The organism is Lachnoclostridium sp. Marseille-P6806, assembly GCF_964238185.1.
Classification (GTDB): domain Bacteria; phylum Bacillota; class Clostridia; order Lachnospirales; family Lachnospiraceae; genus Brotaphodocola.
Window position 1 is genome coordinate 115,344 of sequence record NZ_CAXSLG010000001.1, and the last position, 115,343, is coordinate 230,686.

The window sequence follows — 115,343 nt, forward strand, 5'->3', positions numbered from 1 at the left end:
CTGTGACTACGGAAAGCATATTGAAGTGGGCAAAAACTTCTATGCCAATTACAATTGTACCATTCTTGATGTAGCAAAAGTAACTATCGGAGACAACTGCATGCTGGCTCCTAACGTAGCCATCTATACAGCAGGCCATCCCCTCCACCCGGTATCCCGTAATTCTCTATATGAATACGGAATTCCCGTTACCATTGGAAACAACGTCTGGATTGGCGGCAATGCAGTGATTCTTCCCGGCGTCACCATCGGAAATAATGTGGTAATCGGTGGGGGAAGCGTAGTGACAAAAGATATTCCCGACTGGTCTCTGGCAGCAGGCAATCCCTGTCGGGTACTGAGAAAAATAACGGAAGAGGATAAGCGGTACTATTTCCGGGATCTGGAATTTGATGAGGAAGCCTGGGATACCATTTCCAAACTGTAGCAAAACTGCCGCCAGTCCTGAACGGATACTTCCGTTCTGACTGACGGCAGAAATCATATTCCAGTCTGATTTTCTGCTTGTCTATTTTATTTTGCTTCTTTATCAGCCGATTCCGCCTACTGCCGCACCGACTAACAGTACCAGAATACAGATTCCGCAAAATCCGTATTTTCCAAGGGGATAAAACCATCCGCCCAGGGGCTCTTTTCGTCCTTTGTTTACTTCTTTCTCTACAAAGACTTTTCCCAGAACCCAGAAAAACATGATTCCAGCAATTCCCGCCCCCAAAGGACAGATATAGATGGATACTACATCCATCCAGTCTGATACGATACCCTGAATGCAGAGAGAAACTGCTGCTCCAGTCAGTCCAACTGCTGCGCAGGCGGATTTTCTGCCTATATGAAACTTTTCCTGAACTGTGGCAATCGGAGCCTCATACAGGTTGATCAGAGATGTGATTCCCGCAAAGGTCACAGCCACAAAAAAGATCATGGCGATGATACGTCCTCCTGCCATCCCCTTAAACAGATTTGGCAGGAAAATAAACATCAGCCCCGGGCCGCCCTGATCCAGCTGGGCCCCCACCGTAGCCATGGCAGGAATCAGCACCAGCGCCGCCAGTATAGCTGCCAGAGTGTCAAAAAATGCCACATTTCTGGCTGATGCAGGAATATCTTCCTGATCATCCAGATAAGAGCCGTAAATCAAGGTTCCATTTCCAGCTACAGACAGGGAGAAAAAGGCCTGTCCCATAGCATAAATAATTACCTGAGGGTTGAAAAAGGCCGCCGGATCAATGCGGAAAATATAGCGATATCCCGATATTGCCCCCGGCTGAAATGCAATGTATATCCCCAGCCCCAAAAACAAAAAGAAAAACAGGGGCATCAGAATCTTATTCACCTTTTCAATGCCGCCGCCAATGCCAAACATCAAAATAGCAATAGCCGCTGCCAGAGCCGCCATCTGCCAGCCATTGTTTCCAAAAGAACTGGCCATACCGCCAAAGGCAGAGCTGAAGCCGTCAATATCCGCCGGTTCCAGGGCAGAGCCTGTAAATACTCCTGCGGTATATTTAAAAATCCAGCCCATAACAACTGTATATCCAATGGCAAGAGCCATAGAACCGAGAACCGGAATCAGACCAATCGCCTCTCCGGCTTTTCTCAGTCCCTTTTTCTCACAGGCTGCTCCGAAAGCATCTACTGGACCAGATCGGGTAGCGCGGCCGAAGCTCATTTCTCCAATCACACCTGTAGATCCAATCAGAGCCACAAAAGCAAAATACCAAATCAGAAAGGAACCGCCTCCGTATTTGGATACCCGGGTAGGAAACATCCAGATATTTCCCATTCCAACAGCAGAGCCAATGCAGGCCAGGATAAATCCCCACCGGGATGCGAATAAGTCTCTCCTCTTTTCCATTTTATTTATTTAAAGAATTTTCCTTTCCGCTTTTTTTCTTCCGGCTCCAGATGCTCTCCCTTCATAGCCGCATCAAACCGGCGCAGGGCTTCCTTCTGCTCTTCGTTCAGCCGCTCCGGCACCTGAACGACCAGAGTTACATAGTGATCGCCGCGAACATTGCGGTTTCTCAGAGATGGAACGCCTTTTCCTCTCAGGCGGACACGGGTATCTGTCTGGGTTCCTGCTTTCACCTCGTATTCTACTTCTCCGTCTACAGTGCGGATGCGAATAGGACCGCCCAGTGCCGCTGTAGCAAAGGAAATCGGAACTGTGGAGAAAATACTGGTATCCTGGCGCTTAAATACCGGATGCTGGGATACTACTGCCTCTACCAGCAGATCGCCCCGCTCTCCGCCATTGACACCAGGCTCTCCGCCGCCTGCACAGCGAACACTCTGTCCATTATCAATACCGGCAGGAATGGTAACCTTGATTTTCTTCTTCTTGGTAACATATCCGCTTCCATAACAGTCCGGACATTTCTCCTTGATAACTTTTCCCTTACCGCCGCACTCCGGACAGGTCTGCACATTCTGTACCTGTCCAAAGAAGGACTGCTGGGTATACATGATTTTACCTTTTCCGTTACACTTGGGACAGGTTTCCGGAGAGGTTCCCGGTTTCGCTCCAGTTCCATGACACTTGCTGCACTCTTCTTTAAAATTGATCTCAATTTCTTTTTCACAGCCAAATACGGCCTCCTCAAAAGTAAGACGGATGGCAGCTCTTACATTGGCGCCCCGCATAGGGCCGTTGTACTGACTGCTGCGGCTTCTTCCTCCACCGAAAATATCGCCGAAAATATCACCGAAAATATCGCCCATATCTGCGCCGCTGAAATCAAAGCCTCCGAAGCCTGCTCCTCCGCCTGCGCCGCCTTCAAAGGCTGCATGGCCGAACTGATCATACTGTCTTCTCTTTTCCGGATCACTTAATACACTGTAGGCCTCAGATGCCTCTTTAAACTTTTTTTCTGCCTCTGCATCTCCCGGATTACTGTCGGGATGATATTTCTTGGCAAGGGTACGGTATGCTTTTTTCAAAGCGGCTTCGTCCGCATTCTTCGGAACTCCCAGCACCTCATAATAATCTCTCTTACTCTCTGCCATGATGGTTTCCTTCCTCTTTTTCTGTCAAATTGCCTTCCCGCATCATAGGGCTGCCGCTCTGGCGGCCTTTTCCTTTATACGCCGAAACGGCTGTCGCCTTTCCCGGGCTGCCAGGAGCGGCCCCGGAAAAGCGCCAGCCTTTCCCGGCAGAAATCCCCCGCCCGGTTCCCTCCGGGCAGGTTCTCGTCATGCCTGATTATACTTCTTTAAAATCACCATCGATTACATCGTCATCCTGTCCGGCAGAAGCATTTCCTGCACCGCCCATGTCAGGACCTGCGCCCTGAGCGCCTGCTCCAGCCTGCTGAGCTGCCTCATAAACCTTGGCAAACAGAGCCTGTGCGCTGGCCATCAGCTTCTCCTTACCAGCCTTAATGTCCTCTACCTGAGCATCGGTCATCTGGTCGATAGGAGCACGGTTAATTGCTTCTTTCAGAGCATTCAGATCTGCCTCTACTGCAGATTTGTCGTCGGCGCTGATCTTATCGCCAACCTCTTCCAGAGCTTTTTCTGTCTGGAATACCATGGAATCTGCTTCGTTTCTTGCGTCAATGCCCTCTTTCTTCTTCTTATCCTGTGCCTCAAACTCAGCAGCCTCTCTCACTGCCTTGTCGATATCTGCTTCAGACATATTGGAGCCGGAGGTAATGGTAATGTGCTGCTCTTTTCCTGTTCCCAGATCCTTTGCAGATACATTTACAATACCGTTGGCATCAATATCAAAGGTAACCTCAATCTGCGGAACGCCTCTTCTTGCGGGCGGAATACCATCCAGACGGAACTGGCCAAGGCTCTTATTATCCCGTGCAAACTCACGCTCACCCTGTACTACATGGATATCAACTGCTGTCTGATTATCTGCTGCAGTAGAGAAGATCTGGCTCTTCTTGGTGGGGATAGTGGTATTTCTCTCAATCAGTCTGGTTGCAACACCACCCATGGTCTCGATAGACAGAGACAGAGGAGTTACATCCAGAAGCAGGATATCGCCTGCGCCTGCATCGCCTGCCAGCTTACCACCCTGGATTGCTGCACCGATTGCAACGCACTCATCCGGGTTCAGAGACTTGTTCGGCTCCTTGCCGGTCATCTGTTTTACTTTTTCCTGAGCTGCCAGCATACGGGTAGAACCGCCGACTAACAGCACCTTGCCCAGTTCGCTGGTGGTAACGCCGCCGTCTCTCAGAGCGTTCTGTACCGGAACTGCAGTTCTCTCAATCAGGTCATGGGTCAGCTCATCAAATTTTGCTCTGGTCAGGTTCATATCCAGATGCTTCGGTCCGTCCTGAGTTGCAGTAATGAACGGCAGGTTAATGTTGGTTGTGGTTGCAGTGGACAGCTCCTTCTTTGCCTTCTCTGCAGCCTCTTTCAGTCTCTGCATTGCCATCTTATCGCCAGACAGGTCAACACCCTCAGCCTTCTTGAACTCATCTACCAGCCACTGGGTAATACGGTTATCAAAATCATCGCCGCCCAGGTGGGTATCACCGTTGGTAGAAAGAACCTCAATAACACCGTCGCCAATCTCAATCAGAGATACATCGAAGGTACCGCCGCCCAGGTCGTATACCATGATCTTCTGCTCTTTCTCATTGTCCAGACCGTAAGCCAGAGCTGCGGCAGTCGGCTCGTTGATAATACGCTTTACCTCAAGGCCTGCAATCTTACCTGCATCCTTGGTTGCCTGACGCTGTGCATCGTTGAAATATGCGGGAACAGTAATAACAGCCTCGCTTACCTTCTCACCCAGATATGCCTCTGCGTCTGCTTTCAGCTTCTGCAGAATCATAGCGGAAATCTCCTGCGGAGTGTAATTCTTGCCGTCGATGTTTACTTTGTAATCGGTACCCATATGACGTTTAATGGAAGAGATAGTCCGATCAGCATTGGTAACAGCCTGACGTTTTGCCGGCTCACCTACCAGTCTCTCTCCTGTCTTTGTAAATGCTACTACAGACGGGGTTGTACGGGAACCTTCCTGGTTCGGGATTACAACCGGCTTGCCGCCTTCCATAACAGCTACACAGCTGTTTGTTGTACCAAGGTCAATACCAATAATTTTGCTCATAGTTTTTTCCTCCTGCTATGCTAAATGAAATAAATGCTCCAAATCAGTTTGCTACCTGTACCATACTGTGGCGCACCACGGTGCCACGGTACTTGTAGCCCTTTAACAGTTCCTGTGAAATCTCATTCTCCCCGAAATTCTCATCATCCACATGCATCACTGCATTGTGAATATTCGGGTCAAACTGCTGTCCCACTGCCTCGATTGCTTCTACTCCGGCATCCTCCAGAGTTTTCACAAACTGCTTATAAATCATTTCCACGCCTTCGGCAAAGGAAGAACCCTTCACATCCTCCGGCACGGCTGCCAGTCCCCGCTCGAAATTGTCAAGCACCGGCAAAATCTTTTCGATAATGTCTCTGGCTCCAATCTCATACATAGAGGACTTTTCTTTTTCTGTCCTCTTACGGAAGTTATCAAACTCGGCCATCTGCCGTTTCAGGCGATCCTGCAGTTCCTCTATCTGTACATCCTTGGGATCCTTTTTGCTGTCGGACTGGGATGCATAACCATCTGCCTTCTCCTCTGCGGCGTCCTGCGCTTCCTGATTTTCCATATGTTCTTCTGTCTCCGGCGCCTTTACCGCATCCTCTGCTGTTTCCGGCTCCTGCTGACAGGATTTCTTTTCTTCATTCATATTATCCTGATTCATGGTCTATCACCTTTCCTCATTTTTAAACGTGGCATCCAGCTGCTTCATCAAATTCTTCAGAGTGCCGAGCACCTTCTCGTAGTCCATCCGCTTAGGACCGATGATACCAATGGTTCCCCGGATTCCCTCGCCCAAATCATAATTTGCTGTAACTACGCTGCAGTCCTTCATAGTCTGAACCGGAGTTTCATTTCCGATATAAACCTGAATTCCTGTCTCATCGGAGGCCTCATTCACATCTGTAATCAGCTCCTGAAGCACATCCTTCTGCTCAAAAGCCTTTAAAAGCTCGCTTGCCCGATCTCCATCGCTTAACTCCGGGTACTTGAAAATATTGGTAGCTCCGCTGGTATAAATCTGCAAATCCTCTTCATCAGCCCGAATGGCACGTGCAACCTCTGTCAGCACCGTATCCACCAGACTGCTGTGAACCCCTGCCTGCTCCTTCAGTCTGCTGATTACATCCAGGTTGATTTCCTCAATCGTCAGTCCATTTAAGGCGCTGTTCAGCAGAATATTCAAATTCAGCAGTTCTTCCCGGCTGATGTTCCTTGGAACATCTACCATGGTATTCTTAATCAGATTTCCCTCCACTACCGTAACAATCAGAAGCTTCCTGTCATCCATCATGGAAAGCTGGATAAACTTCAATTTGTTCCTGTGGTACTGGGGACCACTGATCAAGGCCGCATAATTGGTGTTGGTCGCCAAAAGCTGGGCCAGCTTCTTCAATACCAGTTCCACCCGGTCAACCCGCTGAATCATCAGCTCCTTGATCTCTGTCACTTCCTGTTCTTTTTCCTGCATGATCTGATCTACATAGAAGCGATATCCTTTATCTGAAGGAATACGCCCTGCTGATGTATGAGGCTGCAGGATATATCCCATCTCCTCCAAATCAGACATCTCATTGCGGATGGTCGCAGAACTCAGCTTCAAATCCGTATACTTGGAAATGGTTCTAGAGCCGACTGGCTCTCCCGTCTCCAGATAGGTTTTGATGATTGCTTTTAATATAGTAATCTTTCTCTCATCCAGCTCCATTCTGGCGGCCTCCTCTCTTTTAGGTTATTAGCACTCATAGATGAGGAGTGCTAACATCTGTGTTTAATATACTTTAACCCAGCACATTTGTCAAGGGTTTTTCAAAAAAAACTTTGGAAAACGCTTTTTTCTGTCTGAATTTTCCCATGACTGAGCTGTTACAAAATGTGTCATATTTTTGTAATAAATTGTTGACATTTAATATTTTTGTAATATATAATGAAGCCTGTGCAGCAACTCATTGACAATCACATTTTTATATGTTTAAGAGGTAAGTGAGCAATGAAAAAAAATACATTTCAGAATCTGTTCCGGCTTTCCGCCATTGTCGTATGCACCCTGTCCCTGAGCGTTTCCGCTTGGGCTTCCACCGAAACTTCTTCTATTGTTATATGCGGTTCAGAAACTTCTAAAGAGGAAGATGAAATTATTTTAAACGAAACTCCAGAAGATATTCAGGACACAGCCGATGAATTTGTGTCTCTTGGCATGTTTACCACAACTGGTTACTGCAATTGTGAACAATGCTCTGGCGGTCACAGCCTCACCTATGCCGGCACAGTGCCCCAGGCAGAGCACACGCTTTCTGCTGATCTGAATCTCTTTCCTATTGGTACACAGCTTATGGTAGATGGCATTATCTACACAGTTGAAGATATGGGTTCCTCTGTAAATGGCAATAAAATCGATATTTTTTATGACTGCCACCAGGATGCCGAGGCCCATGGCATGCAGCTTCAGGAGGTTTTTGCACTTGCTTTCTGATGAAACAATTCCCATCTCTTTCCAAAAATACACAAGATATAGTATGAGCGGATACCATATATAGGTTTTCCGCTCCTTTTTTACGCATTTTGTTGACAAATGAAAAAAAATATGTAAAATATGGACTTGTCGCTCATATATTACAAATTTGTTACATATATTTAGATTGTATGAAACTTTTGTTGATTTTTTGTTTTGCGGCTTCCAGCTGCAGAATACTGTAACAATTTGAGGCAACCGTTCAGCGCTTCTTGTCTGCTGTAAACAGGCAAGATACCCCTTTGAGCTGTTGCAATTTGAGCAGGAAAGGATTGAATATTATGTTGAAAACCAACACGATCTTTGCAACTATTGGACTTGCCTTCTGTCTTCTCTTCGGAGGTGCTTTTACTGCTTATGGCAGCCAGCCGGCCAACGGCTTTTTCGATGCCTTTGAAGGAAATACCATTGTAGGCTGGGGCTGGGATTCTTCCACTCCCAATACTGCAGTTCCGGTACATGTGACTGTAACAAATAAAGACTCCGGAGAAGTAGTCGGTGATTTCAAACCTACAGCCGGTACCTTCCGTCAGGACTTAAAGGAAAATGGAATTGGCAACGGAAACCACGGCTTCCGCATTTCCATGGATTGGGACAGTCTTCCCGACGGCTCCTATGTAATTCAGGGCTGGATTGAAGGCCAGGAATTTGAAAATACAAAAACCTATGTAAAAGGTGAGACTGCTCCGGCGGAGGAAGCTGCCCCGGCAGCAGAAGAGCCTCAGCAGAATTCTGGAATGCGTTCTCTGGGTCTGTTTCGAACCACAGCCTACTGTCCCTGCTACAAATGCTCTGAGGGCTGGGGACGCCACACCTCCAGCGGTGCCACCGCTCACGCCCGTCATACCATTGCTGTAGATCCTCGAGTAATTCCTATGGGCTCTAAGGTTATGATTGGCGGTGTGATTTATACAGCTGAAGACCGGGGAGGCGGTGTCAAAGGAAATCACATTGACATTTTTTATGACACCCATGCCCAGACCCGCCAGCACGGCTCCTTTATGCAGGAGGTATTCCTGGTACAGTAGTCTGAAAATCAATAACAAATAGAAGAGAAAGTACCGCTGATAGTCTGTTTCATACAGGCTTCTCAGCGGTACTGTTTTGTTTGTAGTATCTGGAATGCTTTCATATCATCGATCTCTTGCTTTTTTCCCTGGTACAGGTCTGCTCCCTCCCATGACAGATATAAAAATTCAGAAGCCTGTTCCCCTTTTTGAGTTTAGTCTAAAATTTCTTTCTCTGGAATTGTGCAAAACCTGACTTTTCTTCTTCATAATGCAAAATCTTGACTTCGGTTTGTGCAGGATTCGGCTTTTTCCTCTGAAAATGCACAATCTTCTCCCCTGTTTGTGCAGAATCCGGCTTTTTCCTTTGAAAATGCACAATCCTTCAACACCTTTTTCTGTCTGAATCTTCACATTTCAGAACTAATATAACTATACAGATTCAGAATCCACATATTCCTTCTGATTTCATGCAAACATAAACCCTGCAGTCTTTCAATCCACAAAATTCCGCCTGAAAGCTTTCACGAATGGAGAAAAAGAATATACCTTGGCACATCCCCGCAAAGCATTTTTGTACCACAGGATGAACATTCTTATGATACAAAAAAAGCCAGACCAGGTCCATGAAAGAACCTGCAATCTGACTTTTGTTTCTTATCTTTTCTTATTTTTAAGCTTTTCTCAACAGAGTACGTATTCTCTCTCCGGTATTCTGCATCCAGTAAACTTCCTCGAAGATTCCACTAAACTTTCACGGTGCTTCCGCTCCCCCCACTGAGCTTCCGCTAAACCTCCACTGAACTTCCACTAAGCTTTCATAGAGTTTCCTCTAATCTTCCATTAAACTTCCATAAAACCTCCGCTTCCCGTTCTATGTCTGTTTTTGTTTTACGCCTCTTCCTCCAGCCGTTTTCTGTAAATCTCAATTACCTTCTTCATAGCTTCCTGCCCGGGAGCGCCGATGGTTACACGCTTTTCTACACAGGTCTTCATGCTGATAGCATCGTAGATATCCGCCTCAAACACAGGACTGATAGCCTGAAACTCCTCCAGAGTCATATCATCCAGAGCAATTCCCCGTTCAATACAGAACAGCACCAGCTGGCCTACAATTCCATGAGCATCCCGGAAGGGAACTCCATGATTCACCAGATAATCGGCAGCATCTGTCGCGTTGGTAAAGCCGTTTTTCGCGCTGTTTTCCATGAATTCTTTATTAAAGGTCATTGTGGAGATCATGCCCGTAAACAAAGCCAGACTCCCCTTCACCGTATCAATGGCATCAAAGGTCAGCTCCTTATCCTCCTGCATATCCTTATCATAAGCCAGCGGAATACCCTTCATTACAGTAAGCATGGACATCAAAGCTCCATACACCCGTCCTGCCTTTCCTCGAACCAGCTCTGCAATATCCGGATTCTTTTTCTGGGGCATAATACTGCTGCCTGTGCTATAGGCATCATCCAGCTCCACAAAACGATATTCATTGCTGTTCCAGATAATAATTTCCTCGCTGAAACGGCTTAAATGCATGGCAATCATAGACAGAGCAGATAAAAGCTCAATCACATAATCGCGATCGGAAACAGAATCCATACTGTTTAAAGTAGGACCATAAAATCCAAGAAGCTCTGCCGTATATTCCCGATCCAGAGGATAGGTGGTTCCTGCCAGGGCGCCGGAGCCCAGCGGGCAGTAATTCATCCGCTCCCGGATATCATGAAGGCGTCCCCGATCCCTGGAAAACATTTCAAAATACGCGCCTACATGATGGGCCAGCGTTACCGGCTGTGCCTTCTGCAGATGGGTAAAACCAGGCATAAAGGTATCTGTATTAGCCTCCATAATTGCCAGAAGCTCCTCTAAAAGCTTCCGAACCAGTCCGTCCAGTTCATCAATTTCATCACGGCAGTAAAGCTTCATATCAAGAGCTACCTGGTCATTGCGGCTCCGGCCCGTGTGCAGCCGTTTTCCTGCATCTCCAATACGCTCAATCAAATTGGCCTCTACAAAAGAATGAATATCCTCATGCTCTTTTGTAAATTCCAGCTTTCCGGACTCAATATCTGCCAGAATTCCCTTCAGACCTCCAATAATGGCCTCCCGATCCTCTTCTGATACAATTCCCTGCTTCGCCAGCATGGTCACATGAGCAATGCTTCCCTGAATATCCTGATGGTAAAACTTCTGATCAAAGGACAGGGATTCATTAAAATTGTGTACCAGCTGATTCTCTTCCTTTGTAAAACGTCCTCCCCACAGCTTCATAATCTAGTCTCCTTTATTTTCCGTTTTTATCTTGTCGGCCGTTTCTTTTCCGCCCGCTCTTCGTATTCAAACTCTTCCTGATACCGCCTCCAGTATCTTCCTCCTGCTGCAATCAGGAAAAGCACAGCCACACTTCCAAGAGAAATCATCCATCCAGACGTCAGTCCTTTGGGATTGTATTTCATGGAAATCGTATGGCTTCCCGGCGTCAGCCTCACACCGATAAATGCATCCAGCATCTTTTCCGGCGGCTGCTCCACACCGTCCACCTTTACTCTCCATCCCTCATCATAAGGAATCGTTGTCATCATCAAACCGCTTTCCTCGCAGGAAATGGTTCCCTCCAAAGAGGTATCCGTCCAGCTGCTCAGAACCCATGGCTTAGCAGACAGCTTCTCATACACAGCCTTCAGGCCGCTTTCTGAAAACCGGTATACATCCGCCCAGAAATCGCTGCCCTCTTCTGCCTCCAGAACCACTTCTTCACCAGCCTCGCAGTATCCCAGCTCCACCAGATACCCTCTGTCCGTATTATCAAAGGTTTTGCTTCCCTTCCAGGTAGTGGCCTTCACCTTTTTTACCGACTTTCCTCCAGTGTAGGCGTAATACTCTCCCCCGATTTCCGGAGTAAAAGTCACTTTTTTCCCATCTGAAACTGTATCCAGCACAGTAACAAGCACCGGCTCCGTATTCAGAGCTGAAGTCAGATTATTCTGGACATCTGCAGGTTTTCCTGTATCCACATCCCACTGCTCTTCAAAATCAGCCCCTACCCAAAAGCCCAGAGGAAGCGTATAGCTGTTTTCACAAAGCCATACCCCCTCATCCTCTGCTTCCACAGTTCTCAGTTCCGATGGATCCGGCTGCTCCGAATACAGCCCGTATTTCACAGAAAACAGCGAATCCACCAGAGGGGTTCCTCCGGTAATGCTGTAAGCATTAGTAGAGCTTTCACATCCCAACTTCTTAAACAGCTTCGACAAGTCTGCATTTGCTGTTGAAGAAAACAGAGAGACTGAAGGAAAATGCATCCAGGCTCCGTCATTTTTCGTTTTTCTCGTTACCTTCTCCATACGGAAAAAGGTTTTGTTAGGCTGCACAGAATCCACCAGTCGTTCTACGGCATGATTATCTGCTTTATAGGCAGTTCTGCTGGTAGTTGTCACACTGGTCACAGTCATATTGACTGCTGCCTCAATCGAAACCACCGTCAGCGCCAGAAGAGCTGCCAGGTTCTGATACTTGATTCCCTTCTTATATAAATAAATCACTCCCAGATAAAGAGCCAGGAATAGAATCGCCACATAGAACACAATAAAATGAAAATGCGATTCTGTTGTCAGCTTCTGTGCCAGAAGTACAAAAACTACAGCTCCTGCAAACGCCCCGGTAATCTGTTTCCAGGGAATCTGCTCCAGATGCGTATACGCCCGATAACAGGCCGACAGCACCAGGAAAATATAAATATAAGACTGGCGGCAGGGCAGACTGTTGGGATAATGAAAGCCATGCCAGATAAAATTCAGAACATTGATAGAGAAACTGGCCAGGAAAAACAGCAGTAGCGTACAGGTCACAACCTTTTCCTTTGCCCGAATCTGCCTGCAGGCCAGATATAATGCAAAAAACATCAGGACTGCAACGCCGCAGTAGAGATTCGGCCAATGATCCAGTCCAATCTCCGTTTCCACATTTCCAATATGACGGGCAAGCATATCAAAAATAGGAAAATACTCACTGAAGGTTTTCGGAAAATTCACATCTCCAGATGCTGTTGTCTGCAGCACATAGATTTCCGGCAGAAGCACTGCCGCTGCCAGCCCCCCGGCCAAAAGAGAATACACCGTAAACCGGAAGGTTCTTCCTATGAACTTCTCCCAGTTCATATCCTCGTCCAAAACCAGAAGTGCTCCAAAATACAGAACCATGAAAATGCAGGTCATAATCGAAATATAGTAGTTGGACAGAATCGAAAGGCCCAGAGCTATACAATACATAAGGCCCTTTCCCTCTCGAACCAGCCGTTCCAGGCCAAAAACAATCAGAGGGAATAAAATAATGCAGTCCAGCCACATAATATTCCAGCTGTAGGCTGCCATATACCCGGACAGAGCATAAAAAATTCCGAAAAAGGCAATCCCAAAATCACGGGTATGGCAATGCTTTCTTAAATACCAGGCCATAGCCAGACCAGAAAGTCCTGTCTTTATGACAATAGAATATGTCATAAATTCGATTACAAGACTCTTCGGGCATAAAATCAGCAGCCAGTTTAAAGGGCTTGCCAGATAATAAGCGTACAGCGCTGAAAAATTCACTCCCATCCCCACATCCCAGCTGTAAAGCAGGCTTCCTCCATGCGTCAGCTTATACTGAAACTCAGAGAAAAACGGGGCATACTGGTGATACATATCTGTCCGCAAAAAAGACTCTTCTCCAAAGGGAAAAATCCCTCTCTGAATAAAAATAATCAGAAGAACCATAACCGGCACAAAAAACGCTGCCAAAAGCCCGTCTCCCGGACGTATCATCCCCTGTCTGGCCGTCCGGCCTCCTGCTGCTTTTCGGACAGGCGCATTTTTTTTCACCGGCTTTGGAGAAATCAGTTCCGGTCCCTTCTCCTGATTCTTTTCATGAGGAATGTTTTGATAGAAACTGCCTCCCGGCGCCTCTGTCTGTATCGTCCACTCCAGAGACTCGTCCTTTTTGCTGCAGCTGTCATGCTCCTGTTGTGTTAAGCTGTCTCCATCATATTCTTCCGACAAAAATTCTGCTCTCTTCTGCTCCGAATCACACTCTTCCTGCGCCCTTTCTATCAGGCTTCCTGCTCTGTTTCTTTCCTCTTCCTCAAATTCGTCCAGAAAATCACTTCCATTTTCTTCCGGAAATCCCTCCAAAAGGATCTCATCTGCCTCATCAGAATAACCTTCCGATAACGCCCGTTCCAGATCCTCATCAAAATATCCTTCCGGTATATCTTCATCTAAATACGAATCTCCAGCAGTTTTTGTCTTCCAGGCAACATGGCGTTCTCCCTCTGATTTCCAGACTTTGTCGGCCTCATTTTCCCTTCCGGCTCCCTTTTCCCGCTTCTCCACCCTTGCTACTGCCGACTCCATCTCAGCCAACAGCTCCTCCATAGAGCTTCTCTGCTTTTTTTCATTTACCATAAGTAAATCTTCCAATTCTTTCGTCGTTCGGGTGATTTTCCTGTCCCTCATAACCGGTTTCTCCTTATTTATGCTTTTCCCGATTCTTCTCTGATTTAAAAATGAACAGCTTACTGAACAGATAGTTAAGCACCAGTGAAATGGCTGAAACCACAATCTTGCAGATAAAATCCTGATGAATTTCCAAACCATCCACCAAAACAATCATCGCTATCATGGTAAAGACTCCAGTTGCCGCCCGGCAGATTACAAAAGGAACAAACTCGCTCCATATCTTCTTCGGATGAAGATCCAGGCTGGCAAAGACAAACAGCTTATTTGTTATAAAAGCAAACAAAACCGCCGCCGCCCAGGACAGTGCTGTTGCAAGCCGGTAATCCATACCGCCCTGGCGCATATACCAGTAGCTAAGCCAGTCTACAAGCGTGGTCAGAACCCCAAAAAACAGATAGGAAACTGTTTCTCTGTTTACAAGCTTTCTCCATAATTTCTCTATCATACCTTTTCTCCCTGCATGTAGTCTATTGTATTATAGGGCAGGAAAAGCAAAAAGTAAAGGGAATGTGCCTTGTAACTCCCATTCTGATGTGGTAAAATAATTGTAGTAATTTTTGAAAATAAATACAAGGAGAAGTGCCATGTTTGGATTTTTTAAAAAGAAAAGTGAACCCAAAGAATTAAAAGCCATGGTCAATGGCGAAGTAATTTCTGTTACTGAAGTAAAGGATGATGTTTTCTCCTCCTGTATGTTAGGCAAAGGCATTGCCATCCATCCCACGGACGGTGTTGTAGTCGCCCCCGTTGACGGAGAAATTTCCGTTACCATGGAGGGAACCAATCATGCTGTGGGTATCCGTATTGCCGAAGGCTTTGATCTGCTGATTCACATCGGTCTTGATACCGTATCCTTAAACGGTGAGGGCTTTACCTCCCATATTTCCATGGGACAGAAGGTAAAAGCCGGCGATAAACTGATCACTTTCGACAAGGCTCTGGTTGAATCCAAAGGTCTGTGCTCCGATGTAATCCTGATCGCACTGGATAATCCGGCTCTCCCGGCTCTGGACTTTAAGACCGGTATGACCGCTTCTGCCGGTGAAACCGTAGTTGCAACCTGGTAACTGTAAAAAGGACATCAGATGATACTGTCTGATGTCCTTCTTTCCTTTATCCTTATCTGATTTTCTAACATTTATACATATCCCAGCAGGCCAGGCAGCCACATGGACAATGCCGGAATGTAGGATACCATCAAAAGAACAATGAAAATTGCTGCAAAATATGCCAGTAATGGTCGAATCACTTCTTCAATCTTCGTTTTTCCTACCTTTACACCGACAAACAGAGTCGTTCCTACCGGAGGCGTAATGGTTCCGATACACAGGTTAAAGATAATCATAATACCGAAATGAATGGTATTCATGCCCAGTGTCTGACAAATTGGAAGGAAAATCGGTGTAAAAATCAGGCAAGCCGGCGTCATATCCATAAAGGTTCCCACAATCAGCAGCAGAATATTAATAATAAACAAAATGACATATCTGTTGTCACTGATTCCAAGCATAGCCTCAGACACCGCAGTCGGAATGCCTGTAAATGCCATTACCCAGCTCATAATACTGGAAACGCCTATCAGGAAAATAATAATTCCAGTCATTTCCGCACTGTCCAAAAAGATTTTCGGAAGCTCAGACGGCTTAATCGATTTATAAAAGAAAACAGACAATACCATACTGTACACAACTGCTACAACACTTCCCTCTGTTGCTGTAAAAATACCGGAAATAATACCACCAATAACCACAACAATCATAAACAGACAGGGAATTGCTTGCAAAAATACCTTCATTTTTTCACTTAAGGTAAACTTTTTCGTACTGCGATAACCCTTCTTTTTTGCAAAAACATAGATTACAATCATACATGCCAGTCCCCAGAGAATACCGGGAATATATCCTGCCATAAAGAGAGCTGCAACCGAAGTTCCACCGCTGACAAGAGAATACGTAATCATTACATTGCTGGGAGGAATCAAAAGTCCCGTAGGCGCTGTTGCAATATTGGCTGCCGCGGAGAAAGCTCTGTCATACCCTTCTTCTTCCTCAATCGGTCCAATAATGGATCCCATAGCAGAAGCTGCCGCTGTACCGGAACCGGAAATCGCACCAAAAAGCATATTGGCAACTGCATTGGTATGAGCCAGTGCACCGGGAATACTTCCTGTAAAAATTTTAGCAAAATTAATCAGACGAATGGCAATTCCGCCCTTGTTCATCAGATTTCCAGCCAGAATAAAAAACGGAATCGCCAGAAGACTGAAAACCGAAATACCAGAAAAAATTCTCTGAGCGCCCGTAAGAACGGATGCTCCCATATCAAGAACTGGAAGAATTGCTCCAATCGAGGACACAGCCAGAGCAACTGCAATCGGCACACCAGCCAGAAGCATTATTACCAAAAGCACTAAAATAATCAGCCCGCAGGCAACTGCGATTGTCATAATCTCACTTCCCCCTTCTCCTTAAATTCCATGTGAGCCACATCTATGGCATTCATGAGGCTAAAAATCATAATCAGAGCTCCTGTCACCGGTACAATCACATAAATATATGCCATCGGTACCTGTAAGGAGGCCGTTTTCTGAATCATAGTCAATTTGGTAATAGCGATACCGCCGTATACCATGACAACTGCTGCCAAAAGGAAAGAAAGAAGGTCAATTCCAATTTCCAGATATTTTCTTGGCGCTCCCGTCAGCTGATCTGCCAGAAATCCCATTCGCATATGATCCCGCCTTCCAAATACATAAGCTGATGCCAGCAACGCCATCCAAGTAAAGGAATAGGTCAGAAGCTCCTCCGATACCGTACTCGGTTTATTGAAGAAATAGCGGGTTACAATCTGGTAACTTCCAATCAGTGTCATAAAAACAAACAGTGCAATAATCACAATTCCCAGACCCTTCATAATTCCCGCTTTTGCCTTATGCATTGCTTCCATTTTATTCTCCCCCCTTTACTTTTTGATTCACTTCCTGAATATGATCATAAAAATCACGAATTTTCTCATTTTCCTGAAGCATCGTATCATGAAGCGGGAGAACCTTCTGTTTAAATGCATCTACATCTACATCGATAAACTCCACACCCATATCTTCTGCCGCAATCCGTTTTGCCTCTTCTGCACTTTTTTCCCACTCCTCCAGTTCTACCTCTGTTGAAAGAGCAGCGGCCTCTTTAAAAATCTGATAATCCTCATCACTCAGACTGTTTAAGAATTTCAGATTTGCTACCAGCATATCCGGAACCATCTGATGTTTGTTGTAGGAATAATATTTCGCTACCTCTCCATGCTTGTTATTGGTCAAAGCCAGTTCATTATTCTCAGCTCCGTCAATGACTCCCTGCTGAATCGCTGTGTATACTTCTCCAAATCCCATTGGTGCAGCAGCCGCATCAAATGCCTTCACCATTGCAACACTGGCCGGACTCTGCTGCACACGGATTTTTTTGCCTTTCAGATCCTCTGGTGTTTTAATCGGACTCTTACCGTAAAAATTTCTGGTCCCTGCATTGTACCAGGTTACCACACGGAAACCAGCCTCATCTGTAGATTCATAAATTCTTTCCATGTAGTCTGTATCCTGCATAACCGCCTTGTACACCTCTTCGGAATCAAACAAATACGGCATACTGAAAATCTCATAAACATCCGCAAAGGTTTCCAAATTGGCCGTGCCTGCCACTACAAAATCAATGGCTCCTGTCTGTGTCAGCTCAATGGCTTTCTGTGCAGAACCTAACAGCTCATTGGGAAAAATCTGAATTTCATATTTATCCCCTAGATTTTCTTCTACATACTCTTTAAAAGCCAGAAGTCCCAGATGTTCCGGGTGGGTTTCTGCCTGAGCATGAGAAATACGGACAATCCGCTTGCCTCCGGTCAGAGAAGCACAGCCAGTCAATCCCACTGCTGCTGCACTAAGAGCAAGAAGTGTCAGCTTTTTCATTATCTTCCTCACGTCACTACTTCCTTTCTATCTTCCCATAAGTTATTGATAAACTCAGTATAAAGAAAGGACCGCCGGATTGATACCGTAAATATTTGACATGCAGGAAGAAAATTTTGTCATACTGTCTGCGTCTGCCAGAGCAGGAAATCAGGGCGTCCTGCATACACCAGGACTGAATTTCAAAGCTGCCTTCACACGCTGTCTCTGTACTCGGAAGGATTCATTCCCGTAATCCGCTTAAATACCTTGGCAAAATAATTTGCATCATAATATCCAACCAGCATACTGACCTCACGGACACTGACATTTTTCTCCCGAAGAAGTCTCCTTGCCTCATGAATTCGAAAGGCAGTCAAATAGGCTGTAAAATTCTGATCAAAGCACTGCTTAAACAGCTTACAGAAATAGGCATCGGAGTAATTCATCATCCGTGCCGCATCCTGCATAGAAATATCCCGCATATAGTTTTTCTGAATATATCGACGAATTTTCTCTGCCGCCTGTCCCAGACGATCCGGTTCCTCCATATCTGCCTCATCCTTAAACTCCGCTCCATAAACCTCCTCTTTCCGTGACTCTTCCCCAAGGCATTCACAGCTCCTGTTCAGTTCTTCAAACTGCCGTCTCCTCTGAATTCGCCGCATGGCCTCCTCCATAACAGCAGTCAGCTCCTCCTCCTCACAGGGCTTCAAAAGATAATCCAATGCGTGGATCGCAATGGCCCGCTTGGCATAAGAGAATTCATCATAAGCAGTCAGAAAAATAATTTCGCAGCCCTCGTCCAGCCTTCGGATCTGCTCTGCAGCCTCCACACCATTCATCTCTGGCATGGAAATATCCATAATCACAATCTGGCACCGTTCCTGCGAACAGAGTTTAATTGCTTCCGTTCCGTCCACAGCCTGCAGAATCACTAAATTCTCTCCAAAACGCTTCAAAAGCCTTCTGGCAAGAGCCATCCTCTCTATCTGCTCATCATCTGCCAGCAGTACCTTATAGCTCTCTTTTTTTTCATTTTCCTGATTCACTGTTTTCCTCCTTATAGTGTTCCGGTGTAAATACTAGCTGCACTACAGTTCCACACCCACGCCTGCTGTAAAGGAACATTTCCCCATCCCGGTACATGGTGTGAATTCTTCGGTAAATATTACCGACTCCAATCCCTGTTCCCTGCTCATCCCCTTCTGTTAATGCCCTTTTGATCGCCTCCAGCTTCTCGGATTCCATTCCCTCCCCTGTATCCGCTACAGAAATCCATAGTCTTTGTTTATCCTTCCAGCTTCTTACAAGAATTTTTCCTCCTTTGCTTCTGGTTGAAAGACCATGTTTCACCGCGTTTTCCACCAATGGCTGCAGCATAAAAGACGGCACCAGAATTTCCAATGTTTCCGGCGAACAGTCTGTGAAATACTGTATTCGTTTTCCAAATCGCATCTGCTGCAAATACATATAGTCCTGAACCACCCGCAGCTCCCGTTCCAGAGGCATAACAGAGGCTGCTGATTTCAAATTGTAGCGAAACAACCGGCTTAATGCGTGAATCATTTTCTCTGTTGCAGCTGCATCTTCAATTTGAGCTGTCCCCGCAATCATATTTAATGTATTAAAAAGGAAATGCGGATTGATCTGACTTTTCAGCATCTGCAGTCGAACCGCTTCCAGCTGTCGTTCCTTTTCATGATTTTCCTTCAGTGCCTCTATATACCCCTTCGTAGCTGCCTTCATTTTATTGAAAGAGCGAATCAGCAGTCCAATTTCATCCTCTCCCGTTTCCTTAAGTTCTGGACCGGAAAAGTCATTCTTTCCAATCCGTTCTGCCTCTCCGGCCAACATCACCACCGGCTCTACAATCTTTCGGCGGACGGTTCTGCTTAACTGCCAGACCATCCAGAGGACTCCTGCTCCCCAGAGAATGCCAACCGCCGGAAGCATCGAAAATAAGAATCGATTTTTCTCGTACTCTTCATTTCCATCCTTCACAGTCATCTGCTCCAGCTGGCCAGCCCGATCTTTCATATATGTCTGAACCCGGTAGATGCGATACAGACGTTCCACATATTCCGGCTCCTGTCTTTCTGTATGTTCAAAAATTTCCAGTTCTTTTTCATAAGTATCATACATATTTCGGATAGACCAGATCCAGGCATACCGCTCCTCCCCAACCTTTTGATAATCAAATGGAAGAGCCTCCAGACATGCCTGCGTATTTTCCCTGGTCTCCAAAAAGCGTTTTCGATCCTCTGGCATCGAGGTGCTGACATAATGCTCAAAGGCCAGACTTTCCGCGTCTATGGCTGACCAGAAAGCCAGACTTTCTGCGTTACTTTCTAAAATTGCACCAAAGCCTCCTAGTCCAAACCAGGTTATCAACAGATTCGCACTCATAGAAAAAAAGACCACTGCTCCGGCACATGCAGCGATCCGCTTTACTTTTTTCTCCAACGAAAACCCATATTTTCCCATATACTTCCTCCTGCGCACTCTGTTTTGCATAGTATAGCATGTTCCTGACTGCTCTGGGTAGTTCTGTTTCTTCTATAATAAAGATTCTTTTCAACTTCTTAACAAAACAAAAGAATTGCCAACAAAAAAACTGGCAAGAAACACAAATCGCGTGTTTCTTACCAGTTTTTTTACTGTAATGGATAAAGTGTCATAATCCAGCCTACCGACACGATACAGCAGATGATTGCCAACGGAAGAGACTGCTTAATCATAGATTTCTGATCATATCCTCCATAGCTCATCAAATACGGAACAGCCGCTGTTGCCATCGGTGTCATATAGGCAGACAGACAGGCTGCCTGAATCAGAATCATCAGTCCTACCGGATTTGCTCCGATAGATGCACAGGTTGCAATTGCAATCGGATGGAAAATCATCATGCATCCCCGGTTTGACATTACCTGTGTCAGCATGAACGGTACAATGAAGAAAATCAAACCAATAATATAGGAATTTCCTCCTACCATCTGAACTACGTTAGCAATCATTCCTCCGATTAACTCACCTGCTCCTGTTGAAGACAATGCTCCTGCAATTCCCAAAGCTCCAACAATCAAAAGCAGCATACTTACCGGAATGGCTGCTGTAGCCTCCTTCGGCTTTAAAACTCCGCACCAAACCATCAGCAGGGCGCCGATTACTGTAACCTGCCAGTTCTCCAGTCCCAGCTGTTTTGCAAACATCAAAGCAATGGCATCTCCGAAGAAAATCAGAATTCCGGCATATTCCTGGAAATTGTTCAAAGGAGCCTTGGCAGCTGCCTTTTTTACTTCCTTCATATCTCCGCCTATAACAGGCTCATCCGGAGCAAATCTGGTAGCAATAAAACCGCAGTACAGAACACAGATAATCAACATGGGAAGGCGGGCTTTCATTGGATCCAGAAGTCCTACCGTATAATCCAGATATCCATAGCTTTCCAGATATCCGTTTAATTCTGCTGCAATCGTCGCACCTGCGCCAACCGGAAGCGTACAGCAGGTAACAATCGTAGTTACGCCCAAAGAAAACATTACTTTACTGGATTTCAGCCCCATACTTTCTGCAGAAGCAGCCAGCATGGGAGCAACAATACCGAATACTGCCACCGGGCTCTGCACAAACTGGCTGAGAATCATTCCGATCAGCACATACCCAAAAACCATCTTGGCCATATTTCCCTTAGACATACTGGAAATTTTATCTGCAACCTTCATGCAGAATGCTGTTCTGTTAAAGCCTGCAGCTACGATACACATACCTGCAATCATAATGACATTGCCATTGGCAAAATACCCGACAGCTGTCTTTGCATCCAGACAGCCGGTCAGAGACAGAGCTGTCAAAGAACTGATAGCAAAGGTTGCCAGACTGAGTTTTCCGCTGCAATACCCAATAACGGTAATTGCAAAAATTATCAGACATATAGTTAGCTGACTCATAAACACCTCCAAAAAATAATAAATTTCCCCCAAAAAAAGCGCAAAAAAAGAAAGCCCTGCCAAAACTGCTTCTCCAGGTACAGTTCTTCTTTTGTATAAAACGATTCTATTCTGCCAGAATCGATGTACAGATCTGATACCAGCGATAAGGTTCCGGATTGAATGTCCTGCCGGAACAGTTTCTGGAAATCAGAATCTCATTTACCTTTCTCATATATTCATTCAGATCCTCCCCTGATGCCCTTGCATTGTTATGATGAAGAGGAAGCATCAGCTGAGCCCCCATTTGCTCAATCATATCTGCATACTGTTCCGGTGTGTAGCTCCTGATCCGGTGACGCAGCATCAGATTTGGCCGTTCCTTCTGCACATGCTGCAGATGCTCTTCAAAATCCCTGCCTGCACTAAAGTCGATCCGATAGTTATTTTTTGTCTCAATCAAGTAGTTAAAATTATACATGGAACCTAAAGGCCCTAAATTACTGGGGCATGAAATTCCAAATCCCTCTGAACCATCGTAAAGGCTTCTGGGATCACTGGGCCTCTGGAATTTTCCCTCTCGGAATGCCCGGTTATCATGAGCCCCAGGATAAACCTTCAGCGTAAAATCATCAAAATAATAGGTGTTTCCAGGATACAGCGGATAAATCGCCCCATACGGAATATCGTAGGCCTTGGCTACCTCCATAGCACATTCTGCCGGAACAAGGACACGTCCATAAAAACGATTCCAAAGTTCTCCCACCAGATTACTGTGATCCCCATGAACATGATTCAGCAAAATATAATCTGCTCCTGTAAAATCTTCTGCTGAAAATCCACGTTGGGCATAGATTTCCTTTTCCAGCTTCTGGTTTCTGGTCAGCTCTGTCATTCCATCAAAATGACTGGCATCCCAATAAAAAGGATCTGTTACCAGTACCTTGCCTCCCGGCAATACCATCTCGTAACACTGCACAGAAATCCATCTCAATCTTAAAGCCTGAGAAATCATTTCCTCTGCATATGGCTCTGCCATCACATTCCCTCCTTCTTTTGTTTCACTTCTGTTAAATTCAGTATAACACAGGAATATACATTACTCAAATTCATTATTGTCAAATAATAATTCCTTTGCGGAATTATCCATCGTCTGTCCAGAAGACTGAAGAATTAGCAGCATCAGATACTTCATAGCCGCAGACAGATTTTTGTCACTGCGGAACACCATCATAACTGTCTGCTCCATAAGTTCCACCTTTTTTAAGGAGAGATAGCGGATTTTTTTCTTGCCAACAGGCACGGACATAAACATCGCTGCCCCCAGACCGCATTCCACTGCATCCATCAGACTTCGAACATCACTCACCTGCAGAACCATCTTCGGATTTAACCCATACCGTTCACAAAGTTCCTTTGTCAGCACTCCGGAATTTGTAGATACAGGCAAGGTTACCATGTCTATGCCATTTAAGTATTCCGGTTCAATCACCGGATAGCTGCAGTTCTCATCTTCATAAGCTTTTTCAAGCAGTGGAGAGCCCTCTGGCACAGCCACTACCAGCTGGCTTTTTCCCATAGGCAGATATGTATATCCTGGAAGCCGCTCCACATTGGTCACCAGCACCAGATCTTGTTCATTATTTTGCAGACCCATCATCAGCTTTCTGCTGGTCTCTCCCTTTGCATAAATCATAATCTCTGGGTATCTCTTATAAAATTCAGGAAAAATATTTTCCACCATTTCACTGGTTCGCCCCATACTGAAGCCAAAACGGATTCTGGATTTTTCCATTACAGACTGACGCTGCAGCTGTTCTGCCAGCTGATGATCCATGTTCATAATTGCCCGCCCAATCTCCACATATCGCTGTCCGGCTTCTGTCAGAAGGAACTGCTTTCCCTTCCGGACAAACAGCTCCATTCCCAGCTTTTGTTCTGTACGCTGAAGAAATTTTGTTAAAGCAGACTGAGTTATAAACAGGTGATCTGCTGCTTTAGAAATTCCCCCTTTTTCTGCAATCGCCACAATATACTCATAATCCCGAATATCCATTATCCATCTCCTTTTTCTGTCAGGCTCATCCCTCCGCGCCTCCCTCCTAAGGCAGGCTCTGTCTTCTGTCAGTATAACGTAAAAATGCCCTCTTTGAAAGAATAGATTCTTCATCCCCTCTTCCAAAAAAGGCATTCTCTGTTATTTTCTGTATTTTGTCTGCGTATCCCTCTGCTCCTGCCTGTGCTTTTACCTGCACTTTTGCTTTGCTTCTGCTTACGCCTCTGCTTTCACTTCTTCGCCGCTTCTCCGGTTCTCCAGAATCTTGTCAATGCTGACAATCTTCACGCACAGGGAAAACAGCTCCATAGCCAGCTCCAAATCTGCTAACGGCGGATAAGAAGGCGCGATTCTGATATTGCTGTCATGAGGATCCTTTCCATATGGATAGGTTGCGCCTGCGCTGGTCATCACCAGTCCTGCCTTTTTGCAGCGGGCAACAATGGCCTTGGCACAGCCGTCCAGAGAATCAAAGGAGATAAAATATCCTCCCTTTGGCTCTGTCCATGTTCCAATATTCAGTCCTCCCAGCTCCTGTTCCAGAATCCGGATCACCGCCTCAAATTTAGGACGCATCACATCTGCATGGAGGCGCATATGCTCCACCATACCGTGTATATCTTTAAAATAGCGAACATGACGCAGCTGATTTACCTTATCATGTCCAATGGTCTGGAACTTTAACTGCTTTTCAATATCTTCCAGATTATTCCGGGAAGCTGCAATCGCTGCAATTCCGGAACCCGGGAAGCTGATTTTTGATGTAGATGAGAATTTGTAAACCATATCCGGATTTCCTGCACGCTTACACTCAGCCAGAATCTCAATCAGGTGATCCTGATCGTGATCGTACAGATGATGAAGTCCATAAGCATTATCCCAGTAAATACGGAAATCAGGCGCTGCCGGCTTCAGACGTGCCATACGGCGTACAGTCTCATCAGAATAGCTGTTTCCGGTCGGATTGGAATATTTGGGTACACACCAGATTCCCTTAATGCTTTCATCCTCAGCCACCATCTTTTCTACCAGATCCATATCCGGACCATTTCCAAGAAGCGGCACATTGATCATCTCAATGCCAAAATACTCTGTAATTGCAAAATGGCGGTCATAGCCCGGTACGGGACAGAGGAACTTTACCTTGTCCAGCTTGCACCAGGGAGTGCTTCCCATCACGCCGTGAGTCATAGAACGTGATACGGTATCAAACATAACATTCAGGCTGGAGTTCCCATAAATAATAATATTCTCAGGGGATACCTCCATCATATCTCCAATCAGCTCTTTCGCTTCCTTGATACCTGTCAGCACACCGTAGTTACGGCAGTCTGTGCCATCCTCACAGGTCAGGTCGTCATTGCTGCTTAGAACATCCATCATTCCCATAGACAGATCCAGCTGCTCTACACTGGGCTTGCCCCGGGACATATCCAGTCTCAAATCCTTACCCTGATATTCCTTATACTGTGCAGACAGCTGCTTTCTGAGTGCCTGCAGTTCTTCATTGCTCATCTCTGCGTATGGCTGCATCTTTTTCTTCCTCCTCATACGGGTTTCCACCTTCGTTCTCGTTATTCTTCTCGTCACCCTTTACATATATCAGGTTCAGTGATTGATTTTACACGAAATTTTCCTGTTTTACAATCTATTTTTGAAAAAAAAGTGTTTTTCGTAAAAAAACATTTGTCCGCCTCTGTTTTACATGGCGATTTTGGAATTATTTCACAAAGCAATTTCTTTCCTTCCATCTATTGACACATTTCTCAAAAATATAGTAGAATGTGCAGGAAAGAAAGGTGATAAAATATGTCAAGTACAACTATTTCAAGGCAGCCGGAGCAAAATAAAATGGGTACCATGCCCGTTAACCGGCTGCTTATTTCCATGTCCCTGCCCATGATTATTTCCATGCTGGTGCAGGCGCTCTACAATATTATTGACAGCGTGTTTGTGGCGCAGATCAGTGAAGCGGCCCTGGCAGCCGTATCCATGGCCTTCCCTGTTCAGAGTCTGATGATAGCCGTTTCCACCGGTACCTGTGTCGGTGTCAACGCCCTTCTGTCCCGCTCTCTCGGTGAAGGAAAACCAGAAGAAGCCCGTCTTACTGCAGTAAACGGTATTTTCCTGGCAATCCTGGGGGCTTTGTCCTTCCTTCTGTTTGGACTTTTCGGAGCTCATACCTATTTTTCCAGCCAGACCTCCGATCCGCTTATTATCGAATACGGTACACAGTATCTGGAAATCTGTACGGTGTTCTCCTTCGGAATCTTTGGCGAAATCATCCTGGAGCGAATTCTTCAGTCTACCGGACGAACCATCTACAATATGTACTCTCAAGGCGCAGGAGCAATTATCAATATCGTTCTGGATCCCATTATGATATTTGGTCTGTTTGGATGTCCGGCTATGGGAATCAGCGGCGCTGCAGCTGCAACCGTTATCGGCCAGATTGTTGCCATGTTCCTGGCGCTGTATTTCAATTTAAAGAAAAACCATGATGTCAGCATTGACATGCGCGGCTTCCGTCCTAATGCGAGGATCATCCGGATTATTTACTCTGTCGGACTTCCGTCTATTATTATGCAGTCCATTACCTCTGTCATGACCTACGGAATGAATCTGATTCTTATCAGCTTTTCCGCTACCGCTGTAACCGTTCTTGGTATTTATTTCAAGCTGCAGAGTTTTATCTTCATGCCGATTTTCGGCCTGAACAATGGCATGATTCCGATTATCGCATACAATTACGGCTCCCGCAGCAAAAAAAGAATTATGGATACAGCCAAGTTAAGCATAGCCATTGCTATCGGCATTATGCTTCTGGGACTGGTTATTTTCCAGGTATTCACCCCTCAGCTTCTCATGCTTTTCAATGCGTCAGACAGTCTGCTGGAAATAGGGATTCCTGCCCTACGCACCATCAGCCTCAGCTTCCTGTTTGCCGGCTACTGCATCATTACCGGTTCCGTATTTCAGGCTCTGGGAAACGGTGTATACAGCCTGATTATTTCTGTTGCAAGACAGCTTCTCTGCATTCTGCCCCTGGCCTACATTTTTTCTCATGTCTGGGGACTTCATGCAGTATGGTTTGCCTTCCCCATGGCAGAGATTATTTCCACCCTGCTGACATCGATTCTGTTCAAACGGATTTATAACAAAAAAATCAAGGTTCTGGAATAATGTAGTAACAGTTCTGTTACATAATATATAGCAATTCAGAACGGAGGGATTTACATGTCACTAATTGAACTTTTCATCATTGCCGTAGGACTTTCTATGGACGCCTTTGCTGTCTCAATCTGCAAGGGACTGTCCATGCGAACTATGAGCCTGAAAAATGCTGTGATTGTAGGCCTTTATTTCGGCGGTTTTCAGGGACTGATGCCGCTGATTGGCTATTTTCTTGGCATTCATTTCCAGCAGGCCATCACTTCCTATGACCACTGGATTGCCTTTATTCTTCTGGGAATCATCGGAATCAGCATGATACGGGAGGCTCTGTCTGGAGAAGAAGAGTCCTGCAATGCCTCTCTGGCCATTGGCGATATGCTGGTTCTGGCTGTTGCCACCAGCATTGATGCCCTGGCCGTTGGCGTTACCTTTGCATTTCTTCAGGTAGAAATTCTTCCGGCTATCTCCTTTATCGGATGTACTACATTTCTCCTGTCTGGAATCGGTGTAAAAGTAGGAACCGTTTTCGGATGCCGATATAAGGCAAAAGCTGAGATTTTTGGCGGAACTGTTCTGATTCTTATGGGCTGTAAAATATTAATCGAGCATCTGTTTTTCTGACAGATGCCCGATTTTTTTACAACGCTATCTCTCGAAAACCTCCCCCCGGCTTCAATACACTTACCCGGCGGAATCCGCAGTCCCAGGCAAGCTTCTGCGCCAGTTCAAAGCTGCCGCAGATATGCTCTGTGCTGTGACTGTCAGAATTAATGATAATCCGTCCCCCCATCTGACAAAGCTCCCGCAGAAGAACCGACGACGGATAGGGTACTGTTCTGTATTTCCGTCCTATAGCCCCGGTATTGATTTCAAAGGGGACCTCTGCCTGCTGCAGATATTTCATAGCTGCCAGAGCCGGCTCCAGATAGGCATCGCTGGTTTCATCAAAATACTTTCCGCCCTCGTTAAATTTTGTCAGCAGATCAAAATGTCCAATCCAGGTACACCTGGTTCTGTCCCATACCGTAGCCTCCAGCTCGTAGTAATCACGGATAAAGGCGTACCAGTCGCCTTTCCAGAGACGCTCTACTGCCTCTGTCAGCTTCTCCTCCGTATCATCTACGGAAATATATTCTCCGTTTTTCTTTACGCAGTGGGCAGAGCCTATGGAATACTCTGCCTTTTGAACCGGTCCCAGGCAGTCCAGTTCGATTCCAATATAAAGATTCATTCTCCCCCTGTATTCGTCACGAAGCTGCTCCAATTCTCTCTGGTATTCCTCCAGAATTCTGTCATTCATTCCAAAGCCAGGCTCACAAAAGGAATAATCTCCGTGTCCAGAGATACCGAAGTCCGTCAGTCCTTTCCGAAAAGCGGACTCTACCATCTGGCGCGGTGTGTTTTTTCCATCGCAGAAGGTTGTATGCGTGTGGAAATCTGCTCTCAGATTCATAATTTTTCTCCTTTCGATGCCAGCGGTCTATGTACTCCTGCCGCCTTCTCCCCTTTATCCGGTTATTCCTGAAAATCAAAAATCACATAAGACTCTGTAGCGGGATTTACCTTGATTGTAATTTCCTTAATATGGGGAACCTGATACCCAGCAATTTTGCCGTCCTTCAAATCAGCAAGAATCTGATCCTTGGCTTCCATCCAGATTCCCATATCGCCCTGATACCATGTTTCCAGAAGAAGATCTCCCTGAATTTGCGGCTTCAAGATTTCTGAACTTTCTTTCTCTTCTCCAGTCTCTTCCTCCTTCGCCACAGTTTCTTCTATTTCACTCTCTTCTGTCTCAGCTGTTTCTGTTTCGCTTTCCTCTGTCGCAGCCGCTTCTGTCTCAGCTATTTCTGCTTCGCTCTCCCCTGTCACAATCTCTTCACTAAAAATCTCTTCCGCTTTCCCAGGCCGGAATATCAGCTCCGGCTCTATGGTTTCCGGCAGGTAGGTGATCTCATAGCGGATCACATTTTCCGGAACTGAGTCATCAGTCTGAACCTCTGCTGTTTTCCGACCCCCGTACCAGGAGGGATGAAGGCGAATTGCCCCAAGCTCCGGATCAAATGTATAGTCAAAATTCTCTGTTACCAGTTCCTCTTCTCCAAGGGTTCTCTCTCCCAAATAAGTCAGAGAGGAATACTCTCCTATGGCTGTCCCCGCTCCAACACCGCAGATAAGAACACCGGTCAGAAAGCTTCCCAAAAGAATCTTCTGTATCTTACGCATGATCTTCCTCCCCTTCCCAGCTGCAGTCCCTATACAGGCTGAGCTCCGTTTCTCTTGTTCCCGTTTCCAAAAGATTTCTGGATGTTCTCTTTCGCCATATAAAGCTCAGTCCCAGTCCTGCTGCAGAAAACAGACTTACATTCAGCCCCAAAAGCCCCAGGGTAATTCCAGCCATAGGATACCCTTGAGCCAGCAACACTGCCAGCATACCCAGACCAAAAAGAGTTCCGATACCGGCTGCTGCACATAAAGCTGCAAAGAAAATCCAGCCGCAGTTCCAGACAATACGGGCACAGGCAAAAGCAATCTGTGTGCCATGTCTTATGCACCAGGAGAGACCTGACCAAAGACGTCCGCCCCAGTCAAGCGCCAGATGCCATCCGGCACGCAAAAGGCGTCCCGCCGTTCTCCAGCCCCATTTGAAACATGAAACTATAAAATATCGCAGCCTCTCAGCGCCCCTGCCAAAGGCCTTCCAAATCATCTCAAGACGGGACCCTCCGGGAAACCTTCCAGCGCCAGATAGATTTCCGCCCCTCTCTGCTTTATCCTCCGTGGTTTCCTCTCCATATTCCTTTTCTCCAGTTTTCTTTCCTGCAAAGCTGCGGAAGCAGTCTCCTGCTTTTCTTCCCTGATTTGCACAAAAATTCCGAAAGCTTACTCCCGCCTTCCGAATATCCGGTCCCCGTTTCACAGCTTCCCCGGAGCTTCCCTTCTCTGCTCCCATCAGGGTGTACCGCTTCTTCCCAGTGTCTTCCCGAACCGACGCGTAATCTCTCCGTACATGATAGGCCTCCAGAATCTCTGCAGTCAGCTCCTTTAAATTTCCAAAATCTGCAATTGCTTCCTCCTCAGTCAGCCCTCTCTGCACCTTCATATCAATATGCTGTTCATATTCTTCCATAATGTCACGCAGCTCTTCCTCCTGAAGAACGGAAAGAGCCTGTTCCAGCTCGCTGATAAATGTCTTCTTATCCATGCCTGCACTCCTTTAAAAACGCTCCAACCTTTTCTGTCAGCTGATTCCACTCCTGCTCCAGGCTGTCCCTGTAAAGAACGCCTGCTGCCGTCAGGTGATAATATTTTCTCGGCGGCCCTTCTGTCGATTCCCGCAGATAGGTTTCAAAATAGTGTTCATTGGTCATCCTCTTTAAAAGCGGATAAATCGTGCCTTCATTCACATCCACGACCTTCGAAACCTCTTCCACCAGTTCATAGCCATACATATCCTTCTGACGGACTGACTCCAGTACAATCAGCTCCAGAACTCCCTTTTTCAACTGTGCGTTCATCTGCGTACCATGTCCTTCCTGAGTATCCTTATTCTTATAATACTATATTATACCAGCTACTATGTATTGTCAAGTACTGGACAAAAAAGAATGTGCCCAGATATCAATTCAGCCATGCATACCGAGGCACATTTGCACCGGGATGGGGCTGCGTCAGCAGCCACCTTCCACAAGCGCCTTTTTCCTATTCGTTAAACAGAACCAGCTTCTGTCCCACATTCTCTGCATTGCTCCAGATCAACAGCTCCCGTCCCTCTGCTACATCCGGCAGATACACCATCTGGCGGGTCAGATATGGAATCACCGGGCACTCTCCCGGAATCTGGTAAGTGGTTCCCTCACTGGAAACCAGAGTCCAGCTGGTATCCTCATTCCAGGTCATGGAATCTACGGTAATATACTCCGGCGCCTTAAAATCTGCCGGAATTCCTGCAAGAATCATCTCTGCAGTAGTCTGCGGCGGAAGACTCAATGTCATAGCCGGTCCAATGTAGGCATAAATGGTATCTCCCACATGGATATCAGAAAGGCCCACGGGAAGACCGTCCACTGCTCCCAGTACCTTTGTCACCTCATCTGAAATATGAAGCACCATCTCACCTTCAAAGGAAACACCAGACTGATTGTTCAGAACGATTCTGTTCTCTTCCACTGATGTCACGGTTCCCCAGATGCGGATCCTCTCCGGAGCGGTCATCTCTTCCTCACCGGCCGGTCCTCCGGCATTCAGCTCCACTGCGGAACTGCCCACGGTCAGGGTTTGGGACTGGGCAAATGCGCAGATACTTCCTGCTGCTGTCAATAATCCTATCATGCAAACTGCTGCAGCTGCTTTTTTTGTCTCTCTTCTCATCTTGATATCGCTCCTTTCTCTATGCCCACAGTATAGCAAAACCGCCCTCTAATTACTATTGAAATTTACAGAATTTTCTCTTACAGATTTATTACCGGAATGAAAACTGTGATTGATATTTTTTCTCATTTGTAATAAAATTTAGTACAGTTAATTTTTTCCAAAGACATTACTGATAAGCAAAGGAGCTTTTACTATGGAAAAATCAAAAGTTTATTTTACCAATTTCCGCACTGTTGCCTTCGGTGACGGACTTCCAACCAAATTAAAAAAGCTTATTAAAAAAGCCGGAATTGAGCAGATCGATATGGATGGCAAATTTGTTGCCATTAAGATGCATTTTGGAGAACTGGGCAATATCAGCTATCTCCGTCCCAACTACGCCAAGGCTGTTGCTGACGTTGTCAAGGAGCTGGGCGGAAAGCCCTTCCTGACAGACTGCAACACCATGTATCCCGGCAGCCGCAAAAACGCGCTGGAGCACCTGGAATGTGCCTGGGAGAACGGCTTTACTCCCCTTTCTGTAGGCTGTCCTATTCTCATTGGAGACGGCTTAAAGGGAACTGATGATATTGATGTTCCTGTAAACGGCGGCGAATATGTAAAAAATGCCAAAATCGGCCGTGCTGTTATGGATGCAGATGTATTTATCAGCCTGACCCATTTTAAGGGCCATGAAATGACCGGCTTCGGCGGCGCCATCAAAAACATCGGAATGGGCTGCGGCTCCCGTGCCGGTAAGACCGAGCAGCACTGCAGCGGAAAGCCCCATATTGAAGAGCCTATGTGCCGCGGATGCCGTAAGTGCCAGAAGGAATGCGCCAACGGCGGCCTGATTTTTGATGAAGCTTCCCGGAAAATGCACGTAGATCAGGAACACTGCGTTGGCTGCGGACGTTGTCTGGGCGCCTGCAATTTCGACGCCATTGTTTTTGACAGCGATGATGCCGTAGAGCTTTTAAATTACCGCATGGCAGAGTATGCCAAGGCTGTTGTAGACGGACGCCCCTGCTTCCATATTTCTCTGGTAGTAGATGTCTCCCCCAACTGCGACTGCCACGGAGAAAACGATGCGCCGATTCTCCCCAACCTGGGAATGTTTGCCTCCTTTGATCCCCTGGCTCTGGATCAGGCCTGTGCCGATGCCTGTCTGGCCGCAGACCCCATGCCGGGAAGCCAGCTCTCCGATCATCTGGCTGATCCTCATTTCCACGATCACCACGATCATTTCAAAAACTCCACGCCGGAGTCTGAATGGAAATCCTGTCTGGAGCATGCAGAAAAGATTGGTCTGGGAAGCCGCGACTATGAATTGATTGTTATGTAAATTTTTCCCTCCGGCCTGGCTGGAGAACCAAAAAAGGAGCGGGAGCAAACCATTTTTCCATCTGGTTTGCTCTCACCCCGCTTTCAGTTTTTCTGCTTTATTTCCTTCAGGGCAGATTGCCCCTTCTTTTAGTTCCAGTTCATCCTGCCGTAGCGCAGAGTCACAGCATAAATATCCTTCTGCAGTTCCTCAGTTAAATCCCCGTCTCTCAGACGCCATTTCCAGTTGATTCCCACCGTAGAAGGCTGATTCATCCGGCACCGGTTATCCAGCCCCATATAATCCTGCATCGGCACCATGCACAGCTGTGCGCGGCTTCGCATAATCAGGCTGATAAAGGAACGGGGAAGCCGTTTCCCAGGCGTTGCATAATCACAGAGATAATCCCGCGCCAGCCGCTGTTCCTCCGAAGTGATATTCTTCCACCAGCCGGCCAGAGTCTCATTGTCATGGGTTCCCGTATAAGCCACAGAATTCTCTGTATAATTGTGAGGAAGGTAATCATTGGCACATCCCGAATCCCTGGAATCAAAGGCAAACTCCAGAACCTTCATTCCAGGAAAACCACTTTCCTGCACCAGACGGCGAACCGAATCTGTCACATATCCCAGATCCTCTGCAATTACCTGCTTCTCTCCCAGGGCCTGCTTCACCGCTTCAAACAGTCCAATTCCCGGCCCCTTTTCCCAGTGTCCATTCACAGCCGATTCTTCGCCAAAGGGAATTGAATAATACTCGTCAAAGCCGCGAAAATGATCAATCCGCACCACATCGTAAAGATGAAAGCAATAGCCAAGCCTGGATATCCACCACTGATACCCTGTATTTCTGTGATAATCCCATCGGTAAAGAGGATTTCCCCACAGCTGCCCATCTGCAGAAAATCCATCCGGCGGACAGCCTGCCACTGCGATCGGCAGGTTATTTTCATCCAACTGAAACAGCTCCGGATGAGCCCAGGTGTCTGCGCTGTCCATAGCCACATAAATCGGAATATCTCCAATCAGCTGAATCCCCTGGCTGTTGGCGTATTGTTTCAATTGCATCCACTGTTCATAAAATTTAAATTGAAGATACTGTTGAAATTCTATATCAAAATATAATTCCCGCCGATAATAATCCATGGCATTATTCCACCGCAAGCGGATATCCTCCGCCCACTCAGTCCAGGGAATTCCCCCAAACCGCTCCTTAACTGCCATAAACAGGGCATAATCTGCCAACCACCAGGCATTTTCTTCTACAAAGCTTTGATAGTCCTGATTCTGGCTGATATTGCTGCGCTCATAGGCCTTTCTCAACAGAGGATATCGTCCCAGATACATCTTCTCATAATCCACGCTGTCCTCACGTTTCCCAAAATCCACAGCGCTGCATTCCTCCTCTGTCAGCACCCCTTCCTCAATCAGCGCCTCCAGACTGATAAAATAGGGATTTCCAGCAAAGGTGGAAAAAGACTGATAGGGGGAATCCCCGTAGCTGGTCGGCCCCAGGGGAAGAATCTGCCAGAAGCTCTGTCCCGCCCCCTTCAGCCAGTCAATAAACATAAACGCGCTTTTTGAAAAACATCCAATTCCATACCTAGAAGGCAGACTGGTAATTGGCAATAAGATTCCTGCTGATCGGTTCATTCTCCATCCTCCCCATTCTCTGTCTCAATGATTACTCCATAATGATCGGAAACCACCGGTTCTCCCTTTCCGCTGCAGATTACCCGACTTTCCGCCACTTGAACAGGGCGGCTGCAGAACAGATAATCCAGGCGCATCCCTGTTTCCTTTTTTTCAGCGTCGGAAGGCTTTCTTTCCCTCCACCCGTCAATCTCCAGACAAGCCGTGATTCCTTCGTCCTTTTTTGCTGCCCTGGCATAGCTGTCCTTCCATCCGCTGCAGCACACCAGGTCATATCCCTGACCGCGAACCTCTGCAGGGCTGTTAAAATCCCCCATCAGCCAGACCGTATGCTTCTTTTTCCCCGTTTTCTCCAGGGTTTCATTCAGCAATGTCCACTGGTTCAAAAAAGATTCCTCTCTGTCATCCCACCAGCCCATATGTACGGTGTAAAACCAGGTATGCTTCATGGCTTCTGTCCGGATTCCCAGAACCTTTCTTGTTTTCCAGTTCTGATAATCCTGGCTGCGGCTGATAAAAAACTGATCGGTTTCTGCAATAGGCGTCCTGCTAAAAAGCGCCAAACCTTCATCATAGAATCCGTATCCAACCTTTGCCCCTATCCAGGTCCAGGAGCAGCCAAAGCCCCGCTCCTTTAAAAGACCGGCAAGTTTGGCTGCATAATTACCTCGCCGCACCGGCATAGATACCTCCCGGCACCGGACAAAGCCCTCCAGCTCTTCATCCGGCCACACAGCCTCTGACATGAGCTGGCTAACCTCCTGAAGTGCCAGAATATCCGGCTTTTCCCTGGCTGCCACATCTGCAAATTCCACAAGCTTCCTCTCATAATCCTTTTCTACAAGACTATGGACATTCATGGTCATCAGCTTCATAATTTCAGACCTTTCTTTACAAAATATCATTAATATCCGATTTTAACACATCTGCCTTGGGTCCGTAAACTGCCTGAATTCCGTTGTCCTTCCGAATCAATCCCAGGGCCCCCTCTGCCTTCCATGCCGGAAGCTCCGCCACTCTGGACAAATCCTTTACAGTTACTCGAAGCCTTGTCATACAGGCGTCAACTAAAACAATATTCTCACGGCCTCCTAAGAGCCCAATGATCCGTTCTGCCTGACTCTGACTCTTTTTGCTTCCATCCTCAGCATTTGATGCCTCCTTTTGTGCCGCATCTGCAAAAGAACTCTGTCCTGCGTCCTCCTCTCCATTTTCATCTGTGTAATTTCCCAGACGTCCCGGAGTGGCAAAACGGAATTTTCCAATCATCACATAAGCTACAAAATACCCGACTGCAAAAAATACGATGACACAAATAACAAAGTGAATCAAATCACCTGCAAGACCAGCCTTTAAAGACATGGGAATTCTTGTGATAAATTCCAGATTTCCAAAGGAGTGAAGCCTCAGATCCACAATTCCCGCCATTGCGAAGGCACAGCCCTGCAGAACCGCATAAACGATATACAGCGGCAGCGCGCAGAACATAAACATAAATTCCAGCGGCTCTGTTACACCAGTTAAAAATACAGCCAGCACTGTAGATACAAACATGGAACGGTAATTCTGCCGTTTATCCGGCTCTACTCTCCGATACATAGCCAGGGCAATCCCCAGTAAAAGCCCCGTAGCTCCAATCATCTGTCCCACTTTAAACCGGGCAGGTGTTACCGTTGTCAGAAGATTTGTATAGGCTGCCATGTCCCCTGCATCTTTAAAATTAATCAAATCTGTTACCCATGCCAGCCAGAGCGGATCCTGTCCAAATACCTGAGTTCCTGCATTGATTCCTGTAGCAATGGTATAGGTTCCTCCAAAAGAAGTATAGTTCATGGGAATCGTCAGCATATGATGAAGCCCAAATGGCAGAAGCAGACGTTCCAGAGTTCCATACACAAACGGCGCCAGTACCGGAGAGGTCGAAGAGGAACTGGCAATCCACACGCCAAATGCATTGATTCCAGACTGAACCGCCGGCCAGACTACTGCCAGCACCAGAGAAATCACTACAGACCAGGCAATACAGACCATAGGTACAAACCGCTTTCCATTAAAAAATGCCAGGGCATCCGGAAGCTTGCGGAAATTATAGTACTTATTATAAATGACGCCTCCTGCAAATCCGGAAATAATTCCCACAAACACGCCCATATTTAATGCCGGAGCCCCCAGAACAGAAGTAAAATATCCGTTTACCAGAATTTCCTGGCCGAACAGCGTATGCGTCACCGCCGCCGGATCATTTAACATATCTGCTGTTACGCCAAAGACAGAGCCTGTAATCTGATTAATCAAAATAAAAGAAATCACTGCTGCAAATGCTCCGCCGGCCCGCTCCTTTGCCCAGGAACCGCCAATTGCTACAGCAAACAGAATATGCAGATTGTTAATAACAGCCCATCCGATATTCTCCATTGTGCTTCCCACAGTCAAAAGAAATGACGCATCTGCGCCGGCCATCTGTACAAGCTTGCCCAGACTGATCATCAGTCCCGCCGCCGGCATGACCGCAATCACTGTCATTAATACCTTGCCCAGTTTCTGAAGAAAATCAAAATTAATTTTCCTATGCTTTCCTTCCCTGTTACTCTCCATTGTGAAATCCCCCTTGTTTTCGTTTTGGTGTTGTTTGCATTTGTTTGCATTTTGTTTGCGTATTTTATTGCATTAAATATAGATCTGTTGCACAAAAAATGCAATAGTTTTTTCCTGTTTTTTTCTATTTTCTGCATTTACAACAAATACAGCTCCATATTTTTATCTGTTTTCACTAATGTTTTAACAGTTTTACTCAAAATCCATGTTTCAAACGCCTTCCCCATGTCCTTTTATGCAATTTTTTGCATAGATTGCGTTTTATTTTCCGGCGATGCCGCTTGTCCCTGGAATGCAGAGGAAATCTGCCCTTTCAGAACGGTCTGACAATTCCTGTTTTACAGGACGTAATTTCCTATAAAAATAAAAAAACGCGTATAAAACCACGCCTCATTTTATCTGCAGCTGTGATTTTATACACGTTTTCCCTTAGAAGAAGCATTCGCCCCTGTCTCTTTCTATCGATAGCGCTTACTCATAGAAAAGCCCCGACCGCGCACTTCACTGACACGGCTGACTACCATAAAGCTTTCCGGATCAATGTTGTGAATCAGCTTTTCTACCCGGGGCAGCTCCCGATCAGAAATCACACTGAGCAGCAGCTGGGTATCCTGTCTCAGATATCCGCTTTCTGCCGAAAGCATGGTCACCCCCCGATCCAGCTTTTTCAGAATTGCCTCCCGAATCTCCTCCGCCTTCTCGCTTACCACCTTTACCTCTGTTCTTGTTGTTCCCATCAGCATAACCTTATCCAGCACAAGAGTATACGTCAGTACCAGCAGAATTCCATACAGAACCTTCTCCGGCGGGTTATAGACAGCCTGGGCCAGAAGAATGCAAAAATCAAACACATACATACTGACTGATACTGGAATCCGGAAAAAATGGTTCAGCGCCAAAGGGGGAATATCCATTCCTCCCGTGGAAGCGCCTGCGCGAATAACGATTCCCAGGCTGATTCCAATACCAAGTCCGGAAAACACTGTGCATAGCAAAATATCCTCTGTCAGCACCAGATCGCCAAACAGCTTCTGGAACATTCCCAATGCAGCCGGATAAGCAAAGGTACTGATCACTGTAGTTGCTGCAAACTGTCTGCCCAGAATCAGATATCCTGCTATCAGCATAATGACATTAAATACCAGTACAAAGCCGGATACCGGAATGCCAAAGAAATGGTTCACTGCAAGGGCAATTCCCGTGGTTCCTCCCGTTACCAGTCCGGCCGGCATCAAAAACAGCCGCACTGCCAGGGCATACATGGCATTTCCCGCCACAACCAGAACAACCGGCCAGATTTTTTTCGCCAGCTTTCCTGCCGGACTCAACTCTTTTTCCATGTTTTACAAACCGCCTTTCTTTCCCTCTTTCCAGACTCAGTCATCCTGATATTCTGCCCGAATCGCCCACCGCAGCTTGGTAGAGCGGGCTCTGCTGTTGCGGACACATTCCTCGGCCGACGGGCGGATTACTTCCTCTGCAACCTGACTGTACAGCCCTGCTTTCTGATACTGGCGGAAGGATTTTTTCACCATTCTGTCCTCTCCGGAATGGAAGGTGAGAATCGCAGCCCTTCCCCCCGGAGCCAGAATATGAGGCAGCTTATCAAGAAACGCATACAGCACCTCAAACTCGCTATTCACATCAATCCGAAGAGCCTGAAAAGTTCTGGCACATGCTTTTTTCACTGCCTCCTTCCTCTCCTTTTCCGGAAGGAAGCTCAGAGCCTTTTCAATCAGAGCCCGAACCTGAAGGGTGGTTTCTGCCTTTTCGCCCCGGCGGATGGCTCCTGTAATAGTTCTGGCAATTTCCTCTGCATAGGGCTCGTCTGAGTTTTCTATCAGCATCCCGGCCAGTTCCTCCCGATCTATGGTTTTCAGCCGTTCTGCCGCCGAAATTCCAGCCTCAGGATTCAGACGCAGATCAAGAGGCCCGTCTGCCTTGTAGGAAAATCCCCTCTCGGGATTGTCAATCTGCATCGAGGATACTCCCAAATCCGCCAGCACAAAATCAAAAGGCCCTGTTTCCTCAGCCAGCTTGTCAATATCTGCAAAATTCATCTGGCGGACTGTCATAATCTCTTCTCCATACCCCAGATCTGCCAGACGTTTCTTTGTTTTCACAGATTCTATTGGATCCACATCCAGCCCATGCATATGGCCCTGCCCCTTTAACTGTTCCAGCATGGCTCTGGTATGTCCTCCATACCCCAAAGTCGCATCCAGCCCCTTTTGTCCCGGCTGTATCTGAAGAAAATCAAGAATTTCCTTTACCATAATCGAAATATGCATTCCAGCCGGCGTACCGCCTTTCTGAATCACATGCTCAATGGTATCCCCGTATTTTTCCGGGTTCAGCTCCTTGTATTTTTCTTCAAACCTTTTCGGATGAGTTCCCTTGTAGCGGACACGGCGCTTGTGAGGCTGTGTCGTTTGTTCCTTATTCTCTTCCATAAATTTCTCCTTCTTCTTCCTTCTCTCTTCCTGAAGTCTGCATCCGTCCTTCTGCCACAATCCGATCAATCAAGTCCAGATAAGCGCCTCCCTCATAATCAGACCAGACTTCTTCACAGGCCCGTCGAAATGCCTCCATCTCTTCCTCGTTCGGCTGATAAATAACCGCCTGATGCAGCTTAAGCTCCTCTCTGGCTGTTTTCTCCGCCTGATCCCAGAGCTTTTTCTGGTACTCCCAAGATTCCAGAGCTGTCTGGTCAATCATTTCCAGATCCTCAGGACTTAACTTTGAACGAATCACCGTACTCATCACAAGAACATCGGCATTCCTTGTGTGATTGTCCTCCACAAAATACGGCGCTATTTCATCATATCCATCCTGCACATAATTGACAATGGAATTTTCCGCCGCAGTAACGCCGCCCTTCTGCAGTTCTCCCGGAATCTCCCCGTAATCCAGAGCAACCGGGCTGGCGCCCAGGGCCTCTACCATATCCATCATCAAACGGGAATTCTGCACCCTCACCAGCATTCCCTCCATATCCTCAGGGCTGTGAATGGGCTTTTTGCTGTAAAATCCCCTGGCTCCACCGTCGTAATAAGTCAGGCCATACATATGCTGCTCCGCCATAGCCTCTCCGCGAAGGAGCTCCATGCCCACAGCTTCCCTGTGTACCTGACGGAAATGCTCCGTATCCCGGTAAATATAAGGCATGGCAAAGGCATAATAATCTGACACATAGTTGGACATGGTCGGTTCATCTGTCTTTACCATATCAATCCCTCCATACCGGAGCTGCTCCAGGCAGGACGGAGAGTCTCCCAAAACGCCATCGTGATAAACCTCAATCTGGATTCGACCGTCACTGCGCTTTTCCACCTGAGCGGCAAACCAGTCGATTGCTCTGCTGGTACAGCTGCCTGAGGACAGATTATTCGCCAGCGTCAGCGTTACTGTCGGTACTTTTCTTCCTGCGGGCTCTCCCTGACATCCTCCGCTCAATACAGCTGCTACCAAAGCTGCTGCAGCCAGTCTCTTTTTCAACATTTTACCTCGCCTTTCCGTCCTGAACCGTTACTTTTCATTATACTCAGGGGCACTGGCCTGTCAATATATGGTTTTCCTGATCGTTTCCAAAAAACGCAGACCATACCGTTCCAGCTTATACTCGCCTACTCCTGTCACCTGCAGCATTTCTTCCCTGTTTTTCGGCTTTATTCTGCTCATAAATACCAGAGTCTTATCAGAAAACACAATATACGGCGGAACCTTTTCTTCTCTGGCAATCTCCGCCCGCAGTCCCCGCAGGTTCTCAAACAGGTGCTCCTCCTCCTCTGTCAGTACCACAGCTCCAGCCGTTTTCTGTTTTTTCTTCCGCTCTCCGGCCGCTTTCGCCTGTCCGGCAGTTCCTTCCTGCTCTCTGACCCGCTTCATCATGATCGTTTCCTTCGAGGCCTGTCCGGAAAGCAGGACCTCTGACTTTTCCGTCAGCTGCACAATCGCATAGGAATCATTCGTAACTGTCAGATATTCCTGCAAAAGCAGATGATTCATAATCTGCCTGAGGCGTGGCATAGGCACTTTGAAAAGACTTCCGTAAAAAGGATTCTCCTCCATATGGTACTGACGGATTTTTGCCGTATTTGCGCCGTGAACCGTATCCAGAATTACATTGATCCCATAGCGCTGTCTGCAGGCAGACACACATCCTGCTAAAGCCCGGGCCTCTGCCGTCACATCTACTGTTTCAAACTGAGTCAGGCAGTTCTGACAATTTCCGCAATAATTGGAGCCATATTCTCCAAAATACCGCAGAATATAATCCCGCAGACACTCTCTGGTATAACAATAAAAAGTCATCTTCCGCAGACGTTCCCGATCTCGTTCCTGCACCAGCATCCGTGTCATGGGATCCAGCTCCTGATTATCCTGATTGTTTTCAATAAAAAACTGGTTGGTAATCACATCCTGCCCGCTGTAATACAAGATACATTCTGCCGGCTCTCCATCCCGCCCTGCTCGTCCGGCCTCCTGATAGTAGGATTCCAGATTTTTCGGCATTCCGTAATGGAGTACAAAACGGACATTGGATTTGTCAATTCCCATGCCAAAGGCATTGCTTCCCACAAGAATCTGCGCCCGATCATAGAGAAAGTCCTCCTGATTGCGTCTCCTCTCATCGTCTGAAAGTCCAGCATGGTATCGGGTCACAGAAAATCCGTCTGCTCTCAGGCGCTCACAGACCTCCTCTACCTGCTTTCTTGTAAGGCAGTAAATAATGCCGCTGTCTCCTGGATGGGTTTCCAGATAATTGCGGACAGCTCCATACCGATCCTTCGGAGCCGCCACACCGAAATAAAGATTTTCCCGATTAAACCCTGTTGTCACCACCACTGGCTTCTGCAGCTGCAGAATATCAATCATATCGTCCCGTACATCCTTTGTAGCTGTTGCCGTAAAAGCTCCAACCACTGGTCTTTTGGGAAGGCGGTTTATAAAATCCACAATCTTCAGATAGCTGGGCCTGAAATCCTGCCCCCACTGAGAAACGCAGTGAGCCTCATCTACTGCCACCATGGAAATTTTTGTATGAAGGGCAAAATCCAGAAAGCTATCCGTCAAAAGCCGTTCCGGCGCCACATAAATGATCGGATAACGCCCCATTCGGGCAAATTCCAAAGCCTTATAATACTGCCGCGCTGTGAGCGAGCTGTTTAAATAAGCCGCATGAATCCCGGCCTGATTCAGTCCCTCTACCTGATCCTTCATCAGAGAAATCAGGGGAGAAATTACCAGGGTAATTCCTTCAAGCATCAGTGCCGGAACCTGGTAAACAAGGGATTTTCCCGCCCCTGTAGGCATGATCCCCAGCGTGTCCCTTCCCTCTAATATACTGTCAATCAGCTCCTCCTGCCCCTGCCGGAAGCTGTCATATCCAAAAACCTGCTTCAGTACCTGGTACTTATCTGAAAATCGTTCCATTCCTATCCTCTTTGCTGTTTTATCGCAACCGTTCAGCCATGCATCTTACTGCCCGCCTCCAGCGGACAGGAGGCATCCAGTGTCTGCCCTATGAAACCTCCGTTTTATCGTTTTCTGACATACAAAACGGCAGCAGTTCTCTGCCGCCGTTTGCAGTCACAGTACGCTCTTTACTCTACTGTCACCTTCATAAAATTCTTTTTGCCGCGTTTTACAACCATTCCCTCACCGGCAAAATCATCCTTGCCAAAGGATGCCTTAATATCCTTAATCTGCTGTCCGTTTACGGAAACACCGCCCTGCTCCACATTTCTTCTTGCCTCAGAACGGCTTGCTGCCAGACCGGATTTCTGCAGAACTGCCAGAAGATCGATGGCTCCGTCTGTGAAATCCTCATCCTTTAATGCAAAGCTCGGCATATTCTCCAGGCTTCCCTGACCGCTGAACAGAGCACGGGCAGCTGACTGTGCTTTCTCAGCTTCTTCTTCACTGTGTACCAGCTTGGTCAGCTCGTAAGCCAGAATCTCTTTTGCAGTGTTTAACTGGCTTCCTTCCCATTTATCCATTTCATCAATCTGCTCCAGCGGAAGGAAGGTCAGCATCCGCAGGCATTTCAGAACGTCTGCATCTGCTACATTTCTCCAGTACTGGTAGAACTCGAAAGGACTTGTCTTATTGGGATCCAGCCATACAGCGCCGGACTGAGTCTTGCCCATCTTCTTGCCTTCGGAATTTAAAAGCAGGGTAATGGTCATCGCATGAGCATCCTTGCCCAGCTTGCGGCGAATCAGCTCTGTACCGCCCAGCATGTTGCTCCACTGATCGTCACCGCCGAACTGCATATTACAGCCGTATTTCTGGAACAGCATATAGAAGTCATAGCTCTGCATGATCATGTAGTTAAACTCTAAGAAGCTCAGTCCCTTTTCCATACGCTGCTTGTAGCACTCTGCCCTCAGCATGTTATTTACAGAAAAGCATGCGCCTACCTCGCGAAGCAGCTCCACATAATTCAGCTTCAGCAGCCAATCTGCATTGTTTACCATCAGAGCCTTGTCATCACTGAAATCAATAAATTTGCTCATCTGTACCTTAAAGCAGTCGCAGTTGTGCTGAATCATTTCCGGAGTCATCATCTGACGCATATCGGTACGTCCGGAAGGATCTCCAATCATTCCAGTTCCGCCGCCAATCAGAGCGATCGGCTTATTTCCTGCCATCTGCAGACGCTTCATCAGACAAAGAGCCATGAAATGACCAACATGCAGGCTGTCTGCTGTCGGATCAAAGCCGATATAGAAGGTTGCCTTTCCCTCATTTACCATTTTTTTGATTTCTTCTTCATTTGTAACCTGGGCAATCAGACCACGGGCTACCAGCTCGTCATAACAATTCATGTTTGTTTCCTCTCTTTCATTTCGTATCTGTATTGTTCTTGCGGGATCAGGGTCTTCTTAATGGTGAAACAAGTAGGACGTAATTTCCTATGAACTGAAAAAGTCCCCGTCCCTTTGCTGTTTCAAAAGGACGAGGACACTGTTCCCCGTGTTACCACCTTTATTCGCAGACGGTTTTCACCGACTGCCTCATGGAGCACTCCATCAGAAAACCGCCAGCCTCTGCAGCTTCTGAAATGAGCTCTGCTGACCGCTTCCTCGCGGATATGTTCCGGCACAATAACGGATGCCTCTGACCGTCACAGCCTACTGATTGGCAAAATCTCTGCAAGTCCTGCCTCTGTTCGGTGTGAAGCTCCAGGATGTATTCACAAGCTGTCCTCCACGCGCCTCTCATCTTCCGGCTGCTTTCTGTGTGGGGTCTCAGACTGCTACTTCTTCCCTTCATCGCCTGATAGCATATAAATAGATCTGCTGTTACGGGAAATTATAGCGGCGGGAGGAGGAAATGTCAAGGGTTTTCCCTCACTCAAATTCCGCCCGCACCATCTCACACAGTTTTTCAGCCAGAGCCCGGTGAGAAGCCGCATCCATATGAAGCTGGTCAGAGCCTGGTGAGGCAACGGAGGCCGCATCCAGATACAGGCAGCCCTGGCGCTCTGCCACTGCCCGAAAGCAGGGGGCCAGCTGAGAAGCCAGCTCCACAGATGTCTGATCAAAGCTCTCAAAGGGACAATTTTCCAGATCTTCTCCAATTAAAATCGGTGATACCAGAAGAATTTTCGGCGCCTTCCCGCCCCGGTAATCGTATTCCTTGATCATGCGGCAGAGACACTCTGCCCCTTTGGCAACCAACTCCGGAGACAGATGAAAGTTCAGCTTACAGTCATTGGTTCCCAGGCTTACAATCACCAAATCCAGCGGCATATGGCTTTGAAGGGCAATCGGAAGCGCCATTTTTCCACAGCGGTTTGGCTCAAAGGGATCGTCGTGAACCGTTGTGCGTCCTCCCATGCCTTCTTCTATCACATAATATTGTTCTCCCAACAGTTCTTGCAAAACGCCGGTCCATCTGACATTTCTTCTGTGACGTCCGCCTGCCGGGTTGGAACCAAAGGTATTCGAATCTCCAAAACATAAAATAGAAATCATCTGTCTGCCCTCCTCTTCTTATGGCTTAAGAATCTTTTCTGCCTTTGCCATCAGCTCCACAATGGTGTACATATTCGTTACTTCGCCCACCTTCAGAAGATCTTTTCTGTCATAAAAATCAAGACAGGTTCCGCAGGAGTAAATCTTTACGCCCTGTTCTTCCATTGCCTTTAAATCTTCCAGAGATTCCGAGCCTTCTGTTGTCAGCATTACGCCTCCATTGTAGAAAAGAATGGTCTCAGGAAGGGTATCCATCTGACTGAGGGCATACAGAAATCCCTTCATTAAAATCTTCCCCAGTGCCGGATCCCCTTCTCCCATCGTATCCGATGCGACAGCCACCAGATAAGATTTTTCTGCCGGACTGCCTCCAATTCCACAGAAGATTCCGTGAAACGGATCTGCAGTGCCGGCCTGAGAAACACCAGTATCTCCAGCCAGCGCCCCTGTTGTTTCACGACCGCCTCCTGCTTCTCCTGCTGTAATTTCCACTACAAAATGCTTTGCCTCCAGCTGTCTGTCTACAGAGCTGCACTGCATATTAGATGCCAGCTTTCGCAGATTCTGAACCGCAATATCATTGTCTACATGAACCTCAATCACGTCTCCTGGCATGGCTTTGTCCAAAGCCTTTTTCGCTTTTACAACCGGCACAGGGCACTTATCCCCCAGACTGTCTACCACATATTTTTCACTCATATCAAGACCTCTTCTTTCTGCGGATTCCATCCTGTCAGGCATTTAGAGTTTTGCTCCGCATTTCTGCTCTTTTTCCACTGGATTCCGCTTTTCCAATCTGTCTATGAGTATACCGCAGAATTCACCATAAAGCAATGATCCAGGGGGCCGTTTCCCTTTCCCAGATCCAGCCCGGATGCAAGAGCTCCTGTCAAATATGTTTTTGCCGCGCGGACACTCTCCTCAACACTTTTTCCCATGGCGAGCCCGCATGCAATCGCGCTGGAAAGGGTACAGCCTGTTCCATGGGTATTCATGCTGTCAATACGCTTTTCTCGGAACCAAATAAGCCTTCCATTCTGATAAAGCACATCGTTGGCCTCTGCCACCTGATGTCCTCCCTTTACAAGAACTGCGCCGCCGTACTTCTCTCCAATGCCCCGGGCTGCCTCCTCCATCTGCTTTTCATTTTCAATGCTTCTTCCCCAGAGAATTTCTGCCTCCGGAATATTCGGTGTCATAACAGCTGCCAGAGGAAGCAGCCTTTCCGCCAGCGCATCCATGGCATCCTCCGCCAGAAGACGACTTCCACTGGTAGATACCATGACTGGATCCAGGACAATATTTTTCGCCTGATATTCCTCCAGTTTATCGCCAATTACCCCTATCATTTTTTTCTGGGAAACCATTCCGATTTTAACTGCATCCGGAAAAATATCCTGAAAAACACAGTCCATCTGACTGGCTGTAAATGCAGGATCCACGTCGAAAATACCGGACACACCCATGGTATTCTGCGCTGTTAATGCTGTGATAACGCTCATTCCATAAAGCCCCAGGGCCGTCATAGTCTTTAAATCAGCCTGAATTCCGGCTCCTCCGCTGGAATCTGATCCAGCGATAGTCAGCACAGTTTTTCTGGTCATTTTTCTTCCTCCTCTATTTCGTAATCTGCCCGTAACTATTCCGGACGGCGTAAGAACTGGAAGAAAAATCCGTGTCAAGCTTGCTTGTAAGCGGGTCTTTCTTCCAGTTCTCACATCGGAGGAATCTCCGATGCTTCTTGTTCGGCTTTGCCGGACAAGAAGATGCCCCGTCCTGAACTGTTACAAAATTTCCTCTACTGCACTTCTCAATTCAGCTGTTGCTTTTTTAATATCCTCTGCTCCAAAAATACCAGATACTACAGCGGCTCCTGCAATGCCGGTTCCCTTCAGCTGACGGATATTCCCCTTGTGAATTCCTCCGATTGCCACTACAGGAATCGATACAGAAGCAGTGATCTCCTTCAGCCTCTCCATAGTCATAGGAAGGGCCTCCCTCTTTGTGGAGGAGCCAAAAACTGCGCCGGATCCAAGATAATCTGCCCCGGCCTTCTCTGCCCTCCTTGCCTGCTCCACTGTCTTTGCAGTGACACCCAGGATTTTGTCAGGGCCCAGAAGGCGGCGTACACAGGCTGCATCCATGTCCTCCTGACCAATGTGAACTCCCGCTGCATCACAGGCGAGAGCTACCTTCACATTATCGTTAATAATCAGAGGAACCCCATAGGAATCTGTCAAAGCCTTTATCTGCCTTGCCTCTTCTAAAAATGCATCGTCATCCAGCTTCTTTTCTCTTAACTGCACCAGAGTGACCCCTGCCTGCAAAGCCTCCTCCAGCTGACAGAACAGAGATTTTTCTCCTGTCCAGGTCCGATCTGTTACTGCATACACCCTCAAATCCAGCTTCATATCTTCTCTCCATTTTTCATTCAAATTTTCTGCCCTTTCAAGCTGAAAACTTTATCATTCATCATAAATATTAACAATTTCTCCATCCAGAATCCGGTTCATATTTTTCACTGCACAGAAATTTCCACACATGGAACAGGTGTCCTCTTTTTCCGGCTTTGCAGATGCCCGGTAAGCCCTGGCCTTTTCCGGATCAATAGAAAGCCGGAACATTTCTTCCCAGTCCAGCTTCTTCCGTGCCGTACTCATAGCCTTATCCCATTCCTTTGCGCCCTTGATTCCTTTTGCAATATCTGCTGCATGGGCTGCAATTTTTGATGCAATAATTCCCTCTTTCACGTCATTGACATCCGGAAGACGCAGGTGCTCTGCCGGAGTTACATAGCAGAGGAAAGAGGCTCCTGCTGCGGCTGCAATCGCTCCGCCAATCGCTGCTGTAATGTGATCATATCCCGGTGCAATGTCCGTTACCAGAGGTCCCAGTACATAGAAAGGAGCACCCTTGCAGACTGTCTGCTGAATCTTCATATTGGCAGCAATCTGATCCAAAGGCATATGTCCCGGCCCTTCAATCATAACCTGTACATCCTTTTCCCAGGCCCGTCTTGTCAGCTCTGCCAAAGTAATTAACTCCTCCATCTGGGAAATATCAGAGGCGTCCTCCAGACATCCCGGACGGCATGCATCTCCCAGACTCAGCGTCACATCATACTCTCTGCAGATATCGAGAATTCTCTCATAATGCTCATAGAAAGGATTCTCCTCCCCTGTCATTTCCATCCAGGCAAAAATAATAGAGCCGCCGCGGGAAACAATGTTAGTCAGACGCTTCGCATCCTTAAAACGCTTTGCTGTATTCCGATTGATTCCCACATGAATGGTCATAAAATCCACACCGTCCTGGGCATGCATTTCCACAATCTTAATCCATTCCTCTGAGGTAATTTCTTTAAGCGGCTTATGATAATAAACAACAGCATCATAAATCGGAACGGTTCCAATCATGGCAGGACACTCTGCGGTCAGCTTTCTGCGGAACTTCTGTGTATCACCAAAGGAGCTGAGATCCATAATGGATTCTGCCCCCATATTTACCGCATCTCTCACCTTTTCCAGCTCCATATCAATATCCTTCCAGTCTCTGGAAGTGCCGAGATTCACGTTAATTTTTGTCTTCAGCATAGAACCAATGGCATTGGGAACAATACTTGTATGCAGCTTGTTGCAGGGGATAATTGCCTTTCCCTCTGCAATCAGAGCCCTCAGCTTTTCTGGCGCCATCTGCTCCTTTTTTGCTGCTGCTTCCATTTCCTTTGTAATGATTCCCTTTCTTGCAGCGTCCATCTGTGTTGTGTATTCTCTCATAGATTTCCTCCTTTTTACGCGTCCTGAAAGGGGCTGTATCTGTCGAATGAGCCTTTAAATAATATAGAAAAACAAGAAAGAAACTCGCTCGCGAGCTTCTCCGCCTGCGGCGGGTCGCTTCTGCGACAAAATTCTCTACCGCCGCATGGCGATCCTCGCGGAGCGTTTTTGTTTCATAGGACGTAATTTCCTATGAAACAAAAAACGGCGTTTTCTGTAAGGCCTTTACGCTTACAAAAAAACGCCGCTTTCTCTCTGTTTTCGATCAGCCCGGATGCACTTTCGCATCCCGAATCCGGTCTGTCAACGGTCTGCATTCTGTATCCAGCATGAAATCCCTACGTTGGCATTACCCAAATCAGGTACAATTGGTCGAAGTTCGATTACTTCCTCTCAGCCTGCTCCTACAAGCTCCCTTATCTACGCATATTTATTCTTCTACAGAATAACACCAAAAAGGAAATCTGTCCAGTATTTCCTCAATCCAGATGAAATACAGGGCTTAAATCCACACAAACAGGGCTGTTGTCCGGATTGGTTTCCATAATATCAGCCATAAAATCCCACCATTTCCGGTTAATGGCCGTATCAGCAGAGGCAGCCCAACGCTCCTCATCCTCTACCTCCAGATATCCGTACAGCACATGGGTTTCCCGATCCAGATAAATGGAATAATTGTGTCCGCCGTACTCGTGAATCATATCCCGCATTTCCGGCCAGAGCTGATTATGACGCTTCTCATATTCCTCTTCCATGCCTGGATAAAGAAACATTTTAAATCCTTTTCTTACCATTTTTCGTCACCTCTTATTTCTCATACAGGAATTTCTCTGGCAGAGTTACTCGGAAATCCTTTGCCAGATCCCGGAAGTTCTGGGGTGTAATAGTCTGAAGCTTATTCGGCTGCATAGACAGCATTTTTACCAGAATCTCAGCAGATTTTTCTACGGTATGCATCAGTCCGAAGGTCAAATCAAAATCCTCTCCTGCTGCAAACATTCCATGATGAGCCCAGATTGCCACATCATATTTTTTCATAAGCTCACTGGTAGCTACGGCAATGTCGCGTCCGCCGGGAACCATCCAGGGCACTACACCGATTCCGTCCGGGAAAACAACAGGACACTCGGTTGCCATTTCCCAAAGCTCTCTGGTAAACACCTCATCAGACAGAGGAAGAACAAAGGTCAGAGCAATCACATTGGTTGTGTGAGCGTGATAAATCACACGGTATTTTCCGTCGGTTGCCTGCTTCTTTACTTCGTGATTCATCAGATGAGAAGGCAGCTCACTGGTAGGACGTCCGCCGTTTTTCAGTCCCCAGACAATCCGATAGGATTCTCCCTTTTCATCTACCTCAATCATGCAGATGGAATCCTCCGGGTTAATGATAACGTTTCTGAAATATTTTCCACTTCCGGTTACAAGAAAATACTCTCCAGCCAGTCCAGGCACTGAGGTGCCGATGGGCTGCCACGGTCCGGGATTAAAATTCTCTCTGACACTGTCTGCCTCCTCCGGCTTTACGCGGTAAGACAGATTTCCGCCGTTTCTCTCATGCCATCCCTGCTCCCATCCATCATTTGCCATGCGGATAAATCCCTGTACAAACTCTGCATCTAAAAATTTCATACTTGTTATTTCCTCCTTCTCCCTTTCTGCCGGGGACTCTTTCTCGTTTCTTCTATTCTCTTTTCATTATTTCCGTACTGACAGTACGTCCTTTTCATATTTCTCAATCTCTTCAAACATCTGGCTGTCCACAGCTACCTGGCAGCGGCGGCAGTATTCTTCCCAAACCTCTCCCAGCGGGTACATTTTCAGGTTCTCCTGCATTACCATCAGCTCTGTCATACGGTTCTCCTCCTGCAGTCTGCGAAGCTCTGCATACGGAGTGCACAAAGCAGAAAGCAGAGCCTTCTGGAAGCTGCGGAAACCAACTGCCCATGCAGAAATCCGGTTAATGCTGGCATCAAAATAATCCAGTGCAATATATACCCGATCCAGAGCGTCATTGCGGACAATCTCCTTGGCAATCTCTCTTGTTTCATCATCGTAAAGAACAACATGATCACTGTCCCAGCGAACCGGTCTTGTTACATGAAGAGCAATTTCCGGGAAGAAGCACAGCAGAGCCGGAATCTTGTCAGATACCATCTCTGTGGGATGATAATGACCGTTATCCATCAGCGGAAGCACACCGTCATGGGTTGCAGCAAAGCTTAATGCAAACTCTGCGGAACCAGCAGTATAGGACTCTACTCCAATGCCGAATACCTTGGATTCCACACAGGGCTTTACCAGGTTTTTATCAAATGGCTGAGACAGAATCTGCTCAATAGAATCCTTATAGCGCAGTCTCGGTCCCATTCTGTCTGCCGGAATATCCTTGTATCCGTCTCCGGTCCAGATATTCATTACACAGGGAACACCTGTCTCTTTTGCAAAATATTCAGAAATCCGGATACATGCCTTGCCATGCTCAATCCAGAATTTTCTCGTTTCCTCGTCTGGACTGCTTAAAGTCAGACCATCCTTTACCTTCGGGTGAGAGAAAAAGGTGGGGTTAAAATCAATGCCCATCTGATGCTTTTTTGCAAACTCTACCCATTTTTCAAAATGCTTCGGTTCCAGCTTGTCACGATCCACTTCCTGGCCCGGCCCAAAAACAGCATAGCTGGCATGAAGGTTCAGTTTCTTTTTTCCCGGCATCAGGCTCAGAGCCTGCTCCATATCTGCCATCAGCTCCTGAGGAGTTCTCGCCTTTCCCGGATAGTTTCCTGTAGTCTGAATGCCTCCGGTCAGAGGACCGTCCTGATCAAAGCCCTTTACATCATCGCCCTGCCAGCAATGAAGGGATACGGGAATCTTCATCATCTTTTCAATTACTGCCTCTGTGTCCACACCTGCCAGACGGTATTTTTCTCTGGCTGCTTCATAATGATTCATTTTTGTCTCCTTTCGCATGCTTTCTTTTTTCATCTGTCATGCTTCTTTTTTCATCTATTTTCAGTTCCCTAAATGATGCTTCTTCAGCCCTTCTGATACTCACGAATGGGGAAGGATTCTGCCACACAGGCTCTTGCCTGCATAAGCCGTGCAAATTCTCCTTTTCCTATCATCTGAGCCATCAGATTTCCTATTGCCGTTGCTTCCGATGGTCCTGCCAGCACCTGGCGTCCTGACTGACTGGCAGTCAGTCTGTTTAAATAATCGGCATTGGCCCCGCCACCTACAATGTGAATGGTATCATAGTACTCTCCCGTCAGCTGCTCAATCTCCTGAACGATCTCCCCATAGCACTTCGCCAAACTCTGATAGATGACTGCTGCCAATTCTCCTGTTGTTTCCGGAACTCTCTGTCCCGATTTTTCGCAATACTGGCGCACGGCCTCTGTCATACTTTCCGGAGCCAGAAATTCCTGTGCATTTACAAATACCCGGGACGGAAAATCACTGCATTCATCCGCCATTTCACAGAGCTGAGCGAAAGAATACTGATCCTTTTCTTCATGGCGGACAGACTGAATCATCCACAGTCCCATAATGTTTTTCAGATACCGGTATCGGAAATCATATCCGCCCTCATTGGTAAAATTCTTCTGACGGCTTTCCTCTGTGCAGATGGCCTTTTTATTTTCCGTTCCCATTAAAGACCAGGTGCCGGAGCTGATGTACAGGCAGTTATCCTCCTGACACGGAACTGCCATAACAGCAGAAGCCGTATCGTGGGTAGCAGGAAGTACAACCTGACAGGAAAATCCCACTTCTTTTTCGATTTCCTTTGTAAAAACGCCCACCTGAGTTCCCGGCTGGCTCAAAGGCAGAAACATCTCTCTGGGATAACCAAGACGGCTTATCACCTCATCATCCCAGTCCTTTGTCTCTGCATTCACCAGCTGCGTGCTGGTTGCATTGGTATATTCCGAACGCTTCTCTCCGGTCAGCAGAAAATGAAAATAATCCGGCAGCATCAGAAAGGTTCTTGCCTGTTCAAGATATTCCGGATGCGCCTTTTTTACTGCCATCAGCTGGAATACCGTATTAAAGATCTGCTTCTGAATTCCGGTTCTCTGATACAGCTCCTTTTCCGGAATCAGGCGGTAAACCTCCTCGTCCATTCCTGCTGTACGGCTGTCCCGGTATCCAAAGGTATCTCCCAGTATCTGATCCTGCTCATCCAAAAGCACATAATCCACTGCCCAGGTATCAATTCCCATAGAAACAGGAATCTTGCCAAGCTCTCCACAGCGCCGGATTCCTGTCTTGATTTCCTGAAACAGCACAGGAATATCCCAGCACAGTCCCTCTTTCGTCTGCTTCATCCCGTTTTCAAAACGGTAAATCTCCTCTAGTACCAGCCGTCCCTTTTCCAGATGGCCCAGCATATGTCTTCCGCTGGATGCGCCAATGTCAACGGCAAGAAAATATGGACTCATGTTGCCCCTCCTCCTAAATTTCTTATGACTGAACTGTTATTTATTTTATAAAAAAAATCCTCTCCCTAAAAGCACACCGTTTGATGAAAGATCTGTCCTTATTTGCAAATCTTTAAAAATATGATATGATAGCAGGAAAGAAGCTCTCTGCCTGGCAGCCTTTTTTCTCTGGCGCGCAGTTCGCTTCCCTGGCTGCCAAAAAATACCCTGCAGACGAAAAAAGGAGGAACGATTATGAATCAGCAGCTGATCCGTGAATTAAGCCAGATCACAGAAGAAGAACAGCGTATTTTAGACGGAGATCCATCCATTGATCCCGCCATCTACTCCGATTCCCCCGCCTTTGTCATTGACAGCCGGAAAATGCTCCAGAAGGGAAAGCTGATTCAGGTTCGCCCACACACTCGTTTTGTCCATTTTCCCAGGCATACACACAATTATGTGGAAATGATTTATATGTGTTCCGGTCAGACTGTTCATGTAATCAACGGCTCGAAAATCGTCCTTCGCACCGGAGAACTGCTGATTTTAAACCAGCATGCTACCCAGGAAATCTTACCCGCCTCAGCAGAAGATATTGCCGTAAATTTTATTATTCTTCCTGAATTTTTTGATCAGACTCTGGCCATGCTTGGCTCTGAGCCAAGCATGCTTCGGGACTTTGTTAGCGGCTGTCTTCAGTCCGCAGACTCTCCTGTTTCCTACCTTCACTTTCAGGTATCCGGGATTCTTCCTGTTCAGAATCTTGTGGAAAATCTTGTCTGGACCATTACCCATGAGCTCCAGAATAAACGGCTCATGAACCAGATTACCATGGGGCTTTTATTTCTTCAGCTTTTAAACCATATGGACAAAATCCAGACTGGTCAGAATTCCTTTGAGCAGGAGCTTTTGATGAATGTTCTCCAGTATGTAGAGGAACACTACCGGGACGGCTCTCTCACTGCCCTGTCCAACCATTTAAACTGTGAATTCACCTGGCTTTCCAAAACGATTTTAAAGCTTTCCGGCTATACCTACACAGATCTGGTTCAAAAAAAGCGGCTGGAGCAGGCCTGCTTTCTCCTGCGCACCACCGCTTTGTCTGTCACCGATATCAGTCTTGCCGTAGGCTATGATAATTTCAGTTATTTTCACCGGATTTTTCGGAAAACGGTTGGCCTTACTCCCGGCGCTTACCGGAAAAGTCAGGGCCTCCCAGACTCCTCATAAAGGCGATGTCCTCTTTTGCAAACAGCAGGTTCATTTCTTCTCTTAAAAGATAAATTTCCCTCTTCTGCTTTTCCAGCCATCTGCTGATGGCAGTATAATCCATCACGCCGGCGCCCAGAGCTTCCGGCTGATAGATTTTCCTCCCATCCAAGCTGAAATCCTTAATATGCATCACATCTACAAAATCGCCCACAGCCTCCAGCCACTGGGTCCAATAAGCGCCCTGAAAGGTTTTCTCCGGATGCTTCAGCAAATTTGAAGCATCAAAAATGATTCTAAGATGAGCCGCATCTCCGACTTTTTCCAGAACCTCCATCGTGGTTTCCAAATTCTCCAGAGGATGCCAACAGACTGGCTCAATCGCCAGGGGCATATCTACGCGAACTGCCTCCTCCACACCCCGGAGAATGCTGTCCATCATAAATGGCTTCCACTGCTTCCTCAGTTCCCAGTTCAGCCGGGGATAGGCTGTTTCCGTTCCTACTACGTGTGCTCCCAGCTCCTTTGCCCAGGTCATGCTTTTTTCAGCGTATCTACTGCATAGCTGCGGACCTCCTCATCTGGATTTCCCAAATCCATATAGCAGCCAAAGACTGCAATATCAATCTTCTGCTTTTCAAAAGACCTCCGGATCTGCTCCAGCTTTTCCGCAGTAATATCTTCATAACCTCCTATGCCCAGAAAGGCCTTGGGAAGGGCCAGCTGAGCAGCCTCATACTCCTCGTCATGAAGCAGTCCGTCCAGTTCCCCGATTTCTCTCCGGCCAAAATCATGGGCGCGTACCCCTATTTTCATCACAATTCTCCTTTTTACATTCCCAGGCCTTCTGCCAGAGTCAGAAGAGGAGTGGTCGTATTGATATTTTTGGATGGCAGACCTTCCCGGATATTGTCCTCAAACCAGTGATACAGGAAATCCCGGTACTCCTGATTGTTCTTTACCTTCATAATCTTTAACAGCCCGTAAAGACCTACTCCCTGGGGCCAGTCCCACTCTTTAATCCCAAAATCTCTGCGGAAAAAACCAATTTTTTCTCCGCCGGCCTCCAGCTCCTTTTCATCCTCCGGACCGCCCAGATTCATCAGCTTCTGGATCACCAGATCCAGCTTTTTCTCCAGTTCTGCCTGATTAATTCCTTTCATTTTTTCCTCCTTCTCTGTTTCAGAGAATTTCTCAAACGTTCAATCCTATAGCATACCATCAAAACACCGCTGACCGGTACGCCTGCGTAGTAAAGCTGCATAGGCATATGCATAGCCGGTGAAATCTGTCCTGCAGAGTTCATCGTTACCATCCAGCCGCCTGCAACCATTACAAAAACGCTGAGAACCAAAATCAATGCTTCAATAAATATGTTTGTCATTGCTTTTCCCTTCGGCGAAAAATACTTCACCGCAATATTAATGGACAGATGCTTATCTTTTCCGTAAGCATACGGCACACCCAGCATGGTAGTCCAAATCAGAAGATAACGCAGCAGCTCCTCCGTATATTTACTGGGATTATTTAACACAAACCGGGTAATAACCTGCCAGATACATCCAAGCACCATGACTGCTACTAAAAGTCCCAGCACTGTTTCCAGAATTTTATTTAACGTCTTCATTCCGTACCTCCTTATTCAGCATATTTCTGAATATCATCGTAAAGTTCCTTATAGCTTTCTCCCTTTGCACAGAACTTTTCATGCACCGGCTGTACTGCCTCAATAAATGCAGTTTTGTCAATATCCCGGTAAACATGAACACCATGGCTTTCTGCCTCTTCCATAGCTTCTGCCATCATGCCGTTATAAAGATTTTTAAAATTGTCATTGGCCTTCTGAATGGCTTCTTTCAGATATTCCTGCTGCTCTGGAGTCATTTTATTCCAGGTCTTGGTGCTGATGATATAAATATCCGGTGAGTATTGATGCTCAGTATAGGTATAGGATTTTACCAGATCCTGATGTCCGTCTACGGTCAGCGCCAGCTCAGTATTTTCTGCGCCGTCCACAATTCCCTGCTGAAGAGAGCTGTAGGTTTCTCCGCTCGCCATGGGAACCGGTGAACCGCCCATCAGTTCAATCATATCCATGGAAGTGGAGCTGGGCATGGAACGAATTTTCTTTCCTTTCAGTACCGAAGGATCCGTACAGGCTACATCCTCCTTCAGATAAAAGTTGCGGGAACCGTTGGCATAGTATCCAATAGCAATATAACCGTCCTCCTCTGTGGAACGAAACAGCTCCTTTACCTTCTCACTCTGCTCACAGGCATCATAATAGTGCTGCTGGCTCTGGAACAGATAGGGAATGGCAAAAATAGAATACTCATCCTTAAACTGTCCCAGAGTGTTGGAGCTGACCTTCGCCATATCAAGTACTCCGGCCTTTACCATCTCAATCTCTTCCTTCTCTGTTCCCAGTACACCGCTGGCGTAGATGGAAACCTTCAGCTTCTGGCTGGGATCCTCTGCTGCAAACTCTGAAATCTTTGCAATGGAATCTGCAATTTCAGAGCCTTCTGCCTGGTTATGAGCCAGACGAAGCTCTAAAACATCGCTGTCCGAATCCCCTGCTACTGAAAAAAATGTTGCTCCTACAATCAGAATTCCAGCACAGGTTGCTGCAATTCCAAGCGATTTTTTCCAACTTTTCATATTTGTTTTCCCCTTTTTCTTATGAAATGATTCCATAAAATTCCGGACTTTTTCATGAAATCTTCCAGTGTTTTCTACAATTTTCTCATGTATACATGTGATTTGTCTGTAATTCTACTGTATCACAGACCCCAAGCCGTTTCTTCTTCTTAATTGACGGGAATTTTTCATTTTCAAACTATATTGTACTGAAAGGCTTCCCGAACAGAAAAGGCGGTATAGAACAAGGAAATATCTTCCTGTTTTACACCGCCCCTCAGGCTTAAGATGCTTCTCCTATTTTATTTTTTATAATCAGTACAGGCCTCTCCCTGTCCTGCGAATTCATATTCACCCATCGCTCGATCTTCACTTGTTCTTCTTCAAAACGAATACTTACGTGGTCAAAAAATGCCATTTCAGGGAAACGCCACTCCATCATCAGCGTATGGAAATCGCTCCAGTAAGCAATGGCATCAATCCGTAACACTGCCGGCTCATACTGATGGTGAAGATAGGATCCTGTCATGGTTGTCATTCCATTTATCCAATGATCCAATCCAGCCAAAACCTCATGCCGGCCGCGCCCATCTTCCATGACATATAGAAGCCGGTCTTCGTCAAAATGAACTTCTATTCGCCGGACTCCATCCTGATTTTTCTCCGGAGTCCAAAAAAAATCCCGAGCTTCCAGACCTATATGATTCTTTACAGATATATTTTTTCCCTCCAGCGTCATGCAAAGCCCCTTTTGCCGCAATATCTCTGCCATTTTATGGTCATCCTGCAGCACCTCTTCATTGGCCTTCACCTTATCAACAATTTCTCTCTGAAACAGTTTCATGGCTGCGTAATGTTCATCTGCTGCCGTAATGGCAAATACCATATCAAGGGCAGGCACAAGCCCGCAGGTCTGTCCAAACATCCCCCGCCCCGCCCAGATATCCTCTGTATGCTCCCAGTGATAATTATATTGAAGGCCGTCCACCGGAGGAATCGGATCTGCATATCCCATGGCGTAATCTACCCACTTTTCCGGAATCAGCTGTTCTCCCTGCCACCTTCCTTTATTCAGATAGAGAAGTCCTATCCGCAGCATATCTTCTGTTGTCAAGGATACTCCATTTCCTCCAGAGCAAACGCCCTCAGGACTCATCATCCATGGAAATTCCGTCAGACCAATCTTTTTTCCCACACGCTCCCAAATTAGTTCTCTGCAGGTCTTTTTTTCCAACAGCTGTACAATATAGGAAAGAATATAGCTGTTTCCGCTGGAATACATATAAACCTCTCCCGGCTCTTTATCAAAGGGAACCTTAAAATAGGCATCCTTCCAGCTGCTCTTTAATGGACGCCATTCATTTCCACCAATACTGCGCTGCTGTCCGCTTCTCATGGTAATCAGATTTCGGATTGTACAGGCACGCAGGTATTCATTGGCGCTCTCCGCATATTCTGGAAAAAACTTTAAAATCGGATCATCCAGATTCAGAAGTCCGTCTCCATAAGCAAGGGCTGCTGCCGTATTGGTCACAATTTTCGTAAAGGAATGCATGATGTGGGGGATATCCGCCTTGTATGGGGCGTTGTATGCCTCAAAAATTACCTTTCCATGGCAGGCTATCATGATTCCATGAATTTCTGATTCAGCCTTTTCACAGGCATTTAAAAAATTAATAATATATTCCGCGCGAATTCCCTCCCGGAAAGGAAGGGATCGCTCAAGCTCCTGTCTCATCATCAACAGCTCCTTTTCTTAGAAGAATGGGAATACCTGGGGAAGAATTGCCACACAGCAGATCCAGGTAATAATCAACAAAGGCCAGCCAAAACGGGCAAAATCCTGGAATTTCAGCTTTGTGAAAACCATCATAGTCTGGTTTGTTCCGGATGCAATGGGAGTTAAATAGGAACATCCGGCTCCAATGGCAATTGCCAAAACGATGGCCTGTGGATTGGCTCCCAGAGTCTCTGCAATGGAAATGCCAACCGGAGCAAGCATCCCTGCACAAGCCATGTTGTTCATAAACTGAGTTCCCACAGACGCGCCGATACACAGCACTGCTGTAATCAGATACAGATTTCTGGATTCACCGATTACATGGATAATAGCAGTTCCAAACAGATCTCCCAGACCACTCTGATTCATAATGGCAATCATCAGGTTAATACCTGCGCAGAAGAGAATCATATTGGCATCTAGAGAACTGATTGCCTCCTTTGGAGTTACTATTGTTGTCAGAACAGCAATTGCAATCATGGCATATCCTACAAAGTTGGGATCAATAGAAATCACCTTCAGAGATTTCAGCACCAGCGCAGCTACAAATACCACGAATGCAGTCCCTACTACCTTCTGCTTATTCTTCTGCTCTGCCGTTAGTGTCTGCGCTACAATCTCGTCGCCAAAATCATCATAGGATTTGCACCACCGGTTCATCACTACCATATAGATACCGCCCAGAATAAAAATTGGGATACCAACCCAGGCAAAATCCAGCATTCCAAACAGCGCCAGTCCGGCCTCCTCTAGAGCGGAGTTTGCATAAACATTCGTAGGGGTTCCAATCAGGGTAATCGCTCCGCCCAAAGTAGTAGAAAAAATTACAAACAATACCAGCTTAGAAAGGCTGATCCGGTTCTTTCTTGCAATGCTCTTTAACACAGGAAGAAATGCCAGCGCCACATAGCTGTTTTGAAGCACTGTAGAAATCAGGCCGGAGAACACATATACGATTGCAAAAATCATCATTTCCTTTCGCTTTCCTGTTTGAGAGCTGGTTGCCCGATCCAGAAAATCGCCAATTACCACATCCAGCCCCGTAGCCGCAATCATACCTGAAAACATACATATAATCACCATCAGATGAAGACTGGAGCTGTTTAATACATTATAAACGGCATTAGCATCCATCACCTTTGCCAGAAACGCAATGGGAGCAATACACACAAAGGTCATCCAGTTGGGAAGCTTCGGGTGAGCCAGAACAGCAACAAAAATAATCAGGCAGATAAATGCCCAAATCAAAGACATATTCATACGATATCCTCCTTCAAGAAACTGCACTGTATTTTACTCTGCTGGCCGGCATCGTTTTGATAAACCCAGTATAAGCTCTTTCGGCAGATTTCGCCAATGCTGAAATAAAATAAGGGTATAGCATAATGCTATACCCTCAACTTTCCAGCATCTCCCAATCTGGAAAAAATCGTCCTTTCTCCTTCCTGAAGTGCCGCCTTAATGCAGGAAATACAATAGGTTTCCTCTGGTGAAAAAAACTTGGTTTGAAGAGAAAGAACAGCTGCACAAGACAGCTCATCTCCTCCTACCTGGTAAAAATTCAGTCGCTCTGCCCGATTGACATAGGCAAGATGTCCCGTAGCCACAATACAGCAGCCCAGTCCGCTTTCTGCTGCCTGAATCGCCAGGGGACTGCTTGTTACCAAAAGCCTGGGCACAATAGGATACTTCATCTGATGAGCCAGTCGGTCAATTCCCTTTCTGACAGAAGTGGTTTCTTCTTGAAGGATAAAATCCATTTTCGGAAGCTTCCCCAGATTTATCTTCGGAAACACCTCCTTTTTTCCCTTCTCCGTATAGGCGCTGATATCATAACGGTCAGGAACAATCAAAATATACGGTTCCCGAACCAACATATCGATTCCAAAATCGGAATTCAACTCCAACGCCGGACCTATGACAAAGTCATACTTTCCTTCTCTCAAAGCTACCTCAATATCCTTTGACATAATATTGTACATCTCTACATCGCATCCCGGATATCGTTTTTTCACCTTTTCAGCCACATTATATGCGGAAAGAGAAGCTGAATTCAATGTCATTCCCACTCGAATCCGATTGGTATTTTTACGCTGAAACTCCCTCAGCTCATGCTCCATGGTTCCCCGAAGAAGCTTGATTTCCTTAGCATATTTCAGATAGATTTTCCCAGCCTCAGTCAACTCCGTTCCATTAATTGTCCGGACAAACAGACTGAATCCCAGCTCATTTTCCAGATTGGAAAGATACCTGCTCAAAGAAGGCTGACTGATATAAAGCACCTCTGCCGCCTGCGAAATGCTTCTGCACTCCGCCACCGCAATCACATAATCAATGTCCCGTTCCATCATCTCCTCCTGAATCAAGGGCACATCCATTATATATAGATGCTTCCCATTTCCCTGAAAAAGATAGAAAAAGTCACCAGCCGGAGTGTGTTCCCGGGATATTCAAAGTGAGACCGGACACCTCCGATACAGCCGAAACTGCACTCCTCCCGGAACTGGCGACAGCTTTATTTTACCACCAGATGATTCCAGTGACAAGCTCATTCTTTTCCCTCTCTAGTCAGACAAGCCTCTGCCGAAAGGCTCCCTCTCTGCCCTGCCGCATTCTCCAGAATCTCCATCATCATAACCGTATGCTTCATCATTTCCCGGCAGGAACTCCAGTCCTTTCTGTGAAGCTGACCTGCAAATTCCGCCATTTCTCCTGTCAATGTCCCCGGTGCCGAATCCTCTGCCAGAAGCCGCTGCTCGCCATCCACAGTGATCTCTGCCCGTGCCGCCGAGCTTACAGGTCCCTCAATTCGAATCCAGCCCTTTGTTCCCTGGATAAGGGCCCCGCAGGGGCTGGAAGAATCCTTGGCCCCGCTGCAGATTCCCAGAAAGTTTCCATACTTCAAAACTGCCGTTCCTGAGGTATCCACTCCATTAAATCCAAGATTTGCATAATAATCCACCTCTTCCGGCCTTCCAAACAAACCTGTCACGAAATGGAGATTATAAAGATTAATGTCATACAGACATCCTCCGCTGCAGGCAGGATCAAAAGCCGGAAGAACAATCCCCTGTTCATACTGTCTGTACCGGCTGGATATTCTGGAATAATTACACTGTACCATTTTCACAGCTCCAATCTCTCCCAAATGCCTCTTTACCGCCTGAAAAACGGGAGAATAGGGAATCTTAAAAGCCTCCCACAAAAAAAGTCCTTTTTCATCAGCCAGAGCTGCCAGCTCTTTTGCTTCGCAGGCTGTCACAGTAAAAGGTTTCTCGCAGATCACATGCTTTCCCGCTTCCAATGCCTTTTTTGCATATTCATAATGCATTTGATTGACAATTCCAATATAAACAGTATCCATATCTTCCCGTTCCAGAAAGGTTCTGTAATCCGTATCCACAGCTGGTATTCCAAACTCTTCAGCCAGATCTCGCCCCTTCTCCAGGCTCTTCGCCCGAACACAGATAGCTGACAATTCAATCTCCGAAATCCCTTTTATATCCTGAAGCATCCGTCTTACTATCATGCCATTTCCTGCAATTCCAATCCGCATAATTTTCTCCCTTCTGCAGCTCTGATGCCTCGTCCTGAACAGTTACAATTTCTGTATTGTTCTATTATATCAGATTATTCTTAATTACAGCAATCCCATGAAAGAAAATTTATATGCCATCGTTGCATTTTCTGCCTTCCCATATTATAATAAAACGTAATTGTTCAGAACGGCGAGAGAACTGACAGGAACAGCCGCATCAAGCTTGCTTGTAAGCGGATTTTCCCGCCAGTTCTCTCATCGAAGGAATCTCCGGTGCTTCTTGTTCGGCTTTGCCGGACAAGACGATGCCCCGTCCTGAATAGTTGCAATAAAACGTAAATCTTGCGAATGGCAAGGGAATGTAGATTATACAAAGGAGATACTGCGATGGGGTATGAATTTATTAATAAGCTGCCGACTCCGGCAGAAATAAAAGAACAGTTTCCGCTGCCTGTAGAGTGCGTAGCTGCCAAGGCTCAGCGGGATGAAGAAGTAAAAAAAGCAATCAGCGGACAGAGTGACAAGTTTCTTGTTATTATCGGTCCCTGCTCTGCTGACAATGAAGATTCCGTTCTGGATTATACAAGCCGTCTGGTAAAACTTCAGGAGGATACCAAGGATAAGCTGATCCTGATTCCCCGCATCTACACCAACAAGCCCAGAACCACTGGCGACGGGTATAAGGGTATGCTTCATCAGCCTGATCCGGAAAAACGTCCCAGCATGGCTGACGGTCTTCATGCAATCCGCCACCTTCATATGCGTGTGTTAATGGAAACCGGTCTTTCCACTGCTGATGAAATGCTGTATCCGGACAATGTCAGCTACCTGGATGACATTATGTCCTATATTGCTGTAGGGGCCCGCTCCGTGGAAAACCAGCAGCACCGTCTTGTTTCCAGCGGCTGTCATGTTCCGGTAGGCATGAAAAATCCTACCAGCGGCGATTTGTCCGTTATGCTCAATTCCGTTCATGCTGCCCAGCACGGCCACGAGTTTATTATGCGGGACTGGGAGGTAAAAACAGAAGGCAATCCCTGGACACACACCATCCTGCGGGGTGCTGTCAGCAAACATGGCCAGTGCCTGCCCAACTACCACTACGAGGATCTGATGCTGCTTCATCAGCTTTACATGGAACGGAATCTGGTAAATCCGGCCTGCATTGTAGACGCTAACCACTCCAACTCCAACAAGCAGTACAAGGAGCAGATCCGCATTGTAAAAGAAGTGCTTCACAGCCGCCGCCACTCTGCTGATTTGAATTCCTTTATCAAGGGCGTTATGATTGAAAGCTATATTGAAGAAGGCAATCAGAAGATAGGGGAACACTGCTACGGAAAATCCATTACAGATCCCTGTCTTGGATGGGAAGATTCCGAGCGTCTCATTTACGAGATTGCAGAGGGCGTATAAACTTTTTTCGCCTGTGCCAGGACACACGTTCTTATGAAAGAAAAAACGAGGGTATCGCTCCACCATCTCATTTGATGATTTTGCGATACCCTCATTAAATCTTTTTCTCGCGAGTTTTTCCGCTGCCCTTAACAGGCTACAGCATATCTTTACTTATTTATGCAAGATATTTCTTCAGAGTTGCTCTTACAGCGCCGGTTCCTGCAATCTCTTCCAGGAACATTTCCTCGATCTTCTCACCAATTCCTGCTTCATACAAATCAATTCCAAAAATATTTGCATTAGACAGGATGCCCTTCAGCTGTCCCTTGTAGGTTTCCGGATGGCCTACCTCAATGCCCTCCAGAGCCTGTACCAGCTCCGGAACCATCGGATCTGCAGACAGTTCAAACTTCTCACCATCATCCTGAACACCCAGCAGGTAACGACACCAGCCGGCAATTGCCAGCGGAATGGCAGTCAGCTTCTTTGCATCGCCGTATTTTGCTACATAGGATTTAATGGTTTCGCCGTAGCGGATGCCTACCTTCTGAGAGGTATCTGTTGCAATACGCTGGGGCGTATCCGGCATAAATGGGTTAGGAATACGGACATTGATTACTTCATCTACAAATGCCTCCGGAGACAGGATTCCCGGATTGGTAACAACCGGCATACCCTCAACTGGACCAATCTGATGAACCAGCTTATTCAGCTCTTCGTCTTTCATCTCATTGGCAATCAAATCATATCCCAGAACACAGCCATAAACTGCCAGAGCTGTATGCAGCGGATTCAGACAGGTAGTAACCTTCATACGCTCTACCTTGTTTACAGTATCACGATCTGTCATATAAACGCCTGCCTTTTCCAGAGCCGGACGGCCATTGGGGAATTTGTCCTCAATAACCAGGTACTGGGGACCTTCTGCGTTTACAAACGGAGCGATATAGGTTTTCTTGGAGGTAATAACCGGAGCCATACCCTCAACCCCTGCCTTTTCCAGCTCTTCACATACAGAATCAGCCGGTCTTGGGGTGATCTTATCAATCATACTCCAGGGGAATGCAACCTGCTTTTCATCGCAGAGATAGTCCACAAATTCAGCAGACACGAAGCCCTTCTTCTCCCACTCTTTTGCCATAGTTACGATGGAATTCTGCAGCTTCTCACCATTGTGTGAGCAGTTATCCATGGAAACAACAGACAGAGGATACTTTCCTGCCTGGAATCTTTCCCAAAGCAGAGCACACACAACTGCCATCGCAGAGCCTGCCTTATCTGGGCCATTATCAATATCAGCCTGAATAAACGGGAAGAAATTGCCTTCTGCATTTTTCAGAGCATATCCCTTCTCGGTAATAGTAAAGGAAATCATCTGTAAATCCGGATTTACAAAAATCTCTTTCAGGCGGTTCCACTCTTCAGCAACACCAGACTGAGCCTTGATAGCCTCTGTCAGGGAACCCAGAACTGCCTTGTCAGTGGAGCCATCAGCCTTTAAGGTAACAGCCAGAACCAGATTGTCATAGGGCTTGTAAATCTTGTCTACTACGTCAAAATCAAAGGTCTCCACACAGGTAATTCCCTTGTCCAGAGCGCCTTCCTCAATCAGCTTATCTGCCAGCCCGCCAATAAAAATACGGAAAATATTTCCTGCGCCAAAATGCACCCATACCGGAGCTTTTCTCGTATTTTCTGCCAGCTTCTCCACGTCATAAGACGGAAGCTTAATGCCTGCAGCCTGCCATGCTGCCGTATCCTTTAATCCTGCTAATGTCAGTTTCATATCGTCACACTTTCCTTTTTGGTTTCGTTTACTGGTCACTTTATCAATGTCCGCACAAGACTCCCTCACTGAAAGTACTGCGGATACTGCTCCCGAAGAGCTTTTTCATCAACTTTATAGCGGTTTAAATGCTTTTCCATCAGCTGTCTGGCCGCCTCCTGGTCATGGGCTGCCACTGCTTCACAGATATTTCTGTGATCGCTCATCCACAGATGCTCCTTCACTGCCGTAACAGCCAGACTGCGAACCCGGTCAAAATGAACCGTAATGCTCTGCATCATCTCATAAGCCTGCATCCGTCCTGCAATCTGAAACAGCAGGCGATGGAATTCATCATCCATTTCCAGAAGCCTCTCTGAAGAGCCATGCTGATAATAAAACTCCTGAAGAGCAACACTCTCCTTCAGCTGCTCTAGCTGCTCCTGTGTCGCCCGTTCACAGGCAAGCTGCACCACTGCTACCTCCAGTACACTGCGGACAAACTGCGCCTCCTCTACCAGATTGTAGTCAATTGGCGCTACCACACTGCCTCGCTGGGGGTATATCTCAACAATTTTAACCTTTGCCAAATCCAGCAGGGCTTCCCGGACCGGCGTCCGGGACAGATTCATCCAGGATGCCAGTTCCCGGTCGCTGATAACAGCTCCCGGTTCAAGTTCCAGAGAAATAATCTTGTCCCGAATCACCCGTTTTGCGTAATCACGTCCTCTTTCGTGGGGATATCGTTCTGTCAGCACCATGGTATCTACTCCCCCTTATTCTGTCCTGCGAAAAGCCGAAGAATCCTTTCCCTTCCGGTTTTCTTCAGCCTGAAAAATGACTTATTTGTTTGTCATTTTATCAATGGCTTCCCACAGACCATTTAAGTATACAGCTCCCAGAGCTCGGTCATACAGGCCATATCCCGGACGGCCAACCTCATCCCAGATCATTCTTCCGTGATCCGGACGAACATATACATCGTGAGGACAGGTATCGTAAACAGCCTTTACAATCTCAAACAGATCCAGATCACCAGCAGAAGACAGATGAGCTGCCTCACGGAACTTATGGTGTCCCAGATATTTTACATTGCGGATATGGAGGCAGGCAATCCGATCCATCTCGCCAAAGTGACGGATAATAGCCGGAATATCATTGTCCGGATTAGAGCCCAGAGAACCGGTACACAGGCACAGTGCATTTGCCGGTGAATCATGAAGAGCAACAATCTTGTCAAAATCTTCCTGGCTGTGAGAAATACGCGGCAGTCCGAAAATTGGCCATGCCGGATCATCCGGATGAACAGCCATCTTTACGCCAACCTCTTCACATACCGGAATTACTGCATCCAGGAAATACTTGTAGTTCTCACGCAGCTTGTCCGGAGTAATGCTCTCGTATCTCTTTAAAGTAGTCTCCAGCTCAGCCAGACGCTCCGGCTCCCATCCCGGCAGGGTAAATCCGTTGCAGTTTTCAATGGTATTCTTTACCAGATCTACCGGAGTCATATCGCCTAATTCCTTCTCATCGAAATACAGGCTGTTGGATCCGTCCTCCGGAATCTCTCTGGCCAGGTCAGTACGCAGCCAGTCAAATACTGGCATAAAGTTGTATACAATAACCTTGATACCGTATTTTGCCAGATTGCGGATTGTGGTAATGTAGTTTGCAATATACTCGTCACGAGTAGGAAGACCCATCTTAATGTCCTCGTGCACGTTAACACTCTCAATAACCTCACACTCCAGACCTGCTGCATGAACCTCGTCTACATAAGCCTTGATCTCTTCCTCGGTCCAAACCTCTCCGGCTGCCTTGTAATCCAGAACGCCCATCAGACCGCTCATACCCGGGATCTGGCGAATCTGCTTTAAGGTAATGGAATCACTGTCAGAACCATACCAGCGGAATGTCATTTTCATATTGCATGTCCTCCTTAAAATAAAATTAAAATATAGTTTTCCTGTTTGCGCTCCGGTCATACACCGAAAGCCTGCTGCTGATCTGATTATATCACCATTTTTTCTATTGGTCAACTAATATATTAGTATTTTATCGGAAATTTGCACGATATTTTTTCTAAAAAACCTCTGTCTTTCCCTGTTTTGTCGTAATACACGCTTTCTATACAGGCAACAGCAAAAATAAGAACATATTCCTGTCATGTAGCTTCCTGCCAGAGGTCTTGTGATTTTACAAATTTTGCGATATGATATAGTTTAAAGTTTCCACAACTGTTCAGGAAACAACCGCTGACCTGAACGATTGTAGGTTTTTCAAGAAAAGAGGATATTTTTATGAGACCTGATACCATTGTTACTTCTTCCAGAATTGACAAATCTATTTTCTGCCATTTTGCCATATTTGATTCTATGGTATTCCGCAAACATTTCCGTTCCCCTGCCATTTTTGCAGGCATTATGGGTGTTTTCGCCTGCATTTGCTACACCCAGATCGGAAAAGCAGAGCAGGCCGCTCTTTTGGGAAATGTGCTCCTGGCCATAGGCCTGATTCTTCCAGCTGTATATTTCGGACATTTTTACATGGATCTTCAGGCTCAGTCTAAGAAGCTCAAGCTGGAGACCCCCAAACATGTCTATACTATATCCATGACAACAGCGCCGGACGGCATCACCATTGTAACCCCTTCCGGTGAGGGCGGAACCCTTCGCCTCCGGTGGGAACATATTTATCAGGTATACCGGGTAAAAGACTGTATCTATTTTTACATTTCTGCCCGTCAGGCATTCCTTCTTCCTGAGGGACAGAGTAATGTGGAGACCGACGAGCTGTGGACATTTCTGGGAGAAATGCTTCCGGCTGAAAAGGTTATTGATCGAAGAAAGCATTAAGATAAAGGAGCGCTGCAAAACAGGTGATTACTCACCTATGAAGCAGCGCTCCTTTATCTTTTCTATTGTAGCTGTTCAGGATGGGGGCATTACTAATTATCATTCTTCCTACAGCGACAGTCCTCCTCTCGCCCTCGCTCTTCGGTCCATTACAGACTGAATGACAGGAACCAGGAAAATTGCCACAATTCCTCCTGCAAATCCATTGTTATACAGGTTCATTCCACCGTAAACAATGCCCACATTCAGCGCTACAGAAGAGTGAAGGAAGCCTGCGAGAACTCCCGCAAGGATACCGAACTCCCCGGCAATCGGCGCCAGTGTTGTTGAAAGGAGCAGAGCCAGCTGTGCAGACGGATCCGTAATGGACCAGTTTTTCGCCACGCTGGCCAGGCACACGCCTGCCATAACCGGAAGAATATTTCTCAGATGCTTTCCTGTAGCGCTGAAGCCTACAACCGTAAAAATACTGCCTATGGTTGGGCCGTTCAGCTCGCCGCCTAAAGCCACCAGAATAATCATGGATGCCAGGCCGTTGACTCCCATATTGATCAGAGTCGCACTTCCGCCCTCTGTCTTATAATAGTCCGTGCCGCCCAGGCCATAGCATTTTAAAATATTCCTGTATCCCCGCACAGCCTCCTTTTTTCCGGAAAGAACGCCGTAGAGAATCATTCCTCCAAAAAGTACGAAGAGCAGCGCCAGAAACATACCATTATTTCCTTCAGACCAGATCAGCCTGGACTCAATGGTAATGCCAAAGGATTTAAACATAGAAACAATTACCGTAGCGATAATGCCTCCCGCAAACCCCACATTATAAAGAGAATATCCCTTGTGAGAATAATGAACATGGGTACACAAAGGCGGAAGTACAAAGCCGATTACCGTACCAGTAAGAATACAAAGCCCCATTCTCACCGGAATCGGCAGCTCCCACATCTGCATGACCTGTGTAATAATCGGGGAAAGGCTTGTCCCATAATATCCAATATAAATATACCGGGACACTGAGGTTCTGTGATACCGGGCATAAAGAAATACACCCAGCATAATCGCCCAGATATTCAGAAGATTTTTTCCGAACAGAGAAAATCCGAACATCAGACAGGCAGAGGTGATGGTATGTCCGTCAAAATCCATCCCCAGCCCGTATACAATTCCAATACTTACTAACGTCAGGATGCCGGCATTGACAAATGCAGCTCCTACTCCTCCAATAATAAAATAGTCTGTAATCAGAAAATCCGGTTCCCGGATAATCGTAAAGATTCCCTGCAGAATCTCTCCTGGAGACTGCAGGAAAAATCCCACCAGGATAAAATATGCCGGAACAAGCGCCAGAAACAGAAACTGTCTGTCCCTCGACCGCGGCTTTTTTATATTCATCAGCTGTCCTTTCTGTTATCTGCCCGTTTTCCGGGCTGCTTTTTTCAGTTACAAGGGTTCCGAACGGCAGGGCATTTCTGCCGTCCGGAACTGTTGTTTTCTTTGAATCACAAGGGCATCTGTCCCGCAGAATTTACTATTTCATCAATCCTACAGCTGTAAAATATGCCAGAACAATCACACCAAGAACGATCCGGTAATATCCGAAAAGCTTAAAGTTATTTCTCCTGATATATCCCATCAAAAACTTAATGGAATAAACAGACACAAGAAATGCTACTACCATACCGAAAAACAGATAGAAAATCTCTACTCCGCTGAAATCAAACCCAAATTTCAGGATTTTCAGAAGGCTTGCGCCAAACATCACAGGAATACCCAGGAAGAAAGAAAACTCCGCCGCCACCCCCCGGGAACAGCCCAGAATCATAGCGCCAAGAATCGTTGCCCCGGAACGGGAGGTTCCAGGAATCAGAGAAAGTACCTGAAACAGGCCGATATAAAGCGCAGTCTGATAGGTTATCTGCGCGGTTCGCTGAATAGGAAATTCTGTGTACTGGTTTCTGTTTTCCAATACAATAAACAAAACTCCGTACAGCACCAGCATAGCCGCTACCACATAAGCATTGTACAAATGGGCATCCAGCCAGTCATCCAGCAAAAGTCCAAACACTGCTGCCGGAAGACAGGCCACTGCAATCTTAATCCAGAGATGGACCGTGGCTATCTTCTGTCCCTGAGTTTTCCCTCTGTCAAAGGGATTCAGCCTGTGGAAATACAAAACCACAACTGCCAGAATAGCCCCCAATTGAATTACAACGCGAAACATTTTCATAAATTCTTCTGTGACATGAAGCTGGATAATCTCATCCACAAGAATCATGTGTCCTGTGCTGCTGATGGGAAGCCATTCTGTAAAGCCCTCCACGATTCCAAGCACCAGAACCTTTAAAATCTCAATAAAATCCATGAGCTTATTCTCCTTTTCTATTTTCAATCTGCCAGTCAATCGGTGTCAGTCCGTTCTTCTCCAGATATGCATTTGTCTGCGAAAACGGTCTGCTGCCAAAAAATCCCCGATAGGCAGACAGGGGACTGGGATGAGGTGCCTCCAGAATCAAATGTCTGGGATTCGTCAGCATCACCTTTTTCGTCTGAGCCGGTCTTCCCCACAAAATAAATACCATAGGGCGATCCTGGTCATTTAAAATCCGGATAGCTGCATCTGTAAATTCCTCCCAGCCGATTCCCCTGTGGGAATTGGCCGCATGAGCCCGCACCGTCAGTACCGTATTCAAAAGCATCACTCCCTGTTTTGCCCATTTTACCAGATATCCGTTGTCCGGTATGTAGCAGCCCAGATCATCGTGAAGCTCCTGATAAATATTCACCAGTGACGGCGGAATCTCCACATCAGGCTTTACAGAAAAACAAAGTCCATGAGCCTGACCTACATTGTGATAGGGATCCTGCCCAAGAATCACAACCTTTACCTGAGACAGAGGTGTAAATTCAAAGGCATTAAAAATATCATTGGCATCGGGAAAAATCTGCCTTGTTTCATATTCCCGCTTCACGGTATCATACAGTTTTTTGTAATATGGCTTCTTAAATTCTACGCTCAAGGGCTCCAGCCAGTCATTTGCAATGGCTCCCATCTTTCTCTCCTTTTCTTCTTATCACTTATCAGTATCCTTCTATGCAACCATTCCGGACAGTCATAATTATCATGCTTTCCTGCATTGTTTTGAAGTCCCACGGACTTACAGACGCATCGGAAGCCCCCGCTCCCGAAGATAGCGCTTCAACTCCCGAATCTCCAGCTCCTTATAGTGGAACAGAGAAGCCGCCAGAGCTGCATCTGCACCGCCAACTGTAAGGGCATCGTAAAAATGCTCCTTTGTGCCTGCGCCGCCGGAGGCAATAACAGGAACGGAAACATTGGCGGCAACCAGAGCTGTCAGCTCATTATCATACCCTGCCTTTGTGCCGTCACAATCCATGCTGGTTAAAAGAATCTCTCCCGCGCCCATATGATCAGCTTTCATGGCCCATTCCACTGCATCCAGTCCCGTATCGATTCTTCCTCCGTTTTTATACACATTCCATCCAGATCCGTCTTCCCGTCTTCTGGCATCAATCGCTACCACCACACACTGACGGCCGAACTTGTCTGCCGCATCTGATATCAGCTCCGGCGTATTAATAGCCGAGGAATTAATGGAAATCTTGTCAGCGCCCCCTCGCAGAAGCCGCCTGAAATCCTCCACTGTGCGGATTCCTCCGCCTACTGTAAAGGGTATAAATACGGTTTCCGCCACCCGGCGAACCATATCCACTACGGTTTCCCTGGCATCTGAGGATGCCGTGATATCCAGAAATACCAGCTCATCCGCACCGGCTCTGTCATAAGCCGCTGCAATCTCCACCGGATCTCCTGCATCCCGCAAATTCACAAAATTGACTCCCTTAACCACTCTCCCGCCATGAACATCCAGACAGGGAATAATCCTTTTCGTAAACATATGCCCATCCTCTCTTCCTTATCCGTCAAAGGCCGATAAAATTTTTCAGAATCTGAAGTCCTGTATCACTGCTCTTTTCCGGATGGAACTGGCAGGCAAATACATTTCCCGTTTCTACTGCTGCATGAATCACAACGCCGTAATCTGCAGAAGCCGCCACAATCTCCGGATCTGCAGCTTCCAGATAATAGGAATGGACAAAATATACGTAGGGCTCCTCTCCCAGCCCGGAAAACAGCCTGGTTTCTGGACGGAGGGTCAGGGAATTCCATCCCATATGCGGAATTTTAAGTCCCGGCGTATTCGGAATCCTGCGGATTTTCCCCTTTAGAATTCCCAGGCCGGGAACGCCCTGGCTTTCCTCACTTTCCTCAAACAAAAGCTGCAGTCCCAGGCAGATTCCCAGAAAAGGTGTCCCCTTCTGCACTACCTGACGGATAATCTCCACAAGTCCATACTGATGAAGCTTTTCCATGGCATCGCCGAAAGCGCCTACTCCTGGAAGAATCACCCGGTCTGCTGCCAGGATCTCCTCTCTGTCTCTGGTAATCACAGTCTCCTCCCCAAGAGCCTGCAGCGCCTTTTCCACACTTTTCAAATTTCCTGCATCGTAATCAATAATCGCTGTCATATTGTCTCCCCTTGTCTCTTTGCCCCGTTTGATGTCAACAGTTTATCATACTCTCTTTTATTTCACAACAAATTTCCGTATCCATTCCGGCGAAAAGGCCTTCACTCCCACAGCCCGTTCTCCCAGCTCTGCCGATGTCTGCGGAAAGGTTTTGTGTACCCGGCAGAAAAATGACTTCTGGTTAAAAAAACAAGTTTTTTCAAAGGGGAAACGGATCACTCCCGGATTTTCAAATCCACATCCCAATTCCAGAATCACAAGCTCTCTGTTCAGAGTTTTTGTCAGCCACTGGGTATATTTTTCCCACTGAGGCAAATATCCTTCCTCAATATAAGGAGTTGCCTGAATCGTGTTTCCTGTCAACGGTGCGCCGCAGTGAGGGCAGATATCATCCGGTATTTCTCCCAGTTCCCAGATATCCTTCGTACAACCCTCCGAGCACTGGCGCCAGTTTTCATTGCCGCAGGGCGCCACAATTCTCTGAAACCGGGTATCCTGCTCTGGACGCTTCTGCTCTTTTGGCGGAAAAAGGCGATCCATCAGGGCCATCGTCTCACTATCTGCAGAAGGGCAGGAGAAGGTCTCTTCCGGCTCCGGCTCTGAGGATACTGCCCTATCCATCCGGCTTCCCAGAGCTGTATCAAAAATCATTCCGTCCACCGCCATGGTTACAATAAAATAATCCTTATCTTTTATTAATTCATAAAGACTGTCATAGGCAGACAGCAGTTCCCTGTCATCGTTTATGCCCCGCTTCCACTCCTCCCCCAAACCGATTAAAACCTTGTCGGCTGAGGCGATTTTTTCTTTTACTTTCTCAATCAGTTCCGTATCTGAATAATGATCTGTCATATTTTTCTCTGTCCTTTTCTGTATTTTCCGTGTTCCGCTCGGCAGGTTCCCGCCCATTCCGGTATTTTCCTGCCTGCTCCGGCGATTTCCGTAAAACACATTATAACATATTTTTATCCGCCTGTTCGATCTCTTTTTTCACTGATTTTCCAAGGTTTCCTCTTGCAATTCTTCTCTATCTGTTGTACGCTGTTTTTATCACCAGCAGGGAGAGATACCATGAAAAAAACATTATCCATCAGTGTACTTGCCTGTGCGCTGGCGCTGACTTTTGCAGTTCCTGCCCTGGCTCATGGCCGCCAGGCCTGCAGACAGGATCCCGTCTGCCAGGAAACCCATCTGTGTGGAGAGAACTGCTCCTATCTTGATGAGGATGGAGACGGCATCTGTGATCACCGTCAGGACTGTCCGGAAGACTGTCCGGCTTATTCATCCGCCGAAAACAATGACCAGCCTGACTACCCGTACCGAGAGCAGGGCTCCGGCAGCGGACACCGCAGAGGGCATCATTCCGGCAGCGGTTATGGAAGACACTGCAGACGCTGAAACCGGCTGACTCTTTTCCTTTATTCAAAAATCCGGCAGAAGCCTTTCTTTCCAGAAAAGCCCTGCCGGATTTTCATGTTTTCATTCTTATTTCACGCCTTGCCAGGCCAAGCTTCCTTCCAGAATTCCTGGCTGCCTCAATTTCGCAAAATTTCCTGAAACTAACGCTTAATATCGTAGTTCATGTTCATCAGATTCTTAATGGAGTTTACATCATCAGTAATATTGGCATCTCCGTGGATGGTGTGCTTAATTGCACTGCTGGCTACAGCAAAATTAATCATATCCATTGCTTTATATCCATGAATCATTGCATAAATCAGACCACTGGCAAAGGCATCTCCGCCTCCTACCCGATCCAGAATATTAAAGGTAAACAGCTTACTTTCAAAGGTATGACCCTCATACCACATAAAGGCCTTTAAGCTGTTTTCACTTCCGCTGTGAGCATAGCGGACATGGCGGGCAATACACTGAAGATTCGGATAACGATCAATAAAATGCTGGAAAATCTCATCCTGCTGCTCATAACTGGGCTGTAAGGGCACACCGTCCTTCCAGTCTCCCTTTCTATGGTTTTCCTCATCCTTCCACAGATGATATGGCTCAATCCCCAGAAGCACATCAATATAGGGCAGGCACTTGGTACAGAAGTCCCGGGCCTCCTCCCAGCTCCACAGAAGGCTTCTGAAGTTTCCATCAAAGCTGACTGTCAGTCCTTTTTCCTTTGCCACGCTCAGACATCTCAGAATCAAATCACTGCAGTTCTGAGACAAAGCAGGAGTAATACCACTTAAATGCAGCCAGTCATAGCCGTCCAGCAGCTGCTCCACATCCAGACTGCTGAAATCATACTCAGCCATTGCGCTGTGCTTTCTGTCGTAAATTACTTTGCTGGGACGGATTCCATATCCAGTTTCCAGATAGTAGGTACCCAAACGCTGAGTCGGGGTCTCCTTTGGGCCTGTCAGAATCATCGGAGTGCAGTGTACATCACTGGAGCGAAGCCAGCGAACTGCGCTTTTTCCCAGGCTGTTATTGGGAACTACGCTGAAAAAGGTGCTGTCCACTCCCAGGTTGGCCAGAGCCATGGCAATATTTGCCTCGCTTCCGCCGTAGCTTGCCTCAAAATTTGTGGCCAAACGGATCTTCTCGTAATTGGGCGGTGTCAGACGCAGCATGATTTCACCAATCGTAATAAACTTTTTTGTGCTTGTAACATTCGTCCACAGAGGATTCTTATGTTCCATAAAATACCTTCCTTCCGGCCAGAAAATATGTAACAGTTCAGTTACGAAAATATATCAGCCTGTGTATAAAATTTTTCTACCATAAAATCATTTTATACGATCCACCGGTTTTATTCAATGGACAATCCCACAATTTCTATTTTTATTTTCTGAACATAATGTCAAAAAGGGGACTTTACAGAATAAATTTTCGTTATTCTGTAAAATCCCCAGGAAAATTCACCCTCTATTTTGTTAAAAACGTTTTTCGGATATCCGAACTTTTCCTACATCAGAGATTTGTAAAGCTCCTTGATCTCTGCAACAGAGGTATCTCTCGGGTTGCCCGGACAGCATGCATCTGCAAATGCAGACTCAGATAAGAAATCCAGATCCTCTTCTTTTACAATCGCCTTTAAGTCAGCAGGGATGCCTACGTCAGCAGACAGCTTCTTCACTGCGTCAACAGCTGCCTTGCGGTACTCCTCCTGTGTCATGCTGTCTGTACCCTCAACACCCATGGCTTTTGCAATATATTTGTACTTGTCTCCAGTGCAGGGAGCGTTGTACTCCATAATGGTAGGAAGCAGGATTGCATTTGCCACACCGTGAGGAGTATCATAAACAGCGCCCAGAGAATGTGCCATAGAATGAACAATTCCAAGACCAACATTGGAGAAGCCCATACCAGCTACATACTGTCCCAGAGCCATTCCCTCGCGGCCCTCCGGCGTATTGTCAACTGCGCCCCGCAGAGATTTGGAAATAATCTCGATCGCTTTCAGATGGAACATATCGGTCATTTCCCATGCGCCCTTGGTAATATATCCCTCAATTGCGTGGGTCAGAGCATCCATACCGGTTGCTGCGGTCAGTCCCTTTGGCATAGATGCCATCATATCCGGATCAATAACAGCAATAACAGGAATATCATGGGTATCTACACAAACGAATTTTCTCTTTTTCTCTACATCTGTAATAACATAGTTAATGGTAACCTCTGCTGCGGTACCTGCTGTAGTAGGAACTGCAATAATCGGCACGCAGGGCTTCTTGGTGGGAGCAACGCCCTCTAAACTTCTTACATCTGCAAATTCCGGATTGGTAATAATAATACCCACTGCCTTTGCAGTATCCATGGAAGAACCGCCGCCAATTGCAATAATATAGTCTGCGCCGGATGCCTTAAATGCAGCAACACCTGTCTGCACGTTTTCAATAGTGGGATTTGGCTTAATATCAGAGTAAATCTCATATGCCAGTCCGGCCTCGTCCAGAACGTCTGTTACCTTCTTAGTTACACCAAATTTAATCAAATCCGGGTCAGAGCATACAAATGCCTTTGCAAAACTTCTTGTTTTTACCTCTGCCGGAATTTCTTTAATGGCACCTGCGCCATGATAAGATGTCTCATTTAAAACAATTCTGTTCGCCATAATAAAAATCCTCCTTTGGGATATGGATCAGAGCAGGTTCTTTCTGGAGCTGCTTCTGATTGCTTCATGTACTGTCATTATTTTAACAATGTATAGAAAAAAAAGAAAGTGACAAAACACAAGCTTTGTCACTTTCTTCTTATTTTTGTCAGATCTTCACAAATATCATTATGCATTGAGTACAATATTCTAAAGCAGCCCCAGCTCTGAAAAAACCTTTTCCAGCTTGGGAGGCATTGCCTCTACCAGTTTATAGGACATCTGTTCCGGAGAGTCCTTCATTCCTCCCAGAACCCATTTTTCTGTCATATAGACAGAACCTCGACAATACATTTCCAACAGAAATTCCAGTTCCTCACTTAAGGGACGGCTGGTCTTTCTTGCTATCAGACTGATATAAAACTGCAGAATCAGTTCAAAATCATGCTCTTTAACTGAGTTGTAATCATCAGAACGGAATGCCTCTGTAAAAAACGCCTTCTCACTGCGGATAAACTCAAACTTCTGGGTCAGACTCTCCCCTACAGTATGTCCCACACCAATCTGTTCAAAGGACTGAAGCACCAGCTTGTCAAAATACCAGTTGATCAAATCATACTTGTCCTTAAAATTCCGATAAAAGGTCTGGCGTGTCAGACCGCAGCCCTCCACAATATCCTTTACTGTAATCCGATCTACCGGCGTTGTTTTCATACACTCCTTAATAGAGGCCGCCAGCTTGTACTTTGTATTCAGGCCCTTTTCCTGTTCTGCCATCCCGTTTCCTCCCCTGCCGTTCCGGTTTTTATCTCTATTTTTCTGTCCTGTATGTTTTTTATTTATTGCTTCTGGCAGTCCCTCGTTTACCTTCTGCCTCAATTAGGAGCTGGTCTTCGCCGGTTCCTGGTTTCCGCGTCTGAATCCGGCCTGATTTTTATTTCTCATCACACACCTGGAAAATATAAAACTTCAGATAATAGGACGCCTGTTCTCCGCCTGTCCACAAAATCGGATGATCCGCTGCCTGAGTACGGTATTCCACCTGTCTCAGCCGTTTGTGAGCTCCTGCAGCCGCTTCCCGGATCGTTTTTGTAAACAGATCCGGATCCATAAAATGAGAGCAGGAGCAGGTCGCCAGATAGCCGCCATCCTTCACCAGCTTCAGTCCTCTGATATTAATCTCCCGGTATCCCTTCACCGCATTCTTAATAGAACTGCGTGACTTTGTAAATGCAGGAGGATCCAGAATCACCACATCATACCGCTCCCCCTTCTGCTCCAGTTCCGGAAGCAGATCAAACACGTCAGCGCAGACAAAAGATACCCGATCAGACAGTCCGTTTAACTCCGCATTCTCTCTGGCCTGATCCACACCCAGCTGAGAGGCATCCACTCCCAGCACAGACTTTGCTCCGGCAATTCCGGCATTTAAAGCAAAGGAGCCTGTATGCGTAAAGCAGTCCAGCACCTTCTTCCCCTTACACAGCCTCTGAATCGCCAGGCGGTTATACTTCTGATCCAGGAAAAATCCTGTTTTCTGCCCGTCCTGTACATCCACCAGATACCGGACACCATTTTCCACAATCTCCACCTTTGTGTCAAAGGGTTCTCCTACAAAGCCCTTATATCGCTCCATGCCCTCCTGCTGCCGTACCTTGGCGTCACTGCGTTCATAGATCCCCCGAATTTCAATGCCCTCCTCCGCCAGAACCTTTTTCAGCTTTTCCAGAATTACTGGTTTCCACCGGTCAATACCAAGAGCCAGAGATTCGACTACCAGAACGTCACTGAATTTATCAACCACGATTCCCGGAAGGAAATCTGCCTCCCCAAAAATCACACGGCAGCTGGATGTATCTGTCACTGTCTTTCTGTATTCCCAGGCATTGCGAACCCGCATTTCAATAAAGTCTTCATTTACCTCTGTGTCCGCTTTTCTTGTCATCATGCGAACAGTAATTTTGGAACGGGTATTGATAAATCCCTGTCCCATGGGATATCCGTCAAAATCCTCCACACGAACCATGTCTCCGTTTTCATAATCACCCTGAATTTCTGCAATCTCATTATCGTAAATCCAGGCGCCGCCGGCCTTTAAACTGCGGCCCTCGCCTTTTTTTAATTTTACAGATGCGGTTGTCATAAAGACTCCTTCCTCTTTCTCTCTTCATAATTTTATACTGTAGTCTGACTTCTATTTTAACTGTTTAAAGGAAAATGGGCAAGAGCATCTTACCCTGAGAATGTTCTAAAATTTTTTTAGGTTTTTCACAATGTTTTTTGTGCATTTTCGCCAATTTATAGATGTTTTTTTTCACAGGAACGCCATAGACTTAACACTTCTTTTACGATATAATCAATTCATCAAATGAAAACAAAATATTTTTTGTTACCAATATGTATATCCTGGGGATTGGCCCAGAGTCTCTACCAACTGCCTACAGAGTTGACTACATATCTTATGTAGTCAGCTCTTTTTTTCCCTTTGTATAGTAGATTCTCTGCGTTTTCCCCTAATCTAAACAAAAAAACATTGGTTCAAAAAAGTAAGGAGGCATCAAAAAGCATGAATATGATAGGTCAGCAAGTAAAACGAGTGGATGCTTATGGCAAGGTCACTGGTGAAGCTAAGTATACTGCCGATCTGGAACCGAGAGATATTCTCCACGGAAAGGTTGTTCATTCTACTATCGCCAACGGCCTGGTAAAGAGCTTTGATTTAGAGGAAGCCTATAAGGTGCCTGGAGTTGTAAAAATCATCACCTGTTTCGACGTTCCCGACTGCCAGTTTCCTACTGCCGGCCATCCCTGGAGCGTAGAGACAAAGCATCAGGACATCTGTGATCGGAAGCTTTTAAACCAGAGAGTCCGGCTTTACGGAGATGACATTGCAGCTGTTATCGCAGAAGACGAGGTCGCTGCAGCACGGGCCGCACGGCTGGTTAAGATCGAATACGAAGAATACGAGCCCATTGTTACTGTAGAAGCTGCCATGGCAGAAAACGCCACACCGCTTCACCCGGATATCCGCAAAGACAATGTGATTGTTCATTCTCATATGACTATGGGATATCCAGATTTTACCTATGAAGAAGGACTGGAAAAAGCCAGAGAGCAGTATGGCAGGGAAAATATTGTGGCTCTGGAAGAAGAATATGACACTCCCCGGATTTCCCACTGCCATATTGAGCTGCCGGTTTCCTGGGCCTATGTAGACACCAACGGAAAGGTTACGGTTGTCTGCTCCACCCAGATTCCTCATATTGTACGGCGCTGTACGGCTCAAGCCCTTGGCATTCCTGTCGGAAAGGTCCGCATCATTAAGCCCTATATCGGCGGCGGCTTCGGCAATAAGCAGGATGTGCTCTATGAGCCGTTAAATGCATTTCTTTCCATGTCTGTAGGCGGACGGCCTGTAAGACTGGAAATCAGCCGGGAAGAAACCATTTCCGGCACACGCACACGCCACGCCATCAAGGGAAAATGCCGCGGCGTTGTAACAAAAGACGGAGAGATCCTGGCACGTCAGCTGGAAGCTTATGCAAACAACGGAGCCTATGCCTCCCACGGTCACGCTATCTGTGCTAACTGTGGAAATGTATTTAAAGATCTGTATCGGGATCGTCTGGGCACTGAGGTAGACTGCTGGACAGTCTACACCTCTTCTCCTACAGCAGGCGCCATGAGAGCCTACGGAATCCCGCAGGCTGACTGGTTTGCAGAGTGTCTGATCGACGATCTGGCTGATGCCATCGGCATGGATCCCTGCGAGCTCCGCCTGAAAAACTGTATGGAGGAGGGCTTTGTAGATCCCGCCAACGGAATTACCTTCCATTCCTACGGACTGAAAAAGTGCATCGAGGAAGGACGCAGACATATCCGCTGGGATGAAAAATGGAATGCCTACAAAAACCAGACCGGCCCTGTAAGAAAAGGCGTAGGTATGGCAATTTTCTGTTATAAAACTGGTGTACACCCGATTTCCCTGGAAACTGCCTCGGTTCGTATGGTATTAAACCAGGACGGTTCCATGCAGGTCTGCATGGGCGCTACAGAAATCGGCCAGGGCGCAGATACCGTCTTTTCTCAGATGGCATCTCAGACCACAGGAATCTCCTTTGATAAGGTTTATATTATGTCCACACAAGATACAGATATCACACCTTTTGATACAGGAGCCTACGCTTCCCGCCAGACCTATGTTTCCGGCATGGCCTGCAAAAAGTGCGGTGAAGAACTGCGGCACAGGATTCTGGAATACGCAGCTTATATGCTGAATCACGATGTATCCGATATGTCAAAAACCATTTATGCGGATACCGTAAAGGACGCTGCCGCAAAGCTGAGAGATGTTCTGGGACTAAACCCGGAAGAGGAAATTACAGAAGATATGCTTGATATTCAGAACAGCCAGATTGTTGTAAACGGCGGAGATCCGGTTCTCTTTGATGTAGCTGTTGTTGCTGATACGGCATTTTATTCCCTGGATCGCTCCATTCATCTGACTGCAGAGGTGACCAACCACTGTAAGGACAACACCTTCTCTTCTGGCTGCTGCTTCGTAGAGATTGAAGTTGATATGCCTCTGGGACTGATTACTGTAAAGGACATTATCAATGTTCACGATTCCGGTATTCTGATTAATCCGGCAACTGCCAGAGCTCAGGTACACGGAGGCATGAGCATGGGACTGGGCTACGGACTGTCTGAGGAACTTCTGATAGATGAAAAAACAGGACGCCCGCTGAACAACAACCTGCTCGACTATAAGATTCCTACCGCCATGGATACTCCGGATCTGAATGTTTCCTTCATTCAGCTTGAAGATCCTACCGGCCCCTTCGGAAACAAATCCCTTGGTGAGCCTCCGGCTATCCCGGTTGCTCCGGCTATCCGAAATGCTCTGTTAAACGCAACTGGCGTACACATGAATGTAACCCCGATGACCGCGCAGCGGCTCATTGAAAAATTCAAAGAAAAAGGTCTGATATAAGGAGAATGTTATGTTTGATATAAAATCATTTTACGAGGCAAAGGATGTGGCTGATGCCATCAGAGCCCTGGAAATGGATCCGGATGCAGAGATTATCAGCGGCGGAACGGACGTACTGATCCGGGTCAGAGAAGGCAAGGATGCAGGGAGATCCCTGGTATCTGTCCACAATCTTCAGGAATTAAAAGGCGTAAAGCTATTGGAAAACGGAGACCTCTGGATTGGAGCGGGAACCGCATTTTCCCATATTACCAATGATCCGCTGATCCAGAAATACATTCCCATGCTGGGCGATGCAGTTGATATGGTTGGCGGTCCCCAGATCCGCAACACCGGAACCATCGGCGGCAATATCTGCAACGGCGCTACCTCCGCCGATTCTGCCTCTACCATGTGGACTCTGGAGGCAGAAGTCTTACTGGAAGGACCTTCCGGAAAACGTGCAGTTCCTGTCTGTGAATTCTATACTGGTCCCGGAAGAACTGTCCGCGATCGCTGTGAGGTCTGCACCGGCTTTCTTGTAAAAAAAGAAAACTTTGAAGGCTGGACCGGACATTATGTAAAATATGGAAAACGAAAAGCTATGGAGATCGCAACTTTGGGCTGCTCTGTCCGGGTAAAACTCAGCGAAGACAAAAAACGCATCGAAGATGTTCGCCTGGGATACGGAGTAGCAGGTCCTACTCCGCTCCGCTGCCGAAAGGCAGAAGAGGGCTTAAAGGGATGTGAAACAACCGATGCCGATGCAGTTCTTACCTTTGGTAAGAATGCCCTGGAGGAGGTTAATCCCCGAACCTCCTGGAGAGCATCTAAGGAATTCCGTCTTCAACTGGTAGAAGAGCTGGCAAAACGAGCTTTATGTGAAGCCGTAAAAAAAGCAGGAGGTGCCGTCAATGCTTAAAATTGTACATATGAAAGTAAATGGAAAGGAAACAGAGCTGGCTGTTGACGAGCGGGAATCCCTTCTGGATACCCTCCGCACCCGCCTTGGTCTGACCTCCGTAAAAAAAGGCTGCGAGGTCGGTGAGTGCGGAGCCTGCACCGTTCTTGTAAACGGAGAAGCCATTGACAGCTGCATTTATCTGACCCTCTGGGCTGACGGAAAAAGCGTTATGACTGTAGAAGGCCTGAAGGGGCCTAACGGAGAGCTTTCTCCGATTCAGAAGGCCTTTATTGAAGAGGCTGCTGTTCAGTGCGGCTTCTGTACCCCAGGCCTGATTATGAGTGCTGTTGAAATTGTGGGAACCGGCAAAAAATATAACCGGGAAGAGCTGAAAAAACTGATTTCCGGACACCTGTGCCGCTGTACCGGATATGAAAATATTTTAAATGCCATGGAACGAATTGTAGAGGAAGTCTACCAAACAACTCATAAAGAAGAAACGACATCTTAAAGGAGGAGTACATCATGGGAAGACCTGCAAATGACAGCGTAAACTGCAGTATCAATAATATTTATCAGCTGGAAGGACGCGTCCCCATCGGAAAGGCGATTCCCTTTGGCCTGCAGCACATTCTGGCCATGTTTGTTTCAAACCTGGCTCCTATTACCATTATTGCCGGCGCCGCCCAGCCGGCTCTTTCCCAGGCTCAGGTCGCCATTCTGCTCCAGAATGCCATGTTTGTTGCCGGTATTGCCACACTGATTCAGCTTTACCCCATCTGGCGAATCGGCTCAAAGCTTCCTGTTGTTATGGGCGTGAGTTTTACCTTTGTAACAGTTCTCAGTACCGTAGCCGCCAACTACGGATATCCGGCAGTTATCGGCGCGGTTCTGGTAGGCGGTATTTTTGAGGGAACTCTGGGACTTCTTGCAAAATACTGGAGAAAAATCATTACTCCTGTTGTCGCAGCTTCTGTTGTAACTGCCATCGGATTTTCCCTTTTCACCGTAGGCGCCCGCTCCTTTGGAGGCGGCTATGCCGAGGATTTCGGTTCTGTTGAAAACCTCGCCATCGGTACCATTACGCTGGTTACCTGCCTGCTGTGGAACATTTTTGCAAAAGGTTATTTGAAACAGCTTTCTGTTCTGGCTGGACTGGTTGTAGGATATGTGATTTCCATTTTTGCAGGAAAGGTAGATTTAAGTCTTATCATGTCAGGCGGTCTGATTTCCCTGCCTCACCTGCTTCCCTTTGCTCCGGAATTCCATCCGGGCGCCATTCTTTCTGCCTGCATTATCTTCCTGGTATCTGCAGCAGAAACCATCGGCGATACCTCCGCTCTGGTATCCGGCGGCTTAAACCGGGAAATTACCGGAAAGGAAATCTCCGGCTCTCTCGCCTGTGACGGATACGCTTCTGCCATTTCCGGACTGTTTGGCTGTCCGCCAGTTACCTCCTTCTCACAAAACGTAGGTCTGGTAGCTATGACTCATGTTGTCAACCGCTTTACCATTATGACAGGCGCTGCCTGCATGATCCTTGCCGGTCTGCTTCCTCCGGTAGGAAACTTTTTCGCATCTCTGCCGGAATGCGTTCTGGGCGGATGTACCATTATGATGTTTGGTTCTATCCTTACCTCCGGCGTGCAGATGATTGCAAAATGCGGCTTCTCGCAGCGCAACGTAACCATTATTTCTCTTTCCCTGGCAATCGGTATCGGATTTACTACCGCCAGTGAAAGCGGTATCTGGAGCCTCTTCCCGCAGCTGGTGCAGTCTGTATTTTCTGCCAATGTAGTTGCTGTTGTGTTTGTAGTTTCTATCATCCTCAGCCTGGTGCTGCCAAAGGATATGGATATTAAAAGAGTAGAAGAGAAATAAAAGCTAAATACCAAAACGGGCCTGTCCTGAAAACATAATTCAGCCACAGCCTGTAAGCAAGCATAATTAAGGGGATATCGCAAAATCATCAAATCAAATGATTTTGCGATACCCCCTTATCTTATTTTTACATATCTCTGATTTCTGCTGTTTGGTTTATCTGAAATTGTCTTTCTGATTTTTAAGCAGTCTTCTTTCGCCAAAAAATATCTTTATTCATCATATTCAAATTCAAATCCGCTCCACACAGGAATTCCCGTATACTCTTTTGTCTGCTCCTCACCAGTCAGTGCCCGTATTGCTCCGGAAGCAAGTGCCTCCATCTCAAAATCACCGCCATACACAATGAAGGGAGCGATCCAGCCTGCATATTTCTTTACATTGGAGATAAAATCTTCATCGTTGGAAACGCCGCCAGTCATTACCACCGCGTCAACCTCGCCTTCCAGTACACAAGCATAAGATCCAATATACTTGGCAAGCTGGTAAGCGAAATTATCATATACCAAAGCTGCCCAGCTATCTCCTTTTGCAATGCGTTCCTTAATTTCCAGCATATTATCCGTTCCCAGTAGAGATACCAGACCACCAGTCTTGCTTATTTTTTCCTTCATCTGCTGTAGCGTATAGGCTCCAGAATAACACATCTTTATAACAGGCATCAGCGGAACATAACCAGAACGGTTGGGAGCCATAGGACCTTCTCCATTTAAAACGTCATTGGCATCCACTATCCTGCCTGACTTCTGGGCCGTGATTGAAAGACCACCGCCCACGTGGCATACCACCAGATTGCATTCTTCATATTTCTTTCCCAACTCCCGTGCTGCCCTCATGGCAACCTCCTTCTGATTCAGCACATGAACATGGGATTCCCGGTATATTCCTTTAATTCCAGTTAATCTTGCTATATCATCAAATTCATCGACATCAGGAGGATTTACCAGAAATGCTGGTTTGCCTGTCTCTTTGGCAAACGCATGAATAATCTGTGCCCCCAGAATCGCAGGGTGCTCCATCAAACGCCCTGAAGTACAATCTGCAAGAATCTTATCATTTACCGGAAAAATTCCGCCCGGAGTAGAGACCAGGCCTCCGGAATACGCAGCAAACGCATCCATATCGTTAATGTTAATCTGTTTTTTTTCTAATTCACATAGAATCGTCTCCACACGGTACGGCATCTGCTCACTGACACGGGCAAAGGACTTCAATCTTACCGGATCATGCTGCACATTTGCTTTAAACAATTTCTCTTCCCCGTCAAATACCGCTAATTTTGTCGATGTGGAGCCTGGACTTAATGTAAAAATTTTATATCCCATCATTATATTCTCCCTTCCTAAGCATTTGCTGCGGCAATAATCACCATGGCAATATCTCCCACGATCTCCTCTACCGTTGCACCTCTGGAGGAATCTGCCACTGGTTTTGCAAATCCAGATAAGGTGTGTCCATAGCCCTTTCCTTTTGCAAAAATCTGAATCATTTTAATACCAATGTTTGCAGCATTAAGTTCAGGGAAAATCAAAATATTTGCTTTGCCCGCCACTTCACTGGGACGGTTTACTTTTTTTTCTGCCACAGCCGGTATGAGCGCCGTATCCAGCTGAAATTCCCCATCAATCTTTAGATCCGGCCTTCGCTCCCCTGCAATCCTAATCGCTTCCAGAATTTTATCCACACTAGAAGCCGTGCCCGAACCACAGGTGGAAAAGCTTAAAAATGCACAGCGGGGCTCCCAGCTCATCAATGCACGAATATTATCACAAGAGGCAATGGCTATAGAAGCCAGTTCATCTGCCTCCGGTTCTGGATTCAACCCACAGTCTGCTAATGCAATACGATTCCCCTCAGATCCTTCAAAACCCGGTATCTCTGTCATTGCAAAAATCGATGGAACATCCACACCATCCTGCATACCAATAGTCTGCTGTGCAGCAAGCAGCACATCTCCTGTTGTGTTGATATGGCCACAGAATGTAGCGTCCACATCACCCACTGCCTCTAGAATCATGGCGTAATACATGGGATTTTTCATTTTTCTCTTCGCACCTTTTTCAGACAGCATCAGCTTTGGATAGGACATATACCTTGAAACAACCGAATCACGGTATGCTTCGTCGGTCACATCCACAATCTCCATGTCGTCAATCCTGACCCTCGCTTTCTGTGCTGTTTCCCGGATCACTGCAGGATCATTGACCAGCACCGGTATGCCGATTCCAGCATCAAGCACCTGCCTAGCAGCTAGAAGCGTCTTCTCTGCCTCACACTCAGGCAATGCGATTCTTTTTGGATTCAACTTCGCTTTATGAATCAGTTCTTCAATTAATACCATTCTAATCTGCTCCCTTCTTTCGTTTTTCTCCTGTAATCATTCGAATCAATGCACTTTGAAATAGGTCCACTCCAATTCCCACATATACCACGCCTACCACCATTGCCACACCGATCTGAATCGCAAAGCTACCGATCTCATCCATTGCTGCCGATGCCATAATCGTAAGGCCAATCGCCCATCCGCAAAGCCATGCAGGAAGAAAAATCCATTTTTTTAACCATGTACCCACAAGAACCGCCAGTCCGCCCATTGCAAACAGTATCATATATAGTTCTAAATCTGGATTCCAGTTCAGGCTGTCCATAATTACCAAAGCTACTACTGCCCAAAGATCCCCGCACAGAAATCCTATACAAATTTTAAAGGCATCTTTATATTTATTTCCATTAGTCACAAACAGACCTGCACAAATTAGTGCCACAGCGCCAGTCGTCACTCCGATATATGGTGCTGCAACCGCCCACAGAGGAGGCAATACTGCGATTCCAAGGGCTAATGTCATTGTTTCTGTCCACATTTTCCTACGTTCCATGTTTCTTCCCTAATCTTTCAACAAATATTCCTTCAGGATTTTTTCCGTCCTCTTAAGGATCATCTCCGCCCGTTGAGATAATTTAGGGCTATGAAGCGCCAGAATATCTTCTGGTTGTTCCTGATAACATGGCAAATTAAAATAATCCTCCATATATCCATGATGCATCTCTGTTACAATTTTCTCTGTTATCACAGGAACTCCTGCCGCTCTCAAAAGGGCGGCATATGCCGCCCCTTCCTCACAAAGAGCATCCCTCTCTGCCATAAACAAAGCTGTCGGAGCACTGCCTTTCAACATTTCTCTGGTTGCATATAAAGGAGAAATATATGGATTTCTAGGATCTTCTCCATTTCCATAAAGTTCCGTAAAGGCCTCCATCACTTCTACCGGAAGATTGGCAGGATATGATTTTTTGGAAGCCGGTGCTGTCACACCGTCCAAATAGGGATAGTGAAGGATTTGACACACCAGTCTGAACTCCTTTTTTTCTGCAGCCTGCATGGCTGTGACTGTAGCAAGCGTTGCCCCAGCACTGAAACCCATGGCCGCCATCCTATCCGGATCTATTCCAAACTTATTACTATGTTTCTGTACATAATTTACTGTGTCATAAGCATCCTGAACTGCTGCCGGATATGGATACTCCGGTGCTTTCCTGTAATTCACCCCAATAACTGTGATACCTGTTTCTCTGCATATTCTCTCGCAAAGATAATCATCCTTTGCCGCATCCCCCAGTACCAGCCCACCTCCATGAAATTCAAAGAGCACTGCTCCAGGTTCCTCAGTTCCTCTATGCAGATATATCTCGATTTCCCGATCAGCAAGAGGTATCATCATCTGTTCGCCCCTGACAGGATTCTTCCGGATAATCTCCATAGTAGATTCCCGGAGAGACGGTACTATCTTACAAAAGCTTCTGGTGAATGTTCCCATATCCTGCTCCTTTTATCCTATTTTCCTTCTTGTTCTTTTGCCAAGGCAATCAACTGCTTTTCAACTTCCGCATCATCGCACTCTTTCTCATCGCTGATTCTGGAAATAACCAAAGCTCCGATTCCACAAGCAATGATAAAGATACCGTATCCTCCTACCCAGCTTCCGCCTGTCAGCATTTTTCCTAAAGTCAGCACAGCAAAGCCCATGCTCTGGATGATCGTTGCCAGAGGCGTACATACCCGGTTGGCAGACAGGAATTCATATCTTCCAAATTTTGAAATTACCATAGACGGCATCAGATTTGGAATACCGCCTGCAGTAAAACACAGACAGCAGGTTACAATCGTGCAGGCAATCTCAGGAAGCTTATCCAGCATCACTAATACAATCAAAATCACAATATATGCAATATTATAAAGAACCCCTGCCTTTTTTGTACCAATTCTTGTGTCAAGATATCCCCAGCAAAAGCTTCCAATCAGCCCAACAATTGTTGCTCCTGCAAGAATCGCTACCGGCTTGCCCACATTTTCAAAATATCCAGTGCTCATCATTCTGACAATCAGCTGACTCATAACACCTGCTGTAGTAGCCCACGGAATGCCAAATCCGATACAGATCATCCAAACCGACTTATTTTTCAGTAAATCTCTCATGGTATATCGTGATCTAAAATAGCGCAGAAGGTCAGTCTTTTTGCTGTCCGCCTTTTCAATTCTCTCCTCTGGCCGCATATTATCCGGATAACAGCCTTTCTCTTCCGGTGTATTCGTCAGCATAGTAAACGTTAGAACGGCAAGCAGCACCAGGATAACTGCCAGGACATAACAAAATCCCTTCCATCCAATTCCTCCGCTCATACACCAGGTTACAAAAGGCACCAGAATCATACTGGTAAGAGGCAGACCCATGGTTGTCCAACCCATAACAACTCCTTTTCTGGTCGGAAACCAGGAGCCAATAAAGCCATGGTGTACAGCGAAAGCAAGGCAAGTTCCAAATACCTGAGTGATAAACAGCCCTACCACATACATAGTGAATGTAGTGATATTACCCATAAAAACAACCCCTGCCGCCATACCTGCGCAGGAAACGGTAGCTACAATTTTTGTTCCTTTTTTATAGACCAGATTGGTAAAAAATACTCCCAACAGACAGCAGACAATACCAATAGGTGTCAGGACAGCAGTCAGCATATCACTGGTAACCGTCATCCCACTAGTTTCACTGAGCATTGCCGCCAGATTTAATCCATATCCATTGATTCCATCGACTGCAAATGCACTGTACATCATCTGATATAAAATGCAGATAATAATCAGGAACCACCCCCAGCTCCCAAAACTTACTGCATTTGTATTTGATTTTTGATTACTCATGACATTTCTCTCCTTTGCTCTCCCCAATAGCTATGGCATATGCTATGGCATACTCTGTATCATAGGACAAAGAAATCAGCACTTTTTCAATCCCTGCTTTTCTTGCATCTTCTTCGATCTTCCCATGCAGATTCACATAAGGCTGACCGGAATCCCAATTTAGTATTTCAATTTCATTTAAACTCACGTTCTCAGCGCTTCTGTTCAAGGCCTTGAATACAGCTTCTTTTCCAGCAAATCTAGTTGCAAAATAACAGAGTGGATTCTCACGGAGAGCCGCCTGGCGAAGTTCCTCCTCGGTATATGTCTTCCTTGCAAAAGGATCTTCCGGCTTCAGATATTCCGCCACTAGATGATCCATCTTTAAAATATCTGTACCAATTCCTCTAACCACAACTTATCCTCTCACTTTTTCCTTTTTATGTCAGAAAGAGCCATCCAGAATGGCTCTTTCTGGGTTTTGTTTATCGGTATACGTATTCCCCCGCCTTGTATTTCGGTGGAATCACCGGTACCTGAATAAAGGATTCATATTGTCCACCAGTATAAATGATTTGACGCCCGTGGTTATCTGTATCCCATGCCAAGGGCTCAAACCATCCCTCGCGGATATAATGTCCTGCAATCTGAATTCTCAGTTTTTCTCCCTTATGCCAGATTCTTGCAGAAGGTACAATCTCAATGTCAACGGGCACAATTTCTCCCGGCTCCACTTTCAATTCTCTTCTATGAGCCATCACCGGCTGTACCATGGTTCCCTTTACCACCTGACATTCCTTCGGATCCAATTCCCGGTGAGAAATACGGCATTTTCCCCACGCTCCTGGATGAGGCTCATTCAGAGTATACCACGGAATCCAGTTGCCCTCGGCATCTGCTTTCTGAATGTTGATGAACATATCCATATCATTGTAAGCCTCTGCAGCAACATACAGATGCAGATACATATATCCTGTCAATTCTGTATCCTCCTCAAAGGTCATATCAAATTCTACCTTCCCTGTATTGCCGTCATAGGCAACGGCAGCCTCCTGGGAAACTGGTGCCTCCGCCATGGTAAGTTTGTCCGGATTGGAAGCATCCAGATAGAACTTCTTGTACTGGGTTCTCTTTAACGGAAACTCATTCTCCCCACGTCTGATCTGGTAATCACAGTCATAGGCATCCATAATATCAAGACGTACCTTCGGCGTCATCTCCCAGCCATTATGGATATCCTTTAAATAGCGGTCATAGAATTGTTTCAAATCTTCCAGATTCTCTGGTGTATAGGTATCCGGCCACTCAAAGTCCCGATGGGCACGAAGCCATTTTCTCTTGGATTTTGCTTTTCGGAATGCCTGGAAAGAGCCGCGCAGATGGAAATGAGAAAAACCTGCTGTCTGGTAAACTGGAATGTCCACTTTAGAGAAATCCGGGCGTTTATCCTCCCAGTATCCATTCATCAGCGGATATTTGACTGCCATATCCACCTGGCTGTCCACTCCACCAGTACCGGTCACCTGTGCAGAAATAAATTTATTAAAGGATAATGCTGGCACACCTCCCTCGTAGAAAGACTCACGATAAAGATCTGTGGTACACTCCCAGGGAGCAATACATTTCAGGTGAGGCGGCTGCATTGCTGCAATTCCCCACTGGTGCATTGCTACGCCTGAGTTTCCTGCCATACCTACATTACCGTTGCACCAATGCTGTGTAGCAATCCATTCAACAAAATCGTATCCGTCTTCTCTGTCCTGATGGGTAAACATATGTACATTTCCCTCAGAATGACCTGCACCACGCACATCCACATTAGCCACCGCATATCCCTGATAGCACCAATACATGGGATCCGGAGACTCAAATTTTGCCAGTTTCGATACAGTGTGAGGCGGAACTCCCATAATCTGCCACTCACTCATTCCTTCTCCCGGACGTTTTCCAAACCAGGACCAGGAAACGATAACCGGATACTTATGACTTTCATCCTTCGGACGGAAGATATCTGTGTAAATGGTCACACCGTCTCTCATCTTTACAGCCACATCCTGCTCGCAGAGAATTCCCGGCGCAGCCTCATAAGTACGAGGATTAAAAGCTGGACAAAATCCCTGTCCCATACGTGCCATCGGATCTTCGGAAGCCGCCAAATCCACATTTGGATCCACAGAAACTGGCTTTCTTGCGACCATATAAACCGCTTCTAATTCTTCTCCTTGGAAGGTTTCCTTTAATGTAAAGCGTTCACGCATATTCAACTCATCATCATGATCCGATTTTACAACATTCTCCTGTGCCTCTGTCACCTCTGCAGGTTGAGGAGCCAATGCCGGTGCTCCTGATTTTGGAAACTCCGAAGACAATATCTCCCCGCTCTCATCCAGAGACTCTCCTAAACACTCTGTCAGCACATAATCCACTGCTTCCCCAATGGTCTTTTGACGACGGAAAGACATATAGGGAATCTCAATATCAAACTCATCCTCCAGATACGTCGTAATCTGGGAAAAATGGGTAGACTTTGCATTACAGTCCTCTGCAAAACGAGTAATCTCTGTCAACTCATCTGCTCTTTTACCGAACAACGGTGCTGCACGCTCTACCAGTTTTTCATAAATTTCTTTTCTGATGCTCATATTCTTCCTCCTTTTTGTTTATAGCACAATAGCAATTGATTTGCTTTATTATGTTGATTTTGTAAAAACCTTCTCAAATTCTTGCTTTTTATAACTATATTATATATAATACAACCAGTAGAAACCATGTGTTCCAAACTAAAGCAGTGCTGTTCTTGGCCTTTATTTTTGTGTTATAACACAATCATTGTTTGAAGAAACATTGATCCGAATCATAGGGGAATTATTATGGAATTATCAAAACTGATCCACAAATTACATTATATAAATTGTTTTTGGAAACATACAGCCAACTCCAGTACAGAGATCTATCAATGCTGTTGTCTGAAAGATGAAAATACACTGAGAGAACATGTTCTCTATCTCTGTACTCCACAACAATTGGATAAAGAAATGGACAGGAGTGAATACAATTTCTTGTGTATTTTCTCTGATCCACAAACTTCCTGCAGCGTACTGTATCAAAACGCTAATTATATTGAACTGTGTGAGGATGCAGAACTGAAGACGGTCGAATCACAGCTTCTTGATATTATGATTCGCCATCAGATGCTTGCAGACCATATGCATCTGATTATACAGATTTTTCATGATAATTTAGGACTTCAGGCTTTAACAGATGCAGCCTATGATATTTTAGGTAATCCTATCCTTATCGCAGATAATAGTTATAAGATTCTTGCTTCCTGCATGAATCCGATCTACAGTCGCCCTGACCTTGATGTACAGAAAGAACTAGGTTATATGCTGGAAAACAATATTGCAGCCATGAAGCAGGATCGTATATTTGAAAAAGCCAGAAAAGCCCATTATCCTTATTACTGCAAATCAAAGGGTGCATCTGAAGGCTGGATTACTGCTATGGTTTACATACATAATATTGAAACAGCCCACATCGCGACAGCAGACAGCAACCGCCTGTTTACGCAAGAAGATTTCGAGTTTATCGACTTTCTCTGCCGTATCGTATCTCTGGAACTGCAAAAAAGCGACTTTTATAAAACAAACCGCTCGATGATGCACAATTTTTTTCTTTTAGAACTGTTGGACAATCATGTTCTGGATCTGGCAACCATTTACAGAAGGGCTCAGTGTCTTGGTTGGACCAATACCGAGTATCTCCGGATTATGACAATTACAGATAAAACAGCAGCGATTTTTGATCAGAAAGCACGATTGGTCTCCCAGCAGATGACAACGCTGTTTCCCGTGTGCCATTGGGCCATTTACAAGGGACAGATCATATTTCTGATTGGTACTCCTGACCCTTCTCCAGAAAGGTTCCGTGCTGATAAGCGCTTATCCGATTTTCTAGAAGTAAACCACCTGACAGCATCCTTCTGCCGTGCCTTCCACAGTCTCCTTGACACAAAACAGTTTTACGAGGAGTCCCTGGTAGCGTACCAGTTAGGCCAGCGTTTTTCTCCGGAAACATGTATGTACTTTTACACAGATTATATCTGTCATCATATCGCTGAAATCCTGTCAGAACACAGCAGACTGTCTAATTTCTACCACCCGGTCATCGATATAATCAAGGAATACGATAAGCAGCACAATTCTCGTCTTCTGGATACGCTAAAAGAATATCTTACCTATCCCGATAACCCGGGGCAGGCTGCCGAGCACCTGTGTATTCACAAAAACACACTGTTCTATCGGATTGCAAAAATCAAAGAACTTTTTGCCTTGGATCTGTCCAGTGGGGAAGAGCGCCTGAGCCTGCATATGAGCCTAAAATTTATGGAGTCAGAGAGGTGATCGTGCTCCCATCACCACTCCGGCTCCATATATACCTCTGATAAAAAAGTACCCTAATAGTTCAACATAGTTTCTTTTCTATGTCTTACTATTAGGGTAAAATTTGCCTTATTCCTTACGGCATACTGGAATACAGCTTCCCTGGCTCCAGGTTTTTCCCCTTAGCAGCAGCCATTTCACTAACTGTTACCAGCTGAAATCCCCGATTTACCAGTTCCGGAATCATCCGGACTGCCGCATCGCCGCTCTGGCTGTAAAGCTCGTGCATCAATACAATATCTCCGTCCTTTACCTTACTTAGAACAGCCTGAACCGTCTTATCTGCATTTTTCGTTTTCCAGTCTAAGGTATCAATATTCCACTGAATCATCGGCATATTGACATTAGCTTTTACTGTATTGTTTACATTGCCGCCGGGAAGCCTCATCAGCTTTGGGCGGACACCGCAGGCTGCCTCAATAGCGTCATTGGCCTGACTGACCTGAGCCTGAATCTGTGCCGGACCCAGCTTCTGGAAATACTTGTGATTCATGGAATGGTTGGCTACCTCATGTCCTTCTGCTACCATTCTCTGTACCTCAGCTGCGTAGGAGCCAACCCGTTCTCCTACCATAAAGAAGGTTGCTTTTCCGCCATACTGGGCCAGACAATCCATGATCCTGTTTCCTACAGAGGGCTGGGGACCATCATCAAAGGTCAACGCTACCATAGGTCTTGACGGATCCACCACGCGGCCAGAAGCCGCCGTTGCCTGTTCACCGCTGACTGCCTCTGCCTGCGCCATACCCTGATCTGCAGGGAACAGCTCTCCGGAAGGAACTCCCTCCGGGCTTTCTGTCCCGCCCTGTTCGCCCCCGGCTGCCGGATCCGAAAGAGACTGCTGAACCTGTCCCGGACTGTCCGCTTCCCCTGCTGTAATTACCGGGGAAGAAGCAGAGCCTTCACTTTCCGGAGCCGGAGCCTGCTCATTCTGGACCGTGTTTGGAGTCGTGCTGTCTCCTGCATTCTGCCCTCCTGGTCCGTAAAAATGAACCGTCTCAGAACCTCCTCCCGGTACCTCTGCACTACTCTCCTGCACTGTACCCTGACCTGCTGTAATCACAGCTGATCCATATGTATCAAAGGACAGCTCTGCTGCCAGTACCGGCTGAGAAGCAAACAGGGCGCAGGCTGCCGCAACTGCGGAAATAAATCTCAGATTTTTCATATTCTGACCTCCTGAATTTCTGTCTATTATGCCCTCAGTATACATGATACTACTATGAAAAACAAGTCCCGGGAGCCGCCCTTTCTCTCTCTTTTTGTAACTGTTCAGGACAGCATCTTCTTGTGCAGCTTTGCCAAAGAAGATGCATCAGAGCTTCCTCCGATGCTTTCTTCTTTACCGTCCCCGCAGATAATCAAGCACTGCCGCTATGGATTTTTCCCACACTGGAATCGTTCGCTCCGGCCCCTGAATATGCTCCAGATAATGAGCGTCCGAATTGCTGATAATCCGGCATCCTTCCAGATAAGGATTCTCCCGCCTTATCTGATGAAGCTTCTTCAAATCCTTCAGTTCAGCTGTTTTAAACCGACTGTCCGGCGGTACAAATCCCAGATTGGCAATCAGACTGTTGGCAGATTTCTCCACATGGGCCGGAAACATGACGCCGCCGAAATCCTCAGTCAGCTCCCACAGCCTGTCAAAGGAAATATCCGTACTGTTAATCAGAAGATTCGGCTCAGTTGCCACACAAATATCCTCTTCATTGCAGATCTGCTGCTTTCCAAAAATCTCCTCCCGGTTGGGAAATTTCATCAGCCTCTCATACACATATCCGTCAAAATTTAAGGCTGCCTCCAAAGTCGGAAACAGACATACTGCATGAACCTCCTCCGAGGTATTGATCTCCATTCCCGGAATCGCCAGCACACCATATTCCTGTGCAAACTTCATCACCGCCGGACAGTTGCGGCAGCTGTTGTGATCCGTCACTGCAATCACATCCAGACCTGTAACCGCTGCCATTCCTACAATATTGCCTGGTGTCATATCATCATCCCCGCATGGGGAAAGGCAGGAATGAATATGTAAATCATAGCTGAGATTAACCATGAAGCTGCTGCCAAATCCACAGGGCTGCTTCAAATACAGGCAGTTCTGTGGACAAAACAGTAATTTCCTGCTGCTGTGCCTTTTTCAGGGCAATCTCGTCCAAAGCAGCCCCCTCTCCCATAATCACACAGGCCACATCTGCCAGCGTTGCCACTGCCAGCGTATTCATATTCCCCATTACAGTCACCCACGCACAGCCGGCAGGCGCCCGTCCCATAGCCACGCTGAGAAGGTCACAGCAAAACGGAACTGTGATTTCCCGCTCTGTTTCATCGCCTTCATGAATCACCGAAAATTTTCCGCTGTCAAGCAGCTGTCTTACTGTCATACACTGTCCTCCTGATTATCATCTTTATTGTCCAACCGTGACATCTCACTGTAGATTCTCTGAATATATTCTTTCATAATCCTCAGTGTCTCCTGTCCTCCGGTATTTCCTGCATGAAGATCATCGGCAAGGATTGCGACTTCTTCGGAAAGCCTATGAAGATTTTCTCTCAGGTAATACACACAGTCATTTTCACTGGCCTGTCCCCTGACAATATCCTCAGCAAGAGCCTTGCAGGTAGGTGCGCCGCAGGAACCGCAGTCCAGCCCTGGAAATTTCTCACACAGCCGCTCTGCCTGATTCAGTCTGGCAAAGCTCTCCATAATATTCTCTCCCAGATTAAATACTGGCTCATACTGTACGCCCACGGTCCAGGGCACAATCGTTTCCGCATGTTCTTCATTTTCCATGTGACTGCGGGCCACAGGCATATACTTGCGCAGACGCTTCAGCTTTACCTCTGCCACATATGGATTTTCCACGGTAAGAACACCGCCGACACAGCCGCCGTTACATGCATTCAGCTCTACAAATTTCAGGTGAGAAAACTTCTGATCCTCCAGATCCTCCAGCACCCGAATCACATTCTCAATTCCATCAGCAGCCAGGTAGTTTTCTGTAAAAAGCCCCCCGGCTTCTCCTCCGCTTCGTCCCCAGCTGATGCCAATCTTTCCTGAGGTACTTAATTCCAGCCCCTCATCTCCCACCGCCTTCATATGAGAAAGCAGCTGAGGATATACGTCCTTAATGGCAAGTACACAGTCTATCTCGCTCTTCTCTGTTCCCAAAGGAGCCTTTGCATAAGTCACCTTGGAGGGGCAGGGGGAAATGAAACAGATGCCGATATCCTCTCTGGCAAATCCCGTCCGTTCCATGGCTTTTTGAGCTGCCATAATAGCGGCTACCTCCACCGGCGGCTTTAAAGGAAGCAGGTGGGGGATCAGATTTGGAAATCTAACCCGAATCAGCCGCACCACAGACGGACAGGCTGTGCTGATCAGAGGAAGCTGTTCCTCGTGAGTCGTCAAATAGGTTCTGGTCGCTTCTGATACCAGCTCCGCCGCTGCACTCACCTCAAAAACATCGTCAAATCCCATCATCAGCAATGCATTCAGAACAATATTCACATCATCCAGATTGTTAAACTGACTGTACAGCGCCGGCGCCGGCAAAGCCACAGTATATTTAAACTGTTTCATAACCTCCAGCTTATCATAGGTTGCCTTTTTTGCATGATAGGAGCAGACTCTGATACATTCTCCACAGTCAATACAAAACTTGCTGTTAATCTGCGCCTTACCGCCCCTCACCCGGATAGCCTGGGTCGGGCACCGCTTAATGCAGTTAATACATCCCTTACATAAATCCGCGTCCAGACGGACGGAATGATAGAATTTATCCATTCTGTCTTTTCAACCTCCAAAGCCCTATGCCAGGTTTACCTCCATGGTAATGGTGGTTCCCACTCCCAGCGCTGTCTCTATTTTCATGTCATCCGTATATTTTTTCATATTGGGCAGTCCCATACCGGCGCCAAAGCCCAGACTTCTTATCTCGTCCGGTGCAGTAGAATAGCCTGCCTTCATAGCCAGATCAATATCCGGAATACCAGGGCCCACATCAGCCAGAATCATCCGAATCTTCTCCGGACTGATCTCCACAGTGATTTCCCCTCCCTTGGCGTGAATCACCATATTAATTTCTCCCTCATACATGGCAATCGCCACCTTGCGTACTGCCTCCGGGCTCACCCCAAGCTGCTTTAATTTGCTTTTCACATCGCTGCTGGCTTCCCCCGCCCGTGTAAAATCATCCGGCGGGATTGTATAATTCAGCACAATTGCTTCACTCATCAGATCGCACCTCCGCCAAGTCCTGCCTGATACAGCATACCGCAGGAAGAAAACATCCTGTGGCCGGTTTCCATTACAATCAAGTCCCTCTCCTTCGCCATATCAAGAATCGTCTGATCGGGCTTTTTTCCCCGCACAAAAATCAGGCAGACAATGTCCAGCATCTCTGCAGTCCGAATTACCTGAGGATTGCACAGACCTGTCAAAAGCACGGAATGATCCTTGGAAAATGCCAGAACATCACTCATCATATCTGATCCACAGGCGCTGCGCACCTCCCGATCCAGAAACTCTTCTCCTGTCAGCACCCTGGCGCCCAGTATTTTCTGTACATCTCTTGCAGTCATTGCATCGCCCTCCTTTTTATGATACAGCTGCACTCCTTTCTGTCTCGTCATACAGCTGATCACATTCCTCAACTTATGCTTTTAGAATACCATTGAACATATGAATGATCAACATAATTTCTAAAAACCTTTTTGATTTTCCCCGTTTTATTGTAGCTTTTTTATCAGTTATATGATAGAATATTAGTTATATTTTACAACGACATTTTGTATAGGAGGAATAAACATGGCTTGCAAAAAAGAAGGTGTTTCCTTCAGCGGTACTCCGGAGCAGGAAGCTGCTTTAAAGGAGGCAATCGCAGAACTGAAGGACACAAAAGGCGCTCTGATGCCCATTATGCAGCGGGCACAGGATATTTACGGTTATCTTCCCATCGAAGTTCAGACCATGATTTCTGATGAAACCGGCATTCCGCTGGAGAAAATCTATGGTGTTGCCACATTTTATGCACAGTTCGCACTTCAGCCCAAGGGCAAATATCAGGTTTCTGTCTGTCTCGGAACCGCCTGCTACGTAAAAGGCTCCGGAGCAATTTTCAGCAAACTGGAGGAATTGCTTGGCATCACTAATGGAGAATGTACCCCGGATGGTCGGTTTTCTCTTGATTCCTGCCGTTGTGTAGGTGCCTGTGGACTGGCTCCCGTTATGATGATTAATGATGAAGTATACGGACGTCTGACACCGGATGATATTCCCGGCATTCTTGCCAAATATCAATAAGGCCTATGATGCCTGAAATTTCTTTAAATATTCTGGATGTGGCAGAGAACTCCACCAGGGCCAAAGCCTCTCTGGTTGAAATTACTGTAGATGCCGATACCGCCTCTGACCGTCTGACCATTGTTATTAAGGACAATGGCTGCGGTATGACCGAAGAACAGGCAGCCCAGGTAACGGATCCCTTTTTTACCAGCAGAACCACCCGCAAGGTCGGGCTGGGCGTTCCGTTTTTTAAATATGCGGCAGAAAGCACCGGAGGAAGCTTTTCCATCGAATCCAGACCAGGTAAAGGCACTGCGGTAACCGCCGTATTTGTCCTTTCCCACATTGACCGGATGCCCCTTGGAGACATAACCAGCACCATTCATACGCTGATTGTATACCATCCCGAAACGGACTTTCTTTACCGGTACAGCTATAACGGCACAGCCTTTACTCTGGACACCAGAGAATTTCGGCAGATTTTGGGAGATGTTCCCTTTAACACACCAGAGGTATCCGAATATATCAGAGAATATCTGACAGAGAATAAACTGGAAACTGACGGCGGCGCCTTTTACTGAGGAGCGCCTTTAGAACAGCACAGCCCTTCCCCCTCTTTGGGATGGAGCGGCTGCTGAAGCTGTAGATTTGGAGGATTACATGAAAAGTCTTGAAGAATTAAGAGCTATCCGTGAACGGATGCAAAGCCAGGTAAGTATGCGGGCAGAAGATCATACCCATACCCGTGTTGTTGTCGGCATGGCTACCTGCGGAATTGCCAGCGGCGCAAGACCCGTTCTGACTGCCCTGTCCAATCTGGTTCAGGAAAAAGGTCTGACTGACCGTGTTTCCGTAACCCAGACCGGATGCATCGGATTATGCCAGTATGAGCCTATCGTGGAAGTTATGGAACCTGGAAAACCCAAGGTTACCTATATTAAAATGACCGCAGAAAAAGCTGCAGAGGTGGTAGAGCGCCACTTAATCGGCGGCCATATCGTAGAAAACTACACCCTGAATTCTGCAGATATCAAATAAGGAGGAGCGCCAATGTATCGTTCACATGTATTGGTCTGCGGCGGAACAGGATGTACTTCCTCCGGAAGCCAGCAGATTATGGAAGCCCTGAAAGAAGAGATTAAAAAAGCAGGCCTGGAAAACGAGGTTTCCGTTGTTCAGACCGGCTGTCACGGCCTGTGTGCACTGGGCCCGATTATGATTGTTTATCCGGATGCCAGCTTTTACTCCATGGTAAAGGTAGAGGATATTCCGGAAATTGTCCAGGAACATCTGTTAAAGGGCCGGGTTGTTACCCGTCTTCTGTATCAGGAGACTGTTACTCCTGCTGGTGTAAAGGCTTTGATTGATACAGATTTCTACAAAAAACAGCACCGCATTGCCCTGAGAAACTGCGGTATTATCAACCCGGAGGTTATTGAAGAGTACATCGGTACCGGCGGCTATGCTGCCCTGGGTAAGGTTCTGACTGAAATGACTCCTGACGATGTCATCCAGTGCCTCTTAGATTCCGGTCTGCGGGGCCGCGGAGGCGGCGGATTCCCCACGGGTCTCAAATGGAAGCTGGCCAAGCAAAATGACGCTGATCAGAAGTATGTCTGCTGTAACGCCGATGAGGGTGACCCGGGCGCATTTATGGATCGTTCCATTCTGGAAGGAGATCCTCACGCTGTACTGGAGGCCATGGCTATTGCCGGTTACGCTATCGGAGCAAATCAGGGTTATATTTACGTTCGTGCCGAGTACCCCATTGCCGTTGAGCGTCTGAGAATTGCCATTAATCAGGCAAGAGAAATGGAGCTTTTAGGAAAAGACATTTTCGGCTCCGGCTTTGACTTTGATATTGATCTGCGTCTTGGCGCAGGCGCATTTGTCTGCGGTGAAGAGACTGCTTTGATGATGTCCATTGAAGGCAACCGCGGCGAGCCCAGACCCAGACCGCCCTTCCCGGCTCAGAAAGGTCTGTTTGGAAAACCGACCATCTTAAACAACGTAGAAACCTACGCCAATATCCCTCAGATTATCCTGAACGGACCGGAGTGGTTCTCCTCCATGGGTACAGAGAAATCAAAGGGAACAAAGGTATTTGCACTGGGCGGTAAGATTCACAATACCGGTCTGGTGGAAATCCCCATGGGTACCACCCTTCGCGAGGTTATCGAAGAGATCGGCGGCGGCATTCCCAACGGAAAGAAATTCAAGGCTGCCCAGACCGGCGGACCGTCCGGCGGATGTATCCCGGCAGAGCATTACGATATTCCCATTGACTATGACAACCTGATTTCCATCGGCTCCATGATGGGCTCCGGCGGACTGATTGTTATGGATGAAACAGACTGTATGGTTGATATCGCCAAGTTCTTCCTGGAGTTTACCGTAGAAGAATCCTGCGGCAAATGTACTCCCTGCCGTATCGGTACCAAACGTATGCTTGAGATCCTGACCAAGATTACCAAGGGCGAGGCTACCATGGAGGATCTGGATAAACTGGAACAGCTCTGCTATTATGTAAAAGAAAACTCTGCCTGTGGCCTGGGACAGACTGCCCCCAACCCGGTGCTTTCTACCCTGCGCTATTTCCGCGATGAGTATGAAGCTCACATCAAAGAAAAACGGTGTCCGGCAGGCGTATGTAAAGCCCTTCTCTCCTACCACATTGATCCGGATAAGTGCCGTGGATGTACTCTGTGCGCCCGCACCTGTCCCAACAACGCCATCATCGGCTCTGTACGGAACCCGCATGTAATCGACACCGACAAGTGTATCAAGTGCGGCGCCTGCATGGAGAAATGTAAATTCGGCGCTATCTACAAAAAGTAATGGAGGAGAATGGATATGGAGAATATTACAATTAAAATTAACGGCATTGAAGTAAGTGCTCCAAAAGGCTCCACCATCCTGGAAGCAGCCCGTCTGGCTCACATTGAAATTCCTACTCTCTGCTTTTTAAAGGATATCAATGAGATCGGCGCCTGCCGTATGTGTGTAGTGGAGGTTAAGGGAGCAAAAAGCCTGGTTGTAGCCTGTGTATACCCCATCAATGCGGGTATGGAGGTATGGACCAACACCCCGAAGGTACTGGAATCCCGCAAGAAAACCCTTCAGCTTCTGCTTTCCAACCATAATCGCAGCTGTCTGTCCTGCGTCCGCAGCGGAAACTGTGAGCTGCAGCAGATGGCAAAAGAACTGGGCGTAGAAGACGAGGGATATTATGACGGCGAGCATACTCCGTCCTGTATTGATGACAGCGCGGTTCATATGATTCGTGACAACAGCAAGTGTATCCTTTGCCGTCGCTGTATTGCTGTCTGTGAAAAGGTACAGAATATCGGCGTAATCGGCGCAAACGAAAGAGGCTTTGCCACCTTCGTCGGCTCTGCCTTCAATATGGGACTGGGCGAAACCAGCTGCGTATCCTGCGGACAGTGTATCGCTGTCTGTCCTACCGGTGCCCTTCAGGAAAAATCCCAGGTTGATGAGGTTCTTGCAGCGATTGCAGATCCTTCCAAACATGTGATTGTTCAGACAGCTCCCGCTGTGCGTGCTGCTTTGGGTGAAGAATTTGGCTATCCCATCGGAACCAACACAGAAGGAAAGATGGCTGCCGCCCTGAGAAGAATCGGTTTTGATAAAGTATTTGACACCAACTTCAGCGCAGACTTAACAATCATGGAAGAAGCCCATGAATTCCTGGATCGGGTACAGAACGGCGGTAAGCTGCCTCTGATTACCTCCTGTTCTCCGGGCTGGATTAAATACTGTGAACACTATTATCCAGATATGACTGAGAATCTGTCCTCCTGCAAATCTCCGCAGCAGATGTTCGGCGCAATTGCCAAATCCTACTACGCAGAGAAGCAGGGACTGGATCCCAAGGATATTGTATCTGTTTCCATCATGCCCTGTACTGCAAAGAAATTTGAAGTACAGCGCCCGGACGAGGCAGCCAATGGCGTACCGGATGTAGACTACTCCCTGACAACCAGAGAGCTGGCCCGCATGATCCGCAAGGTAGGCATCCGCTTCCGCGATCTGCCGGACGAGGGCTTTGATGCACCTCTGGGACTGGGTACCGGCTCAGCTGTTATCTTCGGAGCCACAGGCGGCGTTATGGAAGCAGCTCTGCGTACTGCAGTAGAAACCCTGACTGGTGAAGAGCTCCAGAGCCTTGATTTCACAGAAGTCCGCGGTATGGAAGGCATCAAGGAGGCTACCTACCCAGTTGCCGGCATGGATGTAAAGGTTGCCGTTGCTTCCGGTCTTGGCAATGCAAAAAAGCTTCTTGATAAAGTAAAATCCGGCGAGGCAGAGTATCACTTTATCGAGATTATGGGCTGCCCCGGCGGCTGTATCAACGGCGGCGGCCAGCCTCAGCAGCCTGGATATGTGCGCAATACCGTAGATATCCGCGCTCTGCGCGCCCAGGTACTCTACGATTCCGATAAGAATAATCCGATTCGGAAATCCCATGAGAACCCGGCCATCAAGGAACTGTATGCAACCTACTTAGGCGAACCGGGAAGTGAAAAGGCTCACCACCTGCTGCACACAACCTACATTAAGAGAAAAATAAACGAAATCTAAGCTACTTTATTTTATTTCTGTCATAGACAAAAAGAGGGTGTTGCAAAATATGGTAATCCTACTGGATATAGCATTTTTCTTGTTATGCAAACTGCCATATCTGGAGTGAAAAACCTGTTTTGCGACCCCCGCTTCCTTTTATATGGATCTTCTGAGTGCTCTATGTTTGGATTAGATACGTCATTTCCTCATCGCATACTCCATTCCTACCTCTCTTTGATCTTACTATCGCTTCATCCAATTTTTAGAGAGGCTTTCCTATAATAAACTATTCCACCATAATCCCTAATCCATATTTTTTATTTTAGGGCGCAATACTCAAGAAAGTATTACTTAGTACAAACTCACGCAAATAGTTTTTCATTAAATCACATTTTCACCATAACGCAACTATCTCTATCATGTAAAAAAATATATCTTGGCACATTACTGCACTGGATCGCAGCAACGGCTGCGCCAGCAGCTATTTTTCTCTTCCACCCCATGGCGATCCTCGCGGAACGTTTTTGTATCATAGCCCGCCGCGTTTCTCTGCCACATAAAAACTGCCGCCGAGGATAACCAGACATCCCCGGCGGCAGCCATTATTTTTTCAGAAACTATTCTATTAAAAAGAATCCATTATTCTCCTCTGTGCATATGCAGATCGTCCAGACCCTTTTCCTTCAGGTTTGCAAATACCTCTCTTCCGTCTGCCTGTCCAATCAACAGATCACGAGCCTTCTTTGCCTCCTGCTCGGTTTTGTGCTTGCTGGGGCCTCCTACACAGCCGCCTACGCATGCCATTCCTTCTACAAAGTCAGCAGGCAGTTTGCCTACCTTCATCAAAAGCAAAGCCTTCTTACACTCTGCAGCACCGTTGCACTTCATAACATTCGGCTCAATACCTGCATTCATTTCCTTGAAGCACTGTACTACTGCATTGGTAACACCGCCGGAATTTCCGAAACGTTTTCCGAATACAGAGCTGTCCTGATAGGTATTCTCCTCCGGTTCCAGTTCTACGCCCTTTGCACGCATCATCGCACGGATTTCGCCAAAGGTCATCGCATAGTCTGCATTATCTTTAATATTCAGATCCAGTGTCTCACTCTTCTTTGCAATACACGGCCCGATAAATACTGTAATAGTCTCCGGATTCTCTCTCTTCAGCATACGGGATATTGCACACATAGGAGATACGGTTGTGGACATATTATCCAGAAGCTGCGGGAAATGCTGCTTGATCATATTAACAAATGCAGGACAACAGGATGTGGTCAGCTTCTTGCCTTCCTTATATGCTTCATTCCACTCCATTGCCTCAAAGGCTGCTGTCAGGTCTCCGCCTAAGCCAACCTCGATCATATCAGCAAAACCAACCTTCTTCAGAGCGGTTCTCCAGCTGGCCATAGTAATATCTGCGCCAAACTGTCCCTCTGTTGCAGGAGCAACCATAGCAACTACCCGTTTTCCAGCCTTGATCATCTTAATTACATCCACCATAAAGGTTTTTGTTCCGATTGCACCGAAGGGGCAGCTGTGAATGCAGGCGCCGCACTGAATACATTTTTTCTCATCAATTATGCAGATGCCGTTCTCATCATAGGTAATCGCATCTACTGGACATACCTTCTTACAGGGACGCTCCAGATGTGCAATTGCATTGTAAGGACAGGCATTGGCACACATACCGCACTCTTTACATTTGTTGGGATCAATATGAGCTCTTGTCTCAGTCATGGTAATAGCACCGAATTTACAGGAATTCTGGCATGCCTTACCCATACATTTCCGGCAGTTATCGGTTACAGTATAGGAAGCAATGGGACACTCCTCACAGGCTGCGCCAATAACCTGAACCACATTGCGGGTATCCTTACCGCTGGTAGGACACATTCCCTCTGCCAGGCGCACTCTCTGACGGATGATCTCTCTCTCCTTGTAAATACAGCACCGGAACTGAGCCTGCGGTCCCGGAATCATCTGATAGGGAATCTCTTCCCGCTTCTCCTCCAGCTCACCCTCCCAGGCCAGCTTTGCTACCTCGTAAAGTACGTCGTGCTTTAAGCGTAAAATTGTTGCGTCATTTGTTACCATGATTTTTCCTCCTCATATACTCCTAATAGTAAGTAACTGTAACTTTTTTTCCCATTTCCTCTGTTACATGCTTTAGCTGCTCCACCAGATTCTGGCGAATACCCAAATCAAAGGGCAGTCCCGGATTCTGGTAGGCACTGTTCATAGCTTTTCCCACATAGAGATGAAGCTCGGTACAGTCTTCAATCAACATCTTTGCCACCATGGATGCGCCGTTCGGTTTATCCAGCTCCAGGAAAAATTCCTCTGTTACGGCTTCTTTTTTTGAATAGCGCCGCAGAAGCTGAATCACACGGTTTAAGGTCAGTACACCCTCCGTCACCAGATCCATTCCTTTCATATAGGCAATGGGCGGGATATCCGGGTCTACATAGTCCATGGATACGTCAAGAGGCCTGTTCAGCACCCTTGACACAATGGTCGCGCTGGTTCCGCCGCAGACTACATATCTGGTAGATTCATCACCACTCATAAAGTCTGCGACCATTGCCTCATCCTGAGCAGGATCCCTTGCAGGGCCTGTCATCAGGTGAACCGGTTTTGCATTGATAATCCGCATACAGGCTACTGTTGTGTCATCACCAGGCCGGTACTGATACAGCTCATCACATGCCTGGCAGATTGCAGAAGCCAGCCGGACAGCTGAAACTGTCAGTCCATACTGTTTCACAGCATAGGCTGCAATATCCTCCCACAGCCATCCAAAATTCAGCAGCTGTCCTACCCCCGCATGAACGGTACCGTCGCTCATCAGAATCAAGGCATCCCCCTTCTGAACCTTAAAACGGTATTCGTTAATCTTCTTTCCCTCTACCTCCCGGATATTCTCCGGAATTGGAATCAGCTTTCCATTGCGGATAAAAATACAGCTGGGATTATCAAACTCCACCAGGTAGGCATCTCCGCTGTGGAATACCTGCAGAATACTGAAGGTAGCATAAGCCACCTGCCGTACCTGACAGATCGGCAACGTCTGCACAATGGTCTCCACACACTCCTCCAGAGTCGCGCCGTTTAAAAACATGGTTCCCAGAATTTTGGAAGTCAGAGTAGCCAGAATATTGGCCTTTACACCGCTTCCCATTCCGTCTGCCAGAATCAGAATATTGGAATCCTCCGTCTGCAGCATTTCCACCTTATCGCCGCAGAGCACCTCTGAAAACTTGTTCAGGCTTTTATACGCAACGTCTACGGTAATCTCCATCTACCTACCTCCGTTATCGCTGCCGTCCTCTAACAGACTCCTGCAGAGCGTTGTCAGGGTTGTCTTTGTCTCAGCTGTAGTTTCTCCCAGAAGACCTGCGATCTCCTGGGCAACCATCATCTGCTTATGAATAACCTTCTGGGCCAAATCAATGGTATCCAGCTTTTTCTCATAATCCAGGCGAGCCTGCTCTTCCTCTTTCGTAATGTCGATAAAGGTGGCCAGAACCACGTTTTCCTTTTCTATGTATACAATATTCTGAAGGGTATCCAATTTTAAATCCGGATAGCTGACCTTTTTTCCATGAATATTCTGATGGGTATCAAATACCCACTGGAAGTCCACCGGATCAATAAACTCGTACAGATACATCTTCAATGCCTCTGACCGGGTCTTGCCGAAATACTTCTCTCCAACAGCAGAATATTCCATAATCTTCATATTCTCATCTACAATGAGCACCACATTGGGCGAGGTTTCCATAACCAGATTGGCAAAAGACTCCGACTTCTCATACATAAACGGAATACACATGTTCAGCTCCGCCTTCCGCTGGAATACTGCAATCGCCTTTTCCCGGCAGGTCGGATATCCGCAGGCTCCGCAGTTTAACTCATCCTCCGGATGAAGCTTTCCTGTCATCGCCAGAATCTGCTGAATCTCCTCATTGGTTGGAACCGGCTCTTTCGGTGAATGATCGGAAAATACCTTCCGCAGAGAAATTTCCTCCAAAACCGGTCCTGTCTCCTCACATGGTACAGGCTCTCTTTGAATGGCGTCCTCCATATCCAGCTTCACCTTAAACCGGGAAACTGGACTGTTGGTCACAGTAGGTCCCTGAATACAGCCGCCGTAACACATATTCATTTCGATGAAGCAGCCTTTAATCTCGCCCCGTACCAGACTTTCGCACAGCTCCATACAATGGGTTTCCCCGTGAACATAAAACTTACGGTAATGATCCACCGTCTTCTCTGTTGCCAGAACAGAATTCACCACACCGCTGGATACAGGATACAGGCGGTTTACTCTGGGATTCATAGCTGTAAACGGCATATCCTCACAATCCTCAATCACAATATCCTCGTCTTCCAGCCAGCGGTTCATATCATTAAAATTCAGCACCGCATCAATATAGCCGCTGTGACGGGCATCCTGAGCCTCTTTCTTCTTGGCAATACAGGGTCCTAAAAATACCACCTTAATGTCCGTTCCCAGATGCTTTTTCAGCATCATGCCGTGGGCTATCATTGGCGATACTACTGGAGCCATCCACGGAGTCAGCTGCGGATAATATTTTTCAATCAGATCATTGACGCTGGGGCAGCAGGTAGTAATAATATTTTCCATAGTGCCCTCTTCCAAAAGTCTGGCATACTCGGCTGTCACCAGAGCCGCACCCTCGGAAGTCTCACGCACATCTGCAAAGCCCAGCCGTAAAAGAGCGGACCGAACCTGGCCGATGGTCTTGTATTTCAAAAGGCCCATATAAGCAGGTGCAATGGAAACAATTACCTTTTCTCCTCTTCGGAGCATCCCCTTTACCAGTTCCAGATCACTGACCAGAGTCTTGGCTGACTGAGGACAAATCTGAAGACAGCGTCCGCACAGAATACAGTTTTCCGGTATAATCTCTGCACGGCCGTCCTTTACCATAATGGCTTTCACTTCACAGTAGCGCACACACTTGTAGCAATGCCGGCACTTGGTGGCCTTGAAGTCAATAATCGCCATATTTACAGCCTCCCGAGAATCTCTTTTTCAAAGAACTCCTTTGTAGTTTCCGGAGATAAGGAGTACAGGGTTCCATCAACGGTCACACAAACTCCATTCACGCAGTTTCCAGTACAGAATGCACCGTTTAAATCTACTTTATCCGATACTCCATGTTCTTTTACCAGCTGCTGCAGCTGCTGGATAATTTCTCTGGAACCTTTCAAGTGACATGCGCTTCCAATACAAATTGTAACTCTCATAGCTTATCCCTCCATAATGATAAATAGTAACGTAACGATATGTAAAACCCCTCTGTCCAAATTTCTGTCACAGTTACCCCTATTATCTCATATTGACATATTTTTATCAATTAGTTTTTTGCACAAATCCTTGTTTTTTATGGTATACAAAGCAGCTTTTGTGCTATAATGTCTTTGTTCGTGCTAACCTGTAAGACTGAAATCCATAAATCAGCTCTGACGGAGAAGACGGAATACAACAAAACACGCTTCTAAAGATACACGAACAGAAAGCGAGGATAACTATGATGAAAAAAACCTGGTCTGCAGCAATGGCCGCACTTATGGTCGGCTCTCTTTTAAGCGGATGCTCCGGCAGCAAGACAGCCGCTCCATCCACCACAGCCGCTTCCTCTGAAGCAGCCACAGAAGCAGAAACCACCATTGAGGCTTTTACGGAAGAAGAAACGGAAAACAGCCAGACAGCAGCAGAAACTCCTGGAGAGGGAGAAGGCGCTGCAGAAAGCTCTGCCGCCCAGCCGGTAGACTCTGATGTTGTTGTCCGTATCGGCTCCTTAAAGGGACCTACCTCCATGGGGCTGGTAGAGCTGATGGACAAGGCAGAAAAAGATGAGGCTCTGTGCAATTATGAATTTACTATGGTAACGGCAGCAGATGAACTTCTTGGAAAAATGGTAAGCGGCGATCTGGACATTGCCCTGGTTCCCGCCAACGTAGCTTCTGTTCTCTACAATAAAACTCAGGGCGGTATCTCCGTTATTGACATCAACACTCTGGGTGTACTGGACATTGTAGCATCGGATTCTTCTATCCAGTCCATTGCCGATTTAAAAGGCAAAACCCTTTATCTGACTGGAAAAGGAACCAGTCCGGACTATGTCATCCGCTATCTGCTGAGTGAAAACGGGCTGAGCGAAAGCGATGTAACCCTGGAATACAAATCAGAACCGACTGAGGTTGCCGCTGTATTAAAAGAGCAGCCGGATGCCATCGGTCTGCTGCCCCAGCCCTTTGTCACTGCAGCCTGTGCTCAGAATGAAAAACTGAGTATTGTGCTGGATCTGACCAAGGAGTGGGAAGCCCTTCAGGGAGAAGGCGGAAGTCGTCTGGTAACAGGAGTAACCGTTGTCCGCAACGAATTCCTCAAAGAAAATCCGCCTGTTATTGACACCTTCCTGACAGAGCACGCTGCTTCCGCTGCCTTTGCCAACGAAAAGCCGGAGGAAGCCTCCCAGCTGATTGCCGCAGCCGGAATCATCGAAAAGGCTCCTGTGGCCCAGAAGGCGCTGCCTTACTGCAACATTGTCTGCCTGACCGGCGAAGAAATGAAGTCTGCCTTAAGCGGATATCTGCAGGTACTCTTTGATCAGGACGCCAAATCTGTCGGCGGAAAACTTCCTGGAGATGAGTTCTACTACATCCAGTAATACAAAAGGGGAGCAGCTATGAAAAACCGGATATCACCTCACAGAATTTTTGTAATTCTGTTCTGGATCGCCCTCTGGCAGCTTGCCGGCATGGTCATCCAGAACGACATTATTTTTGCAGGGCCGGCGGACGTAGTCCGCTCCCTTTCTCTTTTGCTTCCCTCTGCCGAATTCTGGATCTCCATCATCCACTCCTTCGGAAAAATCACCCTGGGTTTTGCAGCCGCCTTTATCGCCGGAATCCTTCTTGGAAGTCTTGCCTTCCGTTTTCACCTGCTTCGGGAACTGCTAGAGCCTTTAATGCTTCTGGCCAAATCCATTCCTGTGGCCTCCTTTGTCATTCTGGCCCTCATCTGGATTGGCTCCTCCGGTCTTTCTGTGTTCATTTCCTTCCTGGTCGTATTTCCCATTCTCTATGTAAATACCATTGCCGGACTGGAAAGCACGGATCCCAGACTCAAGGAGATGGCTCTGGTATTCCATGTCTCCCTGCCCCGTCGCATTCGTTTTATTTACCTGCCGGCTCTGATGCCATACCTGATCAGCAGCTGCAAAATTGCCCTGGGAATGAGCTGGAAATCAGGAATTGCCGCTGAAGTTATCGGCGTTCCTTCTCATACTATCGGAGAAAATCTTTACATGGCAAAAATCTATCTGGCCACACCGGATGTTTTTGCCTGGACCATTGTAATTATTCTGGTCAGCGCCTTATTTGAAAAGTTCTTTCTGCAGCTCATTATATGGATGAAAAAGAAAAATGAACAGTATCAGCCAAAAATCGGCCTGCAGCGTGCCTCTGCTTTGCAGAACGAAGATGCCGGCGAAGAAAATGCCCTTTCTTCCGGCTCAAAATCTTCTCCGTCAGCTCCCGTATCTGTTTCCGGACTGTATAAGGCCTATGGGGAGCTTCCTGTTTTAAAGCATCTGGATCTCTCCTTTGCCCCTGTCGGAGTCTACTGTCTGATGGCTCCCTCCGGCGCCGGAAAAACCACGCTTCTTCGTATTCTGCTGGGTCTGGAAAAACCAGACAGCGGACAGGTGCAGATGCCCAGCCCCGTCACCGCAGTCTTCCAGGAAAACCGCCTCTGCGACGCCTTTTCTCCACTGGATAATGTACTGATGGCCGCCGGGAAAAGCCTTGATCGTCAAACTGCCTATTCTGAGCTGTGCCGCCTCCTTCCGGAAGAGGCCATACTCCGCCCCTCTTCTACCTTAAGCGGAGGCATGAAACGGCGTGCAGCCATTGCAAGAGCCCTTTTGGCTCCCTCCCAGGCCATTATTATGGACGAGCCCTTTACCGGCCTGGACGAAGAGACAAAACAGACTGTCATCGACTATGTAAAGGAAAAAACAGCCGGAAAGCTTTTGCTGATAACCACCCATCAAGAGGAAGAAGCAGCAGCGCTGGGCGGCCAAATTGTAAGGATTTAAGGTTTGCAGGAGGTCATTTCCATGAAAATACTAAATTTTGGTTCCTTAAATATTGATAAGGTTTATCAGGTAAAAGATTTTGTCCGCCCCGGAGAAACCATTTCCTCAAAAAAACTGGATTTCTTCTGCGGCGGAAAGGGTCTGAATCAGTCCATTGCCATTTCGCGGGCAGGCGCCCCGGTCTACCATGCAGGATGTATCGGATATGACGGAGATATGCTTTCTGATGCATTGACTGCCAGCCACATTCACACGGAATATCTGAGAAAGCTGGAGATTCCTACCGGTCATGCTGTAATCCAGGTATCTGATACCGGACAAAACTGTATTCTTCTTTTTGGAGGCGCTAATCAGGCAATTACTTCAGAGCAGATCCGTGAAACGCTTTCTCATTTTTCAGCCGGAGATATTCTTCTGCTGCAGAATGAAATTAATCATCTTGCTATACTGATTGAACAGGCCTTTGAAAAAGGAATGCAGATTTACCTGAATCCCTCCCCTGTTACAGAGCAGCTAAAGGAAATATCCCTGGATAAGATTTCATGTTTGATTTTAAATGAGATCGAGGCTGCAGACCTCTGTGCCGCTGAATGGAAAAAACAAAAGCAAGCAGGAACTTCTCTTCCCGAATCCCCTGAAGAATGTGCCAGAGCCCTTCACAGCCTCCACCCCGGACTTCAAATTCTTCTGACCATGGGGACCAAAGGAAGCATCTTCCTGTCCAGGCAAAAGTTCCACTTCCAGGAAGCCTTCCCGGTAAATGCTGTTGACACTACTGCAGCCGGCGATACCTTTACCGGATACTTCATTGCAGCTGTTTCCAGAGACGAAACTGTGGAGGCAGCCATGGAGGAAGCAGCAAAGGCATCCGCTATTGCTGTAACACGGGCAGGCGCCTCTGTATCCATTCCGCTCCGGGAAGAGGTTCTTGCATGGAAATAACAATAACCGTGCCTTCTCTGTCCATCCAGGCCCACAGGAAGCTTCTGCGGCATATTTCCATGTTTCATCCATACAGCATCTGAACATCGTTTTCGCGCTGGCGGAAGGATCCTGCATTTTCCCGTTGCAGGATCCTTCCGCCAGTATAATAAAAAGCTGATTTTCCAGCTCAGGAAGAATATCACAGGGCCCACGGTTTTTCCTGCTTTTTTCGCAGTTTTTCAACTTTTTTCACTTTTTTAAATTTTTTTAAATTTTCTATTGACATTTCTCGGAATCAATGATAGTATATAGAAGTCGCTTCGAGGCGTGGCTCAGTTTGGTAGAGCGCTGCGTTCGGGACGCAGAGGTCGCAAGTTCGAATCTTGTCGCCTCGATTTCGGCCTCATGGTCAAGCGGTCAAGACGACGCCCTCTCACGGCGTAAACCCGGGTTCGATTCCCGGTGAGGTCATAAAAAGGTCAGGAGATATTTCCTGACCTTTTTGCTTGGATAATTGCATCTTCCATCACTTAGAAGGGGATATATCCGGAAAACAAACTCCTGTTTTCCGGATATATCCCCTCGCTTCATATTTGGCCCGTAAATCCATTTTTCTCAGTTTCCTATCACAAATATATTTCCCTCATAAAACATCAAACCAAGGGCATTTGGGGACATGTAATAAAAAAAGACGAATGGTTTGAGGTGCCCCCTCAAAGTTAGACTTTTACGAGACGACTTCGGTCGTCTCGTTTTTCTTTATGCAGTTAAAAGATGGGGTCGGTATTGGACAGGACTCCTCCATCCTAACTTTTCTTTTATTCGTTTCTCATTGTAGTATTTTATAAAACGTTCTATTTCAGATTTTAATCCCTCGTAGCTATAATAAACAATACCGTAGTAAATTTCCTGTTTGAGCAGTCCAAAGAAGTTTTCCATTACTGAATTATCCAGACAGTTTCCTTTCCTGGACATACTTTGAAATATTCGTTCCTCTTTTAATCTGTGGGAGTATGCTTTCATTTGGTATGCCCACCCCTGGTCAGAATGAAAAGTTCTTCTGTATGGGCAATCTGCAGTAATCTCAATTGCTTTATCTAAAGCATCCATTACGTTCTTTGCAGAAGGTCTTTGTTCTATTCCATAGCTAAGTATTTCGCCATTGCACATATCCATGAATGGATCGAGATAAAGCTTACGTATCGTCATACGGCCTTTTTCGTCAACTTCATAGTACTTGAATTCGCTGGTATCTGTAGTGATCTTCTGATGAGGTATATGTGTATTAAAACGTCGATGGATTCTGTTAGGTGCAACCGTACCAACCCTGCCTTTATAGGAACTATATTTTCTACTTTTATGAGTATATGATGTTACCTGTAAGCCAAGTTTTTGAACAATACGTTGAACTTTCTTTTTGTTTATGGAATATCCCTGATTGCGAAGATCTCCAAGAATCCTGCGATATCCATAATTTTTATGTTCTTCACGGATCTCGAGTACCTTTTCCTCAATTTCCTGATCTGGATTTCCTCTGTCAAAACGCTTTTGCCAATACATATATGTGGCTTTTTGCATTCCAGTATATGAGAGAAGGTCTTTTTATTTGAACTGTCTTCGGAGACTGTTGATGATTCTTGCCGTTCTCTCATTTTTGCTTCGTCCTCTAAGCGCAGTCTCCTCAGTTCTTTTAAAAACGCATTCTCTATTCTTAACTTTAGAAGTTCATCTTCCAGTTCTTTTACGTGCTCTACACTTGTGTCAACAGAAGATTCTTCTAATGGTACTATTTTGGAATTTTCAACTGATTTGTCCAATGTTTTCTTTCGACCTTTCTTATGTGGTCTCAACGCATCAGGGCCAGCTGCTCGAAAGCGATTCACCCAGTTCGCAATCATACTGGAATTGGTAATACCTTCTTGCAGTGCCAAATCTTGATATGAGATTTCACTTGATAAATATAATTCTACAACAGAAAGCTTTTTTTC

General features: G+C 46.7%; 102 protein-coding genes, 2 tRNA genes, 3 pseudogenes and 2 riboswitches (2 of these 109 cut by a window edge). Of the genes and pseudogenes, 27 read left to right on the forward strand and 80 right to left on the reverse strand.

All coding sequences use genetic code 11. From position 1 onward, the window contains the following. Positions 1–427: the 3' portion of a sugar O-acetyltransferase gene (locus ACESON_RS00480; protein ID WP_373107916.1), read on the forward strand. 194 nt of this gene lie to the left of the window's left edge; only the last 427 of its 621 coding nucleotides appear in the window; its start codon lies beyond the left edge, outside the window; its stop codon occupies positions 425–427. Positions 428–529: 102 nt separating this feature from the next. Here ACESON_RS00480 and ACESON_RS00485 read toward each other — a convergent pair whose 3' ends face one another. From ACESON_RS00485 to hrcA, 6 genes are read right to left on the reverse strand one after another with little or no spacing between them, the layout of a single operon-like run. Next, complete coding sequence (locus ACESON_RS00485; protein WP_373107917.1) at positions 530–1,855, reverse strand: sodium-dependent transporter; 1,326 nt, start codon at positions 1,853–1,855, stop codon at positions 530–532. Between the two features lie 5 nt (positions 1,856–1,860). Next, positions 1,861–3,006 carry a molecular chaperone DnaJ gene (gene dnaJ, locus ACESON_RS00490; protein WP_177960277.1) on the reverse strand — a complete coding sequence of 382 codons (1,146 nt, stop codon included), beginning with the start codon at positions 3,004–3,006 and terminating at the stop codon, positions 1,861–1,863. After that, complete coding sequence (locus ACESON_RS00495; protein WP_177960278.1) at positions 2,993–3,196, reverse strand: hypothetical protein; 204 nt, start codon at positions 3,194–3,196, stop codon at positions 2,993–2,995. Before ACESON_RS00495 ends, dnaJ begins: the two co-directional genes overlap by 14 nt. Before the next feature lie 6 nt (positions 3,197–3,202). Then, the gene (dnaK, locus tag ACESON_RS00500; protein ID WP_177960279.1) at positions 3,203–5,074 is read right to left on the reverse strand and encodes a molecular chaperone DnaK; all 1,872 of its coding nucleotides are present in this window, start codon (positions 5,072–5,074) and stop codon (positions 3,203–3,205) included. Positions 5,075–5,117: 43 nt separating this feature from the next. Further along, positions 5,118–5,726: a nucleotide exchange factor GrpE gene (gene grpE / locus ACESON_RS00505; RefSeq protein WP_373107921.1), complete on the reverse strand. Its 609-nt coding sequence runs from the start codon at positions 5,724–5,726 to the stop codon at positions 5,118–5,120. A gap of 6 nt (positions 5,727–5,732) precedes the next feature. Then, entirely contained in the window at positions 5,733–6,770 is a 1,038-nt protein-coding gene (hrcA, locus tag ACESON_RS00510) for a heat-inducible transcriptional repressor HrcA (RefSeq protein ID WP_177960280.1), read from the reverse strand. A gap of 282 nt (positions 6,771–7,052) precedes the next feature. On the opposite strand from hrcA, the gene ACESON_RS00515 reads away from it, so the two are divergent. After that, complete coding sequence (locus tag ACESON_RS00515) at positions 7,053–7,535, forward strand: 3D domain-containing protein (protein ID WP_177960281.1); 483 nt, start codon at positions 7,053–7,055, stop codon at positions 7,533–7,535. Positions 7,536–7,855: 320 nt separating this feature from the next. Then, positions 7,856–8,602 (forward strand): 3D domain-containing protein, encoded by a 747-nt coding sequence (locus tag ACESON_RS00520; protein WP_373108285.1) that lies wholly within the window; start codon positions 7,856–7,858, stop codon positions 8,600–8,602. Between the two features lie 870 nt (positions 8,603–9,472). On the opposite strand, the gene argH is transcribed toward ACESON_RS00520, so the two are convergent. From argH to ACESON_RS00535, 3 genes are read right to left on the reverse strand one after another with little or no spacing between them, the layout of a single operon-like run. Continuing rightward, positions 9,473–10,852, reverse strand: coding sequence for an argininosuccinate lyase (gene argH, locus ACESON_RS00525; protein WP_373107924.1), 1,380 nt, complete (start codon positions 10,850–10,852; stop codon positions 9,473–9,475). Between the two features lie 26 nt (positions 10,853–10,878). Continuing rightward, on the reverse strand, positions 10,879–14,073 hold the full coding sequence (locus ACESON_RS00530) for a YfhO family protein (protein WP_373107925.1): 3,195 nt from the start codon (positions 14,071–14,073) through the stop codon (positions 10,879–10,881). Between the two features lie 13 nt (positions 14,074–14,086). Further along, complete coding sequence (locus ACESON_RS00535) at positions 14,087–14,521, reverse strand: GtrA family protein (protein ID WP_373107927.1); 435 nt, start codon at positions 14,519–14,521, stop codon at positions 14,087–14,089. Between the two features lie 139 nt (positions 14,522–14,660). Here ACESON_RS00535 and ACESON_RS00540 point away from each other — a divergent pair, with 139 nt between their 5' ends. Next, positions 14,661–15,143: a glucose PTS transporter subunit IIA gene (locus ACESON_RS00540; RefSeq protein WP_177958596.1), complete on the forward strand. Its 483-nt coding sequence runs from the start codon at positions 14,661–14,663 to the stop codon at positions 15,141–15,143. 71 nt (positions 15,144–15,214) lie between these two features. Here the strand turns inward: ACESON_RS00540 and ACESON_RS00545 are convergent, their stop codons facing one another. From ACESON_RS00545 to ACESON_RS00585, 9 genes are all read right to left on the reverse strand, one after another. Beyond that, entirely contained in the window at positions 15,215–16,522 is a 1,308-nt protein-coding gene (locus ACESON_RS00545) for a TRAP transporter large permease subunit (RefSeq protein ID WP_177958595.1), read from the reverse strand. After that, positions 16,519–17,022, reverse strand: coding sequence for a TRAP transporter small permease (locus ACESON_RS00550; RefSeq protein WP_373107929.1), 504 nt, complete (start codon positions 17,020–17,022; stop codon positions 16,519–16,521). Before ACESON_RS00550 ends, ACESON_RS00545 begins: the two co-directional genes overlap by 4 nt. Before the next feature lies 1 nt (position 17,023). Next, positions 17,024–18,031 (reverse strand): TRAP transporter substrate-binding protein DctP, encoded by a 1,008-nt coding sequence (locus tag ACESON_RS00555; RefSeq protein WP_177958599.1) that lies wholly within the window; start codon positions 18,029–18,031, stop codon positions 17,024–17,026. A 194-nt stretch (positions 18,032–18,225) separates the two neighbouring features. Beyond that, the gene (locus tag ACESON_RS00560) at positions 18,226–18,993 is read right to left on the reverse strand and encodes a response regulator (RefSeq protein WP_373108287.1); all 768 of its coding nucleotides are present in this window, start codon (positions 18,991–18,993) and stop codon (positions 18,226–18,228) included. A 52-nt stretch (positions 18,994–19,045) separates the two neighbouring features. Then, positions 19,046–20,497, reverse strand: coding sequence for a sensor histidine kinase (locus ACESON_RS00565; RefSeq protein ID WP_373107931.1), 1,452 nt, complete (start codon positions 20,495–20,497; stop codon positions 19,046–19,048). Positions 20,498–20,667: 170 nt separating this feature from the next. Then, positions 20,668–21,960, reverse strand: a complete 1,293-nt coding sequence (locus ACESON_RS00570; protein ID WP_373107932.1) for an SLC13 family permease — start codon at positions 21,958–21,960, stop codon at positions 20,668–20,670. A 106-nt stretch (positions 21,961–22,066) separates the two neighbouring features. Next, on the reverse strand, positions 22,067–22,978 hold the full coding sequence (locus ACESON_RS00575) for an MBL fold metallo-hydrolase (protein ID WP_373107934.1): 912 nt from the start codon (positions 22,976–22,978) through the stop codon (positions 22,067–22,069). Between the two features lie 60 nt (positions 22,979–23,038). Then, the gene (locus ACESON_RS00580; protein WP_373107936.1) at positions 23,039–23,995 is read right to left on the reverse strand and encodes a LysR family transcriptional regulator; all 957 of its coding nucleotides are present in this window, start codon (positions 23,993–23,995) and stop codon (positions 23,039–23,041) included. 216 nt (positions 23,996–24,211) lie between these two features. Beyond that, positions 24,212–25,528, reverse strand: a complete 1,317-nt coding sequence (locus ACESON_RS00585; protein WP_373107939.1) for an aminotransferase class I/II-fold pyridoxal phosphate-dependent enzyme — start codon at positions 25,526–25,528, stop codon at positions 24,212–24,214. Between the two features lie 276 nt (positions 25,529–25,804). Between ACESON_RS00585 and ACESON_RS00590 the strand changes: the two genes are divergently transcribed. After that, complete coding sequence (locus tag ACESON_RS00590; RefSeq protein ID WP_373107941.1) at positions 25,805–27,178, forward strand: MATE family efflux transporter; 1,374 nt, start codon at positions 25,805–25,807, stop codon at positions 27,176–27,178. A 54-nt stretch (positions 27,179–27,232) separates the two neighbouring features. Further along, complete coding sequence (locus ACESON_RS00595; RefSeq protein WP_373107943.1) at positions 27,233–27,790, forward strand: manganese efflux pump MntP family protein; 558 nt, start codon at positions 27,233–27,235, stop codon at positions 27,788–27,790. A 16-nt stretch (positions 27,791–27,806) separates the two neighbouring features. Here ACESON_RS00595 and ACESON_RS00600 read toward each other — a convergent pair whose 3' ends face one another. The 5 genes from ACESON_RS00600 to ACESON_RS00620 form a co-directional block, all read right to left on the reverse strand. Then, on the reverse strand, positions 27,807–28,622 hold the full coding sequence (locus ACESON_RS00600) for a histidinol-phosphatase HisJ family protein (protein ID WP_373107944.1): 816 nt from the start codon (positions 28,620–28,622) through the stop codon (positions 27,807–27,809). Positions 28,623–28,684: 62 nt separating this feature from the next. Continuing rightward, positions 28,685–29,395: a hypothetical protein gene (locus ACESON_RS00605; RefSeq protein ID WP_373107945.1), complete on the reverse strand. Its 711-nt coding sequence runs from the start codon at positions 29,393–29,395 to the stop codon at positions 28,685–28,687. Next, positions 29,388–30,374, reverse strand: a complete 987-nt coding sequence (locus tag ACESON_RS00610) for a DUF1700 domain-containing protein (protein WP_373107947.1) — start codon at positions 30,372–30,374, stop codon at positions 29,388–29,390. Before ACESON_RS00610 ends, ACESON_RS00605 begins: the two co-directional genes overlap by 8 nt. Further along, positions 30,367–30,687, reverse strand: a complete 321-nt coding sequence (locus tag ACESON_RS00615; protein ID WP_373107950.1) for a PadR family transcriptional regulator — start codon at positions 30,685–30,687, stop codon at positions 30,367–30,369. The genes ACESON_RS00610 and ACESON_RS00615 overlap by 8 nt, the downstream gene beginning before the upstream one ends. Before the next feature lie 184 nt (positions 30,688–30,871). Next, positions 30,872–31,540, reverse strand: a complete 669-nt coding sequence (locus ACESON_RS00620) for a hypothetical protein (protein ID WP_373107951.1) — start codon at positions 31,538–31,540, stop codon at positions 30,872–30,874. A 196-nt stretch (positions 31,541–31,736) separates the two neighbouring features. Here ACESON_RS00620 and ACESON_RS00625 point away from each other — a divergent pair, with 196 nt between their 5' ends. Beyond that, positions 31,737–32,867: a DUF362 domain-containing protein gene (locus tag ACESON_RS00625; RefSeq protein WP_373107953.1), complete on the forward strand. Its 1,131-nt coding sequence runs from the start codon at positions 31,737–31,739 to the stop codon at positions 32,865–32,867. 128 nt (positions 32,868–32,995) lie between these two features. Here ACESON_RS00625 and malQ read toward each other — a convergent pair whose 3' ends face one another. The 17 genes and pseudogenes from malQ to rhaB form a co-directional block, all read right to left on the reverse strand. Further along, positions 32,996–34,498, reverse strand: coding sequence for a 4-alpha-glucanotransferase (gene malQ, locus ACESON_RS00630; RefSeq protein WP_373107956.1), 1,503 nt, complete (start codon positions 34,496–34,498; stop codon positions 32,996–32,998). Next, positions 34,495–35,373: an endonuclease/exonuclease/phosphatase family protein gene (locus ACESON_RS00635; protein ID WP_373107958.1), complete on the reverse strand. Its 879-nt coding sequence runs from the start codon at positions 35,371–35,373 to the stop codon at positions 34,495–34,497. Before ACESON_RS00635 ends, malQ begins: the two co-directional genes overlap by 4 nt. Before the next feature lie 16 nt (positions 35,374–35,389). Then, positions 35,390–37,063: pseudogene (locus ACESON_RS00640) on the reverse strand (PTS transporter subunit IIBC); the annotation flags it as partial. A 488-nt stretch (positions 37,064–37,551) separates the two neighbouring features. Next, the gene (locus ACESON_RS00645; RefSeq protein WP_373107959.1) at positions 37,552–38,433 is read right to left on the reverse strand and encodes a YitT family protein; all 882 of its coding nucleotides are present in this window, start codon (positions 38,431–38,433) and stop codon (positions 37,552–37,554) included. Positions 38,434–38,469: 36 nt separating this feature from the next. Further along, positions 38,470–39,546: a 16S rRNA (cytosine(1402)-N(4))-methyltransferase RsmH gene (rsmH, locus tag ACESON_RS00650; RefSeq protein WP_373107961.1), complete on the reverse strand. Its 1,077-nt coding sequence runs from the start codon at positions 39,544–39,546 to the stop codon at positions 38,470–38,472. Next, positions 39,533–40,594 carry a TRAP transporter substrate-binding protein DctP gene (gene dctP, locus ACESON_RS00655; protein ID WP_373107964.1) on the reverse strand — a complete coding sequence of 354 codons (1,062 nt, stop codon included), beginning with the start codon at positions 40,592–40,594 and terminating at the stop codon, positions 39,533–39,535. The genes rsmH and dctP (ACESON_RS00655) overlap by 14 nt, the downstream gene beginning before the upstream one ends. Before the next feature lie 60 nt (positions 40,595–40,654). Continuing rightward, positions 40,655–42,529 (reverse strand): DNA helicase RecQ, encoded by a 1,875-nt coding sequence (gene recQ, locus ACESON_RS00660; protein WP_373107967.1) that lies wholly within the window; start codon positions 42,527–42,529, stop codon positions 40,655–40,657. A 170-nt stretch (positions 42,530–42,699) separates the two neighbouring features. Beyond that, positions 42,700–43,926 carry a tyrosine--tRNA ligase gene (gene tyrS / locus ACESON_RS00665; protein WP_373107969.1) on the reverse strand — a complete coding sequence of 409 codons (1,227 nt, stop codon included), beginning with the start codon at positions 43,924–43,926 and terminating at the stop codon, positions 42,700–42,702. 525 nt (positions 43,927–44,451) lie between these two features. Then, positions 44,452–45,078 carry an SGNH/GDSL hydrolase family protein gene (locus ACESON_RS00670; RefSeq protein ID WP_373107971.1) on the reverse strand — a complete coding sequence of 209 codons (627 nt, stop codon included), beginning with the start codon at positions 45,076–45,078 and terminating at the stop codon, positions 44,452–44,454. Positions 45,079–45,096: 18 nt separating this feature from the next. Then, positions 45,097–45,777, reverse strand: a complete 681-nt coding sequence (yedF, locus tag ACESON_RS00675; protein WP_373107974.1) for a sulfurtransferase-like selenium metabolism protein YedF — start codon at positions 45,775–45,777, stop codon at positions 45,097–45,099. Between the two features lie 101 nt (positions 45,778–45,878). Beyond that, the gene (gene thiD, locus ACESON_RS00680) at positions 45,879–46,682 is read right to left on the reverse strand and encodes a bifunctional hydroxymethylpyrimidine kinase/phosphomethylpyrimidine kinase (RefSeq protein WP_373107977.1); all 804 of its coding nucleotides are present in this window, start codon (positions 46,680–46,682) and stop codon (positions 45,879–45,881) included. A gap of 180 nt (positions 46,683–46,862) precedes the next feature. Beyond that, entirely contained in the window at positions 46,863–47,489 is a 627-nt protein-coding gene (gene thiE / locus ACESON_RS00685) for a thiamine phosphate synthase (RefSeq protein ID WP_373107978.1), read from the reverse strand. 54 nt (positions 47,490–47,543) lie between these two features. Further along, entirely contained in the window at positions 47,544–48,854 is a 1,311-nt protein-coding gene (gene thiC / locus ACESON_RS00690) for a phosphomethylpyrimidine synthase ThiC (RefSeq protein ID WP_373107980.1), read from the reverse strand. Between the two features lie 318 nt (positions 48,855–49,172). Beyond that, positions 49,173–49,282, reverse strand: a riboswitch (TPP riboswitch). A gap of 51 nt (positions 49,283–49,333) precedes the next feature. Further along, on the reverse strand, positions 49,334–49,648 hold the full coding sequence (gene rhaM / locus ACESON_RS00695) for an L-rhamnose mutarotase (protein ID WP_373107982.1): 315 nt from the start codon (positions 49,646–49,648) through the stop codon (positions 49,334–49,336). A gap of 13 nt (positions 49,649–49,661) precedes the next feature. Beyond that, a complete protein-coding gene (gene rhaD, locus ACESON_RS00700; RefSeq protein ID WP_373107984.1) occupies positions 49,662–50,486 on the reverse strand; it encodes a rhamnulose-1-phosphate aldolase in 825 nt (274 codons plus the stop codon). 66 nt (positions 50,487–50,552) lie between these two features. After that, positions 50,553–51,803 carry an L-rhamnose isomerase gene (locus tag ACESON_RS00705; RefSeq protein WP_373107986.1) on the reverse strand — a complete coding sequence of 417 codons (1,251 nt, stop codon included), beginning with the start codon at positions 51,801–51,803 and terminating at the stop codon, positions 50,553–50,555. 83 nt (positions 51,804–51,886) lie between these two features. Further along, positions 51,887–53,293 (reverse strand): rhamnulokinase, encoded by a 1,407-nt coding sequence (rhaB, locus tag ACESON_RS00710; RefSeq protein WP_373107988.1) that lies wholly within the window; start codon positions 53,291–53,293, stop codon positions 51,887–51,889. 234 nt (positions 53,294–53,527) lie between these two features. Between rhaB and ACESON_RS00715 the strand changes: the two genes are divergently transcribed. Then, entirely contained in the window at positions 53,528–54,505 is a 978-nt protein-coding gene (locus tag ACESON_RS00715; protein WP_373107990.1) for an AraC family transcriptional regulator, read from the forward strand. On the opposite strand, the gene ACESON_RS00720 is transcribed toward ACESON_RS00715, so the two are convergent. From ACESON_RS00720 to ACESON_RS00760, 9 genes and pseudogenes are all read right to left on the reverse strand, one after another. Next, positions 54,456–55,022 (reverse strand): sugar phosphate isomerase/epimerase family protein, encoded by a 567-nt coding sequence (locus tag ACESON_RS00720; protein ID WP_373107992.1) that lies wholly within the window; start codon positions 55,020–55,022, stop codon positions 54,456–54,458. The two genes, ACESON_RS00715 and ACESON_RS00720, sit on opposite strands and share 50 nt — an antisense overlap. After that, positions 55,019–55,300 (reverse strand): hypothetical protein, encoded by a 282-nt coding sequence (locus ACESON_RS00725; RefSeq protein ID WP_373107994.1) that lies wholly within the window; start codon positions 55,298–55,300, stop codon positions 55,019–55,021. The genes ACESON_RS00720 and ACESON_RS00725 overlap by 4 nt, the downstream gene beginning before the upstream one ends. Before the next feature lie 29 nt (positions 55,301–55,329). Beyond that, positions 55,330–55,647 (reverse strand): annotated as a pseudogene (locus ACESON_RS00730) (glycoside hydrolase family 88 protein); the annotation flags it as partial. Then, positions 55,644–56,111, reverse strand: a complete 468-nt coding sequence (locus tag ACESON_RS00735; protein WP_373107997.1) for a TRAP transporter small permease — start codon at positions 56,109–56,111, stop codon at positions 55,644–55,646. The gene ACESON_RS00735 and the pseudogene ACESON_RS00730, both read right to left, overlap by 4 nt. Positions 56,112–56,122: 11 nt before the next feature. Next, positions 56,123–57,145 (reverse strand): TRAP transporter substrate-binding protein DctP, encoded by a 1,023-nt coding sequence (dctP, locus tag ACESON_RS00740; RefSeq protein WP_373107999.1) that lies wholly within the window; start codon positions 57,143–57,145, stop codon positions 56,123–56,125. A gap of 262 nt (positions 57,146–57,407) precedes the next feature. After that, complete coding sequence (locus tag ACESON_RS00745; protein WP_373108000.1) at positions 57,408–58,865, reverse strand: serine hydrolase domain-containing protein; 1,458 nt, start codon at positions 58,863–58,865, stop codon at positions 57,408–57,410. A gap of 15 nt (positions 58,866–58,880) precedes the next feature. Then, on the reverse strand, positions 58,881–60,164 hold the full coding sequence (locus tag ACESON_RS00750) for an SLC13 family permease (RefSeq protein ID WP_177958663.1): 1,284 nt from the start codon (positions 60,162–60,164) through the stop codon (positions 58,881–58,883). 128 nt (positions 60,165–60,292) lie between these two features. Continuing rightward, positions 60,293–61,255: a LysR family transcriptional regulator gene (locus tag ACESON_RS00755; protein WP_373108002.1), complete on the reverse strand. Its 963-nt coding sequence runs from the start codon at positions 61,253–61,255 to the stop codon at positions 60,293–60,295. Positions 61,256–61,452: 197 nt separating this feature from the next. After that, positions 61,453–62,460: a Gfo/Idh/MocA family protein gene (locus ACESON_RS00760; protein ID WP_373108003.1), complete on the reverse strand. Its 1,008-nt coding sequence runs from the start codon at positions 62,458–62,460 to the stop codon at positions 61,453–61,455. A gap of 369 nt (positions 62,461–62,829) precedes the next feature. On the opposite strand from ACESON_RS00760, the gene ACESON_RS00765 reads away from it, so the two are divergent. Then, entirely contained in the window at positions 62,830–63,858 is a 1,029-nt protein-coding gene (locus ACESON_RS00765) for a 3-deoxy-7-phosphoheptulonate synthase (RefSeq protein ID WP_177960158.1), read from the forward strand. Between the two features lie 157 nt (positions 63,859–64,015). Here the strand turns inward: ACESON_RS00765 and ACESON_RS00770 are convergent, their stop codons facing one another. From ACESON_RS00770 to uxuA, 3 genes are all read right to left on the reverse strand, one after another. Beyond that, positions 64,016–65,626 (reverse strand): mannitol dehydrogenase family protein, encoded by a 1,611-nt coding sequence (locus ACESON_RS00770; protein WP_177960156.1) that lies wholly within the window; start codon positions 65,624–65,626, stop codon positions 64,016–64,018. 65 nt (positions 65,627–65,691) lie between these two features. Next, entirely contained in the window at positions 65,692–66,366 is a 675-nt protein-coding gene (locus tag ACESON_RS00775; protein ID WP_177960155.1) for an FCD domain-containing protein, read from the reverse strand. An 81-nt stretch (positions 66,367–66,447) separates the two neighbouring features. Then, positions 66,448–67,530 carry a mannonate dehydratase gene (gene uxuA, locus ACESON_RS00780; RefSeq protein ID WP_177960154.1) on the reverse strand — a complete coding sequence of 361 codons (1,083 nt, stop codon included), beginning with the start codon at positions 67,528–67,530 and terminating at the stop codon, positions 66,448–66,450. 375 nt (positions 67,531–67,905) lie between these two features. On the opposite strand from uxuA, the gene ACESON_RS00785 reads away from it, so the two are divergent. Next, the gene (locus tag ACESON_RS00785) at positions 67,906–68,460 is read left to right on the forward strand and encodes a YcxB family protein (protein ID WP_373108005.1); all 555 of its coding nucleotides are present in this window, start codon (positions 67,906–67,908) and stop codon (positions 68,458–68,460) included. A 108-nt stretch (positions 68,461–68,568) separates the two neighbouring features. Here the strand turns inward: ACESON_RS00785 and ACESON_RS00790 are convergent, their stop codons facing one another. From ACESON_RS00790 to ACESON_RS00815, 6 genes are all read right to left on the reverse strand, one after another. Then, a complete protein-coding gene (locus ACESON_RS00790; RefSeq protein WP_177960151.1) occupies positions 68,569–69,849 on the reverse strand; it encodes a DUF1576 domain-containing protein in 1,281 nt (426 codons plus the stop codon). Positions 69,850–69,985: 136 nt separating this feature from the next. Further along, positions 69,986–70,819, reverse strand: a complete 834-nt coding sequence (locus tag ACESON_RS00795; RefSeq protein WP_373108008.1) for an undecaprenyl-diphosphate phosphatase — start codon at positions 70,817–70,819, stop codon at positions 69,986–69,988. Positions 70,820–70,823: 4 nt separating this feature from the next. Further along, complete coding sequence (locus ACESON_RS00800; RefSeq protein WP_177958334.1) at positions 70,824–71,507, reverse strand: uracil-DNA glycosylase; 684 nt, start codon at positions 71,505–71,507, stop codon at positions 70,824–70,826. A gap of 105 nt (positions 71,508–71,612) precedes the next feature. Next, entirely contained in the window at positions 71,613–72,374 is a 762-nt protein-coding gene (gene hisF / locus ACESON_RS00805) for an imidazole glycerol phosphate synthase subunit HisF (RefSeq protein WP_177958335.1), read from the reverse strand. A 25-nt stretch (positions 72,375–72,399) separates the two neighbouring features. Then, the gene (gene hisH, locus ACESON_RS00810; RefSeq protein WP_373108009.1) at positions 72,400–73,005 is read right to left on the reverse strand and encodes an imidazole glycerol phosphate synthase subunit HisH; all 606 of its coding nucleotides are present in this window, start codon (positions 73,003–73,005) and stop codon (positions 72,400–72,402) included. A gap of 57 nt (positions 73,006–73,062) precedes the next feature. Then, the gene (locus ACESON_RS00815) at positions 73,063–73,857 is read right to left on the reverse strand and encodes a hypothetical protein (protein ID WP_373108012.1); all 795 of its coding nucleotides are present in this window, start codon (positions 73,855–73,857) and stop codon (positions 73,063–73,065) included. A 219-nt stretch (positions 73,858–74,076) separates the two neighbouring features. On the opposite strand from ACESON_RS00815, the gene ACESON_RS00820 reads away from it, so the two are divergent. Next, positions 74,077–74,403 carry a hypothetical protein gene (locus ACESON_RS00820; protein ID WP_373108013.1) on the forward strand — a complete coding sequence of 109 codons (327 nt, stop codon included), beginning with the start codon at positions 74,077–74,079 and terminating at the stop codon, positions 74,401–74,403. 161 nt (positions 74,404–74,564) lie between these two features. Here ACESON_RS00820 and ACESON_RS00825 read toward each other — a convergent pair whose 3' ends face one another. The 4 genes from ACESON_RS00825 to ACESON_RS00840 all read right to left on the reverse strand — a co-directional run bounded on the left by ACESON_RS00825 (position 74,565) and on the right by ACESON_RS00840 (position 79,190). Beyond that, positions 74,565–75,653, reverse strand: a complete 1,089-nt coding sequence (locus ACESON_RS00825; protein WP_177958338.1) for a PfkB family carbohydrate kinase — start codon at positions 75,651–75,653, stop codon at positions 74,565–74,567. A 266-nt stretch (positions 75,654–75,919) separates the two neighbouring features. Further along, complete coding sequence (fucO, locus tag ACESON_RS00830; RefSeq protein ID WP_177958339.1) at positions 75,920–77,068, reverse strand: lactaldehyde reductase; 1,149 nt, start codon at positions 77,066–77,068, stop codon at positions 75,920–75,922. A gap of 189 nt (positions 77,069–77,257) precedes the next feature. Continuing rightward, positions 77,258–77,824, reverse strand: coding sequence for a TetR/AcrR family transcriptional regulator C-terminal domain-containing protein (locus tag ACESON_RS00835; protein WP_177958340.1), 567 nt, complete (start codon positions 77,822–77,824; stop codon positions 77,258–77,260). Between the two features lie 157 nt (positions 77,825–77,981). Next, positions 77,982–79,190 (reverse strand): class I SAM-dependent methyltransferase, encoded by a 1,209-nt coding sequence (locus tag ACESON_RS00840; protein WP_177958341.1) that lies wholly within the window; start codon positions 79,188–79,190, stop codon positions 77,982–77,984. A gap of 234 nt (positions 79,191–79,424) precedes the next feature. Next, positions 79,425–79,520: riboswitch (purine riboswitch) on the forward strand. Positions 79,521–79,613: 93 nt separating this feature from the next. On the opposite strand from ACESON_RS00840, the gene xdhA reads away from it, so the two are divergent. The 4 genes from xdhA to ACESON_RS00860 are packed head-to-tail and all read left to right on the forward strand — an operon-like array spanning position 79,614 to position 84,804. Then, positions 79,614–82,040 (forward strand): xanthine dehydrogenase subunit XdhA, encoded by a 2,427-nt coding sequence (gene xdhA / locus ACESON_RS00845; RefSeq protein ID WP_373108016.1) that lies wholly within the window; start codon positions 79,614–79,616, stop codon positions 82,038–82,040. A 10-nt stretch (positions 82,041–82,050) separates the two neighbouring features. Beyond that, positions 82,051–82,941: a xanthine dehydrogenase subunit XdhB gene (gene xdhB / locus ACESON_RS00850; RefSeq protein WP_373108017.1), complete on the forward strand. Its 891-nt coding sequence runs from the start codon at positions 82,051–82,053 to the stop codon at positions 82,939–82,941. Next, entirely contained in the window at positions 82,934–83,434 is a 501-nt protein-coding gene (xdhC, locus tag ACESON_RS00855; RefSeq protein ID WP_373108020.1) for a xanthine dehydrogenase subunit XdhC, read from the forward strand. The genes xdhB and xdhC overlap by 8 nt, the downstream gene beginning before the upstream one ends. 14 nt (positions 83,435–83,448) lie before the next feature. Beyond that, a complete protein-coding gene (locus tag ACESON_RS00860) occupies positions 83,449–84,804 on the forward strand; it encodes a solute carrier family 23 protein (RefSeq protein WP_177958345.1) in 1,356 nt (451 codons plus the stop codon). 212 nt (positions 84,805–85,016) lie between these two features. Here the strand turns inward: ACESON_RS00860 and buk are convergent, their stop codons facing one another. The 7 genes from buk to ACESON_RS00895 all read right to left on the reverse strand — a co-directional run bounded on the left by buk (position 85,017) and on the right by ACESON_RS00895 (position 92,622). Further along, positions 85,017–86,132 carry a butyrate kinase gene (buk, locus tag ACESON_RS00865; protein WP_373108021.1) on the reverse strand — a complete coding sequence of 372 codons (1,116 nt, stop codon included), beginning with the start codon at positions 86,130–86,132 and terminating at the stop codon, positions 85,017–85,019. Between the two features lie 14 nt (positions 86,133–86,146). Continuing rightward, positions 86,147–87,145, reverse strand: a complete 999-nt coding sequence (locus ACESON_RS00870; RefSeq protein ID WP_373108023.1) for a phosphate acyltransferase — start codon at positions 87,143–87,145, stop codon at positions 86,147–86,149. Position 87,146: 1 nt separating this feature from the next. After that, positions 87,147–87,680, reverse strand: a complete 534-nt coding sequence (locus ACESON_RS00875; RefSeq protein WP_373108025.1) for a DUF1097 domain-containing protein — start codon at positions 87,678–87,680, stop codon at positions 87,147–87,149. A 9-nt stretch (positions 87,681–87,689) separates the two neighbouring features. Further along, positions 87,690–88,619 carry an alpha/beta hydrolase gene (locus ACESON_RS00880; protein WP_373108026.1) on the reverse strand — a complete coding sequence of 310 codons (930 nt, stop codon included), beginning with the start codon at positions 88,617–88,619 and terminating at the stop codon, positions 87,690–87,692. A 17-nt stretch (positions 88,620–88,636) separates the two neighbouring features. Beyond that, positions 88,637–90,001, reverse strand: coding sequence for a nitrate/nitrite transporter (locus tag ACESON_RS00885; RefSeq protein WP_373108029.1), 1,365 nt, complete (start codon positions 89,999–90,001; stop codon positions 88,637–88,639). Then, the gene (locus ACESON_RS00890) at positions 89,994–90,395 is read right to left on the reverse strand and encodes a holo-ACP synthase (protein ID WP_373108031.1); all 402 of its coding nucleotides are present in this window, start codon (positions 90,393–90,395) and stop codon (positions 89,994–89,996) included. The genes ACESON_RS00885 and ACESON_RS00890 overlap by 8 nt, the downstream gene beginning before the upstream one ends. Positions 90,396–90,465: 70 nt before the next feature. After that, on the reverse strand, positions 90,466–92,622 hold the full coding sequence (locus tag ACESON_RS00895; RefSeq protein ID WP_373108032.1) for a CocE/NonD family hydrolase: 2,157 nt from the start codon (positions 92,620–92,622) through the stop codon (positions 90,466–90,468). A 393-nt stretch (positions 92,623–93,015) separates the two neighbouring features. Here ACESON_RS00895 and ACESON_RS00900 point away from each other — a divergent pair, with 393 nt between their 5' ends. Further along, a complete protein-coding gene (locus ACESON_RS00900; protein ID WP_373108034.1) occupies positions 93,016–94,383 on the forward strand; it encodes a PucR family transcriptional regulator in 1,368 nt (455 codons plus the stop codon). 115 nt (positions 94,384–94,498) lie between these two features. Here ACESON_RS00900 and ACESON_RS00905 read toward each other — a convergent pair whose 3' ends face one another. The 6 genes from ACESON_RS00905 to ACESON_RS00930 all read right to left on the reverse strand — a co-directional run bounded on the left by ACESON_RS00905 (position 94,499) and on the right by ACESON_RS00930 (position 99,009). Further along, positions 94,499–95,590, reverse strand: a complete 1,092-nt coding sequence (locus tag ACESON_RS00905; RefSeq protein ID WP_373108037.1) for a polysaccharide deacetylase family protein — start codon at positions 95,588–95,590, stop codon at positions 94,499–94,501. A 174-nt stretch (positions 95,591–95,764) separates the two neighbouring features. Continuing rightward, positions 95,765–96,481 (reverse strand): PHP domain-containing protein, encoded by a 717-nt coding sequence (locus ACESON_RS00910; RefSeq protein ID WP_373108038.1) that lies wholly within the window; start codon positions 96,479–96,481, stop codon positions 95,765–95,767. Next, the gene (locus tag ACESON_RS00915; protein ID WP_177958540.1) at positions 96,474–96,809 is read right to left on the reverse strand and encodes a hypothetical protein; all 336 of its coding nucleotides are present in this window, start codon (positions 96,807–96,809) and stop codon (positions 96,474–96,476) included. The genes ACESON_RS00910 and ACESON_RS00915 overlap by 8 nt, the downstream gene beginning before the upstream one ends. Further along, complete coding sequence (locus tag ACESON_RS00920; RefSeq protein ID WP_373108041.1) at positions 96,806–98,212, reverse strand: [Fe-Fe] hydrogenase large subunit C-terminal domain-containing protein; 1,407 nt, start codon at positions 98,210–98,212, stop codon at positions 96,806–96,808. Before ACESON_RS00920 ends, ACESON_RS00915 begins: the two co-directional genes overlap by 4 nt. A 24-nt stretch (positions 98,213–98,236) precedes the next feature. Further along, the gene (locus ACESON_RS00925; protein WP_177958538.1) at positions 98,237–98,662 is read right to left on the reverse strand and encodes an ATP-binding protein; all 426 of its coding nucleotides are present in this window, start codon (positions 98,660–98,662) and stop codon (positions 98,237–98,239) included. After that, on the reverse strand, positions 98,662–99,009 hold the full coding sequence (locus ACESON_RS00930; RefSeq protein ID WP_373108288.1) for a DRTGG domain-containing protein: 348 nt from the start codon (positions 99,007–99,009) through the stop codon (positions 98,662–98,664). Before ACESON_RS00930 ends, ACESON_RS00925 begins: the two co-directional genes overlap by 1 nt. Before the next feature lie 226 nt (positions 99,010–99,235). Here ACESON_RS00930 and nuoE point away from each other — a divergent pair, with 226 nt between their 5' ends. The 5 genes from nuoE (at position 99,236) to ACESON_RS00955 (ending at position 104,314) form a co-directional block, all read left to right on the forward strand. Then, entirely contained in the window at positions 99,236–99,730 is a 495-nt protein-coding gene (gene nuoE, locus ACESON_RS00935) for an NADH-quinone oxidoreductase subunit NuoE (RefSeq protein ID WP_177958537.1), read from the forward strand. 5 nt (positions 99,731–99,735) lie between these two features. Further along, a complete protein-coding gene (locus ACESON_RS00940) occupies positions 99,736–100,293 on the forward strand; it encodes an ATP-binding protein (RefSeq protein WP_177958536.1) in 558 nt (185 codons plus the stop codon). 79 nt (positions 100,294–100,372) lie between these two features. Further along, positions 100,373–100,750 (forward strand): ferredoxin, encoded by a 378-nt coding sequence (locus ACESON_RS00945; protein ID WP_373108044.1) that lies wholly within the window; start codon positions 100,373–100,375, stop codon positions 100,748–100,750. Between the two features lie 12 nt (positions 100,751–100,762). Continuing rightward, complete coding sequence (nuoF, locus tag ACESON_RS00950) at positions 100,763–102,550, forward strand: NADH-quinone oxidoreductase subunit NuoF (protein ID WP_177958534.1); 1,788 nt, start codon at positions 100,763–100,765, stop codon at positions 102,548–102,550. A gap of 15 nt (positions 102,551–102,565) precedes the next feature. Further along, complete coding sequence (locus tag ACESON_RS00955; RefSeq protein WP_373108045.1) at positions 102,566–104,314, forward strand: NADH-dependent [FeFe] hydrogenase, group A6; 1,749 nt, start codon at positions 102,566–102,568, stop codon at positions 104,312–104,314. A gap of 621 nt (positions 104,315–104,935) precedes the next feature. Here the strand turns inward: ACESON_RS00955 and ACESON_RS00960 are convergent. From ACESON_RS00960 to ACESON_RS00975, 4 genes are read right to left on the reverse strand one after another with little or no spacing between them, the layout of a single operon-like run. Continuing rightward, positions 104,936–106,393: a monomeric [FeFe] hydrogenase gene (locus ACESON_RS00960; protein ID WP_177958532.1), complete on the reverse strand. Its 1,458-nt coding sequence runs from the start codon at positions 106,391–106,393 to the stop codon at positions 104,936–104,938. A gap of 22 nt (positions 106,394–106,415) precedes the next feature. Then, the gene (locus tag ACESON_RS00965; RefSeq protein ID WP_177958531.1) at positions 106,416–107,597 is read right to left on the reverse strand and encodes a SpoIIE family protein phosphatase; all 1,182 of its coding nucleotides are present in this window, start codon (positions 107,595–107,597) and stop codon (positions 106,416–106,418) included. After that, positions 107,598–109,331, reverse strand: a complete 1,734-nt coding sequence (locus ACESON_RS00970) for a [Fe-Fe] hydrogenase large subunit C-terminal domain-containing protein (protein WP_373108048.1) — start codon at positions 109,329–109,331, stop codon at positions 107,598–107,600. Between the two features lie 2 nt (positions 109,332–109,333). After that, a complete protein-coding gene (locus ACESON_RS00975) occupies positions 109,334–109,573 on the reverse strand; it encodes an NAD(P)H-dependent oxidoreductase subunit E (RefSeq protein WP_177958529.1) in 240 nt (79 codons plus the stop codon). 287 nt (positions 109,574–109,860) lie between these two features. Between ACESON_RS00975 and ACESON_RS00980 the strand changes: the two genes are divergently transcribed. The 6 genes and pseudogenes from ACESON_RS00980 (at position 109,861) to ACESON_RS01005 (ending at position 113,826) form a co-directional block, all read left to right on the forward strand. After that, positions 109,861–111,000 (forward strand): ABC transporter substrate-binding protein, encoded by a 1,140-nt coding sequence (locus ACESON_RS00980; RefSeq protein ID WP_373108290.1) that lies wholly within the window; start codon positions 109,861–109,863, stop codon positions 110,998–111,000. An 18-nt stretch (positions 111,001–111,018) separates the two neighbouring features. Beyond that, positions 111,019–111,753: pseudogene (locus tag ACESON_RS00985) on the forward strand (ABC transporter permease); the annotation flags it as partial. Between the two features lie 132 nt (positions 111,754–111,885). Then, a complete protein-coding gene (locus ACESON_RS00990) occupies positions 111,886–112,431 on the forward strand; it encodes an ATP-binding cassette domain-containing protein (protein WP_373108292.1) in 546 nt (181 codons plus the stop codon). A gap of 21 nt (positions 112,432–112,452) precedes the next feature. Next, positions 112,453–113,373, forward strand: a complete 921-nt coding sequence (locus ACESON_RS00995) for a ribokinase (RefSeq protein ID WP_373108049.1) — start codon at positions 112,453–112,455, stop codon at positions 113,371–113,373. A 303-nt stretch (positions 113,374–113,676) separates the two neighbouring features. After that, positions 113,677–113,750 (forward strand) — tRNA-Pro (locus ACESON_RS01000). 4 nt (positions 113,751–113,754) lie between these two features. After that, a tRNA-Glu gene (locus ACESON_RS01005) sits at positions 113,755–113,826 on the forward strand. Between the two features lie 288 nt (positions 113,827–114,114). On the opposite strand, the gene ACESON_RS01010 is transcribed toward ACESON_RS01005, so the two are convergent. Continuing rightward, a protein-coding gene (locus ACESON_RS01010) for an IS3 family transposase (RefSeq protein ID WP_373108050.1) occupies positions 114,115–115,343 on the reverse strand; the annotation gives its coding sequence in 2 pieces (ribosomal slippage) (positions 114,115–114,959 and positions 114,959–115,343; 1,422 coding nt in all) (it continues 192 nt past the right edge of the window).

What these genes read in the sequence shown, in the direction of transcription:
- ACESON_RS00750 (WP_177958663.1), bottom strand. Translation starts at nt 60,164, where the DNA reads ATGAATATGTCTTTGATTTGGGCATTTATCTGCCTGATTATTTTTGTT.
- ACESON_RS00635 (WP_373107958.1), bottom strand. Translation starts at nt 35,373, where the DNA reads ATGAAGCTGATGACCATGAATGTCCATAGTCTTGTAGAAAAGGATTAT.
- dnaK (WP_177960279.1), bottom strand. Translation starts at nt 5,074, where the DNA reads ATGAGCAAAATTATTGGTATTGACCTTGGTACAACAAACAGCTGTGTA.
- nuoE (WP_177958537.1), top strand. Translation starts at nt 99,236, where the DNA reads ATGGCTTGCAAAAAAGAAGGTGTTTCCTTCAGCGGTACTCCGGAGCAG.
- ACESON_RS00895 (WP_373108032.1), bottom strand. Translation starts at nt 92,622, where the DNA reads ATGAGCATCAGAAAAGAAATTTATGAAAAACTGGTAGAGCGTGCAGCA.
- ACESON_RS00570 (WP_373107932.1), bottom strand. Translation starts at nt 21,960, where the DNA reads ATGAGTCAGCTAACTATATGTCTGATAATTTTTGCAATTACCGTTATT.
- ACESON_RS00495 (WP_177960278.1), bottom strand. Translation starts at nt 3,196, where the DNA reads ATGACGAGAACCTGCCCGGAGGGAACCGGGCGGGGGATTTCTGCCGGG.
- ACESON_RS00565 (WP_373107931.1), bottom strand. Translation starts at nt 20,497, where the DNA reads ATGGGAAAATATGGGTTTTCGTTGGAGAAAAAAGTAAAGCGGATCGCT.
- ACESON_RS00550 (WP_373107929.1), bottom strand. Translation starts at nt 17,022, where the DNA reads ATGGAAGCAATGCATAAGGCAAAAGCGGGAATTATGAAGGGTCTGGGA.
- ACESON_RS00765 (WP_177960158.1), top strand. Translation starts at nt 62,830, where the DNA reads ATGGGGTATGAATTTATTAATAAGCTGCCGACTCCGGCAGAAATAAAA.
- buk (WP_373108021.1), bottom strand. Translation starts at nt 86,132, where the DNA reads ATGATGGGATATAAAATTTTTACATTAAGTCCAGGCTCCACATCGACA.
- ACESON_RS00965 (WP_177958531.1), bottom strand. Translation starts at nt 107,597, where the DNA reads ATGGAGATTACCGTAGACGTTGCGTATAAAAGCCTGAACAAGTTTTCA.
- ACESON_RS00800 (WP_177958334.1), bottom strand. Translation starts at nt 71,507, where the DNA reads ATGGGAGCCATTGCAAATGACTGGCTGGAGCCCTTGAGCGTAGAATTT.
- recQ (WP_373107967.1), bottom strand. Translation starts at nt 42,529, where the DNA reads ATGGAACGATTTTCAGATAAGTACCAGGTACTGAAGCAGGTTTTTGGA.
- ACESON_RS00520 (WP_373108285.1), top strand. Translation starts at nt 7,856, where the DNA reads ATGTTGAAAACCAACACGATCTTTGCAACTATTGGACTTGCCTTCTGT.
- ACESON_RS00515 (WP_177960281.1), top strand. Translation starts at nt 7,053, where the DNA reads ATGAAAAAAAATACATTTCAGAATCTGTTCCGGCTTTCCGCCATTGTC.
- ACESON_RS00545 (WP_177958595.1), bottom strand. Translation starts at nt 16,522, where the DNA reads ATGACAATCGCAGTTGCCTGCGGGCTGATTATTTTAGTGCTTTTGGTA.
- ACESON_RS00725 (WP_373107994.1), bottom strand. Translation starts at nt 55,300, where the DNA reads ATGAAAATAGGGGTACGCGCCCATGATTTTGGCCGGAGAGAAATCGGG.
- ACESON_RS00905 (WP_373108037.1), bottom strand. Translation starts at nt 95,590, where the DNA reads ATGAAAAATCTGAGATTTATTTCCGCAGTTGCGGCAGCCTGCGCCCTG.
- argH (WP_373107924.1), bottom strand. Translation starts at nt 10,852, where the DNA reads ATGAAGCTGTGGGGAGGACGTTTTACAAAGGAAGAGAATCAGCTGGTA.
- ACESON_RS00560 (WP_373108287.1), bottom strand. Translation starts at nt 18,993, where the DNA reads ATGGCTCTTGCCAGAAGGCTTTTGAAGCGTTTTGGAGAGAATTTAGTG.
- rhaM (WP_373107982.1), bottom strand. Translation starts at nt 49,648, where the DNA reads ATGGTAAGAAAAGGATTTAAAATGTTTCTTTATCCAGGCATGGAAGAG.
- ACESON_RS00900 (WP_373108034.1), top strand. Translation starts at nt 93,016, where the DNA reads ATGGACAGGAGTGAATACAATTTCTTGTGTATTTTCTCTGATCCACAA.
- ACESON_RS00955 (WP_373108045.1), top strand. Translation starts at nt 102,566, where the DNA reads ATGGAGAATATTACAATTAAAATTAACGGCATTGAAGTAAGTGCTCCA.
- grpE (WP_373107921.1), bottom strand. Translation starts at nt 5,726, where the DNA reads ATGAATCAGGATAATATGAATGAAGAAAAGAAATCCTGTCAGCAGGAG.
- ACESON_RS00485 (WP_373107917.1), bottom strand. Translation starts at nt 1,855, where the DNA reads ATGGAAAAGAGGAGAGACTTATTCGCATCCCGGTGGGGATTTATCCTG.
- hisH (WP_373108009.1), bottom strand. Translation starts at nt 73,005, where the DNA reads ATGACAGCGATTATTGATTACGATGCAGGAAATTTGAAAAGTGTGGAA.
- ACESON_RS00795 (WP_373108008.1), bottom strand. Translation starts at nt 70,819, where the DNA reads ATGGATTTTATTGAGATTTTAAAGGTTCTGGTGCTTGGAATCGTGGAG.
- tyrS (WP_373107969.1), bottom strand. Translation starts at nt 43,926, where the DNA reads ATGAATTGTTATGACGAGCTGGTAGCCCGTGGTCTGATTGCCCAGGTT.
- ACESON_RS00610 (WP_373107947.1), bottom strand. Translation starts at nt 30,374, where the DNA reads ATGGATAAGAAGACATTTATCAGCGAGCTGGAACAGGCTCTTTCCGTT.
- hrcA (WP_177960280.1), bottom strand. Translation starts at nt 6,770, where the DNA reads ATGGAGCTGGATGAGAGAAAGATTACTATATTAAAAGCAATCATCAAA.
- ACESON_RS00790 (WP_177960151.1), bottom strand. Translation starts at nt 69,849, where the DNA reads ATGAATATAAAAAAGCCGCGGTCGAGGGACAGACAGTTTCTGTTTCTG.
- ACESON_RS00770 (WP_177960156.1), bottom strand. Translation starts at nt 65,626, where the DNA reads ATGAAACTGACATTAGCAGGATTAAAGGATACGGCAGCATGGCAGGCT.
- ACESON_RS00620 (WP_373107951.1), bottom strand. Translation starts at nt 31,540, where the DNA reads ATGAGAAGAGAGACAAAAAAAGCAGCTGCAGCAGTTTGCATGATAGGA.
- ACESON_RS00975 (WP_177958529.1), bottom strand. Translation starts at nt 109,573, where the DNA reads ATGAGAGTTACAATTTGTATTGGAAGCGCATGTCACTTGAAAGGTTCC.
- ACESON_RS00605 (WP_373107945.1), bottom strand. Translation starts at nt 29,395, where the DNA reads ATGCGTAAGATACAGAAGATTCTTTTGGGAAGCTTTCTGACCGGTGTT.
- ACESON_RS00540 (WP_177958596.1), top strand. Translation starts at nt 14,661, where the DNA reads ATGTTTGGATTTTTTAAAAAGAAAAGTGAACCCAAAGAATTAAAAGCC.
- ACESON_RS00705 (WP_373107986.1), bottom strand. Translation starts at nt 51,803, where the DNA reads ATGAATCATTATGAAGCAGCCAGAGAAAAATACCGTCTGGCAGGTGTG.
- xdhC (WP_373108020.1), top strand. Translation starts at nt 82,934, where the DNA reads ATGCTTAAAATTGTACATATGAAAGTAAATGGAAAGGAAACAGAGCTG.
- ACESON_RS00755 (WP_373108002.1), bottom strand. Translation starts at nt 61,255, where the DNA reads ATGATGGAACGGGACATTGATTATGTGATTGCGGTGGCGGAGTGCAGA.
- ACESON_RS00920 (WP_373108041.1), bottom strand. Translation starts at nt 98,212, where the DNA reads ATGGATAAATTCTATCATTCCGTCCGTCTGGACGCGGATTTATGTAAG.
- malQ (WP_373107956.1), bottom strand. Translation starts at nt 34,498, where the DNA reads ATGAACCGATCAGCAGGAATCTTATTGCCAATTACCAGTCTGCCTTCT.
- dnaJ (WP_177960277.1), bottom strand. Translation starts at nt 3,006, where the DNA reads ATGGCAGAGAGTAAGAGAGATTATTATGAGGTGCTGGGAGTTCCGAAG.
- ACESON_RS00885 (WP_373108029.1), bottom strand. Translation starts at nt 90,001, where the DNA reads ATGAGTAATCAAAAATCAAATACAAATGCAGTAAGTTTTGGGAGCTGG.
- thiD (WP_373107977.1), bottom strand. Translation starts at nt 46,682, where the DNA reads ATGACCAGAAAAACTGTGCTGACTATCGCTGGATCAGATTCCAGCGGA.
- ACESON_RS00735 (WP_373107997.1), bottom strand. Translation starts at nt 56,111, where the DNA reads ATGAAGACGTTAAATAAAATTCTGGAAACAGTGCTGGGACTTTTAGTA.
- ACESON_RS00595 (WP_373107943.1), top strand. Translation starts at nt 27,233, where the DNA reads ATGTCACTAATTGAACTTTTCATCATTGCCGTAGGACTTTCTATGGAC.
- ACESON_RS00825 (WP_177958338.1), bottom strand. Translation starts at nt 75,653, where the DNA reads ATGGAACATAAGAATCCTCTGTGGACGAATGTTACAAGCACAAAAAAG.
- xdhA (WP_373108016.1), top strand. Translation starts at nt 79,614, where the DNA reads ATGAATATGATAGGTCAGCAAGTAAAACGAGTGGATGCTTATGGCAAG.
- ACESON_RS00580 (WP_373107936.1), bottom strand. Translation starts at nt 23,995, where the DNA reads ATGGATATTCGGGATTATGAGTATATTGTGGCGATTGCAGAAAAAGGG.
- ACESON_RS00860 (WP_177958345.1), top strand. Translation starts at nt 83,449, where the DNA reads ATGGGAAGACCTGCAAATGACAGCGTAAACTGCAGTATCAATAATATT.
- nuoF (WP_177958534.1), top strand. Translation starts at nt 100,763, where the DNA reads ATGTATCGTTCACATGTATTGGTCTGCGGCGGAACAGGATGTACTTCC.
- ACESON_RS00925 (WP_177958538.1), bottom strand. Translation starts at nt 98,662, where the DNA reads ATGAGTGAAGCAATTGTGCTGAATTATACAATCCCGCCGGATGATTTT.
- ACESON_RS00840 (WP_177958341.1), bottom strand. Translation starts at nt 79,190, where the DNA reads ATGACAACCGCATCTGTAAAATTAAAAAAAGGCGAGGGCCGCAGTTTA.
- thiC (WP_373107980.1), bottom strand. Translation starts at nt 48,854, where the DNA reads ATGAGAGAATACACAACACAGATGGACGCTGCAAGAAAGGGAATCATT.
- rsmH (WP_373107961.1), bottom strand. Translation starts at nt 39,546, where the DNA reads ATGGAAGAGAATAAGGAACAAACGACACAGCCTCACAAGCGCCGTGTC.
- ACESON_RS00815 (WP_373108012.1), bottom strand. Translation starts at nt 73,857, where the DNA reads ATGACAGATCATTATTCAGATACGGAACTGATTGAGAAAGTAAAAGAA.
- ACESON_RS00820 (WP_373108013.1), top strand. Translation starts at nt 74,077, where the DNA reads ATGAAAAAAACATTATCCATCAGTGTACTTGCCTGTGCGCTGGCGCTG.
- uxuA (WP_177960154.1), bottom strand. Translation starts at nt 67,530, where the DNA reads ATGAAAATGACATTCCGCTGGTATGGTTCTGACAGTGATTCCATTACC.
- hisF (WP_177958335.1), bottom strand. Translation starts at nt 72,374, where the DNA reads ATGTTTACGAAAAGGATTATTCCCTGTCTGGATGTTCATGGCGGGAGA.
- ACESON_RS00775 (WP_177960155.1), bottom strand. Translation starts at nt 66,366, where the DNA reads ATGGTGCTGACAGAACGATATCCCCACGAAAGAGGACGTGATTACGCA.
- ACESON_RS00530 (WP_373107925.1), bottom strand. Translation starts at nt 14,073, where the DNA reads ATGAGGGACAGGAAAATCACCCGAACGACGAAAGAATTGGAAGATTTA.
- ACESON_RS00940 (WP_177958536.1), top strand. Translation starts at nt 99,736, where the DNA reads ATGATGCCTGAAATTTCTTTAAATATTCTGGATGTGGCAGAGAACTCC.
- yedF (WP_373107974.1), bottom strand. Translation starts at nt 45,777, where the DNA reads ATGAGTGAAAAATATGTGGTAGACAGTCTGGGGGATAAGTGCCCTGTG.
- thiE (WP_373107978.1), bottom strand. Translation starts at nt 47,489, where the DNA reads ATGAAGCTGGATTTGAGGGTGTATGCAGTAACAGATCGGACCTGGACA.
- ACESON_RS00960 (WP_177958532.1), bottom strand. Translation starts at nt 106,393, where the DNA reads ATGGTAACAAATGACGCAACAATTTTACGCTTAAAGCACGACGTACTT.
- ACESON_RS00585 (WP_373107939.1), bottom strand. Translation starts at nt 25,528, where the DNA reads ATGCAGCCATACGCAGAGATGAGCAATGAAGAACTGCAGGCACTCAGA.
- ACESON_RS00590 (WP_373107941.1), top strand. Translation starts at nt 25,805, where the DNA reads ATGTCAAGTACAACTATTTCAAGGCAGCCGGAGCAAAATAAAATGGGT.
- ACESON_RS00870 (WP_373108023.1), bottom strand. Translation starts at nt 87,145, where the DNA reads ATGGTATTAATTGAAGAACTGATTCATAAAGCGAAGTTGAATCCAAAA.
- ACESON_RS00930 (WP_373108288.1), bottom strand. Translation starts at nt 99,009, where the DNA reads ATGACTGCAAGAGATGTACAGAAAATACTGGGCGCCAGGGTGCTGACA.
- ACESON_RS00645 (WP_373107959.1), bottom strand. Translation starts at nt 38,433, where the DNA reads ATGGAAAAAGAGTTGAGTCCGGCAGGAAAGCTGGCGAAAAAAATCTGG.
- ACESON_RS00945 (WP_373108044.1), top strand. Translation starts at nt 100,373, where the DNA reads ATGAAAAGTCTTGAAGAATTAAGAGCTATCCGTGAACGGATGCAAAGC.
- ACESON_RS00600 (WP_373107944.1), bottom strand. Translation starts at nt 28,622, where the DNA reads ATGAATCTGAGAGCAGATTTCCACACGCATACAACCTTCTGCGATGGA.
- ACESON_RS00555 (WP_177958599.1), bottom strand. Translation starts at nt 18,031, where the DNA reads ATGAAAAAGCTGACACTTCTTGCTCTTAGTGCAGCAGCAGTGGGATTG.
- ACESON_RS00760 (WP_373108003.1), bottom strand. Translation starts at nt 62,460, where the DNA reads ATGCGGATTGGAATTGCAGGAAATGGCATGATAGTAAGACGGATGCTT.
- ACESON_RS00785 (WP_373108005.1), top strand. Translation starts at nt 67,906, where the DNA reads ATGAGACCTGATACCATTGTTACTTCTTCCAGAATTGACAAATCTATT.
- rhaD (WP_373107984.1), bottom strand. Translation starts at nt 50,486, where the DNA reads ATGAAATTTTTAGATGCAGAGTTTGTACAGGGATTTATCCGCATGGCA.
- ACESON_RS00915 (WP_177958540.1), bottom strand. Translation starts at nt 96,809, where the DNA reads ATGACAGTAAGACAGCTGCTTGACAGCGGAAAATTTTCGGTGATTCAT.
- ACESON_RS00875 (WP_373108025.1), bottom strand. Translation starts at nt 87,680, where the DNA reads ATGGAACGTAGGAAAATGTGGACAGAAACAATGACATTAGCCCTTGGA.
- xdhB (WP_373108017.1), top strand. Translation starts at nt 82,051, where the DNA reads ATGTTTGATATAAAATCATTTTACGAGGCAAAGGATGTGGCTGATGCC.
- ACESON_RS00835 (WP_177958340.1), bottom strand. Translation starts at nt 77,824, where the DNA reads ATGGCAGAACAGGAAAAGGGCCTGAATACAAAGTACAAGCTGGCGGCC.
- dctP (WP_373107999.1), bottom strand. Translation starts at nt 57,145, where the DNA reads ATGAAAAGTTGGAAAAAATCGCTTGGAATTGCAGCAACCTGTGCTGGA.
- ACESON_RS00575 (WP_373107934.1), bottom strand. Translation starts at nt 22,978, where the DNA reads ATGGCAGAGCCATATGCAGAGGAAATGATTTCTCAGGCTTTAAGATTG.
- ACESON_RS00745 (WP_373108000.1), bottom strand. Translation starts at nt 58,865, where the DNA reads ATGATGAGACAGGAGCTTGAGCGATCCCTTCCTTTCCGGGAGGGAATT.
- ACESON_RS00715 (WP_373107990.1), top strand. Translation starts at nt 53,528, where the DNA reads ATGAATCAGCAGCTGATCCGTGAATTAAGCCAGATCACAGAAGAAGAA.
- ACESON_RS00720 (WP_373107992.1), bottom strand. Translation starts at nt 55,022, where the DNA reads ATGACCTGGGCAAAGGAGCTGGGAGCACACGTAGTAGGAACGGAAACA.
- ACESON_RS00535 (WP_373107927.1), bottom strand. Translation starts at nt 14,521, where the DNA reads ATGATAGAGAAATTATGGAGAAAGCTTGTAAACAGAGAAACAGTTTCC.
- ACESON_RS00880 (WP_373108026.1), bottom strand. Translation starts at nt 88,619, where the DNA reads ATGGGAACATTCACCAGAAGCTTTTGTAAGATAGTACCGTCTCTCCGG.
- ACESON_RS00995 (WP_373108049.1), top strand. Translation starts at nt 112,453, where the DNA reads ATGAAAATACTAAATTTTGGTTCCTTAAATATTGATAAGGTTTATCAG.
- dctP (WP_373107964.1), bottom strand. Translation starts at nt 40,594, where the DNA reads ATGTTGAAAAAGAGACTGGCTGCAGCAGCTTTGGTAGCAGCTGTATTG.
- fucO (WP_177958339.1), bottom strand. Translation starts at nt 77,068, where the DNA reads ATGGCGAACAGAATTGTTTTAAATGAGACATCTTATCATGGCGCAGGT.
- ACESON_RS00910 (WP_373108038.1), bottom strand. Translation starts at nt 96,481, where the DNA reads ATGGTTAATCTCAGCTATGATTTACATATTCATTCCTGCCTTTCCCCA.
- ACESON_RS00670 (WP_373107971.1), bottom strand. Translation starts at nt 45,078, where the DNA reads ATGATTTCTATTTTATGTTTTGGAGATTCGAATACCTTTGGTTCCAAC.
- ACESON_RS00970 (WP_373108048.1), bottom strand. Translation starts at nt 109,331, where the DNA reads ATGGCGATTATTGACTTCAAGGCCACCAAGTGCCGGCATTGCTACAAG.
- ACESON_RS00625 (WP_373107953.1), top strand. Translation starts at nt 31,737, where the DNA reads ATGGAAAAATCAAAAGTTTATTTTACCAATTTCCGCACTGTTGCCTTC.
- ACESON_RS00980 (WP_373108290.1), top strand. Translation starts at nt 109,861, where the DNA reads ATGAAAAAAACCTGGTCTGCAGCAATGGCCGCACTTATGGTCGGCTCT.
- ACESON_RS00615 (WP_373107950.1), bottom strand. Translation starts at nt 30,687, where the DNA reads ATGAACGCACAGTTGAAAAAGGGAGTTCTGGAGCTGATTGTACTGGAG.
- rhaB (WP_373107988.1), bottom strand. Translation starts at nt 53,293, where the DNA reads ATGAGTCCATATTTTCTTGCCGTTGACATTGGCGCATCCAGCGGAAGA.